At 44.7% G+C, this 115343-nt stretch carries 102 protein-coding genes (1 of these 102 running past the window's edge); 67 read left to right on the top strand and 35 right to left on the bottom strand.

The genetic code is table 11. The features are described 5' to 3' along the window. The 17 genes from trxA to EG849_RS09895 form a co-directional block, all read left to right on the top strand. Positions 1–220, top strand: the 3' portion of a protein-coding gene (gene trxA, locus EG849_RS09970; RefSeq protein ID WP_125012941.1) for a thioredoxin. 140 nt of this gene lie to the left of the window's left edge; 220 of the gene's 360 nt are visible here — the last part of the coding sequence; its start codon lies off the left edge, out of view; its stop codon occupies positions 218–220. A 120-nt stretch (positions 221–340) separates the two neighbouring features. Then, positions 341–871 (top strand): peptide-methionine (S)-S-oxide reductase MsrA, encoded by a 531-nt coding sequence (gene msrA, locus EG849_RS09965; protein WP_125012940.1) that lies wholly within the window; start codon positions 341–343, stop codon positions 869–871. Positions 872–1018: 147 nt separating this feature from the next. Further along, positions 1019–1222, top strand: coding sequence for a hypothetical protein (locus EG849_RS15610; protein ID WP_158611937.1), 204 nt, complete (start codon positions 1019–1021; stop codon positions 1220–1222). A gap of 4 nt (positions 1223–1226) precedes the next feature. After that, positions 1227–1868, top strand: a complete 642-nt coding sequence (gene msrA, locus EG849_RS09960; RefSeq protein ID WP_158611936.1) for a peptide-methionine (S)-S-oxide reductase MsrA — start codon at positions 1227–1229, stop codon at positions 1866–1868. Between the two features lie 36 nt (positions 1869–1904). After that, positions 1905–2354 carry a peptide-methionine (R)-S-oxide reductase MsrB gene (gene msrB, locus EG849_RS09955; protein ID WP_125012938.1) on the top strand — a complete coding sequence of 150 codons (450 nt, stop codon included), beginning with the start codon at positions 1905–1907 and terminating at the stop codon, positions 2352–2354. A gap of 272 nt (positions 2355–2626) precedes the next feature. After that, positions 2627–3088, top strand: a complete 462-nt coding sequence (locus EG849_RS09950) for a carboxymuconolactone decarboxylase family protein (protein ID WP_125012937.1) — start codon at positions 2627–2629, stop codon at positions 3086–3088. 10 nt (positions 3089–3098) lie between these two features. After that, positions 3099–4049 carry an aldo/keto reductase gene (locus tag EG849_RS09945; RefSeq protein WP_125012936.1) on the top strand — a complete coding sequence of 317 codons (951 nt, stop codon included), beginning with the start codon at positions 3099–3101 and terminating at the stop codon, positions 4047–4049. A 562-nt stretch (positions 4050–4611) separates the two neighbouring features. Next, on the top strand, positions 4612–5565 hold the full coding sequence (trxB, locus tag EG849_RS09940) for a thioredoxin-disulfide reductase (protein ID WP_125012935.1): 954 nt from the start codon (positions 4612–4614) through the stop codon (positions 5563–5565). Positions 5566–5750: 185 nt separating this feature from the next. Beyond that, positions 5751–6284, top strand: a complete 534-nt coding sequence (locus EG849_RS09935; protein WP_125012934.1) for a carboxymuconolactone decarboxylase family protein — start codon at positions 5751–5753, stop codon at positions 6282–6284. 163 nt (positions 6285–6447) lie between these two features. Then, on the top strand, positions 6448–6900 hold the full coding sequence (locus EG849_RS09930) for a thioredoxin family protein (protein ID WP_199732269.1): 453 nt from the start codon (positions 6448–6450) through the stop codon (positions 6898–6900). 89 nt (positions 6901–6989) lie between these two features. Further along, entirely contained in the window at positions 6990–7508 is a 519-nt protein-coding gene (gene msrB / locus EG849_RS09925; protein WP_125012933.1) for a peptide-methionine (R)-S-oxide reductase MsrB, read from the top strand. Further along, entirely contained in the window at positions 7505–7819 is a 315-nt protein-coding gene (locus tag EG849_RS09920; protein ID WP_125012932.1) for a hypothetical protein, read from the top strand. The genes msrB (EG849_RS09925) and EG849_RS09920 overlap by 4 nt, the downstream gene beginning before the upstream one ends. A gap of 29 nt (positions 7820–7848) precedes the next feature. Further along, on the top strand, positions 7849–8853 hold the full coding sequence (locus EG849_RS09915) for a type I glyceraldehyde-3-phosphate dehydrogenase (RefSeq protein ID WP_125012931.1): 1005 nt from the start codon (positions 7849–7851) through the stop codon (positions 8851–8853). 94 nt (positions 8854–8947) lie between these two features. Further along, on the top strand, positions 8948–9409 hold the full coding sequence (locus EG849_RS09910; RefSeq protein WP_125012930.1) for a peroxiredoxin family protein: 462 nt from the start codon (positions 8948–8950) through the stop codon (positions 9407–9409). 141 nt (positions 9410–9550) lie between these two features. Continuing rightward, the gene (locus EG849_RS09905) at positions 9551–9877 is read left to right on the top strand and encodes a thioredoxin family protein (protein ID WP_125012929.1); all 327 of its coding nucleotides are present in this window, start codon (positions 9551–9553) and stop codon (positions 9875–9877) included. Between the two features lie 76 nt (positions 9878–9953). After that, positions 9954–10445 carry a peptide-methionine (S)-S-oxide reductase MsrA gene (gene msrA / locus EG849_RS09900; protein ID WP_125012928.1) on the top strand — a complete coding sequence of 164 codons (492 nt, stop codon included), beginning with the start codon at positions 9954–9956 and terminating at the stop codon, positions 10443–10445. A 119-nt stretch (positions 10446–10564) separates the two neighbouring features. Beyond that, the gene (locus tag EG849_RS09895; RefSeq protein ID WP_125012927.1) at positions 10565–11395 is read left to right on the top strand and encodes a helix-turn-helix domain-containing protein; all 831 of its coding nucleotides are present in this window, start codon (positions 10565–10567) and stop codon (positions 11393–11395) included. On the opposite strand, the gene EG849_RS15605 is transcribed toward EG849_RS09895, so the two are convergent. Further along, a complete protein-coding gene (locus EG849_RS15605; protein WP_158611935.1) occupies positions 11379–11552 on the bottom strand; it encodes a hypothetical protein in 174 nt (57 codons plus the stop codon). The genes EG849_RS09895 and EG849_RS15605 overlap by 17 nt on opposite strands. 567 nt (positions 11553–12119) lie before the next feature. Between EG849_RS15605 and EG849_RS09890 the strand changes: the two genes are divergently transcribed. Continuing rightward, complete coding sequence (locus tag EG849_RS09890) at positions 12120–13028, top strand: AraC family transcriptional regulator (RefSeq protein WP_125012926.1); 909 nt, start codon at positions 12120–12122, stop codon at positions 13026–13028. A 142-nt stretch (positions 13029–13170) separates the two neighbouring features. Next, positions 13171–14043: a helix-turn-helix domain-containing protein gene (locus EG849_RS09885; RefSeq protein WP_125012925.1), complete on the top strand. Its 873-nt coding sequence runs from the start codon at positions 13171–13173 to the stop codon at positions 14041–14043. 73 nt (positions 14044–14116) lie between these two features. Here EG849_RS09885 and EG849_RS09880 read toward each other — a convergent pair whose 3' ends face one another. After that, a complete protein-coding gene (locus tag EG849_RS09880) occupies positions 14117–14479 on the bottom strand; it encodes a winged helix-turn-helix transcriptional regulator (RefSeq protein ID WP_125012924.1) in 363 nt (120 codons plus the stop codon). Positions 14480–14592: 113 nt separating this feature from the next. Here EG849_RS09880 and EG849_RS09875 point away from each other — a divergent pair, with 113 nt between their 5' ends. Beyond that, a complete protein-coding gene (locus EG849_RS09875) occupies positions 14593–15339 on the top strand; it encodes an SDR family NAD(P)-dependent oxidoreductase (protein ID WP_125012923.1) in 747 nt (248 codons plus the stop codon). Positions 15340–15668: 329 nt separating this feature from the next. Here the strand turns inward: EG849_RS09875 and EG849_RS09870 are convergent, their stop codons facing one another. The 9 genes from EG849_RS09870 to EG849_RS09830 form a co-directional block, all read right to left on the bottom strand. After that, positions 15669–16583 (bottom strand): hypothetical protein, encoded by a 915-nt coding sequence (locus EG849_RS09870; RefSeq protein ID WP_125012922.1) that lies wholly within the window; start codon positions 16581–16583, stop codon positions 15669–15671. Further along, positions 16580–19732, bottom strand: coding sequence for a hypothetical protein (locus EG849_RS09865; protein WP_125012921.1), 3153 nt, complete (start codon positions 19730–19732; stop codon positions 16580–16582). The genes EG849_RS09870 and EG849_RS09865 overlap by 4 nt, the downstream gene beginning before the upstream one ends. After that, positions 19729–20403, bottom strand: a complete 675-nt coding sequence (locus EG849_RS09860; RefSeq protein ID WP_125012920.1) for a condensin complex protein MksE — start codon at positions 20401–20403, stop codon at positions 19729–19731. The genes EG849_RS09865 and EG849_RS09860 overlap by 4 nt, the downstream gene beginning before the upstream one ends. Next, on the bottom strand, positions 20376–21791 hold the full coding sequence (locus EG849_RS09855; protein ID WP_233581775.1) for a hypothetical protein: 1416 nt from the start codon (positions 21789–21791) through the stop codon (positions 20376–20378). Before EG849_RS09855 ends, EG849_RS09860 begins: the two co-directional genes overlap by 28 nt. Before the next feature lie 88 nt (positions 21792–21879). Further along, positions 21880–22350: a JAB domain-containing protein gene (locus EG849_RS09850; RefSeq protein ID WP_125012918.1), complete on the bottom strand. Its 471-nt coding sequence runs from the start codon at positions 22348–22350 to the stop codon at positions 21880–21882. A gap of 312 nt (positions 22351–22662) precedes the next feature. Continuing rightward, a complete protein-coding gene (gene mobC / locus EG849_RS09845) occupies positions 22663–24645 on the bottom strand; it encodes a conjugal transfer protein MobC (protein ID WP_125012917.1) in 1983 nt (660 codons plus the stop codon). Positions 24646–24664: 19 nt separating this feature from the next. Beyond that, on the bottom strand, positions 24665–25981 hold the full coding sequence (locus tag EG849_RS09840) for a relaxase/mobilization nuclease domain-containing protein (protein WP_125012916.1): 1317 nt from the start codon (positions 25979–25981) through the stop codon (positions 24665–24667). After that, positions 25969–26358 carry a plasmid mobilization protein gene (locus EG849_RS09835; protein ID WP_125012915.1) on the bottom strand — a complete coding sequence of 130 codons (390 nt, stop codon included), beginning with the start codon at positions 26356–26358 and terminating at the stop codon, positions 25969–25971. The genes EG849_RS09840 and EG849_RS09835 overlap by 13 nt, the downstream gene beginning before the upstream one ends. A 218-nt stretch (positions 26359–26576) precedes the next feature. Further along, entirely contained in the window at positions 26577–27476 is a 900-nt protein-coding gene (locus EG849_RS09830; RefSeq protein ID WP_125012914.1) for a toprim domain-containing protein, read from the bottom strand. A gap of 143 nt (positions 27477–27619) precedes the next feature. Between EG849_RS09830 and EG849_RS09825 the strand changes: the two genes are divergently transcribed. Next, positions 27620–27907: a hypothetical protein gene (locus tag EG849_RS09825; protein ID WP_125012913.1), complete on the top strand. Its 288-nt coding sequence runs from the start codon at positions 27620–27622 to the stop codon at positions 27905–27907. Between the two features lie 121 nt (positions 27908–28028). On the opposite strand, the gene EG849_RS09820 is transcribed toward EG849_RS09825, so the two are convergent. Next, on the bottom strand, positions 28029–30473 hold the full coding sequence (locus tag EG849_RS09820) for an aminotransferase class I/II-fold pyridoxal phosphate-dependent enzyme (protein ID WP_125012912.1): 2445 nt from the start codon (positions 30471–30473) through the stop codon (positions 28029–28031). A 218-nt stretch (positions 30474–30691) separates the two neighbouring features. Between EG849_RS09820 and EG849_RS09815 the strand changes: the two genes are divergently transcribed. From EG849_RS09815 to EG849_RS09795, 5 genes are all read left to right on the top strand, one after another. Then, positions 30692–31069: a DUF7793 family protein gene (locus EG849_RS09815; RefSeq protein ID WP_125012911.1), complete on the top strand. Its 378-nt coding sequence runs from the start codon at positions 30692–30694 to the stop codon at positions 31067–31069. A 16-nt stretch (positions 31070–31085) separates the two neighbouring features. After that, positions 31086–32024 (top strand): helix-turn-helix transcriptional regulator, encoded by a 939-nt coding sequence (locus EG849_RS09810; RefSeq protein ID WP_125012910.1) that lies wholly within the window; start codon positions 31086–31088, stop codon positions 32022–32024. Between the two features lie 92 nt (positions 32025–32116). Next, complete coding sequence (locus EG849_RS09805; RefSeq protein WP_125012909.1) at positions 32117–33649, top strand: MauE/DoxX family redox-associated membrane protein; 1533 nt, start codon at positions 32117–32119, stop codon at positions 33647–33649. 84 nt (positions 33650–33733) lie between these two features. Then, positions 33734–34003 carry a DUF6520 family protein gene (locus tag EG849_RS09800; protein WP_125012908.1) on the top strand — a complete coding sequence of 90 codons (270 nt, stop codon included), beginning with the start codon at positions 33734–33736 and terminating at the stop codon, positions 34001–34003. Positions 34004–34101: 98 nt separating this feature from the next. Beyond that, the gene (locus tag EG849_RS09795) at positions 34102–34350 is read left to right on the top strand and encodes a hypothetical protein (protein WP_125012907.1); all 249 of its coding nucleotides are present in this window, start codon (positions 34102–34104) and stop codon (positions 34348–34350) included. 6 nt (positions 34351–34356) lie between these two features. Here the strand turns inward: EG849_RS09795 and EG849_RS09790 are convergent, their stop codons facing one another. From EG849_RS09790 to EG849_RS09780, 3 genes are read right to left on the bottom strand one after another with little or no spacing between them, the layout of a single operon-like run. After that, complete coding sequence (locus EG849_RS09790; RefSeq protein WP_125012906.1) at positions 34357–36990, bottom strand: S9 family peptidase; 2634 nt, start codon at positions 36988–36990, stop codon at positions 34357–34359. Between the two features lie 19 nt (positions 36991–37009). After that, entirely contained in the window at positions 37010–38386 is a 1377-nt protein-coding gene (locus EG849_RS09785; protein ID WP_125012905.1) for a RagB/SusD family nutrient uptake outer membrane protein, read from the bottom strand. 10 nt (positions 38387–38396) lie between these two features. Next, positions 38397–41426, bottom strand: a complete 3030-nt coding sequence (locus tag EG849_RS09780; RefSeq protein WP_125012904.1) for a SusC/RagA family TonB-linked outer membrane protein — start codon at positions 41424–41426, stop codon at positions 38397–38399. A gap of 510 nt (positions 41427–41936) precedes the next feature. On the opposite strand from EG849_RS09780, the gene EG849_RS09775 reads away from it, so the two are divergent. From EG849_RS09775 to EG849_RS09720, 12 genes are all read left to right on the top strand, one after another. After that, complete coding sequence (locus EG849_RS09775; RefSeq protein WP_125012903.1) at positions 41937–42170, top strand: helix-turn-helix domain-containing protein; 234 nt, start codon at positions 41937–41939, stop codon at positions 42168–42170. Positions 42171–42250: 80 nt separating this feature from the next. Next, positions 42251–42766, top strand: coding sequence for a hypothetical protein (locus tag EG849_RS09770; RefSeq protein WP_125012902.1), 516 nt, complete (start codon positions 42251–42253; stop codon positions 42764–42766). Between the two features lie 164 nt (positions 42767–42930). Continuing rightward, a complete protein-coding gene (locus tag EG849_RS09765) occupies positions 42931–43815 on the top strand; it encodes a type I restriction enzyme HsdR N-terminal domain-containing protein (RefSeq protein WP_125012901.1) in 885 nt (294 codons plus the stop codon). Positions 43816–43834: 19 nt separating this feature from the next. Continuing rightward, positions 43835–44281: a hypothetical protein gene (locus EG849_RS09760; protein WP_125012900.1), complete on the top strand. Its 447-nt coding sequence runs from the start codon at positions 43835–43837 to the stop codon at positions 44279–44281. Positions 44282–44484: 203 nt separating this feature from the next. Continuing rightward, a complete protein-coding gene (locus EG849_RS09755) occupies positions 44485–44892 on the top strand; it encodes a GNAT family N-acetyltransferase (RefSeq protein WP_125012899.1) in 408 nt (135 codons plus the stop codon). Between the two features lie 239 nt (positions 44893–45131). Beyond that, positions 45132–46055: a hypothetical protein gene (locus EG849_RS09750; protein WP_125012898.1), complete on the top strand. Its 924-nt coding sequence runs from the start codon at positions 45132–45134 to the stop codon at positions 46053–46055. 75 nt (positions 46056–46130) lie between these two features. After that, the gene (locus EG849_RS09745) at positions 46131–46730 is read left to right on the top strand and encodes a GIY-YIG nuclease family protein (RefSeq protein WP_125012897.1); all 600 of its coding nucleotides are present in this window, start codon (positions 46131–46133) and stop codon (positions 46728–46730) included. A 156-nt stretch (positions 46731–46886) separates the two neighbouring features. Continuing rightward, positions 46887–47735, top strand: coding sequence for an RES domain-containing protein (locus EG849_RS09740; protein ID WP_125012896.1), 849 nt, complete (start codon positions 46887–46889; stop codon positions 47733–47735). Between the two features lie 160 nt (positions 47736–47895). Further along, the gene (locus EG849_RS09735) at positions 47896–48558 is read left to right on the top strand and encodes a hypothetical protein (protein ID WP_125012895.1); all 663 of its coding nucleotides are present in this window, start codon (positions 47896–47898) and stop codon (positions 48556–48558) included. A 126-nt stretch (positions 48559–48684) separates the two neighbouring features. After that, positions 48685–49761: a topoisomerase II gene (locus EG849_RS09730; RefSeq protein ID WP_125012894.1), complete on the top strand. Its 1077-nt coding sequence runs from the start codon at positions 48685–48687 to the stop codon at positions 49759–49761. Positions 49762–50218: 457 nt separating this feature from the next. After that, complete coding sequence (locus EG849_RS09725) at positions 50219–54130, top strand: N-6 DNA methylase (protein WP_125012893.1); 3912 nt, start codon at positions 50219–50221, stop codon at positions 54128–54130. Between the two features lie 225 nt (positions 54131–54355). Continuing rightward, positions 54356–55375, top strand: a complete 1020-nt coding sequence (locus EG849_RS09720; protein ID WP_125012892.1) for a hypothetical protein — start codon at positions 54356–54358, stop codon at positions 55373–55375. On the opposite strand, the gene EG849_RS09715 is transcribed toward EG849_RS09720, so the two are convergent. The 8 genes from EG849_RS09715 to dinB form a co-directional block, all read right to left on the bottom strand. Beyond that, positions 55362–56063, bottom strand: coding sequence for a hypothetical protein (locus EG849_RS09715; protein WP_125012891.1), 702 nt, complete (start codon positions 56061–56063; stop codon positions 55362–55364). The two genes, EG849_RS09720 and EG849_RS09715, sit on opposite strands and share 14 nt — an antisense overlap. Further along, a complete protein-coding gene (locus tag EG849_RS09710; RefSeq protein ID WP_125012890.1) occupies positions 56020–62283 on the bottom strand; it encodes a P-loop NTPase family protein in 6264 nt (2087 codons plus the stop codon). Before EG849_RS09710 ends, EG849_RS09715 begins: the two co-directional genes overlap by 44 nt. Positions 62284–62440: 157 nt before the next feature. After that, a complete protein-coding gene (locus tag EG849_RS09705) occupies positions 62441–63448 on the bottom strand; it encodes a PD-(D/E)XK nuclease family protein (protein WP_125012889.1) in 1008 nt (335 codons plus the stop codon). A gap of 51 nt (positions 63449–63499) precedes the next feature. Further along, the gene (locus EG849_RS09700) at positions 63500–64525 is read right to left on the bottom strand and encodes a hypothetical protein (protein ID WP_125012888.1); all 1026 of its coding nucleotides are present in this window, start codon (positions 64523–64525) and stop codon (positions 63500–63502) included. A 10-nt stretch (positions 64526–64535) separates the two neighbouring features. Continuing rightward, complete coding sequence (locus tag EG849_RS09695) at positions 64536–65225, bottom strand: uracil-DNA glycosylase family protein (RefSeq protein WP_125012887.1); 690 nt, start codon at positions 65223–65225, stop codon at positions 64536–64538. A 182-nt stretch (positions 65226–65407) separates the two neighbouring features. Continuing rightward, complete coding sequence (locus EG849_RS09690) at positions 65408–65839, bottom strand: DUF1810 domain-containing protein (protein WP_125012886.1); 432 nt, start codon at positions 65837–65839, stop codon at positions 65408–65410. Next, positions 65832–69008 (bottom strand): DNA polymerase III subunit alpha, encoded by a 3177-nt coding sequence (locus EG849_RS09685; RefSeq protein WP_125012885.1) that lies wholly within the window; start codon positions 69006–69008, stop codon positions 65832–65834. Before EG849_RS09685 ends, EG849_RS09690 begins: the two co-directional genes overlap by 8 nt. Beyond that, positions 69008–70168, bottom strand: a complete 1161-nt coding sequence (dinB, locus tag EG849_RS09680; RefSeq protein WP_125012884.1) for a DNA polymerase IV — start codon at positions 70166–70168, stop codon at positions 69008–69010. Before dinB ends, EG849_RS09685 begins: the two co-directional genes overlap by 1 nt. A gap of 95 nt (positions 70169–70263) precedes the next feature. On the opposite strand from dinB, the gene EG849_RS09675 reads away from it, so the two are divergent. Then, the gene (locus EG849_RS09675; protein ID WP_125012883.1) at positions 70264–71040 is read left to right on the top strand and encodes an XRE family transcriptional regulator; all 777 of its coding nucleotides are present in this window, start codon (positions 70264–70266) and stop codon (positions 71038–71040) included. A gap of 152 nt (positions 71041–71192) precedes the next feature. On the opposite strand, the gene EG849_RS09670 is transcribed toward EG849_RS09675, so the two are convergent. Beyond that, positions 71193–72878, bottom strand: a complete 1686-nt coding sequence (locus EG849_RS09670) for a helix-turn-helix domain-containing protein (RefSeq protein ID WP_125012882.1) — start codon at positions 72876–72878, stop codon at positions 71193–71195. Positions 72879–73171: 293 nt separating this feature from the next. On the opposite strand from EG849_RS09670, the gene EG849_RS09665 reads away from it, so the two are divergent. The 21 genes from EG849_RS09665 to EG849_RS09560 all read left to right on the top strand — a co-directional run bounded on the left by EG849_RS09665 (position 73172) and on the right by EG849_RS09560 (position 97306). Then, the gene (locus tag EG849_RS09665) at positions 73172–73948 is read left to right on the top strand and encodes a hypothetical protein (RefSeq protein ID WP_125012881.1); all 777 of its coding nucleotides are present in this window, start codon (positions 73172–73174) and stop codon (positions 73946–73948) included. A gap of 263 nt (positions 73949–74211) precedes the next feature. Then, the gene (locus EG849_RS09660; protein WP_125012880.1) at positions 74212–75084 is read left to right on the top strand and encodes an AraC family transcriptional regulator; all 873 of its coding nucleotides are present in this window, start codon (positions 74212–74214) and stop codon (positions 75082–75084) included. Positions 75085–75142: 58 nt separating this feature from the next. Beyond that, on the top strand, positions 75143–76339 hold the full coding sequence (locus EG849_RS09655) for a hypothetical protein (protein ID WP_125012879.1): 1197 nt from the start codon (positions 75143–75145) through the stop codon (positions 76337–76339). Between the two features lie 122 nt (positions 76340–76461). After that, complete coding sequence (locus tag EG849_RS09650) at positions 76462–78339, top strand: AAA family ATPase (protein ID WP_125012878.1); 1878 nt, start codon at positions 76462–76464, stop codon at positions 78337–78339. Then, the gene (locus tag EG849_RS09645; RefSeq protein WP_125012877.1) at positions 78336–79388 is read left to right on the top strand and encodes a hypothetical protein; all 1053 of its coding nucleotides are present in this window, start codon (positions 78336–78338) and stop codon (positions 79386–79388) included. Before EG849_RS09650 ends, EG849_RS09645 begins: the two co-directional genes overlap by 4 nt. 193 nt (positions 79389–79581) lie before the next feature. Continuing rightward, positions 79582–80061: a hypothetical protein gene (locus tag EG849_RS09640; protein WP_125012876.1), complete on the top strand. Its 480-nt coding sequence runs from the start codon at positions 79582–79584 to the stop codon at positions 80059–80061. Between the two features lie 134 nt (positions 80062–80195). After that, a complete protein-coding gene (locus tag EG849_RS09635; RefSeq protein WP_233581774.1) occupies positions 80196–80534 on the top strand; it encodes a DUF4134 domain-containing protein in 339 nt (112 codons plus the stop codon). A gap of 12 nt (positions 80535–80546) precedes the next feature. Then, on the top strand, positions 80547–80999 hold the full coding sequence (locus EG849_RS09630; protein ID WP_125012875.1) for a DUF1896 family protein: 453 nt from the start codon (positions 80547–80549) through the stop codon (positions 80997–80999). A gap of 11 nt (positions 81000–81010) precedes the next feature. Next, complete coding sequence (locus tag EG849_RS09625) at positions 81011–86575, top strand: helicase-related protein (protein ID WP_125012874.1); 5565 nt, start codon at positions 81011–81013, stop codon at positions 86573–86575. Between the two features lie 11 nt (positions 86576–86586). Then, complete coding sequence (locus tag EG849_RS09620) at positions 86587–86916, top strand: DUF4133 domain-containing protein (protein ID WP_125012873.1); 330 nt, start codon at positions 86587–86589, stop codon at positions 86914–86916. Between the two features lie 18 nt (positions 86917–86934). After that, entirely contained in the window at positions 86935–89403 is a 2469-nt protein-coding gene (locus EG849_RS09615; RefSeq protein ID WP_125012872.1) for a TraG family conjugative transposon ATPase, read from the top strand. Positions 89404–89415: 12 nt separating this feature from the next. Next, positions 89416–90105, top strand: a complete 690-nt coding sequence (locus EG849_RS09610) for a conjugal transfer protein TraI (RefSeq protein ID WP_125012871.1) — start codon at positions 89416–89418, stop codon at positions 90103–90105. 11 nt (positions 90106–90116) lie between these two features. Continuing rightward, positions 90117–90746 carry a hypothetical protein gene (locus EG849_RS09605; protein ID WP_125012870.1) on the top strand — a complete coding sequence of 210 codons (630 nt, stop codon included), beginning with the start codon at positions 90117–90119 and terminating at the stop codon, positions 90744–90746. Next, positions 90743–91378 carry a TerB family tellurite resistance protein gene (locus tag EG849_RS09600; RefSeq protein ID WP_125012869.1) on the top strand — a complete coding sequence of 212 codons (636 nt, stop codon included), beginning with the start codon at positions 90743–90745 and terminating at the stop codon, positions 91376–91378. Before EG849_RS09605 ends, EG849_RS09600 begins: the two co-directional genes overlap by 4 nt. Positions 91379–91389: 11 nt before the next feature. Beyond that, on the top strand, positions 91390–92577 hold the full coding sequence (gene traJ, locus EG849_RS09595) for a conjugative transposon protein TraJ (RefSeq protein ID WP_125012868.1): 1188 nt from the start codon (positions 91390–91392) through the stop codon (positions 92575–92577). 30 nt (positions 92578–92607) lie between these two features. Further along, complete coding sequence (gene traK / locus EG849_RS09590) at positions 92608–93216, top strand: conjugative transposon protein TraK (RefSeq protein WP_233581773.1); 609 nt, start codon at positions 92608–92610, stop codon at positions 93214–93216. Then, entirely contained in the window at positions 93216–93695 is a 480-nt protein-coding gene (locus EG849_RS09585; protein ID WP_148096060.1) for a hypothetical protein, read from the top strand. The genes traK and EG849_RS09585 overlap by 1 nt, the downstream gene beginning before the upstream one ends. Before the next feature lie 10 nt (positions 93696–93705). Further along, positions 93706–94977 carry a conjugative transposon protein TraM gene (gene traM, locus EG849_RS09580; RefSeq protein WP_125012865.1) on the top strand — a complete coding sequence of 424 codons (1272 nt, stop codon included), beginning with the start codon at positions 93706–93708 and terminating at the stop codon, positions 94975–94977. A 24-nt stretch (positions 94978–95001) separates the two neighbouring features. Next, positions 95002–95844, top strand: a complete 843-nt coding sequence (gene traN, locus EG849_RS09575; RefSeq protein ID WP_125012864.1) for a conjugative transposon protein TraN — start codon at positions 95002–95004, stop codon at positions 95842–95844. A 28-nt stretch (positions 95845–95872) separates the two neighbouring features. Further along, complete coding sequence (locus tag EG849_RS09570) at positions 95873–96676, top strand: hypothetical protein (protein ID WP_125012863.1); 804 nt, start codon at positions 95873–95875, stop codon at positions 96674–96676. 309 nt (positions 96677–96985) lie between these two features. Continuing rightward, positions 96986–97306, top strand: a complete 321-nt coding sequence (locus tag EG849_RS09560; protein ID WP_125012861.1) for a helix-turn-helix domain-containing protein — start codon at positions 96986–96988, stop codon at positions 97304–97306. Between the two features lie 67 nt (positions 97307–97373). Here EG849_RS09560 and EG849_RS09555 read toward each other — a convergent pair whose 3' ends face one another. The 3 genes from EG849_RS09555 to mnmE form a co-directional block, all read right to left on the bottom strand. Next, positions 97374–98513, bottom strand: a complete 1140-nt coding sequence (locus tag EG849_RS09555) for a tyrosine-type recombinase/integrase (protein ID WP_125012860.1) — start codon at positions 98511–98513, stop codon at positions 97374–97376. Between the two features lie 11 nt (positions 98514–98524). Continuing rightward, positions 98525–99091, bottom strand: a complete 567-nt coding sequence (locus EG849_RS09550; RefSeq protein ID WP_125012859.1) for a helix-turn-helix domain-containing protein — start codon at positions 99089–99091, stop codon at positions 98525–98527. A gap of 262 nt (positions 99092–99353) precedes the next feature. Continuing rightward, positions 99354–100754: a tRNA uridine-5-carboxymethylaminomethyl(34) synthesis GTPase MnmE gene (mnmE, locus tag EG849_RS09545; RefSeq protein ID WP_125012858.1), complete on the bottom strand. Its 1401-nt coding sequence runs from the start codon at positions 100752–100754 to the stop codon at positions 99354–99356. Positions 100755–100906: 152 nt separating this feature from the next. On the opposite strand from mnmE, the gene EG849_RS09540 reads away from it, so the two are divergent. The 3 genes from EG849_RS09540 (at position 100907) to EG849_RS09530 (ending at position 104058) form a co-directional block, all read left to right on the top strand. After that, positions 100907–101764 carry a universal stress protein gene (locus EG849_RS09540; protein WP_125012857.1) on the top strand — a complete coding sequence of 286 codons (858 nt, stop codon included), beginning with the start codon at positions 100907–100909 and terminating at the stop codon, positions 101762–101764. 67 nt (positions 101765–101831) lie between these two features. Further along, positions 101832–102686 carry an alpha/beta fold hydrolase gene (locus EG849_RS09535; protein WP_125012856.1) on the top strand — a complete coding sequence of 285 codons (855 nt, stop codon included), beginning with the start codon at positions 101832–101834 and terminating at the stop codon, positions 102684–102686. Between the two features lie 4 nt (positions 102687–102690). Further along, positions 102691–104058 carry an NAD-dependent succinate-semialdehyde dehydrogenase gene (locus tag EG849_RS09530; RefSeq protein ID WP_125012855.1) on the top strand — a complete coding sequence of 456 codons (1368 nt, stop codon included), beginning with the start codon at positions 102691–102693 and terminating at the stop codon, positions 104056–104058. Between the two features lie 86 nt (positions 104059–104144). On the opposite strand, the gene EG849_RS09525 is transcribed toward EG849_RS09530, so the two are convergent. The 7 genes from EG849_RS09525 to EG849_RS09495 form a co-directional block, all read right to left on the bottom strand. Next, a complete protein-coding gene (locus EG849_RS09525; RefSeq protein WP_125012854.1) occupies positions 104145–104687 on the bottom strand; it encodes a hypothetical protein in 543 nt (180 codons plus the stop codon). 6 nt (positions 104688–104693) lie between these two features. Next, complete coding sequence (gene dnaN, locus EG849_RS09520) at positions 104694–105812, bottom strand: DNA polymerase III subunit beta (protein ID WP_125012853.1); 1119 nt, start codon at positions 105810–105812, stop codon at positions 104694–104696. 95 nt (positions 105813–105907) lie between these two features. Further along, positions 105908–107566, bottom strand: coding sequence for a gliding motility-associated ABC transporter substrate-binding protein GldG (gene gldG / locus EG849_RS09515; protein WP_125012852.1), 1659 nt, complete (start codon positions 107564–107566; stop codon positions 105908–105910). After that, complete coding sequence (gldF, locus tag EG849_RS09510) at positions 107566–108291, bottom strand: gliding motility-associated ABC transporter permease subunit GldF (RefSeq protein ID WP_125012851.1); 726 nt, start codon at positions 108289–108291, stop codon at positions 107566–107568. Before gldF ends, gldG begins: the two co-directional genes overlap by 1 nt. Further along, positions 108291–109121, bottom strand: coding sequence for a class I SAM-dependent methyltransferase (locus tag EG849_RS09505; RefSeq protein ID WP_125012850.1), 831 nt, complete (start codon positions 109119–109121; stop codon positions 108291–108293). Before EG849_RS09505 ends, gldF begins: the two co-directional genes overlap by 1 nt. Positions 109122–109160: 39 nt before the next feature. Further along, positions 109161–109457, bottom strand: a complete 297-nt coding sequence (locus tag EG849_RS09500) for a putative quinol monooxygenase (protein WP_125012849.1) — start codon at positions 109455–109457, stop codon at positions 109161–109163. Between the two features lie 60 nt (positions 109458–109517). Then, positions 109518–110345, bottom strand: a complete 828-nt coding sequence (locus tag EG849_RS09495) for an SAM hydrolase/SAM-dependent halogenase family protein (protein WP_125012848.1) — start codon at positions 110343–110345, stop codon at positions 109518–109520. Between the two features lie 107 nt (positions 110346–110452). On the opposite strand from EG849_RS09495, the gene EG849_RS09490 reads away from it, so the two are divergent. From EG849_RS09490 to EG849_RS09480, 3 genes are all read left to right on the top strand, one after another. Then, positions 110453–111403 carry a PhoH family protein gene (locus tag EG849_RS09490; RefSeq protein ID WP_125012847.1) on the top strand — a complete coding sequence of 317 codons (951 nt, stop codon included), beginning with the start codon at positions 110453–110455 and terminating at the stop codon, positions 111401–111403. Positions 111404–111757: 354 nt separating this feature from the next. Beyond that, entirely contained in the window at positions 111758–112708 is a 951-nt protein-coding gene (locus EG849_RS09485; protein WP_125012846.1) for a phosphoribosylaminoimidazolesuccinocarboxamide synthase, read from the top strand. A gap of 200 nt (positions 112709–112908) precedes the next feature. Beyond that, positions 112909–113292 (top strand): ankyrin repeat domain-containing protein, encoded by a 384-nt coding sequence (locus tag EG849_RS09480; protein ID WP_125012845.1) that lies wholly within the window; start codon positions 112909–112911, stop codon positions 113290–113292. A gap of 63 nt (positions 113293–113355) precedes the next feature. Here EG849_RS09480 and EG849_RS09475 read toward each other — a convergent pair whose 3' ends face one another. After that, positions 113356–114444 carry a M42 family metallopeptidase gene (locus EG849_RS09475; RefSeq protein ID WP_125012844.1) on the bottom strand — a complete coding sequence of 363 codons (1089 nt, stop codon included), beginning with the start codon at positions 114442–114444 and terminating at the stop codon, positions 113356–113358. 82 nt (positions 114445–114526) lie between these two features. On the opposite strand from EG849_RS09475, the gene EG849_RS09470 reads away from it, so the two are divergent. Further along, positions 114527–115186 (top strand): DUF4294 domain-containing protein, encoded by a 660-nt coding sequence (locus tag EG849_RS09470; RefSeq protein WP_125012843.1) that lies wholly within the window; start codon positions 114527–114529, stop codon positions 115184–115186. Positions 115187–115343 lie beyond the last annotated feature (157 nt).

The following is a 115343-nucleotide window of genomic DNA, read 5'->3' as shown; positions in this document are numbered from 1 at the left end:
CGAGCATATCGTGGTGGCAAAGGTCAATGTGGACCAAAATCCAGAGCTGGCGGCAAAGTTTGGCGTTAGGAGCATCCCGGCCGTTTACCTGATGAAAAATGGCGCCGTGGTAGATCAGTTCACAGGTGTCCAGGGCAGACCTGAAATCAACAAGAGAATTGATCATCTGATTTCCGCAGACATCGACAACACCAGCAAATTAAATATTATGCCTCATTAAGGGATGGGTTAACACTGTAGGAATTCAGCGCGGGATATCAGAGATGCCTGCGCTGAATTATTTACTGTCTTTACGTTAACATGCGTTATGAAGGTATTAAAAGTAACGGTGAGCTAAGATATGAAAAACAAGACTGTAACTTTAGGCGGTGGGTGTTTCTGGTGTACAGAAGCCATTTTCAGGGATACCGAGGGAGTGCTTGGCGTGAGGAGTGGTTTTAGCGGCGGATTCATCAAGAACCCTCCGTACAGGGAAGTCCGTACCGGGCGTACCGGGCATGCGGAAGTAATCCAGATAAGCTACGATCCTGAAAAGATCAGCCTGAGGGAACTTCTGATGATCCACCTGACGACACACGATCCAACCACATTAAACGAGCAAGGTGCCGACAAGGGCAGCCAATACCGGAGCATTATTTTCTACGGCGACGATGACGAGAAGGCAATTGCTGAGAAGGCAGTTGAGGAGCTGCAGCACAGCTACAATGATCCGATAATCACCGAATTGCAGCCCTTTACGGTATTCTACCAGGCGGAAGACGACCATCAGAATTATTATGCGGAAAATCAGGAGGCATATTATTGTCAGATGGTCATCGCACCAAAACTAGCAAAATACAGGGAAAACCTTAGCAGATATAAAGGAGATTGAATATGTGATAGGGCCATGACGGATTTCCATCCTGGCTTATATCTCGAAAGAAATGTAAGGTTCAGGGCGTTGATACGACAAAGAGAATGGGGCGGAATTGCACAATGCAGCATGCCCAGATGATATTCAAAGCAAAATAGGATTACAATGGATAAGATAACCGCGGAAATTTACCAACAGGAACCAGGGCGATACATCCTGGTATCGGGCCATGAGCAAGGTGCGCCTACGTGCTCGTTCGGCAACGTGCAGCAATGGGTCGGATATGACACTACTGATAAGAAATTCATCAGGTTTACAAAATCAGTTTTCAAGCAACTTGTTCAACAGAAAGAAAATGAAACAAAATAAATATATGAAATCAGCAAAAATTATACTGTCCGCATTTATGCTAGTAGTAGGCATCAGCAGCTGCATCAACAGTACTGGGAATAAATCCCTGAGTGAAAAATTGACCGTTGCCGATAATCAGGAAAAAAAGGACAGCACCAGTATCATCTATTTTGCCGGGGGATGCTTCTGGGGGACGGAACACTTCTTCAAGCAGGTCGAGGGCGTTACGGCAACCGAAGTAGGTTTTGCCAACGGTCATTCTGAAAATCCGAGCTATCAGGATGTGATCCGCAAAGAGACGGGATATGCTGAAACGGTAAAGGTGACATATGATCCCAAAAAAGTTGAGTTGGACCTCCTGCTGGATCTGTATTTTCTTACGATTGACCCTACGAGCCTTAACAAGCAGGGAAATGACAGGGGTGACCAGTACCGTACGGGCATCTATTATACATCAGAGCAGCAGCTGCCGTTTATAAATGAAAGGATAAAGTCAGAGTCCTTAAAACACAGCAATCCCGTAGTGGTAGAGGTTACTCCGATAAAAAAATATTTCAAGGCAGAAGACTACCATCAGGATTACCTTGAAAATAATCCCGGCGGATATTGCCATATCAATCCTGCGCTGTTCAAGGTCGCGAAGGATGCCAACAAGAAAAAATGATCAATACTATATAACATAACCTAAAAAACAGAAATTATGCTTAACTGGAACAATGTGCTTTCATTTGCCAATAATGGCAATCCTGCACCGGACAAAAGAGTTGAAAAAACTGAAAATGAATGGAAAGAACTCCTTACTGCTGAACAATTTTTTGTGACGCGTCAACATGGTACTGAGCGTTCCCACAGTCACGACCTTTGCAGAAGCTGGGACGCCGGAATCTATTCCTGCGTATGCTGCAACACGCTGCTGTTCGACTCTACGGAAAAATTTGAATCTGGAACCGGCTGGCCAAGCTTCACGCAGCCCATTAAGGAGAATAGTGTCAAGTACATCAAGGACAGTTCTTTCGGCATGGTCCGCATAGAAGCCCAGTGCAATGTGTGCGATGCGCACCTTGGACACGTATTTCCTGACGGCCCTGCGCCGAGCGGGTTGCGCTACTGCATGAATGGCGAGGCGCTGACCAAAGAGGGAAAAGAGTAAGGGAAATAATTACGTTTGCAGAATGACAGGCAGAAGTGTAATTGTTTTGGATCGAAACCGGTATCAAAAGATACAATGCATGAGAGTTCCGGGGCTTCGTGCCTGATTGCACGGCCACGAACACCATAACCCATGTAATAGAAAAACAAATGTTGTATCGGGAATAATTTTGAAAACCCAGGCTTTGGGTCCAACTGGTTCCAAAACTAAACTTGGTTTATTTGCCGCTTCTTGCTTTTTCTTACAGAGAATTTTGCTTAAATCTGAAAATTATGGATGACATTAAATTTAAAAATATCCGTTTTGATCCCGAACAGTCTCCCTTTGATAAGCTGGCGGGGAAAATGGCTTATGCTTTCGGATATAAGGCTGAATTGGGCACGGACAGAGGCCTTGCCCAACTTCTCCGCCTGCGTGTGGCCCAGAAAAATGAATGTGCATACTGCATAATCCTGCACGCGCAAAGGGCAAGGGAAATAGGCATCCATCATGCCAAGGTAGACAACATATCATCCTGGTGGAACAGCCTGCTGTTTACCGAAAAGGAAAAAGTTACGCTGGCCTACTGCGATGCACTTACAGTCGGCACGCACAAAAATTTCCAGCAGTACCATGATGCGATGCGCGAATATTTTGATGAATCGGAAATCGCCGAGATTGCCGCCATCGTTATAAATATGAATGTCTGGACACGTTGGAAATTGGCACAGGGCCAAATGCCACATCTCAAATAAACTGGAGCAAATGGAAGGTATAGGGCTTGGAACAGCGGCGATTGGCCGTCCGGTTTACATAAACATCCGACATGAAAAACCGGGAGAGGTCCTGTCCGTTCCTGAATTCAGGAAAAGGGGCCTCGCGATATTGGATGACGCATATAGAAATGGCGTCCGGTTTTTCGACACCTCGCCGGGCTATGGCCTGGCAGAATCGCTCCTTATGGAATGGCTCAGGGGAAAGGACGATCCCCGTATCAGGGTCGCTACAAAATGGGGCCTTAGCTACGCGGCTAATTTTGATAGGCATGCAAAGGTGCACGAGATAAAGGAGCATACCCTAGAACGGCTCGATGCGCAGTGGGCGTTTTCAGAAAAACTATTGCCCTATCTTACGACATACCAGATCCATTCAGCCACTTTAGAAACCGGAGTGCTTGATAACAGGGACATACTCCAGCGCCTTCACCATATCAAGAAAGAACACAATATCCGCATTGGACTCACAACCACGGGAGCGAACCAGGTTGAGGTACTGAAAAAGGCCGTAGATATTATGGTAGAGGACGAACCCTTGTTCGGCTCATTCCAGAGCACGTACAATATCATGGAGCAGTCCCTGCTACAGATGAAAGAAATTTTTGCCCAAACCAACACGCAGCTGATAATCAAGGAATCCTTAGCGAATGGGCGCCTGATGCCCGGCTTGCCATCCAAGGAACATAATGGCCTGTACAGATACATAACGACCCTGGCAGAACAATATAATGTTGGGGCTGATGCCATCGGCATCCGGTTCTGCCTGGATAGTTTTCCAGGGGCACTGGTCTTGAGCGGCGCCAGCAGTTCTGACCAGCTTCATTCCAATCTGGAAGCAAAAACTTTCAAGCTGCATGAAGATGAGCTGGAAATGCTGGGGAGTTATAAAATTGAACCGGCAACGTACTGGGACCGGAGAAAGCAACTGCCCTGGCAATAGCCCAGCACCACTTCTAGAATCGCCATACCAGGCCAGCCCAACAGAATCTTTAAAACGTTCCAAAATTTGGCCGATCTAATATAGGACTTCAGCATTCTTACCAGACCCTGCATGCCTACCAACTTCGGCACTTAAGCGGATCCCTCCCATAGTGGATAGTCAGATTATCATACCATTTGGAACAGCCTGCAAGGTCAGCCATACAAAGTTCAAATATCCTGTAAGGAATCATCTGCTGTGGCGACTAAAATTGCAGAGGATCGGAGGCGGTTTATTGGTGGAAAAATTTGGGCTTTTATACCAGCACATCAACCCCGCCGACTATGCTAAAATCTAATGTAATGAGAAACAGTTTTAAATTATTGATCTGGATCTATAAATTATGTGTCATAGCATTTATGACGGCATTGGTTATTGGCTTTTGCAGAGCGATGATTGAAGAGTTGACGGTAAATCAAGCGCGCACAGGGCAGGGGACTGCAGACGTAGGCAGATTGCCGATGAAAAAGCTGCATCGATCGCATAATATTATGAATAGTAACATCACTAAATACCAATAGATATGGAACAGGGAAGCGAACACGTCAAATGCATGATCATTGGCTCGGGGCCGGCAGGATACACGGCAGCAATCTATGCGGCCAGGGCAGATCTGGAGCCTGTCCTTTACACGGGCCTGACTACGGGAGGCCAGCTTACACAGACTACCGAGGTTGACAACTATCCTGGCTACCCAGACGGGATTATGGGCATTGACATGATGGAAAATTTTCGCAGGCAGGCTGAAAGGTTTGGTACCGACATCAGAAATGGCATAATTACCGCGGTAGACTTTTCAGCCCCGCCATACAAGGTCACGACGGACGGCCAGGTAACCATCCTTTGCGATTCGGTGATAATATCAACCGGGGCGACAGCGAAATGGCTGGGCCTTGAATCCGAGCAGATGTACAATGGCAAGGGCGTATCGGCATGTGCCACATGTGACGGCTTCTTTTTCAAGGGGCAGGATGTCGCCATCGTCGGCGCTGGCGACACTGCTGCTGAAGAAGCAACGCACCTTGCCAAGCTTTGCAGGAAAGTGTACATGCTTGTGCGAAAAGGTGAGCTGAAAGCCTCCAAGGCTATGGCGCATAAGATAGAGATCACTCCGAACATAGAGGTGCTGTACCATACGGAAACCACGGAGATCCTGGGAAACGGCAGGGCTGTTACCGGGGTCACGATATACAACAACAGTACCAATGCGTCAGGGTTACTGGATGTTACCGGCTTGTTTGTAGCCATTGGCCACAATCCCAATACGGGGGTATTTAAGGACTGGATAGAAATGGATAACAACGGTTATATCCTTACGGCTCCAAAATCTTCCAGGACCAATATACCAGGGATATTCTGCTGCGGCGATGCGCAGGATCCTACCTACAGGCAGGCGGTGACCGCTGCCGGCAGCGGATGCATGGCGGCACTGGACTGTGAGCGATTTCTATCAGGCATCGAACACGGGTCGAAATAATGCGGATCCATTTCTTCGCACTTCCGAAGACCGATTACGCCGTCCGTCTTTGACAACGCTCTCAAATATTCAATAACAATACCTATATGTAAGGTTTTCAAGCTAAAGCGGACCAAGTAAAAAAGGAGGGATCGATAGGAGCTTCCGAACCGGAAACAAATCACTAATATTAAAATGAAATAAAAATGGAAAATGTAACCAAGGTTCCTACAAGGGAACAGGTAAGTCCCGCAAATCAGGAAATTTTTGACACCCTCAAGAAGTCATTGGGCTTTGTCCCGAACCTTTATGCCACCATCGGCCACTCAGGAAATGGCCTAGCCAGGTATCTGGCCTATCAGAATGCCAAGACCTCGCTTTCCAATAAAGAGAAGGAGGCCGTCAATCTGGTTGTAAGCCAAGTAAACGGATGCGTTTACTGCCAAAGCGCGCACACAGTCCTGGGCAAGATGAACGGGTTCAACGATGAGCAGATATTGGATCTTCGCAAGGGCCGCAGTGAAAACGAAAAGCTCAATGCGCTGGTTCGGCTTGCAGCAGAGATTACCGAAAACAGGGGCCGTGTCGATGCCGGAAGCGCGGCAGCGTTTTTCCAGCAGGGCTATACCAATGAAAACCTTGTGGATCTGGTACTCCAGATCAGCGACAAGACCGCGATGAATTACCTGCACAATATGACAAAAATCCCAGTGGATTTCCCGCAAGCCCCAGAATTGTAAAGACGCGAAACCATTGAATACTTTTAATGTGGCGGCAATTTCAATTCCGGATACGCGTACGATAGAGGTTGCGGCATCCTGAGAATTATGGGAATTTCTGAACGGGAAATGATACTGGTGCTCCTTTCAGCCCTATTGCAGCGACAATCTAAAAAATAATATCATGAAAAATTTAAAGTTCAGCGCACTCGTCGTTACGGTCCTTTTTTTCGTATTGCTCGCGCCCGTGTGGAAAGCCTCTGCACAGATGAAGAAGACTGCAGCTACTGAAATAAGCTTCACCACGAAAGGGTACAGGCAGGCGCTGGTACTTGCAAAGACATCTCGCAAGAAAATATTTATTGACGCTTATGCCACGTGGTGCGGGCCATGCAGGCAATTGCAGAAGACTACCTTCAAGGATGCAAAGGCGGCAGCCTACTTCAACAAAAATTTCATCAACCTCGCAATTGATATTGAAAAGGGCGAGGGCACCGACCTGGCAAAAAGATGGAAGATTGAAGCCCTTCCCACACTGCTTATCCTTGACGAGAAGGGAAATATAATAGCCGACCATGTTGGTTATGTCGATGGCAACGGGCTGATTGAATTTGCAAAGCAGGCATCGGTCAGGTGATAAGTCTAGCAGGTACGGGAAAGCCTGCAGTGCGATTTTTCCCAAGCCGGTTAGAGCCAATATAGTATCAACTAAAAAAAAACAAAGGCATGAAAAAAATAATTTTGGGCTGCATAATGGCAGCGATTTCAATTGGGGGCTACGCCCAGAACCTTAAGTCGGACAAGGGACACAAGAAGAATCCATATTATTCGACTACCGATACAAAGAAGGTGAACATCTCAAACGCGGAGTGGAAGAAAATACTGCCAGCGGATCTGTATGCCGTAGCCCGGGAAAAGGATACCGAACGGCCCTTTACGGGGAAGTATCTGAAAAGCAGTACAAAAGGCACCTACTACTGCGCTGCCTGCGGCAACAAGCTGTTCAGATCAGATGCAAAGTTTGCCAGCAGTTGTGGCTGGCCAAGCTTCTATGAGCCGCTAAAGAAGAACAGTGTAAGGTATCAGGAAGACGGGTCCCTTGGAATGAGCCGTACCGAGGTACTCTGCGGGCGATGCGATGCCCACCTCGGGCATATATTTGACGACGGTCCCGCCCCGACCTACAAAAGATTCTGCATGAATTCCATCAGTCTTGACTTTGATCCTGACAAGACAGTACGTTGATAGGGGCTGCTCGCGTGCGAGGAACGGATGCCACCCCCTGGCATCAAGCATTCACAAATGAATTCGATATTGGCCTGACCCAGGCCATAGCCTTATGGCCAAAGGTGGCTGTTTTAGCCGCAGAAAAGGCTTGGAGATGGGAATGGCCAGTAATAGAAAAGAAGGTAATACTTCTTTTTTTTATTTTTTGTAAGGTTTGCATGCTTGCCGCTACCAAGTCATTAGAAGCACCGGCGATCGGGGGGATAAAGAAAAGCGCTACAATGGCGTTTCCGGAGCGTCAGATTATTTTTATTTACGGGGATAATTAAAACAGAACAACAATTAAACACATATCATTATGAAAAGAATAGCAATCAACGGATTCGGCCGCATAGGCAGGTCAGCACTGAAGGTAATTTTCGATACCACCGACCTGGAGGTTGTTGCCATAAACGATCTGATGGACATAGAGAATGCAGCGTACCTTCTAAAATATGACAGCAACTATGGAAAATATGCAAAGGATATCAGACACGAAGGCAATAGGATCTTTGTCGGTGAGAAGGCCATCATGTATTCAAGCATCCGTGATATTACAGGCCTGCCCTGGAAAGACCTCGATATTGACGTGGTTATTGAAAGCACGGGCCTGTTCACAAGCCAGGGTGATGCGGAAAAACATATTTCGGCAGGTGCCAGGTCGGTGGTGATTTCGGGTCCTACCAAGGACACCCCTACGGTGGTCCATGGCGTAAATACGGAAACGGGCAAAGTCTCCATTTTCTCCTGCGCGAGCTGCACAACGAACAGCATCAGTCCAATTATCGAAATACTGGGCAGGAGGCTTGGTATAAAGAAAGCGATACTTAATACCATCCATGGCTATACTGCTTCGCAGGCCCTGGTTGACGCTCCGTCAAAAAGGGAGCCTAGAATGGGCAGGGCAGCTGGATTCAACATTGCGCCCGCTGCTACCGGTGCGGCAATAGCCACAACAAGGGTACTGCCGCAATATGATGGAAAATTTGACGGCATTGCGCTAAGGGTGCCAGTTCCCGTAGGCTCAATATCCGACATTACTTTCATCGCCGAAAAGGCAACGACCGTTGAGGAGATCAATCAGATACTGACCGAGGAATGCGCTACCGCAAGGTATGAAAAAGTAGTTGCGGTAACATCGGATCCGTTGGTATCGACTGATATCATCGGGAGTCCTTTCGCCGCAACGATAGATTTGGAGATGACAAGGGTTGTCGACGGTGACCTGGTGAAGATAATGGCCTGGTATGACAACGAGTGGGGCTTTACCCATCAAATGATCAGGCAGATACAATCCATGTTTTCGGATAGCCATGCACATTGACGGCTGCAGGTGAATATTATTGAACGTAACAAAAATCTAGTCTGATATGATTCCCCGGCAGTTTAGACCGGGGTTTGATCTAAAATAATCTTATATGGAAATCTTAAACAATGAAATCCAGCCATGGCATCTGGAAAGCGTGGGAAGCGACAAAGTACCGAATCCTTCGGACTTCAGGGGAAAGCCGCTACTGATATTGTTTTTCTATCTGGGGTGCCCAGGTTGCACGGGAAGGGCCATACCGTTTGCAAACAGGATGGTATATGAGCATGGCGAAAGGATCAGCGTACTGGGCATCCATAGCAATTTTGAAGGACCGGAATACAGTGACGAAGAGATTGCGGGAAAACTGCAGTCATTGCACGCAAGATTTCCTTTTTTCAGAGATTCCGGACTTGCCACCACCTTCCATGATTACCAGGCCGCAGGGACACCGCACTGGATACTTCTAGACAAAGAGGGAAAGGTTATACGATCGATATTTGGCTCAGACCCTGACCGTGCACTGCTGCGGCTGGATTATGCAATCATTGAAGAAACAGGAATTGTTCCCTAGATGAAGACTGCCATCTGCGGCGGCCTGTCTTTCTTCAAGTTGGGAAAAAATGCCAATACGTCGGGTAAAACCGATAAGACGACAGCTGCAGTTAAATAGTAAATTTGTACCATAAAGGAACAATAATTTAAAACACTAACAATGAGGATTATTAATGACATGCAGGAATTCGATCAGGTAGTTGGGCAGGGAAATATTGTCATCGCAGATTTTTATGCAGACTGGTGCGGACCGTGCAAGGCGCTGCTGACAACATTGGACAGCCTCTCTGTAGAATTTGAAGGGAGGGCGGATGTAATAAAGGTCAATATTGACGACCAACACGAGCTCGCTTCCCGATTCGGCATAAGGACCGTTCCTACGGTAGTCTATTTCCAAAACCAGAAGGTGGTGGACAAGACGGTGGGGCTTCCAACAGTGGGAGAATTGCAGGCCAGGGTAATGGCAATGGAAGCCAATAAGAATTAGGATGTGCAATCCATAAGGGTTGATGAAAAAATTGCAGCTTCTTGAACAAGTAATAATTATAAATAAATATAGAAACATGGAAAATTTAAAAAAAGCATATGTGGCAGGTGGCTGCTTCTGGGGAATGGAAGATCTATTTCGTGTGCGCCCCGGCGTGAAAGATACTGAAGTTGGCTATCTGGGAGGCCTGAATGATAATCCTACTTACAGGAACCATCCCAACCATGCCGAAGGCCTGGAAATTACATACGATGCCAATGAGACATCGTACAGCGAAATATTGGATTACTTTTTCAGGATCCATGACCCGAGCACTGTGGACAGGCAGGGCAATGACAGGGGTTCCAGCTATCGTTCGGCACTGTTTATCCAGGACGATGAGCAAAGGAGCGATGCGATGGAAATGATCCGGATAGTTGACGAATCAAAAAGATGGCCAGGGAAGGTGGTGACCACGCTGGAGCCCTTCACGAAGTTCTGGCCCGCCGAAGACGACCACCAGGACTATCTGGTAACGTATCCCAACGGATATACCTGCCACTTTGAGAGATTCGGGACCTTCCTGTAGGCCCGCTTCAAGTAATCAAATTGTGCAAATCCCAAGTGTATATGTGGTAGTGTTGAGTGCCCTATTCCATCAGAAGGGTTTAGGGCCCGGCACAGATTTTAACCAAAGAAACAGAAACGATGATTTATCAAGGAAGGCAGAACGAATATTTTGAAATCCAGACCGTGGATGATAAAACATACAGGAGCTACAGGCCTATTGTGAGCGGTGCCTTACAGCTCTTGTGGTTTTTATCTGATGGCAACAGGATCACCATAGACGGGATATCGCACAACTTTGATGCAAATCAGATCATCAGCCTCTCGCAGCATCACCAGGTGCAATATGAGGCGATAAGTTCCATGAAGATGCTGCGTTTCAATGCGGAATTCTACTGCGTGCTGAATCATGACAGTGAGGTAGGTTGCAAGGGCATACTCTATTATACACCGGCCAAGATTCCAGTGGTACGGATTGAGGGGAATGACCTTGCGGTAATGAATGATGCGTGGGATGTCACCGACATGGAGCTTGAAATGAAGGACAGCCTGCAGCTTGAAATGCTCCAGATGCAACTGAAGCGGGTGCTGATACTCTGCACGAGGATCTACAAGAAGCAGGACAATATGGCCTGCATAGATGACAGCCAGCACGATCTGGTACGAGAGTTTAATTTCCTGGTAGAAAAACATTTCAGGGAATTCCACGGGGTAGCGCACTATGCGGCATTGCTGCACAAATCACCCAAGACAATTACAAATACCTTTAACAAGATAGGAGAGAAATCTCCGCTACAGGTTATCCACAATCGGATATTGTTAGAATCGAAAAGGCTGCTGCATTACACTAAGAGGGATATTTCTGAGATCGCCTATGAGCTAAATTTTGAAAATGTACAGGGATTCAGCCGTTTTTTCAAGAAACAGACAGGGATTTCACCCTCTGATTTCAGGATTAGCTTGGAGAAGTGAGTTCATATCTTGCGGACGACTGGCCGCAAGCGGCCTGATCATCTGGATGGTGCAAGGCAACGGTCGATAATATTAAGGAAAGAGAAACGCTTAAAGCTTTGCTTCGGATTTGGAAATACCAGGCCGTTGGTACACCTGCCGCCCACCAGGAAAGCACAACCAATTCAGGTCTGACACGTGGGTTCGCAGGTTAGGTAAAACCAAAACTAAAACACCGCAAATAGATGTCTTGGCGATAAAGCCCATGATCGGATTTCGTATCCATTGCAGCAGATCAACCATCAATGCCCCGGCCCGATACGTTTGGAAAATTTAAGGATTGTAATTTTTTACAAATTGCGATCACCCGGGACATATGCCTCCTCCTACGACATGCCATTATGATGTTACAGACAGTAATATCAAGCTACAGGGATGTATCACTGTAGGAATAGGCAATTTTCTAAGACTAATGTGCATTTGCCGAAGAGTCTGTTAGTCTACATTTAGTGACAAAACGTGCTGCGCCAGCTTGCTGTAAAACGAGCTGTGTATGAATATGTTGGAAATTTGAGAAGACGCCGGCAAGGTTTTCATGCTGCTTATCTTGTCGTTGATTTCCCTTTGCAAACCGCATCCGTTTTTAAATAGCAACCAAATCTTGTAATTCCATCAAATATTGGCAGCGTGTGCCATTGGCCGTGCGTTGGGGCCAATTGATTACAGGTGTAAAAAATAGTATGCCATGATCCCGCAAGAACATAACAATGAACTACTTGCACTGATAAGCAAGCATGCCGTTAGGGACGGCCTGACACAGACCAAAATACCTGGGGTATCACTGTTCAGGTCTTCGGTAATGGACGTGCCGGTTCCGTATTTCTACAACCAGTGCCTGTGCATCATCGTACAAGGAGAGAAAGAGGTGATGCTTGACAACGAGATTTATCGCTACATGCCCTCCCAATACCTTACAGTTTCAGTCGATCTCCCGCTGATGTACAGGATAACCAAGGCATCAAGGGCAAAGCCAGCGCTGCTGATGAAAATTGACATCGACCTCAAGCTTCTCTCTGAATTGCTGCTGCATACCAATCTGAATGTAGGGGAAACACCCACGACCAAGAGGGGAATATTTGTTGGGGAGTTCGACAAACCCATGCATGACAGCGTCCTAAGGCTTGCAAGGCTGATGAATTCGCCGGCGGATATCCCAGCGCTGGCGACCCAGACCATGCGTGAGGTGCTTTATCGGGCCCTGTGCAATGATTATGGAGACGTGATTGCGCAGATAGCGAGGAAGGGAAGCCGCATGGAGAGCATCGCTAACGCCATTCGCAAGTTGAAAAAGGATTTCCGTCAGACCATAACTGTGGAGGAGCTCGCCGAGGTGGCCCACATGAGCGTCTCTTCATTCCATTCCCATTTCAAGTCCGTCACTGCCATGAGCCCCCTGCAGTTCCAGAAATCGTTGCGCCTTATTGAGGCACGCTCCATAATGATATCGCAGGATATAGATGTTGCCAACGCCGCGTTTTGGGTCGGATATCAGAGTCCTTCACAATTCAGCCGAGAGTATGCGCGGAAGTTCGGGCGCCCGCCGGCCAGGGATGTCAGCATTATCAGGCAGCAGCAGTCTGAGACGGAGCAATAGCAATGCGCCCCGGGTATCCTGCAGGCATTAGGTACGCGGAGGCTTTTTACGCGCCAAAATCGACCGAGGATAGCTCCGGCCCAATGATAAAATTACGGGGATTCGATCAACCACGTTGGTTATCGGCTTAAACTCTAAAAATATGATCTACCTGGGAAAACATAACGAATATTTTGAATTTCACGCTATCACATCCCATAGCCAGAAAGGCCTGCGTCCTATGGTCCATGGTACGCTGCAGCTCCTATGGTTCCATTCGGATGGCAGCAGGCTGACAATAGACGGCATTGCGCATACCTTCGGTCCGAACCAGATTATTGCCCTGTCGCCATTCCATCGTGTACGGTATGATAGTGTCAGTTCATTTAAGCTGCTGCGTTTCAACGCTGAATTTTATCGCATGCTGAAGCGCGACGGCGCAACTTGCCGCACGGGCTTGCCTTTCCAGGCCAGGATAAGTATTCCGATGTTGCATGTTGAAGCTGCAGAAGTCAATGCGATGGATGACGCCTGGCAGATAGCCGACATGGAACCGAATCTTGGAGGCCGCCCGCAGGTTGAAAGGCTGCAGATTAAGCTGACAGGCATCTTGGCACTGTGCACCCGCCTCTGCAAAGAGCAGCGCATGGAAGGTAGGGATGACGGGCAGCATGTCCTGGTTCAAAAATTCAACTATCTCGTAGAGCAGCATTTCAGGCGCGAGCACGGAGTTTACTATTACGCCAGCGTACTGAACCGGGCCCCCAAGACGATTGCCAACCGATTCAAGGAGATAGGAGAGAAGCCACCGCTTCAATTGATACATCTCCGCATCATGGTAGAGGCCAAGAGGCTGCTGCGCAACAGCAAAAAAGATGTGTCGGAGATCGCATACGAGCTCGGGTTTAAAAATCTGCAGGGCTTTAGCCGTTTCTTTAAGAACCAGTGCGGGATGGCACCTTCCGACTACAGGTCATATCCGGTCGAAAGGCATAAGCAACGTACCGCTTCAATTGAGGCTGGTTCACGACAGTGAACCCAAACATATCGCGTGGGAGCTGCCAACAGGTTTTGGCAAGACAAAATCGGACTGGGGAAATGGAGGGTAGCTAGGATTCCAGCCTGTGGAATTTTCCCTCGCAGCTCGGCACCCTTCTTTCATGCTGGTCGTTCCACGACTTTATATGTTCCAGTATCGGAAGGAAGGCCAGCCCCTTGTCGCTGAGCCGGTATTCGACCCTTGGAGGGATTTCCTTGTAGGCGACGCGAAGGACAATGCCATCTTCCTCAAGTTCTTTGAGCTGCTGTGTAAGTACCTTGCGGGTAATATTGGGAATGATGGCATCGAGCTGGCCAAAGCGGATTGTCCTGGATTGCATCACATAGAGTATTATGGGCTTCCATTTACTGCCCACGGTGCCGATTGCGCGGGTGAGAGAACATTGCGAAATGCAGAATCTTTCGTCCTTCATAATTATAATTTTCTGGTTACCAATTGGAAACCACTATTCTTTAAAAGTGTATACAATGGATACTATCGATAGTATCTTTGTGATACAAATATAAATATTTAATTCTTAAAATCATGAAATTACAAGACAAGGTAGCGTTGGTTACGGGCGCATCAAAAGGAATCGGAGCAGGAATTGCCAAGGCGTTTGCCAAGGAAGGCGCAAGAGTGGTGATCAATTACGCAACGGACAAGGCCGGGGCAGAGAAGGTCGTCGCAGAGATTGTCGGAAATGGCGGAAGTGCCCTGGCAGTCCAATGCGATGTGACAAAGAGCGAGGATGTGAAAAGGCTCTTCAGCGAGGCGGCCAATGCATTTGGCGGGCTGGACATTCTGGTCAACAACGCAGGGGTCTTTGCATTCGAACCGTTGGAGGCGGTTTCCGAAGAAAGCTTCCACAGACAGTACAATACCCATGTACTTGGCAACCTGATGTGTTCGCAAGAAGCTGTGGGGATGTTCGGAGAACGCGGCGGCAGCATCATCAACATCAGCTCCACGGTAAGCATAAATCCGATGCCCGGCCTTATCGTATACTGCAGTGCAAAGGCGGCTGTAGATACCTTCACAAAGGTCCTGGCCAAGGAACTGGGACCAAAAAATATCCGTGTGAATACCATAGCTCCAGGCGTTACCGACACTGAGGGCAACCACACGGCGGGGATCATAGGCGGGGATCTTGAGAAGCAGATGGTTTCGATGACGCCACTTGGGCGTGTCGGACAGCCAGAAGATATCGCAAGGGTAGCCGTATTCCTTGCCTCTGATGACGCCAGATGGGTGACAGGAGAAAGGATTACCGCCAGCGGAGGCCTGCTATAATTGGAGGATTGTATACTATTAGTGTCTACAGTGTCTGTACTGACATCTGATCGGACATTGGTGTGACGGTGCTTGCCGGCACATAAAATGGCCGATTTCTGATTGGGTGGCATCGAAATCGTTCTGGTTTGGGTCTGGTATGCAGGGAGTATTTCTCCCTGCATCGATGACTGCTATTTTTTTGGTATCCAGGCTTCCATAGTCGCGCACTGCCTTTTCAAGCTTCTGCGAATCCGTACCCCGCATCTTTTCTTTTAACCTCTGTAGCACTTCGGTCGGATCCTCGGCAGGCTGATCCAAGATTGTTTACCAGGGCGATAAGCAGCAATTCAGCGTAGGCCGAGCATTTTTAAGAGATCGTTGGATTCCTCCATGATCCATTGGTCATTTTCGATCAGCTCTGATATCAGCTCCTTGGCTCGCTCCGAATATAGGCATGGGTCCAATCCGGAGAGGGGCTCGTTGTTCCATAGGCTCGCGTGCTTGGTGACGGAAATGCTTCTTGGGGTGCCGTCGGGTATAAGCAATTGGATCCCAGTTATCTTTTCACTAACCGCCTCGAAGATTTTCATTCCGTCATAGTCCCAGTCGCAGGAATAGTAGACCGGCCATTCGGGGGTTCCGGTATAATCTAGCTTCGCTATATTCTTTCCTCCGGCGTACCACAACTCGACGTTGTTGGCCCTTGGTGCTGTCGGCCTTTTGAGGAAGTCCAGGTTTTCGCACAGGACAATCCGTTGCGGGGCGTGGCATTTTAGGACGTATAGGTATTGCTGGTCCTTATCGTTTGCCAATGTATCGATCTTCAGAATCTGCTTGACCGCGTCGACGAGCGAGGACCTGCCTTCGAGGTATTTCTCATCCCTGAAGAACATCTGGGATACACCGCGGACTGTCTCCTCATTGGATATTATCTGCGCCCTTATCGGGTCCAGCTCTCCGTTTTCCATACGCTCATCGAGATCCATCAGGATTTTCAGGTCGCTTTCCTGGAAACGGCTCTGTGGCCTGAGCAGGCCACGTGATTCCAAGAATGTTAAGTACCTTCCGTAATTGGAAAGGAACCGATTTTCATAGAGGAGGTCGAAGCCGTCGCGTTTGACCAGGTCATTCCTGTATTCTCCAAGTTCTTTTGTATTTTTCAGAAGGTGCAGGATATCCTGGTCCTCAAGCAGCGAAGTCTTTTTCTTTGTCTTTCCGGTACGATAGATTTCGTCCAGGGATTTCAATACTGTCCAATTCATAGGCTGGTTGTTAAGGGATGCTGGTCCAAGGGAATCGATTCGGTATTGGTCTTGAAGTAACTGTTTGACACTGGGAAATTGATGTCCGTGTCTTCGATACCGGGAATAAGGTGGTGCAAGATCCAGCCGCCCTGTGCATCGGATCCATAAGGTTTTGGGGTCATTGTAATGATCTGGTAGCCGTGTTCATTTGCAAGGTCTGGGAACGTGCTGAAATTCGTGGCGTCGAGGTTCGCCGTCTCCTCCAATATGATAAACTTGATCCCTTTGCGGGTCTCGGTCTGGACCTTGGAAAGCCTGCCTATGCCAAGTAGGACCACTGCCGCGTAGGTTTCGCCGGTACTTCCGGGTGTCTCCTTGTCTCCGGCCTCGTTTTCAAGCTTGGCCTCAAGCGCAAAATAGGTCTTGGGATCGAGCAGCTCGCTGAAGTTGATCCTACGGCGGTAGCCGGTCGCGGATCTGAAAAAATCTTCCACGAAATTTTCCACGGTAATATCTGAGAAAGCCAGTTCGCCTGTCTTGTAGGCCGCCGTGCTGTGATTCTGCAACTGGTAGATCCAGTCAATCGAAAAATCCTTCTGCGGAACAAAATGAATCTGGAAGTAGTGCTTCTTGCTAATTTTAGTGCGCTTGAAAAAGGTGTTCAGGTCCCTCACGGTCGTTCTGTACAGCTCGTACTTATCCCTGGTCTGGACAAATATTTTCAGCATCGTTTCAAAAATGGTGTCTACTATGCCGAGGCGCACCCGATTAAGTTCCCGCACATTTTCTGCAATGTTGTCTGTATACCGGATTTTTGGTCCCAGAAGTCCCAGTTCCAAGACATGGAAGCTGAATTTCCCTTCGCGGACCTGCTCCCTGATTTCCATGTTGCTTCCGGCGGTGTCCTCAAACCGTGAGAGGACCATCTTATATTCGCTTACATAGTCCTGCTTCGCCTTCTGGTTTGCGTCCGAAAACTGTTGCGTGCGGTCCTCGCGGGAAATGACAATCTCTTCGGTGGCCGCCAGCTGCTCCTTGCTGTAAAGCTTTTCAAAATCGGAAAGGGTCTGGATATAATTTGCCTGGGCCATCTCAAGACCCTTCTGGTCGGTTTCATTGCCAGCGCTCTTCACTGGAATCAGGTCATCCTTCAAGGACTTTAACCGGGACTGTTCCTTTGCGATCTGGGCTGTGCAACGGGTGATTGCCTCTGCCTTCTGTTCGCTGCAGTTTTCAAAATATTCCGCATCCCGGTTTTTGGAGATCTTGTACGGAAATTCGATGGCAGCTTGAGCTTCAAGAAGTATATCCTTTTTTTCTTCTATACGTTCAAATCTCCTGTGCAGGTTGACGATAAGCTGGGCTGTCTTTTCAAAATGCTGGTAGGCGGAAAAGTCCTTCAGCTGCGGATCGAAATCATAATCGACCTTTATTATTTCAGGATCGAAGGAAAAACCCTTCTCAAATTTTTCCAATTCTGCCAGCTGGCTGCTGTAGCCGGCGATAGCTGTTTCAATTTCCGCCTGCCTTTTGGCAAATGCTTCCGCCAGTTTGCCGGTGTCGTTGAAAAGCCTGGACTGCTGAAGCTTCGGGAAGTATTGCCGCAAGTGGCCAAGCTCCAGCCAATAGCCTCCTGCCTGCGGGTCGGCCTCAATATTATGCTCGGAGAGCAGTTCCAGATTTTGGGTATACGTACTTTGTTCCAAAGGGTTGTCGGGCTTTCCCCAAGCTGTGGACAGCAATCCGAACAGTACGGCCTCCTGCATCTCTGAAAGGGGCTTTTCCTGTTCCAGGATTTTTGAGAAGAGGGTGTCTTTCTTGTTGTGCATGATAAGGGAGAGGATGTCGTTGCTTCTCTTGATCTGGCCTTCAATACTGCTGCGCTGCTCCTGTATGATGTTTTTCTGCTCTGCGACCTTCTGGCTCATCGCTGACAAGGAAAGGTATTTTCCAAATATGGACTTGAATTCGTAGATCCTTTTCAGGAGTTCGTCGGTGTGGAAATCATCGATGTCAACATCGGACGCCTCGATTTGCCCTATCTCTGGTGCCTCGCACGCGGACAGCCTACCGTGCTCGTCTGTCAGTGCATCTATTTGCTGCTGGTGCTCCTGGAATTTCCTCAGCGCTGCAGTCATCAGCTTTAAAGATGCGCTGTCTGTTTTCATCTGCAACAGCACTCCCGAAAGGCGTGGAGCACGGTCTTCGAGGCACAGGCATTCTTTGTGGAAATCAGAAAGTATATCCAGGCCCTGCTTGTATTTGGTTTGGAAAGTCGAGATGCTGGCCGATTCAAATCGCAGCTTGTAGCCCAGGTAGGCGAGGTGGGAGGCACCGGCCTGCTCCTGCATTTCCTTCAATTCTACGAGACTTTGCTGTTTGGACTCAAGCTGTCCGATTTCCACTTCTAGGCTTTTGTAATCGAAAAGCTGTTTTTCCAGTTCAGTCTTGTGGGCTGCAAAGGTTTCCTGATAGCTTTTTTCAGATTCCTCAAACAGGAAGTCCTTGAGGTTCTGAGAATTTTTGATGTTCAGGGATTTCGCCCTTGAGAAGGATTGGATAATCTTCGCAAATGATTTTAGATTGCTCCTGATGCTTAGATTGATCGACAGTATTTCCTTCTTGTACAGGAACGCGTAATAGTTGCTCTTGTCTTCGGCATGCACGAAATATTGCATGTACAGGGAGTGCCTGTCCCGCAGGTGCCGCGTGAGCTGCTCAAGGCCCAGGAATTCCCCCTCGTGGATAAAGGAGGCATGCGTGGGAAGCTTGGAGGAAGCGAAGGACAATTCCTTTATATCCTTGTTAAGGTCCGTATCGCGCAGGATGACAAAGGGCTTGAGCCTTCTGCTTTTTTTGTTGGGGATGCATACTCCGATGGTGACAAAGGCACCCTCTTCGACCTCAATATTCATAAAGGCATAGGCCTCACTTGTTCCTTTTGGGAGCGTGTAGGCACTACGGCCGTCCTTGTCCATACTGTCTGTCCCGAATTCGATAAGGCTGTCATCCGATATAAATATCAGTTGTATAAGGTCGGCAAGTATGGATTTTCCGACGCCGTTGTTTCCTGTAAAATCAGTCCTTTCGGGGTGGAAGAGATAATCCTGGTTGTAATGCTTGACTATCCCTACAGTCGAGAGGGAATATATTTTTGGATAGTTCATTTTGATTGTTTTAGATAGGCGGCCACAAAGTCGTCGAAGTGCACCAGTTCCTTTTCGTATAATTTGGCAAACCTGTGTATGCTTTCCCTGATGGTGAATGCTAACTCTTCGGGGCTATGCGAAGGGCTGCGTGTAATCCAGCCCAGGTTTTCGAACTCCCTCAGGCATCCGGTTATGCGTTTGCGCACCAGCAGCCATTCCGCCTCGGAGTAGAACTCACGCACCTGCTCGAAAAAGACAGATTTGAGCTGGGCACTGTTTTCGGAATCGCTAATCTGCTGCTCGATATCGGTCCACTGTATCATCTTCTGATATTCAAAATATTTGTCGTAATACATCTTCAGCAAAAGTATGCCCATGACGATATTCAGGGGGGTGAGTTCGCGGTGCCTTTGCTGCCTGGAGAGCTTGCCTTTACCTTGCTCGGTAAAATCCAGGTAGTAATAGGTCTCATTTGCGTTGAAGTCACGCACGAGTTCCAGTCCATATAGCGAGCTGTAATAATTCCGCAACGGTATTTCCTTTTCCTGAAGAAGTGCGTATAGGTATACGGCGTCCTTCTGGATGTGGGCGCCCCTGAGCAGTTCAATGTTAAGGTCAGCGAAGTGATGCTGAACAAATTCCTCCGACAGGAATGCAAAATCTACTTTTGAATGATGTTCGTCTGCCATGATTGTATGTTGGTTGCACCCGAGCTTGCCAGAAGTCCTGGGTCGATTATCAGTTTGAATTCCTTTGAGTTGTGTGCGAATATTACCATTTCGTAGCTCACGTTGATTGCGACTTCAACATCACCGTCCTGTTCCAGCATCGCATGGAACTCCTTGGTGAAGTCCATCTCCTTTGCCTGCTGCAGCTTTTGCTTGTAGTGGGACACAAGCGCCGCAATGCGCTGCTGTCGCGTAATTTCCTTCTCTATCTTTTTCCTTTCCGCGTGCTGGTACTCCCTGTCCAGGGGAAGCTGCTGTACCATCTTCCTGATAGGGAAAAACACTTCCAGGTAGTGCACGATGGTATACTTGAACTTTTCCGAAGGTATCGACTTGACAGGAAATCCTGCGGGCATTACTGGACCATCCTTGGAGTAGCCGGCTTCGGACAGTACAAAGTCCAAAAACCGCTTGATGTTGAGCTTGTAATTGCTCTGGTAACGGAAGTTGTGCTGCAGGTCGTTCAGTTTGTTGCTTGCAAATATGATCTTTTCCCTGAGCTGGCCAATCTTTGAGTCGATCACCAGGAAGAAATTCCGCACCTCCCTTTGGATGGATTCGGACTTACGGTAGTCCTCCATGGCCTGCAGGTAATCCGTGCCGGTTACCTGGCTTCCGGGCTGGAAGGAATCAGCGCGCTCGTAGAAATAGTTTACCACGGCATTGATTTCCCTTTCCAGATTGTTGCCCAGACGCAGGGTGTCGCGGATCTCTTCGGTCTTCTCATTCAATCCCTTGAAGATTTCTGTAAATTCCGAAATGGTTTCCAGGATATCTTCGCTTTCGTTATAGAGAAGCAGGTTCAGGTCCTTTATGGACTGGTTGACATCGTCCTTGAGCGCCTCAAGGTGATCAATTATGCTTTGCTTGGTGGTGTTGTTAAATCCCTGCTGGAACCAGCTCTCGAACTGGCTGATGGTCTGAATCTCGCCGGCGTTGAAGCTGGTGTAGCGCTCAAAACTTTCACGTAGCGGAAACTTTCTGTACGGATTGTTCAGTTTCTGGTCGACCATCGCGATGAATTTCAGGGCGTATTCGGTCAGCTTGTAACGCTGTTTCTGGTCGGGGGGGCGTTCAATAAAATAATTGAGCAGGTTTTTCAGGACGGCCTCAGAGTGCGGCACGGTCCAGGACCCCAGGTCGGCGGTTTGCCTTACTGCCTGCTTGAAATCACCGTAGGTGAATTGTTCGTCTATCTCACCCTCGATGATTTTATGGTTCAGTAGGAACACCACCATGCCATCTTCCCTTGACGGTAGCAGGGGCTCGTAATATTGAAGTACATTTTGGAGGTCTAGACTCATTTGCTTGCGGGTGCAGATAGCCACACATGTGGAATCTGTGATCAAATATATGCAATTTTAACAAATTAATATACACTGTCCGAAGCATTTGCAGCTTCGAGGGCACCTATCCGGCACTTCCCAAAAAAGGGGCCTAAAGGGCCCCCTGGTCAGCGAACGAGTAATAACCCTCCGGACTTATAATCAGGTGGTCCAGAACCGCTATGTCGAGCAATTTTCCTGCCTGGCTTACCTTCCTGGTAATATCGCGATCGGCCTCGCTTGCGGTAAGGTTCCCCGACGGATGGTTGTGGGCCATGATGATGCCTGTGGCATTGGCCTTGAGCGCGGCCGCAAATATCAGCCGCAGGTCAACCACCGTACCACTGATGCCTCCCGTGGATACTTCGTAGATTCCAAGGACCTTGTTGCCCTTGTTCATCAGCAGGATCTTGAACTGCTCGACAAATTCGATATTGTCGGGATTCCATGCGTGCAGCAGGATCTGGTAGGCCGAGGCCGAGGAACTGATCTTTGGACGTTCTGACGTTCTGACCGAAGTCCTATAGGAAAGCTGTATTTCTGATACTGCAAGCCAGTTTTCTGTTTTCGATAACTTTTCCATAATTTCTATTTTTTAAGGTTTAATTATGGAACTGCCACGGCATTGGGCAAGCAAGCGCAAAAAGCAACGCAATAAAGCACCGCGAGCCGGTGAATTTATGGGGGAATTTTTTGCAGCGAACCGCTGCGCGATGCCGAAATTTGTGATGGAATTAGACAAAAAAAAGAGTCTCCGACGCCAATACTCAGATCTGCATGCAGCATCGGTGCATAACGGAAGGAAGTAGAAGCCGGCGGTGGAAAAGCAGATGACAACAGGAGAAAGGCGGGTAACGGTGCCAGAGGCGTCTAGGTTGCCATTATTAGAGCTGGACTATTTCCTGATAACGAGATAGGATAATGCAGGGTCGGCAAGCAGGCGTTCCATTTCCGATTGGATTATCTCCTGTATGTCTGCCTTTACCTGCAGGTAGTTGTGCTGGACCATGCTGTTGTCTATCCTGCGGATAACCTCGATCTCGCGGTAGCCGTCCTGTTCGCTCTTCAGGGATTGGTGGTCGTTTAGGATGTCGCAATGGAATGTCTTGAGTGCTATCTTCATATCCGGATCATCGGCGACCATCCCGACAAATTCGCCGGAACTCAGCGCAGAGATCTTCGAGGGCGGGACGGCGGATTCAAGTTGCTTCGAGCGGCTGATGGAGGTATCGGCGCTGTTTATTGAGAGCGATTCCCGGTCCTGCATGATCTTCCCGAACCTTTCCGAAAGCTGCTTTGCGGTATCGCCGGTCACTTGTCCGCTGACAATGTTTCCGGTAATATTCATAATGACATCGGCCTGCTCGCGGCCGTAGTCCTTGCGCAGCTGGCTGAAGTCCTGTATGCCCAGGCAGGTGGCGACCTTGTTGCTTCTGGCGGTAGCGATCAGGCTGTCCATGTTGTTGAGATAGATTGTCGGAAACTCGTCGAATATCAGGCTGCTTTTGAGCTTGCCCTTCTGGTTAACCTGCTTGACGAGCCTGCTTACAAAGAGCGAGAGCACTGCTCCATAGATCTGTATCTTCTGTGGATTGTTGCCCATGCAGACAATCTTAGGATCTTCAGGATTGTTGATGTCGAGAGTGAAATCGTTACCAGAAAGCACGTAGTAGAGCTGTGGTGAGGAAAGCCTCGCCATTGCGATCTTGGCCGATGCGATCTGTCCTTCGAGCTGCTCCATGACATCGTTTAGATAGGCATTGACAAACGGGTTGATGAGTACCTCGATCTCCTTCTCGGTACGCAGCAATGTGAAGAGGTCGTCGTAGTCGGCCTGCATCAGCTCGATGACATGCGGCAGGGTACAGAAAAGCCCGTCCTTGTACCTGCGGAGATACCATATGATCGCGGTCAGGAAATTGATCGGCGACTCCACAAAGAAATCCCCCTGGCGCTTGATCCACTCCCTGCTCAGGCCAAGCAGGATTGTCCTGGCGGATTCGGCCGCATCTGTGATATCGCTCATGGCGGAAGGCTCAAGCGGATTGCAACGGTGCGTCCGCGCGAGGTCGTCAAAATTGATGATGAAGAACCTAGGCGGCTTCTGGTAGCAATGCTGGTTTTGCAGCCATGTATTGTATGCAATTTTGGAAAGGTCGTCGAACTTGAAATCGTATACGAACATGGTAAATCCCTTGCGTATATGCTGGGTGATCACGTGGCGGATTACGAAGTATGATTTTCCCGACCCAGGTGTTCCGAGAACCATCAAGGCCCTGAACGGATTGATGATATTGATCCAGCTCTTGCGGGTCTTGTCCTTAAGCCTGTACTGTGCCGGGAGGTTGATTGAATATTCATTTTCCAGCAACCGTTCTTCCTGTGGGAAAGTCTCATTCTCCCGGTTGAATACATCATTGCTATTGAGACGATTCCTGATGATACGGGAGAGCAGGGTGCCCCCGGTCAGCACCAGCAGGAAACCGGCGGAGCAGAGTAATATGTAGAGCAGTGCAGCCGGCCGGAATCCCATGTCGATTTTGAGCACAAGGCTGCTTATGAAATATACCAGCAACCCTGTAAACAGATAGGCGGACGCTACCTGGTAGTTTAGCTTTTCGTTCTTCTTGCCTTTGGCTCCGATAAGCGAGATGGCAAGGAAAACCAGGGCAAAAAGTTTTGATTTGTGGAAGCCGCTCAGGAGCCCGGTCTTCTGGATATTTCCAAGTATCTTGTCTGTAATCATTGTGGTCAGCTGCCACTGGCTGAAGGCAGCATAGCAAAAGAAATAAAAGTGGATCACCAGTATGGTTATGGCTATCAGCCTTGTCATATCCAGTATCTTTCTGAGTGCCTGTTCGTTTTCCCCGGTCTGCATATTTTCATATTTTTAAACGTTAATTGCCGTCCATGCCGCCTCTCTTTTTTTTCTTTTTTTTCCTGCCCTTCAGTTCCCTTGGAAGGTATTCGCTGTCATATTCAGGATCAATCAAGGCATCCAATATTTTCAAATCTGCGGGCGGTATCCTCGGACCGATTGTTGCGGCAACAGGTACAGACTCTTTTTGATTTTTTAATTTTTCTCCCTCAGGCGTAGTGCTTTTGGATCCGTGCGCAGTGGCACGTGACAGGGTCCGGTTTCCTGTCATTTCTGCTTCTTCGCCACACCTTTGCACAATGGCCTTGGCGCTATATTTCTTGCCAAGAGCGCTGCCGTTGAAGACACATTTGGAGGTGTGGTCTACGTAGGTGATACCATACAGCAATCCCGATGCATTTCTGCGCTCTACAACGGTAATGCCGAGCGCCTTCAACGAGGCGACCATCTTTGGAAAATTAGTCGTGCCTGGGGTAAGTAACTGGACGTCCAGGGCATTTTTGATCCTTTTGGAATGCACAGTCCTTGAGACCCTGCCTTCTTCGAACCTGCGGGCAAGATATTTCATGGTTGGCTTCATGAAAAAGCTGCTTGCCTTTACCGCAACACCTACCGGTTTCTTGTCCTCGCCGTTGACCTGGTATACGATCCCATTGTGTCGGAAGATCCTTGAATCTTCGCTGCCCTGGGTTGCCGAAACGTTGTAAAGGTTCAGCACGGCATTGAGCTCCGCCAGGCTCCCGTACTGGTAGTGCGGAAGTACCTGACGTAGTACAGCCGACAGGGCCCTTTTGGTATCCCTTGTGCCATACTTCACCACTGCAGAATCGATCGGGCTGAGTTCATATCTTTCACGATCATGGTGGTCACCGGCTACCACGAGCCCAAAGGATTTTTCAATCTCCTTGCGTGCCGTTTCGGATTGGTTACGGCCGATGTTCTGCATGTCGATCCGCTTTCCGTCGGGTCCGATCTTGACCGAGACGATGTGGATGTGTGGATGGCCGGAATCGTGATGCTGATAGACCAGATAGGGCTGTTTTGCAAACCCGATTCCCTCCATGTAGGTATCGGCGATGGCCATGAGTTTCTCCTTTGAGATATGTGTCTCGGAAGTATCAAAATTAAGCGAAATGTGGACGCTGTTGCGCGTTACATTCTGGTTCAATTCGGCTTGCTTTGTAAGCCTTCTGAGCTTCATTTCGGGACCCATCTTTTCGATATCCGCAGGGTAATTTCCCTGCCCGATGCACTCGGCCTGGCCGCTTCGGACCTTCTTCTCATTGTAGTTGAAAATACCACGCAGAGAGTGCCCCGTATTAATTATTGCAACCATTTTTCGGCAATGTTTTGGATGCGTTTTTTAATATCATCGATCTTGTTGGAAAGGATCCTTTTCTCCAATTCGTATGCGGTCAGCCACTGTCGGAACTCATGAATCTGGTTGAGCGTATGGAGTCTCTTCACTGTCTGGTTCAGGTTGTTGCCGATGGCGTTCAGTTCCTTCCTGAGTATGATCATTTCATCCATGAAATCATCCAGTGATCGATTCCTGTAATTGTTTATCAGGGGCTTCTTCATAAGGTGTCTCCTGAGAAAATCGCTCATCTTCAGGCAGGCCGATCTGCGGAATCTTTTCTGCAACTTTTCAAATTCTTCAGGCTTAAGCCTTACATGCAGCCATTTTGTGCGGTTGTTTTGCTGGTCTTCCATGGTTGTGTCATTTTAGCAGGATGGGTAGGTTTTAATTTTGAATATGGCTCTGCCCACGAGTCCCGAGTGAAAGGCAGCAAGATTCGGTTGTGATACAACCGGACATCTTGCCGATTGCAGGAACGTGGCAATCCTTGAGCTGACGTGATTTAGAAAGGCACTCATATTTCTAATCGACCTGCCTTTTCCGTAAGGGTTCAGAGCTGGCCGCAGCCACATCAGATCCGCCTGCCTATATTTTTTTTCCGTTGGTCTCCGTCCCTTGCCCAGTATTCGTTCAGATCCTTGTAGCCCTTGTAGGCTGCACTTGCGTCGGTGTATTTGGAACATAGGGATAGCGCCCGCAGCGTGTGCGCTTTTCCAGACTGGTCAAGGTCGAGATAGAGCCTTATGCTGGCGTGTTTTTCCATGAACGGACGGGCCTTTTCGAAAAAGGAAACGGAGTTCAGTACTAGGTAGTCGCAGTTGCTTTCGGGTTTGCCCCTGAACATCGCCCGGAAGGAAAGAAAATCCATGAATCCCTCAAAGACCGACACCGAATCCGAGCCGTTCTCAACCGTTGAAATTGCCTTGGGGGAGCTTCCCGATTTGAAGTACGGATTGCGGATTTCATATCCTCCCATATCGTTCCTGAAGCCGATGCCATAATAGGTTTTTTGATTGAGTTCATAACGTACCTCGACGCAAAATTCAGCGGCGATATCCTGGGGTATCCTGCGCTGTTCCAGATAGCGTAGAAGCGATGGCGAACGGATCGGATGCGCACTGGAAACCTTGATCCCGGCGTCGTCATTTTCAGTACGTGAGGGTTGCCTGAAAACGCCCTTTGGTTCGACCCCATTTCCTGACAGCAGGTGCAGCATTTCGCGCAATGTACAGCCGTGGTAAAGCATTCCAAAATCGATCAGCGTCCCGCCCTTTCCAAGCCCGTGATCGTACCAAAGGTTGAGCCTTTGGTCGACCTTGAAGGAGGGATCGTTTTCGGTACGCAGCGGGGAGAGGTACCAGTGATTTGCACCCCTGATCCTGACCGGTTCAAAACCGATCGACTGAAGGTATCCGACCATGTCGACGGACCTGGCATCCTGGATCGTGAAGGGGCTTTGCGGATCTTCCATAACCTGATTCTTTAAGCTATTGATTTTTATTGATTGCTAAGGTACAGTTGTGCCGCACGCTGTACAATCATGGCCAGATTATGACCATGAAAATGTGGAAAAGCCTTTCTAATTTTGTGGTCAATAATTTAAACAATAAGCGTATGACAACGAATGATGTGGCCATGGTTTTTGATACCATATTGAGTATCCCTGGCATGAACGAGGTAGTGAAGATCGACATGAAGATCTCGCGGAAAAATGTGCTCCTGCTGAACCATGTTATCAGCCGGGGGCTGTCCACCAAGGACGATGCCAAGGACATGAGTTTCCTGGCAAACGTACCGCAGGAGAGCCTGGAAGAATTGAAGCTCCTGGCCGAGGAATGCCTTCAGAAGGCGGGCCTTATCGAGCTCAGTGAAAAGCTCGTATCGCTTGGAGCCCAGAAGTAATTTGCGTGGCGGCAAATGGAGCTGTCGCATGGTCCGGGAGCTGTGGCTCCCAGATGTGCGGCTGCAGCGAACCGAGAAATAATTTGGCCCGCGATGACGGCTTTTATATGCTGGGAGACGGCTAATTGTTTTTGCCGTCGCCGCCGTTTTGAAGCACTCCAAGGAGCTCCATCTGAAAATTATCCCTGGCCTGGATGAAGGCCACCTTTGGGAGCACTGAGGCACCCATTTTCCTTTTCTCGAAACTGGCCGTAATCCCGAGGTGGATCCGATTGCATCCGGATCTCTTTCCTTGCAGTATGGCCTGCAGGAGAAGCTGGCGGTAAAGGTTATATTTGCGGGCTACCGAATAGTCCATCCCTACCAATGCGGGAACATAGGTACCTGTGCTGTTCCGGTAGCAGAACAGGATGCCTGCGGCCCTGTTCCGATCATGTCCTGCTGCGTCATCCCTTAGATAAAGCAGGATAAATTCCCACTGGGGGTGCAGCGACATCTGGCGGAAGATTTCAGCCGGGTATTCAAACAAATTGAGCCCAAGATTGTTTTTGCTGACATTGGCATACAGCTCATGGGCATGCGCGATCTCGGCTTTGTTCAGCTTGTGTTTGACCCGGACCTCGAAGCTGTCGCAGAATGGAAGCACCTCTTTCCTGAAGTGCGCGCGCGATCTCTTTGACAGGGAGCCTGCAAAACCTTCAATATCGTTCCACCCGGTGCAGTCTACGATGCTTGTTTCAGGCATGTCTATTTTTACGAAACCATGGTCGTGGAACTGGCTAAAGTATTTCTGGGACGGATCGAAATCCCGCAGCACTACCATATCCGACCCGACGGTGGAACTGAGCGCCTCGACCTGGTCCAGAAGCTCTGCGAGTGCCTCGGTGGCCAGGGGATGATCCTGGTCAAGATACCAATGGTCGCCTTCGGTGAAAAGGCTGCCCATTGAGAGGACTTTTGAAGTAAGGTAGAGGGGGTCCGTCTTCCTTCTTTCCTCCAGTTGAAGCGAAACGGATTCCGGGGCGAGCATGTCGTCCTTCCAAAGCGACAGGGTCAGGGAAACAAGCAGCACAGCGGCACCCTTTGCATCGGTTATCAAAAAATAATAGAAGCTCCAGCCGTTTGCGGGATCCTGGGGATTATGGAATGCCTGCTGCAGGAATTTCATGCCCTGCCAGTCCATATTGGCACTCTTGCCAAGGCAGCCATCCCAGGTCATTTGATCGATGCCGTCAATGGATCGCAGGCAGTCCACTTTAAGTGCTTTGCGTGGTATGGCAGGGGAGTCCCTCAGCAATTGGACGGAAGGGAGTCCAAAGGAATGGCGGACCTTTTCCAAGCTGTTTTCTGTTTCTTCCAGGGCCTTTGGAAAGTGGTGCTCCAGGGCATTAAACAGGGCGCGGATATCTTCAGGAAGATTGTTGGCGGAGACGGTCATTCTCACGCCGGTATTTTTTACAGGAACCGCCGGATAAAGCGCCGGATTGACAAAGAAACCTTCCCTGAGGAGCCTCTGCACTAGGTTATAGGCGGTGGCCGGCTTGGCGGTTCCAAGAAAGAATACCGGAGAATCGTTCCTGGCAATCATAGGCAGTGACGAGCGGGAAAGCAGTGCGTTGAAAAGCCTGATCTTTTCTGCCAGGTCGTGCTGCAGAACGGCGATCTCTTCCGATAGGTGTATCGTGGCAGAGGCGATGGCGGCGCCGACCGACGAAGGCTCAAGCTGCGCTGAAAAAGTCAGGGGCCCGCCGAAGTTGCGTATCCTTTCGCGCAGCGCCCGATCAGGGGTCATTAGCACGGCGCCGCTTGCCCCGAAGGATTTGCTGAGGGTGCCAACCACGACGACATTTTCAGGCAGCGGGCCGATGGTGTCGACCACATATCCGGTCCCGTTTTTCCCCCTCCAGCTCATCCCGTGGACATCGTCAAAATAGAGATGGAGCTGCGGATACCTGGCGCACAGTGCCAGCAGGTCGCTGATCGGCGCATAATCCCCGAACATGGAGTAGACGCCATCAGCCATGTACCATATCTTGCTGCATCGGCCGGAGTGTTCGCGGATGCGTTCCTCAAGCATCTGCATGTTGTTGTGCCTGATGATCTCGACAGGAATTTTGCGGATCTTCAGCAGCAGGCATGCGTTCTGTACGCTCCAGTGTACCTGGTGGTCCATGATCACCGCATCCTCGTCACGCACCATAGTGGGTATGGCCGAGAGGTGTCCAAGGGTGCTGTTCTTGGTCACGATCGGGGGAATCCCGTACATGGATTCGACCTTGTGCTCAAGCTCCGAGTATAGCGGGTGGGAGATATAGGTCTTTGAAAGCGGGAACTGTGTCCCGTATTTCATGACGGCTGTTACGGCTGCCTGCTTCAGCCTCAGATCGTGTTCAAGTCCCAGGTAGCTTGTCGTGGCGAAATGGGAAAGCTTCCGGCCGTCGACCTGGATGGTCCTTCCGCTGAATTCATGGTCCTGTGCATAGAGGTGGATCGTTCCGTTATCCTTTGCCACGCTGAGCATCTCGGCGACGGTATCGATGAAATTGTTGTGTTTGATTTTTGCCATAGCATGTGTTTTTTTTAGGATTCGGAAGCGTAAATTTCCACATTTTCAGATCCCTTTAAACTGCCCGCCCTGTATTTATCCTGTTTTGATAACACAAACTCCATTTTTCGGAAGTGTAATTTATTTTGACGCTTTATCATTGTATTTTGCATTGTTTTGGCAAATGCAGAATTGCAAAATCGCAGTAATTTGCGGGGTTATACCTTATCTAGTGCCCTATGGAAAATGACGGCTTTGAGAACGAACTGGCAACCTGCTATATCAGCGACGGCATCCTCATCTACCGGTACAGGGAGGGAGCGGTCATCAACCTTCGCAATGCCATACGTATTGTTGCCGAGCGCCTGGAGCTCCAGGATGGACGTTCCCTTGCGGTTTTTTGCGATATCAGCGGCATTGCCGATTCTGACAAGGCGGGCCGTGACTATCTTGCACAGTACGGGTCAGTCCTTACAAAGGCAGTTGCCCTGTACACCGAAAGCCATCTTCTGCAGATAATGACATGCTTCTACCTAAGGGTAAGCAAGCCGCAGGTGCCGACAATGATCTTTACGGACGAGAGGCAGGCCAGGCTGTTCCTTTCACGTTACATATAACAAAAAAATAGCAGCCATGGACAAGCTTGCAGACGAGGACCGTGTGGATGGTATCTTCCGGATGATTATGGAAATGGCCGGGGGCAATTTTGCAGGCCGTATTTCCAGAACCCGGAATGTCGACGAACTTGAGGCCCTTGGCGTACTGACCAACTGGCTGGCTGAGGAACTCCACGGCTCGTATTTCCATATGGGCTTTGTCAACCCGCGGACCGATTACCGGTACGGCACCAGGAGCATCCTGGTACTTGATACGGGTCTTGTCATCACGGATGCAAGCCCAGATTTTATCCGTTTCTCCGGCTATGGCATCCCGGAGCTTCGCGGTCTTGCCTTGGTTGACCTGCTTGCGCGCGAATCAAGGCTGGAATGGGATGTGACACTGGGGGGATCCGTAGAAGATATTTATGCAGGACCGCCAAAACCGGTCATGCTGATCGGACATGGAGGAACCCCGCTCAGTGCCTATCTCACCCTTTCGCCTCTCGCGGGAAACAGCGCCATAATTGCGAGCCTTTACAGCTCTACGGGCGGGGCACTGAAGGATGCTCCCGCGATTCATTTGCAGGCGGTGGACTTTGTTACAAAATATACCTACGATCCGCGTCTGATGCAGAAGGTGCACGACCACATACTGGCAAACATGGATTCGAAGCTGCCGACCCTGCGGGGAATGGCAAGGCTATTCGGCACCAATGAGTTCAAGCTCAAGAACGGCTTCAAGCAGCTGTACGGGTGCACCATACAGCAGTTCTACAACGGGGAGCGCCTGAACCGGGCACAACTTCTGATTGCCCACACCATTGTCCCACTGAAAAATATCGCCCACATGGGGGGCTTCTCGACCTATCCGAATTTCTCACGGGCCTTCAAGATCAGGTTTGGATATTCGCCAAGCGATGTCAAGAGGCCGGACCGACAGGGGCAGGATGGAAGCCTGGATTCCAACCGGTAAACTTATCCACTTTTAATAACGCAAGGTACTGATCTGATATCGATCCAAGGCATCTTATTGTCCAACTTTACAGCATCCAAATCAGCAAAACCATGGCGGCAAAACATACCCTCAGAGAATACCTTATCACATCAGTCTGCATCCTCCATGCATTGGTCTTCGTGTATGCCGCAGCAAGCAAGCTTCTGGACTTCGAAATGTTCCAGGTCCAGCTTCGGCAGTCCCCGCTGCTGAGCTCCTTTGCAGGGTGGGTGTCCTGGGCTGTGCCCGTGTCTGAATTTGCGATTGCCGGATCGCTGCTTTTTCCACGTACAAGGTTCTGGGCACTGTTTGCCAGCTTCGGGCTGATGGTAATGTTCTCGGCCTACATCTATATCATGCTGCACTACAGTTCATTTGTTCCGTGCTCATGCGGCGGCATACTTGAGGACCTTAGCTGGAACGAGCACCTTGTCTTCAATCTCGCACTTGTCGTGCTGGCGGCTGCAGCTGTATTTTTGGAGCTGCCCCATGCAAACGGGCAATCCGCCATGTCGGCGTCCAGGCGCCTCTCGGGTCTGGCCATAATCTCTACATTGGGCATCGCCTCAGTAGCGGGGCTGTTCCTGCTCTCTGAGGAAATGATACACCACAACAACAACTTTACAAGAAGATTTGCCCAGCATCCCATTGTCGCAGCCCATGACATCGACCTGGGCTATAATTCCTATTACTTTGCGGGAAGCGGTAATGGAAGCATCTATCTCGCCAATTCGACGGCCCCATCGCTGATGACCGTGATAGATACGGCACTTTCTGACAGGATCGAGCATACAATGAAACTGGACAATGACAGGTTTCCCTTCAGGGCCCTGCAGGTCAAGGTGGCACCTCCGCATTTTTACGTGCTGGACGGCACCGTGCCGCTTATCTACCAGGGTGACCTGTCGGATTGGACTGCCCATCTCAGGGGATCCAAGGGGGCGTATTTTGATCTGGCGGTCCTGACCGACAGCGATCATCTTGTTTTCAGGATAATCGATCCGAAGACCTCGACGAACGTATTGGGCAGTTTCGCCATAAGCAATACCAGCGCGGCCACCTACAAGAGCGGCCTTCTGGAGAAACAGGTGGATGGCATCTTTGATACCGACGGGATGCTGCTCTACAGTCCGGGGATCGGCAAGGTGGTTTACCTGTATTACTACAGGAACCAGTTTATCGTTGCAGATCAGGACCTGAACCTGGCCTATCGCGGCAACACGATCGATACCACTTCCAGGGCAGACATCAAGGTTGCGGTGCTGAAGAAACATGCGCAGTCAAAAATGGATGCGCCTCCGCTGCTGGTCAATAAGTCCTGCGCGGTATCGAACAATCTGCTTTTTGTGAATTCCGACCTTCCCGGAAGGCACGAATCCAGGCAGATGTGGGACAAGGCCGCAGTGGTGGACGTGTATGATCTCAATGACAACTCCTATCTGTTCAGCTGCTATGTGGAGAATGTCAAGGGCAAAAAGATGAAATCGTTCATCGTCACCGACCAGCACCTTTTCGCCATAATCGGTGACCATCTGGTATCCTACAATCTGGCGGCAAGTATTAGAAATAAGTTCAAGCCCACAACACCTGAAAAAACGAATTAGAAGACATACCGGCCGGTATCCAGGGGTAAGATCGAAAACCTGTAGAAAAGAGTAGATCGGATAAATAATTAAATATTCAATATCATGAAAAACAGAATTTCAAAATTGATGATCCTGCCATTGCTGGTATTTACCGTTGCAATCGCAAGTGCTTTCACGACAAGTGACAGAAAGCAAGGTAATGCAAAGGTGGCGATGGTCCAGGGATGGATCCAGCATGCGGGCCAGCCCTGCACGGCTTCTATCCAGTGCCGCACCGAAGTGAACCCGTTCTGCACGGCTCCCGTATCAGGAGTGCGCCTTTATGCAAAGGATCTGACCGGGGACTGCCCAACACCGCTTTACAAACAATAGCGGATGGAGCATAAGACCTTTGGCAAAGCAATGCAGCCCTGCTAGGGGCTGCATTGTCTTTTTAAATATTCAACTGACCTCTTAAATACTCACAAGTTATGAAACATATATTCCTTTGCATCGGGATCTTTGGGGCCGCCATGCTGGCGGCATCGCATCCCGGCAACAGTCAATCCGATCAGCCGCCACTGGTTCAGGGCTGGATCAGCCTGCCCAACGGTCTGTGTATCGCCTCGATCAGCTGCGCCTCGACCGGCAGTGTCTTCTGTACCGCGCCGACTGGCGGGCACCGCCTTTATGGCAAGGACCAGGCAGGAACCTGCACCATTCCCCTGTACCGTCCTTAGCCTATCCTAATCGGATATTCCCTTTAGTATCCAGTCAGCTCCCGGAGCGCCCTTGAGGTGGTAGTCAAACCAATCCTCGATCCGGTGCGCCAGATCTGCCTGGTTTTTTTCCTCTACCAGTGCGTGGGTCTCCCGTGGATAGATCAGCATGATGGTTCTCTTGTCCAGTCGCCGGAGAGCCATATAGAAGGCAATCGTCTGGTGGTAGTGCACATGCCGGTCTTCCTCACCCGTCCATAGGAGGACGGGCGCGGAAACCCTGGCCGCCCCGGTAATCGGCGAATTTCTCCGGTAGGCTTCGGGATCCTCGAACAAGGATTTTCCAATCCTTAGCTGATTGGTCTCGGCCTTCCATATCTGCGGCATGCTGAAGGACCAATCGACCGTGAGGTATTCGCTGGTCAGGTCGCTCAGGCCGGCGCCCGATGTGGCTGCTGCAAACATATCGGTCTGGGTCACGATGAAGTTGGCCTCATAGCCACCGAAGGAATGCCCGTCGAGCCCGATCCTTTTCGGATCGACAATTCCCTTGTCAATGACTGCCTGTGTAGCGGCGATAACGCAACTTGCAGCGGATAGTCCGGGATTTCCGATCTCGAAGACAATATCAGGAAGCAATACGAGGTATCCCCTTGTGGTAAAGTTGCTGACGTTGAACCCTGCCATTTCATGATCTGAAGGATTGATGTAGCGGTTGACCAGCTCCGACTGCTGCTGGTAGATATGGACAACCATGGGATACTTGATTTTGGGGTCGTAACCAGCAGGATAGAACAGGGCTCCCCTGAGGGCTTTGCCTCCCGCCACGGCATAGTGGATTATTTCCGACTTCCCCCAATGATAATCTGCCTGCTGCGGGTTGCTTGCCATCAGGAGACTGGAGGAGCCTCCATCAGTCGCCATGAGGACAGGAGGCCGGTCGTAATCCTGTTCGCGAAATATGCATCGGGCGCTGGCAGGGCCGTATGTTACCTGGTCGATGCGTCCCGAGCTGCTGGCCATTTTTACTAGCGGCGTATTTTTTTTCCAAAACCATATCGAATTGCTGTAGTCATCCAGGTGGGTTGCCAGCAATGGGATCCCGGCTACGGGGTCCAGCACCTTGCCGGTCATCAGGTCACGTTCAGGATCCGCAGCCACGCTGCCAATCGTTCCGCCTATCCTGTAACGGGTATTGGCAGGCCTTCCATCGGTAATCCTCTTGGCACCAGTGCACGGAACAATTTCCCAGATATCGTAATCGTCGTACAGGAGCAGCGAGGCATCATTGGCCGTCCATCCTACCACGCCGCAGCTGGTGACCTCTGGAAAATCATTCCGGGAGTCGGTAAAGTCGATTCCGAATCTGGCGCTCAGGTCGGAGTGCATGCCTGTAGCGATAGTGTAGAGCCACCAGTGGCCTCCCTTGAAATAAAGGATATATTTTCCCGAAGGCGACGCGCTCATCTGGCTGGGATCCCTGCTGTGATTTTCAAACAGCGGCCTTCTGGCGCCTGACTTCAGGTCGGTAATGTAGAAATCGGAGGGATCAGCGAACCCGCCATTTGACTTGCTCTGGTAGGGATTGTGCGTAATGGCGTGCCGCTGCTGGCCATCCAGAAACATAACAGGCAGTTCCTTCGAGGTTAGCTGAAGTATCCTGCGCTTCTCGGGATACCAGGCCACGGTTTTTTCCACCTTGTGCCAGTTGCCGATCTTTTTAAGCTCGGGATAAAGCTGGTTGTCGTTGCCGTTCCATACCTGCACGTCGCTGCCCTCCAGATCGGCGGCTTCCTCCTGGCCGTCCCTTACCGGAAAGAAGACCCTCTTGCCGTCGTTGGAAACCGCCAGCGGATTGATGCCGGAGGTGGCGATCGCCATGCCCTTGGGAAAATCGGAATAGTTTTCAGGCGAGCAGGTGGCCAGGGTACCCGCTCTTAAATCATAGTAGCAGACTGCATTGCTTTCGGGACCGTGGATCCCGGAAGGGGCCAGCCGCAGAAAAGCAAGACCGTTCCCTGCAGGGCTCCACTTGAAGCCCGCATATTCCGCAAGACCGGTCGCTACGGTAATTGACCGCTTTTTCTTCAGACTGTAAATCCCAAGTTGGTTCTGGCTGCCCTGAACCGCAAACACGAATGAAGAGCCGTCGGGACTGACACTGAAGGTGGCGCCGCCAGGGATGGTAGCTACGGGCCTGCCGTCGCGTCCGCGGATTTCCAGCCTGTTGTTGCCTAGGGAATCCCTGCAGGCAACTACGATTCCGGTGGCGGTAGGAGCGTATGAGACAGCCTCCTTCACTGCCAGCTGCCAGCCCGTGGCAAGGTCTATCACCATCAGCCCTTCCGTTTCCTGCATGCAGTAAAAGTAGGAGTCGCCTGAAAAACTGGAAGCGTATCCGTTCGGGAAATCATAGGTGCGGCCGCCGATCGTGCTCGTGACCCAGAGTGTGTCCTGCCCCGACCCGTATTGGACCGTGTAGCTGGCCCACAGTGCGGTGGCCGATGTCCTGTCGATGTCAAGGGTTCCCCATAGTGCGTAATCCCCCTTGGACAGCATCTTCTTATGCGACTCCTGTCCCAAAGCAGGGAAGGTGGACGCCATCAAAAGGACAAGGATGCACCTGCGGATACCGCTATGCCTGATTCTGTTTTTTTTCATCACTGCCAATATTCATGAATTAATATCCGGGGTTCTGTGGCTGCAGGTAGGGATTCGCATTGAGCTCCGTCAGGGGCAGCGGGAATAATTTGTCGGTCGGGTTCCATCCTGCCTTTGCCAGGCCAAGTACCGTATCGATAGCTCCTGTGCGCTTCAGGTCGAAAAAGCGGTGTCCGAATTCGGTAAAGAATTCCAGCCTCCTTTGGAGCTGCACCGCTGCAATGATTTCCTCTGCGGAGTCGGCGGCAGTGGGCGGCAGTCCAGCTCGAAGCCTGATGGCATCCAGATCCTCCTTGGCACCGATCAGGTCACCCTGCCAAGCCCGTGCCTCGGCACGTATCAGGTATTGCTCTTCCATCCGCAGGACGACAGTATATTCCACCGAACTGCCGGTATTCTCGCGCTGCTTGTATTTGTTGGCATAGTGCCATGTGCCCGTCCCATCGGTCACCGTACCGATCCAATGCGATCCTCGGAGGTCGTCCGGTCCAAAGAGCGCAACGAGCCCAAGGTTCAGTCCCACAAAGGGAGGTGGCCCGGCGGTGAAGATGTAGTTCTGGGCGTCGTCCGTATTCCTGCCCTCGGCTGTTGTCCCAAACTGCCACAGTGTTGACCGGCTTTCCTTTAGAAACACTGCGTCCAGGTCTCCTTCCAGCACGTATTCGGTATTGTTGAGTACTGCAGAGGCGTGGTTGGAAGCCTCGTCCCAGGCGCCCGTGTACAGGGCAAGCCTTGCCAGCAGCGCACGTGCGCACGACCTGTTCGGACGGATCCTTGTACCCACGCTGTAATCCTGTGGCAACAGCAGGGCTGCATGTTCGAGATCCTGACGGATATTTGCGTAGGCCTGCGCGGTGGAAATCCTCTGTACCGTGCTGTTCAGCTGGTAGTCGGTTGTCGTGACATAGGGAATATCCCCATAAAGGTTGACGAGGTAGAAATGAACCAGCGCCCGTGAAAACAGCGCCTCGCCCAACAGCACGTCCTTTACTGCCACTGGCAGTTCGTTGGAAGCAGCTAGGCCCTCCATGACCGCGTTGGCGCCATAGATCTGGCTGTAGGCGGCATTCCAGTAGGAAGCAACCGTATTGTTGGAGGCGATAAGGGAATTGTTATGGAAGAAGAACGAATCGTTCACGCTGTCCCCGTAAAAGTCCAGCTCGTCGGCGTAGAGTCCCATGCCGCAGGACATGCCTGCGGGGCCGCCGGAGAGCATGCCGTTGTCCCTCATCTTCGAATATATCTCGGTCATGGCTGCATTGGCCGTGGCAACGTCCGCAAACACGGCAGGAGAGGAGAGCTGTGAATTGGGAAGTTCGACGTCCACAAAATTGTCACAGGAGTTGGCAGTGCCGAATATCAGTACTGCCGATAGTATCTTAAATGTCTTTTTCATGCTTGTAGGATTAAAGAGTTAGTTGTATTCCTGCAGTAATCACCCGCAGCGGTGGAAGGAACCCCGATGACACAAATTCAGGATCGGCTCCCCTGTATTTTGTAAAAAGCAGCAGGTTCTGTCCCTGCACCGAAAGCTTGCAGCCGAGGACACCGGTCCATTTTTTTGGAAGCTCGTAGGTGATGGCGACGTTCTTCAGGCGGATGTAGGAGGCGTCGGTAATGGCCCTGTCGCTCTCTAAATAATTATAGAACGCCACCACGGCATCCCCGTTGAGGCCCGTGGAGAACTGCTGGAATGGCGCATTGTCCCCAGGCTGCTGCCAGCTGTGCGAGACTTCCGACGCATTGTTTGACGGCGCGCCTGGAAATCCAAGCACTGTTGCCGAGCTGTAATTCTGCTGCTTTACAAACTGGAAAAGGAAATCAATCGCCAGGCCCTTGTAGGAAAAGGAATTCTGGAGCCCTCCAAAATATTCCGGGCTCAGGTCGCGGGTGACCTGCCTGTCGTCAGGCGCCGATATCACGCCGTCACCGTTAAAGTCCGTAAACCCGTAGAGGCCTGTCTGCGGATCGACACCCGTGCTCTGGAAAAGCTTGCGGATATTTACGGATTGCCCGATTACGTATTGGTTGGCATAAGGGGAGGATTCCAGTCCGGGAAAGGAAACGAGCCTGTTCTTGAGAAAAGAGATATTGAAGCTGGTTGTCCAGTTGAAGTCCCTCCCTTTTATATTGGTGGTGCGCAGTGTCATCTCAAGCCCGCTGTTTTCAACCGTAGCGTCCAAATTGGCTTGCAGTGAATTGAAACCCGTTGTCCCAGGCAGGGGCAGGCCGACGAGCTGGTTGGAGGACCTGTTGGTGTAATAGGCGGTGGTCAGGAATATCCTGTCGTCCAGGAATCCGGTCTCCAGGGCCATCTCTGCCTTGGTGTTGGATTCCCATCCGAAATTTGGATTGAAGAGCCTGGTAGGCTCCAGTCCGCCCATTCCCTGGTAGCTGTGTCCCGACAGGCTGTAGGTATCCAGGTACTGGTAGTCCCCGATCTGGTCATTGCCGGTGGTCCCGTAGCTGGCGCGCAGCTTCCCGAAGCTCAGGAAGGTAGCATTGTCCTTCAGGCCATCTTCCTTGGAGAAAACCCAGGCGGCACCAATGGCACCGAATGTCGCAAACTGCCTTCCGGGCCCGAAGCGGCTCGAACCGTCACGGCGGGCGGTAGCGTTGAGGATATACTTGTCCTCCCAGTTAAGGTTTACGCGTCCAAAGAATGCCTGGTATCTGTAGACGCTCTGCTCGTTGCCGTACACGATGTGGATGTTTGCGGCGGCCAGGTTGTGGATCAGGCTGTTGCTCGCAAAGCCGAATCCGCGCTCGACCAGCCGTGCGCCTGTCTGGTTCTGGAAGGTCGTACCCAGCAGCAGCTCTGTCTTTACCCTCCCGAATGCCCTTTGGTAATTCAGCTGGGGCTCGACGATCCAGGACTGCCTCTGCACGTTGTTGAAAAACAGCGACGAGCTTGCCGATGTCACCCCGAATGCCGGATCGTACATGGTGGAGGGCATCGTCCTGGTCTCGGTGAAATTGAGGTCCGTGAACCCGAAGCTCGACTTGAATTCAAGTCCTTCCAGGAGCCGGTACGACAGCAGCATGTTGGATACCAGGTTGCCCGACTTGGTGCCGTACCCTGCGGCAAGCGCCCCGAGCGGGTTGGTGAAGGTGCCGTTTTCCCAGTTCAGGTTGCCTGCCGCGTCGTACAGCGACGGGGCGTTCGGCGCAAGAGTTATGGCCACCGGGGTCAGGTCGCTCCATGGCTGCCTGTTGTTCTGAGACGTGTAGCTGCCCGACAGGCTGGCCTTGAACCGGCGGTCGTCCGATGCGTGGCTGATATTAAAATGCACATCCCCCTTCCTGTACAGGAAATCCCCTGGAAACACGGTGGTCTCGGAATGGTAGTTGCCGCTGATCAGGAACTGCGTATGCTCGCTGCCTCCTGAGACCGAGGACTGGAAGGACCTGATCTGCGAAGTGCCCCCGTAGAGCTCCTTCTGCCAATCCGTATAGCGGCTGGGATCCCAGGTTCCGTTGACATCGTAGGCGTCGGCAGGGTATTCGGTTATGCCGTCGTTTTCAAATGCCTGGCGGCGCATCGAAAGGTACTGCTGGGTGTCCATGAGGTCCATGTAGCGCGTCACGTGGCCCCAGCCGCTTGCGGCGCTCGCACTGAAGCGGGTCTTCCCGGCCTTTCCCTTCTTTGTGGTCACCAGCACCACGCCGTTTGCGCCGCGTGAGCCATAGATTGCGGTGGCATCGGCATCCTTGAGTATCTCAATGCTCTCGATGTCCGCAGGGTTGATGTTTGTGAGCGGGCTGGTAAGGTTTGGCAGTACGGTCGAGGTCTGTGCAGATCCGATGGGGTCGCTGGAATAGGGTACGCCGTCGATCACATACAGCGGGGCGTTCCCATCCCGTCGCAGGCTGTTTATCCCGCGTATCTGTATTGCGAATCCCCCTCCGGCCACGCCTGATTCCTGGGTTACGCTGACTCCGGCCATGCGTCCCTGGATGGAAGCAAGGAAATTGGTTACGGGCTGCTTCTCGATATCCTTGGAGGATACCTTGGCTATGCTGCCGGTCCGCTGGCTCTCCTTGACGGTATAGTATCCGGCGTTGACCGTTACTTCATTCAACGCGGTTACAGCTTCCTCCAACTCGAAACTGATGCTGGAAAGGCCAGATACGGGATGCTCGATCGTCTTGAAGCCAATAAAGGAAACGACGAGTACCTCCCCAATCCTAACGGTAAGGCTGTACCTTCCATCCGCATCTGAAATCGCCGAGCTGCCCGAGCCCTTGGCAATGATGCTCACACCCTGCATCGGCATCTTTTGAAACGTTACAAAGCCGCTGACCGTTATGTCCCTGTCCTGATCTGAACGATCATCAATAGCTGCCGCATGGGATAGCGGAATACAGAGGAACAATGAAAAATATATGAGGTATGAAAGCAAATGCCGATACCCCAATAATGAAAAGATTTTCATAATTTTGGAATAGTTAATAGTTATTTGAAATTTCTGTTGGCTACGGTCCTCTATACAGTTGTCCAGACAGGTAGAGGGCCATTTTTTTTGTTATATATCATCCTTTCGGATAAATATGTTGGACCATTCAGTCCAAGGGATTCAAGTTTTTGCGGTCAGGTATGTTTCATAGGCACGCTGTTTGGTTAAACAATTCGCGAGACTCTATAAAGCAGCTATGAATCGAGAGTTTGCAGAAATAAAAAGGCGCGGAACTCAGCTTAAACGACTTGAGGTACTGGTATACCCGCACACGAATAAGAGAGCCCACGCCAGTAGAGCGTGAGCATCATACTTATCATCCCGTGTGCAAAAATTACCAGTTTTCAAGTCGGGATTCAAAGCGAATGCTTCAGATATTTTATGTGAAGTATCGCAAAGATATATTTATTGCGTCAAATATATAACATTAAATGTAAAAGACACAAATTTGTGTCCTTTATTTTTTGCATGATTATTGACCTTTAGCATGTGAAAACAGATGAAGAAAATAAATTTTTAAGATCAGTAGGTGTAAGGATAAGAAGTGAAAGAGAAAAGCTTGGTATTTCTCAAGAAGCGTTAGGTCTTGAGGTCGGACTTTCGAAAAATCAAGTTGGAAGAATTGAAAGAGCTCAACATGCGACATCTGTACTTATTCTGCATAGAATGGCGATTTTTTTTGAGATAGATATTAAAACTTTTTTCGTCTTTGAATATGCCTAAGTAACTTTTTCTTACTTACAAGTAGTTACGTATATTTGCGAGTTACCAGCAATTTTAAACACTGTATAATCTTCACAAATATGGAACACATTCAACTATTTAAAAACAAACTGAATCGACAAGTTGGGCAGAATGAAAATATCACATTTGATTTCTTTATTGCATTTTCAAGAATGGAATTCGCTCTGAAACACACTGGATATGCGACAGGTGACAGAAGAAGAAACGCAATGGCTGATTGGGATAGATTTGGAGAAGATAACAACGAAGTTTTCCAAGAAAAATTGAAAAATCCCGAAAACAAACTTTTAATTGAAGCTGCAAACTATTTATTTGTATCGCCTCCAAAAAAACTGAAATTCAGAAATAATGAACTAAGTTGGGAAAATCGACCACCAATTGGAAATAAATCCTTAAAAGAAATGTTGTTGATTATTAGAGCAATTAGAAATAACTTATTTCATGGAAGTAAAAGACTTGCTATAGTTGAAGAATCCAGAAATAGAGATTTATTAAACTTTGGACTTATCATTCTTAATGAATGTTTGAATATTGACCAAAATGTTAGACAAAAATTCTTAGATGATTTAGGCTAACTATAAAACACTGCTGGTAACAGTGAATTTGCGTGATTGTTGTTTTGTGATAGAACTTCATTTCTTTTTCATAATTTCGTTTATCCAGTCGAAAGTATGCAGGTCAATTTTTCGCAACTCCTACGAAGCTACAGGACGTTAGCGGAAATCACAAATCGTTTAAAATGCAATTTACACCCTTATTTAATATTTTAGAGAATTTCGATTTTGACTTATTGAACCATCCTGATTTTAAAGAAGATTCTGTAAGAGAAGAAATCATCTTACCAATAATTAAAAACTTAGGATATTCAGCAAGCCAGCCCAATCAAATAATTCGTAGCAGAAATCTAACCCATCCATATGTCTCAATAGGCTCACAAAGAAAAAAGATCTATATAATTCCAGATTATATATTTGAAATAAATGGAAAGCCTGGTTGGATTTTGGATGCCAAATCTCCTTCTGAATCAACGATAAATTCAATTCATGTTGAGCAAGCATATTCCTATGCTATACATAGTGAAGTTAGAGTAAATTATTTTGCCTTATGTAATGGAATCTATTTTACTCTTTATAGCATAAGTAAAAGTGAACCGCTTTTACATTTTCCAGTTAGAGCTATTCCTGGTTACTGGTCACAGATTAGAGAGTTTCTAAGTCCGGAGAATATTTTTAAAAATGCTGAAAATATTATTAAAAAGGATTTTGGGTTACATCTAAAACGTTTAGGCTTTGATCAATTTGAAGAAATGATATTTCCTCAAGTTCCAATTTTCCATATTGGACAATTGGATCCAAATGAATTTACTATGTCTGCGGGAGTTACTGTTGAAAGTGAAACTTATATTGCGACCTTTGATTTTGAGGAAAAGCAATTTGAACAATTAATAGACAAAATTCCAACAGAAGCAATTGATAAATTATCTATCCGCACTGATGGCTCAAGACAAGTCGTTAAGTTTGCAGATCGAATTTATTTTGTCAATATAAATGCTAAAGTTGGTGACAAAATGGAAGAAAATCAGCAAGAGATTTTTTTACCACTTAGAGTAAACAAATTTATATAGGAAATTAACAGCAATAATTATGAATACTACTCCAAAAATCACTTCAATAATAATTATTTTTCTGTTGTTGTGCATATCATGTAAATCCCAAACAATTATTACTAAAGTATCATACATTTCAGCTGGGATGGGCGGTTATGAAATTGTTCAAGTAACGAAGGATTCGGTTATTGGAAAGATAGTAAATAGGCGAAAAAAAATATTTATTAATGAGAAAACACAAAAGAAGTTTTGGAATTCATTAATCCAGTCAATGACAGTAACCGAATTTCAGGAAGTGAAACCGCTAAAGAGAGTTCAGGATCATGACGAGGAAAACACTACAATAAAGATTGAAACTACACAAGGAAACTATTCGTTACTAAATGGAGATTTTGATCCAATAAAAAATAAAAAAGTTTTACAATTCGTTGAAATTTTGCAAGCAGAATTGAATAGAATCTATTTAGAAGAAAAGGACAAATAAACCTGCTGGCAACAGCGGTTTTGTTTGACTGCTGTTTCAGTTGTAAAAGTTCGTTCCTTTTTTTAATAACTTCGTTTTGTCCAGCGGAGAGTATGCAATACTAATTTCCGCGATGAGCTTCAAGCCGCAGGATGTTAGCGGTAACAAACATCTATATACAAATTAAAAAATGTAATCCATTTTGAGAAATAAACGTGAAAAAAATGATTGATTTATCAAAATTGAAGATTAAAAAAACAAATGAACTTAGTTGGGAGATTACTGTAGAAAAAGAAATAAAACTACCTAAATATCTTGATGGCAGTAAGGTTATCTCTGAAAAGGTTGAATTTGTTTATTATAAAGATAAAAAAGGTAATTACTGGCTTGCCAATTGTAATGTTCCTGAAGAATATCAAAAACAAGGTATTGGCAGGATGATGATAAAAAGTGCTATTGAAGAATATGGACAAGTTTACTTTTCTAATGCTGATAGATTAGATTTTAATATAAGATATCCAAATCATGGATACGATTCTAGGTATCTAACCGAACAAGGTGAAGCGATGGTTAAATCTCTAATAAGAATGAAAGATATTCCAAGTGAGTGGTTTAGGTTTCCAGAAATTTAAAACAATACAATTAAATTTGTGCTTAACAAAATAGCAAACCTTATAACTTGGAATGTTTTGAAAAATAAGTTCGAGTATAACAAAAAATGACCAGCCGCTAATAGCGGATTTGCGCGATTGATGTTTGTGGCAGATTTCGTTGCTTTTTTCATAACTTAGTTTCCTACAGCGGTGCTTAAGCAGTTTAAATTTCTGCAACAGATGCAAAGCCACAGGACATTATACAATAATCTAACAAAATGAGTAAAATTGAAAGTCATTCAGTTTTTGGACATTATTCTCAAACTGAAAATAGAGTTACTGCCGCTCTATTACAAATCCTTAAAATGGGAGGAACAGAATTTATAGGAAAAGTAATTTCGGAATTAGATGATATTGAATTTCCTTCTAGCGAAATTAATATTGTAACTCAGGAAAAAGAAAATAAAAATGTCTACGACGGTTTATTAGAATGTAACTTTTCTTTTAGAGTTCTTGTAGAAAGCAAGATTAAGCAAGAAACGATTAATGTAAGACAATTGGAAGGTTTAATTGATAATGCAAAAAACCCGAATGATTACATCTTATTTATTTCACCAGAAAACAAAAAACCCGAAATTTTGAATAGTTACTCGAATAAAATCTATTGGGCAAATTGGAAAGGAATTCTAGGAATATTAAAAGACCTTAATCCTAAAAGTGAACCGCTAAATTTTTTAATTTTAGAATTTGAAAAATATTTAGATTTCCTAAATCTGTTAGAAGTGGTAACTGATGATGAAAGAGTTCAAATAGCTGCAGGTTCATGGGGAGAGCCAGTAGCTCTGAAATATAATTTTTATGCTTGCCAAAATAACAGGACTATAAAGAAGAGTAGATTTCTTGCTTTTTACAATAATCGAGGAATTCACACGATATTTGAAATACTCGGAGATCCAAAAAATAATGTGAATTTATTAAAATCTACCGATCCTGATGTAATTAATTATTTGCATGAAAATGAACCTAATTATCCATCTAATGAAGAAAGGCAATTTTATAAATTAAAATTATATAACGGTAATTTGGACATAGGACATTTTGGGAAAAATAAAAAAGGGAAAAAAACAGCTTACACAATGGGAGTCTTTAGATATACTACAATTGACAGGATATTGAAGGCTAGAACAACCGAGGAAATTTAATTACTGGTTACAACGGAGACTTGAAGGACTTTGCCAGCATACGGAATTGCCAATTCAGAAAACTTACGCAACACGATGAACTTTGAAAAACACTTAATCGAGGCAATACAGAAAGAAAGGGTATTACAAAATGATTTTGCCAATCTTGTAGATAAGTTTGAAGATAAAATTTCCAATTTTGATTTTGAAAGAAATTCAATATTAATTGATGATTATTTTAGTTTTGGGAACGGTCAAAGAAATATTTTAAAAAAACTTATTGCAGAAAATAAAGTCACTGAAGCAAACTGCAGAAAATACGAAACAAAAGATAAGAATATTAAGTATGATTTTAAAGGGATATACTTCTTCTTGCTTGACAGTAAACCTTTTTATGTCGGAATATCAAAAGGAGTAATTGGGCGAATCTGTCAGCATCTGAAAGGAAAAAATCACAATACATCTTCACTAGCCTACAAGTTGGGTTTATTACGATATGAATACCTCAATGGGGAAAAATATTCGGGAAGCCGAAAAGAATTAAATTTCGTATCTGAAGTCGAACCGGTGAAAGATTTTCTAAAAAAGCAAAGAATAGCTTGGATAAATATTGAAAACGACGAAGAATTATATTTGTTTGAAATTTTCTGCTCTATGAAATTTAAGACAATTTTAAACAGCTTCGAAACTCACTAATTAACGCAACCACCAGAAACTATCTCGGTCTAAGGGCCAGTGATTTATAAGATTTAATTATAATTTTCTAACTTCGTACAATCTTACCGAGCGAACTCAGATGCAATTTCTGCTATGGTCGCAAAGCCTGAGGAGGTTAATTGTAATGATAAATAAATGAGCGTAGAAGAAATCAACCAAATTATTGATTCCATTGAAAACATATCGGAGAATGATGAAAACGCCTATGAAAAAATTATTTTTCAGCTATTAAAAATCAAGAGATTTCCGGTTCTAATTTATGAACTTCCCCACGGTCATTTCTTATTTCGAAGTCGAACCCACGATAACGAAGATTTTTTTACATCTATAAACGATATTTCAATAACCCCTAATAACCTTATCCATTCTTTTGGGAGGTGTAATCGACCACATCAATCTAAATTTTATGTGTCTGAAAATAGGCCAACTTCATTTATGGAACTTGCAGAATATTGGGCAGTGAATAAAAATGTGGGCGACAAAATTAATGTAACAATTGGTCGTTGGCAAATTCTCAAACCGCTTAATTGTATTATAATAACTACCCCTGATCTGGAAGAGAGAATTTCTGCTTATGATATTGATAATGGAGAAATTTTAGATTCGTTTATTGAAAAATCTGATGAAGATATTAGAGAGGCTACAAAACAAGTTTACAGATACTTTTTCGAAAAATTTAGGAAATCATCAAAAAATGATTTGAAAAATTATCTTGTAACTGCCGCTATTACAAATGTCTGTTTAACAGTTGCCAATGATAATGCAGATTGTATTCAATATCCAAGCGTTCCTTTTGGTGGAGAAGGAGATAATTTTGCAATAAATAGAGATTTCATTACTGACGAGAACATTAAGTTAATTGGAGCAATAATGAATGAATTAACTATTGTGTCTGAAAATGAGAATGGCACATTTAACTTTGAACAAACGAAAAATATCTCCACAGATAATATCGACTACAACAACCGAACAATAATATGGTAGCAATAGCTAAAGCTTACAGCAACTTGCGCTATTGTTCTAAAAGTTACAGAATTAAATTATATTTTCTAACTTCGTGCAGTTTTGCCAAAGAGACTAAGTGCCAATTTACGCAACATGCGAAAGCCGCAAAATCTTAGTAGCAACGATAACTCATTTATCAATGACAACAAAAATAATTTCTGAAATATCTCAAAAGCAAGTAAACCAAATCATAAAGCTGGTTGAAGATGATGCAAATTTGATAAGCATAAATGTCTTTAATAAACAAAGTCCCATTTATGATTATCTTAAAGTAAGAGAATGTGAAAAATGTAAAATATATCTTTCTAGAGTTGGAACTTTTGGTCTTAATGCAACTAATTTAATAATTACAGAAGATTCAAATGAGGATTTGACCGGATTTATTCTGTACCATAATGTAATAAATAAGCCAAGAGATATTGCAATTATTTCTACAATTGTTTCTAAATCTCAGCGCAAAAAAGGCATCCTGAGAAATATGATAAATATTTTAAAAAGTAAACATGATAGTATTTCATTAAGCTGCTTTACAGACACTGTTGAAATTTACACTAGATTAGATTTTAAGCCTGCATTACAATGGGAGACTCAAATTGGCATGTACTATGGATACATGGATGATGGTCAGATTGTTACAATTGACGATAATGATCTAAATCAGTTTCCTTCCGTTAAGAAAGCCTTCCAAGATTTTCAAAGTAACAATATTAATACCTGGGAGAATATAATAGATAAATTGAACAGTGACAATGGTGCTGAAGAGCTTAGGGCTCTCAATTTTATGAAACATTTTACTAATTGACAGGACGCCAATTATAGATTTAATTTATAATATTCCGACCTCGTAATCTTGCTGGAGGGACTCAGTTCCAACTTTGCGCAACTATTGCAGTCCAAAAAAAATTAATAACAATCTTAATAATAAATTGTGAAATCAGAAAAAGCAAAGGAGTCGGTATATTTTGAAAAAATTGAAAGTGAAATTACAGATGAACTTAACAAGATACTTCCCGCAGTATTAAAAGATTATTCTGAAATTAAAGGTTATGCTGCCTCACTTTCTTCACTTCACGGAACAATTAGTTTAAATAAAGCCGAAAATCTTGACATGGTACGTGGAAAGTGGATGACATACGAAGATTATATTGCGGACTGGTTATCAGGATTAAAAGATTCAATTGAAAGTGGCAGACCAAATATGATGCAGAAAATGTTCAAGATTGAATCCATTCGCGGATATGTCCTTCTCTTTTTAGAGCGAGATTTTTACAGGCATTATAACATTAGAATTAAAGATAAGCCTCAAGAAAATTTATGGTCGATTTGGTTTGGATCCGAAATTTTATTCTGGGGTTTATTGATTGCACCTAGATTTTACGATGATAGCTGGCAAAATAAGCCAGGACGAATCAGAAAAGTTGATTTTGGCTATTGGACTATTGGTCATGTTTTACAAACAGGTTTAGTAGATCCAGAAAATAATGCAATATTTGAATTCCGTGATCTTGACGATCTTTTAATGTTTTACGAATCTATTCTTAAAAGAGTCTCAAATTCAATTTATGAAAAGCAAGTTTTCGCGTTTTATGCTGAATACATAAGGAAATCAGCAGAACCTTTAACGGAACCTTTCCTTATTCCTGAATTTCGCTATGAAGGAATTAAACAGAAGCACAAATATAGATTAGATTTCACAATCTTAAATTGTCACACCGGCGAACGGATTGGTTTTGAACTAAGCCCTCAATCAACACATATGGCGATTTCTGGCATAAGAACAAAAACACAAGTCGAGATGAATAAGGACTTAGCTGTAAAATGGGGGCGTGAAATGGAAAAAAGGAATGAATATTTTCAACAATACGGTATAACAACAATAACTTTTACCGATGAAAATCTTTTAGAAATGAGAAACTGTTTTAAAGCAATGGAATATTTTCTTTCAAAGAGAAAGCCTGAACGTAAAAGTGTTGATGAATTAATTAAAGAGATCATATTATTATAAAAAAATCAATGTTAAAAGGTATTGCGCATTACTTACAAAGTTGAATTATAATTGCATGACTCCAAAAGTAACGCCGGGCAAAATAAGTTTTAATTTCCGATGACATATTATAGTCAGAGGACGCTTTACATAAAATCAAAAATATTTTTAGCATGATAAATGAATTTTTTGATTAAAAAAAGGGAGCCAAACTCTTTAAGGCATTTAAGATAGCTAGATATCAGGAAAAAATATAATTTCGTCAATAATTGTTTATACAATAAGGAGATTCAACTCTTATGATGTGACTAACAAGTACTTTCTAAAAAATTTTGTTAACATGAGTAGAGGACCTACAGGTAAATAAAGAACTGCGACTCCACATTTCTCAATAATTTTGCCACCCTGTCTTTTTAACTTTTAGTATTTCCGAAACTGAAACCGTATATTTATAGCCGAAACAAAACAAGCTAATTCGGTGATCGATAAACATAATTTTAAAGAAGTTTTAAAACAACTTGATTTTTCAGTAAAAGGGAACATATGGCATAAGGATTTTCCTAACATAGATGCGTATCTAAAAGTCGACTTTAAAAGTGAAAAATTAATTTACCCCACAGATAAAGGTTTTGTGGTGAGCGGTACATTTACTTCAAGTTTTACACAAAAAGAAAATTTTATTGTATTCGAGTGCATCCACAGGCTTTTTGCTCAAGGTTACAAACCAGAGCACATTGAACTTGAGCCGAGATGGATTGTGGGGCATGGTGCAAGTGGTGGTAGGGCAGATGTAATGGTAAGGGACAATACTGGTAAATCATTATTGCTTATTGAGTGTAAAACTCCAGGTAGGGAATTTGATGAGGAGTGGAAAAAAACCCTAAACAATGGAGGACAAATTTTCTCCTACGCTAAACAGGCTGGAAGCACACAATTTGTTGTACTATATACCGCAGATTTAGTAGATGAATATCTTTTGCACAATTATTATTTAATAACTCTTAAAGACAACGAAAAGCTTCTGGAAGAGCTTTCAGATGGAAAGGCGGAACCGTTATCATATGCACAAGCTAAGCTTTTGGATAAAGAAGATATTCATCTCGCCTGGAAAGAGACCTATGCATTAGACTATTCTACTAAAGGCCTATTCGAAATCGATATATCTCCATACGAAATAGGTAAGACAAAATATTCCCTTGCGGATCTTAATGCTATTAATAGCAGAGATATACAAGGTAAATATCATCAATTTGCTACGATTCTTCGCCAACATAATGTTTCAGGTAGGGAAAACGCTTTTGATAAACTAGTTAACCTTTTTTTATGCAAAATTGTTGACGAGACTAATAATCCAGATGAACTGAAATTCTACTGGAAAGGAATTGCGTACGACACACCATTTGATTTAGTTGACAGATTACAAAAATTATATCAGGAAGGGATGCAACGTTTTTTAGGTGAAGATGTTGTTTACGTTAGTACCAACCAGATTGAAGACGCATTTAGATTTTTCAAGAAGGATCCCGACGCAACAAGGGAAACTATAAAGAAATTTTTCAAAGAACTGAAATTTTATAATAATAATGATTTTGGTTTTATTGATGTGCATAATGAAAAACTATTTCATCAAAATATCCAAGTGTTAATTTCTATAATTAAGATGCTACAAGACGTCAAGCTAAAATCCGAGGAAGGACACCAATTCCTGGGAGATATGTTTGAGGGGTTTCTCGATCAAGGCGTAAAGCAATCTGAAGGCCAATTTTTCACTCCAATTCCGATAGTGAAATTTATATTGAAATCTTTGCCATTAGAACAAATAATGACAGACAGTGACCAAATTCCCAAAGTCATTGACTACGCCTGTGGTGCGGGACATTTCTTAAATGAGTACGCTCAGGAAATCAAAAGCATAGTTGGAACTATTCCAGATGCAGAAATATCAAATTATTATTCGAGTTCTTTGGGAATAGAGAAAGAGTATCGTCTTTCTAAAGTTGCAAAAGTTTCTGCTTTTATGTACGGCCAGGATGATATTAAGATTGTTTATGGTGATGCACTTGCTACTTTGCCAAATGTCAAAGATGGGGAATATTCAGTACTTATTGCTAATCCACCATACAGCGTAAAGGGTTTCTTAGAAACTCTGCCTGAACCGGATCGTAAAAAATTTCAGTTAATTCAGACTATATCTGATAAGAGCTATTCAAATAACAACAGTATTGAAACATTTTTTATTGAACGTGCGAAGCAGCTGCTGAAACCTGATGGAGTGGCAGCGATAATTGTCCCTGCCTCTATATTAACAAAAGGTAAATCGAAGAGCACTTCAAGATCAACAAACATTTATACTGCAACGAGAGAAATTATTATCAGCTATTTTGACATTGTTGCAATTTCAGCATTTGGAAAAGGAACTTTCGGAAAAACAGGGACAAATACTGTAACTCTATTTCTAAGAAGAAAAAAGGAAAACCCTGCCCCTTCATTGCATTTTAAAAATAGGGTTGACTTATGGTTTAAGGGTGAAACTATTGAAGATAATATTTTTGAAGACGGACATTATATTAAGAATTATTGCATTTATTTAGAATTAGACTTTGAGGATTATTTAGAATTCTTGCGTGGGAAAATAAATAAACAACTTCGTGATACAGATTTATTTAAGGAATATTCAAAAGAATTTAATAATTGGGCAGATCTAAAAAATAGGATACGACAAAGCACGTTCAGAGCTTTATCAAAAAGTCAGCAACAGGATGAATTAGATATACGCTTTTTTCATTATGTATGTGAATGTGAGAAGGACAAGTTATACTTTTATATTTTAGCGAGCTTGAATCCTCAGGATGTCTTAATCATTAAGAGCCCGACTAAAACAACAGAAATAAAGGAATTTTTAGGATATGAATGGAGTAGTGCAAAAGGTAATGAAGGGATCAAATACATTGGAGATGTAACAGTAACAGATTTAAGTAATATTGAGGATGTCGACGATGCGGAGGAGGGAAACATTATAATTGAGGAAGATGACAAAAGGGTTTTAAACAATATTTTTAATTTAAATAATATTGACACACCTTTATATGATCCTCAAGATACCGACAATTCTGAAAAGATTAATTTTTTGATCTCGCAAAACTATGAAGGTACTAATTTTAAAATTTCTGACGATTTAAAAGATTATGTCACTACTTCGTCATTAATAGAAATGATTGATTTTAAAAAGGTTGACTTTAATAAATCGATAACCTTGACACCTAAGACGACATATAACTTTGAATCCAAATGGCCACTTACCAAGTTAGGTATGATTTCAGATCTGAACCCTTCAAAAACCCAATTACGAGACCTTGATAAAGATACCCTGATTAGCTTCATTGATATGGCCTCAATAAGTGACAATGGCTTTATAATCAAAACAGAGCAAAAGCGATATGCGGATGTAAAGGGTGGAGGATATACGTATTTCCAGGAGGGCGATATTTTAATTGCAAAGATTACTCCGTGTATGGAAAATGGAAAATGTGCTGTAGCTATTAATCTACCCTCGAAAATTGGATTTGGCAGCTCGGAATTTCACGTGATTAGGTGTAATGATTTAAATCAACGTGATTACATTTTTGCACTGCTTAATAATTCATATATACGGAAGGTTGCCGAACAAAATATGACGGGATCCAGCGGACATAGGAGGGTTCCAGAAGATTTTTATAGTGATCTCAAAATTCCAATTCCGGACCCACCAACGCAAAAGCAAATTATTAAAGAGTTCAGTCATCTACAAGAACAGTATATTTTGTCAGTTAATACAATTGAACAGGAGAGAGTGAAGCTAAACATGATTTTTGAAGATGCTCATTCGAAATCGGATAAGGTATTTAAGCTAAATGACGAAGAATATTTCAAAATTTCTATTGGTAAACGTATCCTAAAGAGAGAACTTAATAAAAACAATGAAGGCATCGATGTATACAGCGCTAATGTCTTTGAACCTTTTGGTAAGATCAATAAGAATTTACTTGAAGGCTTCAACACACCTTCAGTAATATGGGGAATCGATGGCGACTGGATGGTTAACTGTATTCCGGCTAATAGTCCATTTTATCCTACGGATCATTGTGGGGTGCTACGTGTAAAGAAGGATGATGTCCACCCTAAGTATCTTGCATGGGCACTTGGGGTTGAAGGTGAACGTGTTCAATTCTCCAGGACTAATCGTGCATCAATGGATAGCATTAGAGCACTTTCAATTAGGGTTCCGTCCAAAGCCATACAGAAAAAACTTATTATAGAAGTTGATGAAATTGAGCAAAGAATTTTAGAAGCACGATTATCGATCCAGAGAATCGAAAGTAGCAAAACTAAAATTTTAAATAAATATCTTTAGACACTCTAAATTTGGACAATAACGGTGTAGGGTGTTAGACAGGTAAAGATTCGTTTTGCCCCGGAATGATGCTACTTAAATATTAACGATAAATTTTCCAAGATTTTGTTGGTACATAATTTTGATTCGAAAACACTTGAAAAAATATATACTCTGCAGCAAGGTTTTTATATTAGTAATACTACCGACGGTAAGGTTATACTGTCCATAAAACCGGACACGGCCTTGCTAACGTCTTTGATCAAAGGTTGTCCAATTTTATTCACATTATACCGTAGCGCATCCAATATCAAGCTAATTATAGAAGATAATAAATCTTGTCCGTTTTTTTTTATTGGTAAAGGTTTCAGTGAAAAAAGTAACAGTTATGATAACTTTGAAAACATCGTAATTGAACTAGTAAAATCTGAAATCATTAGAGTTGTATATTTTAATGAAGCAAACTACCAGATATTCTGTATAGATTTGGTAAAGAAATCTTGCTATGATAATTTTAAAGAATGGCTGATAAGCAGTGAAGAACAGTTTATCATCAGAATTCAAAACAGAGATTGTTCGGACGAACCAAAAACTAATTACATCGATACCCTGCAGAACATAATTTGGAATGATAATCTGATTGATGAGAAGCCCTATTATAATTTTAATGAATATCTTAAGGATGGCAAGCATGGATATAACCAAGAATTTGCAATCAGGACAACGCTATCAAATTTTTTTACACCGAATGAAGAATTATTCTATTCAGAAAAAAAGACGAACAAGGAGGAACTGGCAGACTTTTTAATAGTTTACAAAAAGGCGATCATAATTATTGAATCAAAATTTACAATCAGTACAAAGCAAAACAAATTCAATGACGCAATCGTCAAGGCAATCTCACAATTAAATGAAGCGGAAAATATAATTTACGATAAGCCCGAAAAAATTCAAAATATTTTGATAAAGGACAGTTTGAAAGAATTGCAAGTTTGCCTAAAGATATGTCTTTTTAATAATGATGGACGAGATCTAGCTAAAGCTTTCAAAAATGTAGGAGCTAGTTATAATAAGGATCTACTTCCAATTTTTATTTCTGTTTCATCGTTTAATCAATATTTGGGATATTCAAAAATTCAGAACGAGCTACATTACAAGCAGAATATCATCCAAAATTTGATTTCAATTAGATATAAATTTAAAGATAAAGAACTCATTGTGATTGATGGGTTCAATTCCGAAATTGGAGCCGTTACTCTTTTGTAATAAGATCTCTTTCCAAAGATTCCAAAAGTTTAGTATTGATTTTAGAAAAATGCTTTAAAGATTCAATTCTATTTTTAATTTTCTCAATTTTTAAATTCTCCATAAAAGCAATGTTTGATTCATCGTCCTCAAGTTCCAAAATAGGTGTCCGTTCCAAGAGAATCCTTATTATTTTGCGGTCTGCATTATCGGTCAGCATTGATGAATTTTTCAACCATTCCTCGCTCAGATCAGTTTCTGAAACTTCTGTGGCTTTACCAAGAGAATACTCAATGCCTAAGCGTGCGATTTTGTCAAGCTCTATAGCAATGTCCAGCCACTCGCGTGAAGCCGCCCCTTTTTTTAATTTCTTCAGGTCATCATCCTTAAACCTGTCTACATAAAAAGATTTTTCCTTATCAGGATCTAGTTTCTGAAGCACTTCAAATAATAATTCGAAATTTTCAAGAGGTCTTGATCCACGTTGCATTGTCCATCGGTGTTTCCATAAAGCTAGAATAGTGTCAAAGCATTCCTTATCCAACTTAGCCTTTTGTTTACCAACTGCACTTTCAGCATTGGCCATCTTTTCAGCAATATAATGTGCCATCCACATTGACAGCATATCATCACCTGCTTTTAGCTTCAGTTGCTTTACAAATAACTTACCTAAGCTGAGTGCTTTTTTCTGTACTTCTAATTTTTCCATTTGATGATAGTATAAAGATTTTATATGCTGGTTCGCGATACTTATCCTCTTTTGAAGATCCGTGTCTGGTCTGTACATGATTTCTGCCAATTTGGACTTTGATTATAAGTTCACATTGAAGCGTTGCACAAAGGTATTTTAAAAAGGCCAGTGAACATTCAAGTACATTGCCTGACTGGTCGGCTTCCTCCCTGTTAGATTCCTGATAACTCTTCCATATCTTATTTATTATTGAAGGCTGGGATGATACCGGAGATAGCCATTGTTGCTCTACAGCACTATCAATTACTTTTAGTTTTTCTGCGATATTTTTGCCAATGGAATTTGGAGGGTAGGCTATTTCACCCGCCAATGGATCAAATTGATCAAGCTCTTTAGAGGTTTCTGGGCTTTTAATCCAGCCTGAGAGTATGAAAGGGGGTGAAATAATTTCAGAATCATTGTCCTTATACGAAGGTAGAATCATGTCATAAGAATTCTTAATAGTCGTAGACACATTTAAGAGTGAAGGCGAACCCTCTGATGATACCAGTGCTGACGAAATATGATAGGTTTCTTGCAGATAATGGTTTTTTTCTTGCCAGTCACCACTAACCTTAAGCCACAGGTTATCATCCTGCTTACTTTTAAGGCATTCTAAAAACTCATCTTCATTTATCTCCAACGGTACTGTAGCGAGTAGCGAATAATCAATTGTTATCCATGATGGTCTTTTAAGCGGTACTGGACTTCTTGCGTCAGATAACCATTTTCCGTCGGATCTTGTCAAAAGGTGCCTTGAAACCCATTCAAGCCACTCATCTTCGCAATAGTCTCTTTTAAATAGTACCGGCATGTTATCCAGTAAATCAGAAGCGACCATAAGCATTGAGTGGTAAGACAGGTAAAAGTCATAGCGGTCTATTTTGGGATAGCTTCCATGATCGTGATGGGTGTTGTTTTCACCATATGAATTATTCCAAAGTTCTACTCTTGGGTCGTTATTATAACCCCAGGCAACATTTCCCCATCTTTTATCAATAATCATTGCGGCCAGTTCCATTACTTGCTGTTCATGGACACCGAAAACCTCGCCTAAAGGTTTAAACCAGTAATGGTCAAAGTCCCAGCCAAAATGAAAGTCAATATCTTTCTTTACTTTACCTTTCGAGTGTAAATAACTATCAGTGGTGTAGTTATATTTTACATTCCTTAGCGGATATTTCGTTCTGCCGATGTTTTGTAAAGCATGTATGGCTTCATTGTCATAAGTTGCAATTGAGTTTTTGCAAATGTTTGTAGCAATATCTTTAGCGAATTTCTGGATAAGGATGTGTTTCCCTTCTAGCGCAAGTGCAGAGAACAGATCCGCATATTTTTCTAGAAGTTTGGTATCATCCATTGATATCCTCGAAAGGGCTATCAAAAAATATAACTTGGCATGTAAATCATAAAACGGGTATTTTTCAGCACCATATGCCCCGGCGTTATCATGACCATAGCATATAACCAACTCATCTAATATTTCAGTACAATTGAATTTCGCAAGGTTTAGTATATAGTGTGCAGCACCCCAACGGATCGAGGCCTGCGGCGATCCTAGAGACGACCATATGTAGTTGGCAATACTTTGATCTATACTTGCTATTGGACTAAGGGATTCGCTCCACGGGCCGTCCCCAAAATCTTCAGGGAGATGCATTTCAAAGCGTGATAAGGAATAATCCAGCAAGTTTCCTATTTCCTCTACATTGATGCGATTTGCCGCGGTAGCTACAAATCCGAAAAACATGTCTGCATTTGCAAATTCATTTCCGCTTGACAATCCTTCAAAAATTCCATCTTTTAAATGATATTCTAAGACAGCATCTAAGCCCATTGCAGTCTTAAAAGAATTATAATGATAGGACGTTGTTAACTCGTGAGCAAACATTTTTCCAAATTGTTTGATAATGAGGGGATACTTTTTCTTAGTACTGACTTTATTTCGCCAATCATCTGGCAATAACCTGAAAATTTCTTCGATATCATCTTGACTTAAAAAGCTCGAAGACAATAACAAGTCTACAAAGCCGGATATGTTTTCCCCTTCAACTTGAGATACGACCTTAGACCAAAAAACACTTAGGGGCACCCAGAATTTGCGATCTGAAATCTTTTCATGGAATAGTTTAATTGACTGCGATAGCCCATATGAGGTTTTTACATCAAAGTCTAAAAAAATATTTTGCCAATTGAATTTTACAAGATCACGCGTAGATTTAAATTTTGTTGGTTTTTCAGGATTGAAAATTTTTGTACCTCCAAGGGATTTCATGATAATCGATAGCTTTTCATTGGCGATGTGATGGTCTTTGGCATAATTGAAAATTTGTTTCCAGCGATCTAGATTTAAACCCTCAACTTCAAAGCGTGGAAGCAATTCATCAAAAATTAGCGTCTTGTCGGCATTGGAAATAGGCATCTTTAAACAGTTTCCAAGCAAACTAATGGTTTGGCTTTGGTCAAGAAATCTCGATAGTGATATTCCATTAGTTACGGATATCTTATTTGAGCTGATGAGCTCTACTATCATTCCTGAATGCAGCCATCCAAATCTTCCGACGCCCCTTTCTCTCCAACGGCTCAAAGTGGCGATTCCGGTAGGAGCAGACATCCTTATACATATATTGATTGCTTTACTTCGATCCCAATATTTTTCTCTAACGTTCACACCCACAAGTTCTGCTACCCTTATGAAGCGATAAGCCAATTCTTCACAAGCTTTATCAGACATCGCTGCCTGTTCTGCCAGAGAAGCCACGGCATCCCATCTTTGGATGATCTCATCTCCAAACTTTGATACGGCTTCAACGGCTTCTTCGAAATAGACACTCGCATCTTCAATTGAACTGACCAATATGGCGCGGGAGAGCATTATGAACCTATTTGCAATTTCATCCGGAGCGTCATCCGTTTTAGATTTTATCAGTTCATATGTGAAGATTTCTAATTCGTTGCGCAGCGTTTCAAGATGTGTTGAACGATGCGCAGATCTTGTTGCGGATATGAATCTACTCGTTTTTAGGCGCTTGTTATTTTTAAGAAACGTATCGAAGAATTGTTTTACGTGCGATTCATTGGAACTACTTGAAAGAACAAGAATTGACAAGCAGCATGATGCAATCTCCTCGGGCAATGAATCATAGCTTTTATAACGGCTTTTCAAGCCTTCATTTGACTTTTCATGCGCAATCTTGGCTGATTCAAGCAGATTATGGCAAGTACCGGAAATAACATTTATTCGCAACGTATACCAAGGTTCCAAGCCCATAATTATTTGCTCGAATTCTTTAATATTTTCAGCGTTTTCGTAATTTTTATCTTTCGATTTTAATTTGGATGGTAAAATATTTTCAATCGTCAGCTCTGTCGATTTAGAAATGAATGAGCGTAATGCCAGAGCTCTTAAAAATGTGTCACGCTCATTAGTGGAATGCGAGCTGTAAACCATTTGTGATGCTTCTTCAGCAACATAGAATTGTAAGGCCTTGAGTATTTTTTCATTAGGGAGCGTTCGATAAATACAAGCTTCTAGGAATGATAGAATGGAAGGGGTGATATTATCTTCGAATATTTGTTTGGGCAGCTTAATTCTGGTCCTCTGGTTGCTAAGCATTTCAAGGGCCTTTTCAAGAATATCATTGACAGGAAACTTTCCAATCTTTGCCAGTTCACTTGTAATGGCAACAAAGAAATAGATATTTTTTGTGCACTTGGACAGCATTTCGTCAATCAATTCGTATCGGCTGGTATCAATCAAACGAGAGGTTAAATTGGCCATTATCCTGAAAACAGCCAAGGGTGGCTTCAGCCGTGATAAGAATTTAAGGCATCCGTCTACACTATTAACGTTCAGGTGTGCATATGCTAGTTCAAGAATGTCACCATCCTCAAGTTTATTTTCGTTATTGTAATCCTTTTTGATTTTCTTTGCTTCAGTGAAGTAAATATCCAGCCAGTTGTCTGCAGCGCGTAAAAAGCCTCTCGACTCACCTCTATAATCCTCTATAGAAGATAAAAGGGATGCGCTGAAAATATTTTCCGAGCCGTTCCATTTTCCTTTGAGTAATCGTTTAAAGGCAATTTCTTTTACTTTTTCTTCGCTCTGTAATAAAACAAGAAGATCAATATTTTCCTGTAACAGTTTCAATTGGCGTTCGTCTCCTGCAACTTCTTCGCCCGCCCGCATTGCCAATTTTACGGCGTCATTATATTGCTTGAGTTTTAGGGATGCTTTGAAAGCAAATTGTAATCGATATACACGAACGTTTCTTGAATCGATCGGATTTTCATTTGGCAAATATTTATCTGACAATGCAATATCAATAAGTTTTGAATATTGCTCTGCCTGTAAATATAATTGTGGCAACATCAGGGCTGCATATGCTGAATTTTCTGCTAATGGTTCAAGGGCAGTGATATATTTTTTAAAATCAGCTGTCCTGGGACAGAATTTTTTCCTGAACCAGGTTTCGGTTGGCTCATCCCTGAATTGCACGGAATCATCAGATATCCATAACGGCCGCCCGATATCGGCGACAAAACTTTTTACCGAATCAATGTCAACGTTGGAAGCCTTTGCTAATATTTCAATCGGGATGTGTGGTGTCAGACTGGCCAGCCCTAGACAGATTGAATCAATGTGACTATGGAACTGTGTAGGCAAAATATCCTTCGTCTTTGATACGGCACGTTCCAATTGTAATTCTATTTGACTTTCAACGGTGCTTCCTGAGGGTCCAAGACTTGTAAGTAATGCGGATTCCGAAATGAATTTGGCATCTAATGCATTAGCTTGAACACGAGGATTGCCGTTAGTTAACCTATGAAATTCCATTGCATCCTGTTCGGTTGCATCTGGGTAATGGTTCTTTAAATTTTCTTCTGTTTCATCTTTAGAAAAAGGCTCAAGTTCAAACTTATCATTTGTACTTAATGGTTCTAATAAATCAATCCTTTCAGTTCTGCACAGAAAAACTATTTTACAACCAGGTGATAATTTTTCCCTTATCAATTCATGTGCAAAACAAATATCGCTGAATTCTCTTGCAGCCATCTCCGCATTATCTGCCGCGTCGATGATTATTACCAGATTTGCTGAATTTTCCGATTGTCGCAGTGAGTTTGCAGCGGAACCGATACGTTGAAGAAAATCCCTCATTATATCATTGTTCAGGGTTGTATCCATCACTAGCAGTGGGTCACATAATCCCTTTGTAGCAAGCTCATTGGCTATTTGTACTAACGCGGTCCGGTGCAAATGTCGTGTAGTGCTTCGGTTTCGATAGCTTCCCGCCCCAAAGCAATCATATGCTATTGCGAGCGACCCTCCGGAAAGTGATTTTACGAGCTGCCTCGTGAAGACAGATTTTCCCACGCCGCCAGCCGCATGTATTATAACCGGATTTACGGATGCTAAAATCTTGTTTTTTAAATCATTATGTTGCTCGCGTATGATCGTCTTGTCTATTTCTTCCCAGACAGTCTCGGCAGGATACAATTTCTTTTCAGAGGTAATTCCAAAACAGCGCAAGATATCTTCTTTTAAAACTGTTCCGTTAGAGTCAGGAAGCACCTTTTCCTGAATCAGCGAAGTAAGGCTTGCGAGATGTGAATTGTCTGTGGCACCCGTTATTAATTGATTTATTTCAACTTTTAATTCGTCTTTCTGTACATTGTAATCTCCTTCGCCGTCTTGAAAAACAAACTTGCAGCAAAATTTCTGAAGTTGGGGGCCAGATAGTTTGGTATATCTTATCAGCGTATTTAGAAAAGCTTTGTTGACAGATCTATTTTCCGCTACAGCAACTATACCGTCTTTTAAGGAATCGTCTATTTTTCTATTTGTTATTATCGTGAATTGGAAGTCAAAATTTTCCTTTTTTCTAGAGTGTTGAGTGTATCTTAAGGCAAAACCCTCCAGCGTTTTTTTAAAATCGCTTAACTTAAAGGGTTTTTCTTTTTGAACGGTCGAATGTTTAAGTTGATAGTAATTGATTTTTTCATTACCAACAATATTATCACTGTATTCCGCAACATCGATAACATATTCTCCTGCCTTATCCAAATCTGCAGAACCTTCAATAATTACTTTTTTTAAAGCAGAATTAGGCAGAACCAGCCCTAAGCATCTCCTTGCAGCCCAACGGTAGTGGAACACATCACCAGCCCTAGAATATCCAACCAGATCATTAGCCATTTTTATTTTTTTTAATGCGGTAAATATCGGAACTATTTACTTCATTAAAAAATTAGTGGCAGAGACAAAATTTGACGTTTTCGGAAGGACTATTATAATCAAATTAGAAGTGAAAATTTTGCAGTAACGTGGCAATAATATGCAGCCTTTATCTAATTCAGCTTTTTAAAAGATATGGAACGATTATCCTTTCTTCTATGATTTCTAGAAACCGTATAACAATTTCATAAATATAATCCAGATTAAAATCCTGGCCTTGTTGTAATGGATTGTGAATATTGAGCTTGAATATAAATGCCGTATTCTCCTTACGGCTTGTCATCTTCTTAAACTCGACATTATTGATGACTGATCTTGAAAATGCAATTATTTCATTTAGAAATACCTTATCCTTTGTAAGCCCATAAAATTTGAGCTCGCCGTTTTGAACCTGCAAAAGCAATCTTTGATCATTCAGGATCCAGTGTTCGGGTACTATATCCATCAGTGGAATACTTGCATTTCCATTTCCAAAGCCTATTCCTACAGTCATACCCTTTTCCGCAAAATATCGGTCAAGTCTTATTTTCAAATGTGAATAGAGCAACCTGAGCCAGAATTTATTCTCGTTCTCAGACTGGTTCAAGAATATGCAGGATGAAGATTTTAAATAGGTCTCATATTTCTGCAGGTAATCCTTTAAAAAACTGTAATAATGTGTTATAAAAAGTTTCTTGTCGCCATTGTCCATTCCATCAAGATATTCCGCTAAATAGATAGACAGATCGCTGTAATCTTTCACAATCCAATCCCCATGACCAGCAAAGAGGTTCTTGTCAAAGCACAATAGGAATTTGACTTGATGCTTACCAGGATGCTGGCAGTCCAGTACCTGATCATAATGCGCCAGCTGCGCGGTATCAGGAAAAGATTTGAATTTATTTTCAATTATAATGATACGTTGTCCGTCAACGATTTCTATGTCGAGCCTGCAACGTCTATTCTTGCCACGTATATCCAACAGGTATGATTTTTCCAGAGAGATGACTTTCTGGGGACCGAAGGCTTCAATGCCGAGAAATTTTTCGGCAAACCTACTGTCCTCACCAAGCAAAAATCGCATGAAGGAAGAGTGAATCAGTTCCTTGTTATCTTTTTCCAGAACTGTAAAAAAATTAAAATCCATTTATCTAATGTGTATCGGTTTTAAGCCACAGCAATTTTGAATCTTGCCCGGCTAGTAATGAAAAGTTATTTCCACAAGATCTGATTCAGCACGAACACCGATATCTATCCAGTTTTCTAGGCTTCGCGCTTTATCTATCAACCGCGAGAAGTCCAGATCAGATCCTTCTTGTTTCAACAGGGAGATACCATCTTTTTTAAATTCTATGCATATTTCGGTAAGTATCTTAATATCCGGCAGTTTCAGGTCCTTGTAGATTTTGAGTGGTTCGATGGTATCGATAACAGCCAGGATATAGAAAAGCGGGAAATCAAGGAATCTAACTTTTTGAATCCCAATAAGCATCTCCAGATTGTTATCCCTGTATATCTGCTCGGTAGCTCGCGTGGGCATCCATATGTTATGCAACGATATGGCGTTTGCGGCTTTCAGGTATTGGTTCACCAGCTTACGTCCCCAAAACCTGTTGCCCTTGTTTTCCTTTTTCTTCTCAGCCCTGATCTTGACCAACCTATCATACAGCAAGATGCTGCCCAGTATGCCGTGGTCAACAACGCCGGATACCCTTTTCCGATATAAAAAATAATTTCGTCGTGAATCCAGCAGGGCCCGGTACCTGCAATCAACTATCTTATCAAGCAGCAGCTCCGCGATATCGAAATGGCGGCATAGTTCTTCCACGCTTTGGATTTCGACCAATTTGTCCCGTCCTTCCATTTCGTAAGCATTATCGTGATAAAGCGCAATCAGAAACCAAATAAAGGGGAAGCTCTTATATCCGGGGGCATTGTTCTCAAGTTTGTATTTCCTGTGAAGGGATGTATTGTTATAGACCATAATTCCAAGAAAGAAAACAGAATTGATATGGTTTGGCAACCGAAGATTATCAAAACTGAGAGCTACAGATTCCATCGCCTCCGCCTTACCGCCGCGCGTGAAATACTCCCGTATAAAATAATTATGCTCCGCTGGCTCACCTGTAAAAGGGAACGGAATCCTGACCTGTTCGTCAATATCGAAATAATAGTCCCATTGATCAACGGGAATTGAGCCATATGATTTGAAAAGATTATCCATCTCTCTTTTTTTAATGATTCGACATAAGTTTTGAGTATTGCATTTTCCGAATGTCGACAGCTGATAGGTCTGTTCTACCGTCTCCATTCAATCCTTTCTGCATGCCCCGTAGCCCATTTGGACCCGGTGAGTAAAGATTGAAGATATATATCTTATACTGATTTCCATCAAGCAGAAAACAAAAACTAACCTCCAGGCACGGAAATCCATTATGTTCAGTTGTTTTAGAGTGCAGATCACGGACCACCGGTCTGAGCTGTTTCAGTATGAGTGAAGTCACCATTTTACTGGTAGTATAGAAGGACCTGCACGGACAATTTTGTATTAAATGAATGAAATCAAGTTGCTCCACTATGGCAAGATCCTTGTCTTTAGAGCTGCGGTTGACTTTCCGGTAGCATTTTTCTATCATATCGATTATGCCAATTTTGTTTTCCATCAGAAAATCCTGAACCACTTCCTCATCGATTTCAAAACTTTTTCCCATAGCCTCCTGCAACAAGTCCCAGAAGCTGTTATCTCGGCTTCCGTAATAGAAATTCATCTGGACAGATTTGCTATTTACCACCTCGTACGCAGGAAAGGTTCCCACAATAATTCTGGAAGTATTATGTCCGATTGAAAGTGCCCCCACATTGCTGTTGAATGGATGCCTCTCTATATGCAATTTTGGAGGGGGTGTCTGTTTTCTTCGTTCCATGCTTTTTATTGTATTTGAAAATTATTGCTTCCAAATTATTGGGTCGAGTCAAGCCCTATGCGAGTTTAATTACCGCAAGCCGATTGCACTATATTGGCAATGGTTCCAGAAATATACCTGTCGCAATTTTACTTAATGTACTAAGAATGATCTGTCATATTCCTACCCATACACCTGCCGTTCTAGAATTGTTGGTTAAGCAACTCTAGTGTTTTACGGTCAAGGGCCCCATCAAAATATTTTTCCAGTACCAGCCTAAAGACGGGATCAGCATTTTCGACATTCGAAAATAGCGTCATGCACGATCGGAGCTTGAGATTGTCCGTAGGCCCGAATATCTGCAAAGAAGTCCTGCCATTGACGTTAAGCAATGCGAGGCTGATCTCCACCAGGTGCTTGCCCAGTATCGGATGATGAAGATAGGCGGTAGCTTCCTGCATGTCCCTGATCCCAAAATATCTTGCATTCTCGCTTCTTCCAAGTCCTTTTAATTGTGGAAATATGAACCACATCCAATGTGTGGACTTGGAACCTTTCCTTATTTCGGAAAGTGCCTTTAGGTACACCTGGTTCTGTGCTGCGAGGAATCTAATCAAGTCTTTATTGTCAGCCATTATTCTTTAAAATTCGGCCTTTGCCGTCAGTGGCGAAATTACCATTTATAAATAGTTTCTCCATAAAACTCCGAATATTTTTTGGGATAGGATGGACGCCATCCTGTAATTCCCCGTCTGCCATCCTGTACCGCGGCAGGTTGATTTCGTGTTCCTGCGGGTAGGGTGCCCGCTGGGTCATGCTGACGTCCTCATTTATCAGATCGTATACCTTGAATTGCTGGCTGCGGTGCTGCTCGTACCTTGGATCCGGTATAAAAGCGAGTTTTCCCATCCGGGTTACGGTTATGGTAGGGAAGTGGTAGTCAACCTCGACGATACCTTCAAAAAGATAGCAGCCCCCGCCCCTGAAAGGCGATTCCTGAAGGCAGTCCGGAAAATGAGCAGTGTCAAAATAATTGCCTTCCACGTCGACCCAGGTTCCGAAATACATCGTCCCCTTTTTTGTCGGGACGTGCTTCCGGGAAATAAGATAGGCCACCATACGGATTTTCTGCTTGTGGAACTTGTGCAGTTCTTTGGCCATGACCTCACCGCGATACTTTGTTTTCAGCAGGTCGAAAGGAGTGAAGGACGTGGCGAAGGAAAGCAGTTCGATCTCATCGTAGGCATCTTCCAATGGCGAACGCTCCAATACGGGAATTTCAAACTCCACCTGCGGCTCTTCAAAGAGCAGCATGGCGCCGGGGTTCCTTCTGTAGTTGTTGAGTATCTGCCGCGCCTTAAGTATCAATTCATTCTTACCGATTCCCGTGAACCGGAAGGCTCCGATAAAGATCAGGATCTGTACCGATTCGATCCCTATCGGCACCCTGCTGATGAAGTCCTCCAGGGATACGAATTGTCCATTGCTTTCCCTTTCACCTTCTATGCTGATGGCTGTCTCGTTCCTGAGGCTCTTCAGGTGCTTGAATCCAAGGTAGATGTCGTCGCCATAGAGTGTGGTTTCAAAGATACTGTTGTTCACGCAGGGGTTGTGGATAGCCGCTCCCGACATCCTGGCCTCATGCACGTAGACTTCGGTCCGATAGAATCCCCCGTCGTTATTGATCACGGCAGTCATAAAATCAATTGGGAAATACACCTTCAGGTAGAGGCTCCAGTAGCTTTCCACAGCATAGGAAGCGGAATGCGCTTTGCAGAAGGAGTAGCCCGCAAAGGATTCGATCTGTCTGTAGATCTCCTCGCTTAGTGCATCGGGATGTCCTTTCTCTCTACAGCATCTCAGAAAATCTCCCCTTATCCTGTCCAGTTGCGCCTTCGAACGCCCCTTGCCGCTCATTGCGCGTCGCAGTATATCGCCGTCCGATGCGGGCAGGCCTCCGTAGTGCAGCGCAATCTTGATCACGTCTTCCTGGTAGACCATTATCCCATAGGTCTCTCCGAGCTGTTCCTCAAAAACCGGGTGGAAGTATTCGAACCTGTCGGGATAGTTGTGGCGGAAGATGTATTCCTTCATCATGCCCGACTGTGCGACCCCGGGGCGAATGATGGAGGAAGCCGCCACCAGGGTCTTGTAATTGTCGCATTTGAGTCGGCGCAGCAGTCCCCGCATGGCAGGGCTCTCAATATAGAAGCAGCCAATGGTCTGGCCACGTCCCAGATATTGGTTGCACTCTGATTCGTTCTTTGTAAGCTTCGTATCGGTAATGTCAATATCGACATTACGGTTGCGCCTTATCAGCTGCACCGCATCCATTATGCTGCCGATCCCACGCTGGCTGAGTATGTCAAACTTCTCCAATCCGATTTCTTCAACAGTATGCATGTCGAATTGTACTATTGGAAATTGTTTCGGGGGCATCTCCAGGGCGGAATAGCAGGTGATGGGCTTCTCAGAAATGAGCACCCCGCAGGAATGCATGCTCCGCTGGTTTGGAAATTTTTCCAGCATGCGTCCAAACCTGTGGATATCCTTTACAACCGGATTGCCGTCATGGATATCCATCGGGTTATTTGCCAGGAAATCAATTTCTGCTTTGGGCAATCCGAAGACCTTGCCGACCTCGCGCATTATCGAGCGGTACTTGAATTCCACATTGGTTCCGGTGAACGCAACGTGATCCCTTCCGTATTTTGTAAAGATGTAGGTCAGTATCTCATCGCGTTCCTTCCAGGACCAGTCTATGTCAAAATCCGGCGGACTTTTGCGGTTGACGTTTAGAAACCTCTCAAAGTACAGATCCAGTTCCAGCGGACATATGTCGGTTATGCCCAGGCAGTAGGCGATAATGCTATTGGCGCCGCTGCCGCGGCCGATGTGTATGAATCCCCGCCGCGTGCTGTACTGGACGATGTCCCAGGTTATCAGGAAGTAGCCACTAAATTCCAACTGGTCGATTACCGCAAGTTCTTTCTCAACCCGCGCCCGGGCTTCGGTGCTGTCCGCACCGTATCTCCAATCAAGGCCCTTCATCGCCAGAGAGGTCAAAAGCCGGATATCGGATTCCCTTGATCCCATGTAGTACTTCTTGTTTTTGGGTTCCGAAAAATCAAATACATAGTTGCATTCGCTGACCAGCCTGCGTGTATTTGCGACAATCTGGGGATATTCGCAATATCTCCCTTCCAGTTCCGTCTGCGAAAACAGCACTTCATCAGCGCCGCAGCAATCCTCATCCCTGAGCATGGAAAGGAGCTTGTTGCCGTCGATTGCCCGCAGTATCCTGTGCAGGTCGATATCTTCAGGAGACGTTAGCGTCACCGGATGAAGCATCACCATCTTCGAAATCAGTTTCCGAAGTTCCGGTCTGAAAAGCTGGTAAAGCTGATCGGGACGGATGCCCACATACTCGTCATCACCGAGGCAATCAGGAATATTTGTCACAGGATAGACGACAAAGGTATTTTCAAAGCCCGATGGCGTTGCCGGTATCTCTGATTTCTTAAAATTGTGCCCGGTAAGGAATCGGTTCATTTCCGCAACCCCATCCGCATTTTTTGCAAGCCCTATGAACTGGCAGCTGCCGCCGTTTCTGAATTCGATTCCAACAAGCGGCTTTATGCCCGACGCATTGCAACTTCTGTAGAATTCATAGATGCCGGTGACCGTGTTAATGTCCGTCAGGGCCAATGCCGTCACCCCGCACTGTGCGGCTGATCGGACCAGCTCTTCTACGGAAATAGTCCCGTAGCGCAGGCTGTGGTAGGAGTGGCAGTTAAGGAACATTATCTCCTGCGCATTTTGAGATCGAAGCCCACACCGCGGGTAACCGCATGAATCCCGTGCTTGTTTTTCATCCTGTCCATGGCCAAGTAGAGCTTGAGTATCTGTTCGGTATCCTCGAACATGTTGATCTGGTAGGTACCTCGTACAAGTTTTGTAAAGGTAATGCCGATCAATCGCACCCGTATGCGCCTGGTGTACAACTTGAAGAACAAATCCCGGGCTACCGCATCCAGTTTGTGGTTCGCCGAAGTGTATGCCAACGAGGATTGCCTTGTCTGGGTATCCATGTCTGAATATTTTATCTTTACCGAAACCGTCCCGGCCAGCCAGGTTTGCTCCCGGAGCTGATGCGCCAGTTCCTCGACCATCTTCGACAGGAGCACAAGCATCATGGAAACATCTATGGTATCGGATTCAAATGTCTGTTCCCTGGAAATCGATTTTTGTTCCTTGTAGGGCTCCACAGGAGCGTTGTCGATGCCGTTCGCCTTGCTCCAGATTGTCCTGCCGTTCTTCCCGAACTGTTCTTCCAGGATCCTTACCGGCATCCTGGCCAGGGTCTCTATGGTCCTGATGCCGATGCGGGTGAGCAACGCGGCGGTCTCCGAACCAACCTGTGGAATCCTTCTGATAGGAAGGGGATTCAGGAAGGGCTGCACCATATCCTCGGTAATCTGCAACTTTCCTACAGGCTTTGATTCCGCGGATGCGATCTTTGCCACTGTCTTGTTTGTGGAGAGCGCAAAGCTGCCGGGCAGCCCTGTCTCTCTTCTGATCAACTGCACCAATTCTTCCATCCATCTGTAGGTGCCGTGAAACTTGTCCATCCCCGTAACATCAAGATAGAATTCGTCTATGCTTGCCTTTTCTACCACTGGTGCTTTTTCCTCAATAATCTGGGTAATCGTCCTGGACATCCTGGCGTAATATTCCATATCACCCTTTATCAGGATGGCGTCCGGACACATCGCCTTGGCCATTTTTAATGCCATCCCAGAACGGACATTGAAGCGTCTGGCCTCATAGGTACATGAGGCAACCACGCCACGCTCGCCGTTGCCAATAATCACGGGCAATCCCTGCAATTTTGAATTTGCAAGCACTTCACAAGAAGCAAAAAAAGTGTCCATATCGATATGTCCAACTGCACGTGCGCCCATAATTTAAAATTTTGAAGTAAAAAGATATTTGCAAAATTAGGAACGATATTACCAAAGAATATTATATTTGTTGTGAATTATATTACCATTAACATATGTCTATATTTTCCGATAATCTCAGATACCTTCGTGTAAAGCACAATCTGACACAGCAAAAGGTAGCGGATGCGTTGAAGATATCGCGTGAACGTTACGCGAAGTATGAAGCAACCACAGACCCGCCGCTGGACTGCCTTCAAAAAATTTCACGCTTTTATTTTGTCAGCATAGACCTGTTACTGTCATTTGATATCCGGCGTGTGCCGTATGAGGATCTGCTGCAGCTGGAAGAGAACAGGATACTGCTTCCGATCACCGTTGACAGCAATGGCGAGAACAGGATTGAGATTATTCCGGAAAAGGCGCGTGCGGGCTATCTTGCAGGATATAGTGATCCGGAATTCATAGAAGCACTGCAGCATATCTCCCTTCCTTTTTTAAGAAATGGGAAATACCGTGCATTTCCTGTAAGCGGGGATTCAATGCCTCCGCACAAGGAAGGTTCATTCGTCGTCGGTGAATATATCGAGCGCCTGAGGGATGTAGTGGACGGCAAGACCTACATCATTGTGACGAAAACCAACGGGATTGCCTACAAGCGCCTTGTCAGAAAAGGCAAGAATTTGTTTGTAGCCAAATCTGACAACACAGTCTATGAGCCTTATGAGGTAAAGGCTTCCGAGGTGCTTGAAATCTGGCGTTATGCGTGCAGCATTGCGACAAAAGAATTCGAACAGGACGATCTGGGCGTAATGAGTGTCAAGGACCTCCTACAGGGAATCAGGGAAGATTTCTCTGCGCTAAGGACGGAATTTGGCCAGCGGAAAAGATAATCGTAAGAGATTACAAACATTTGCTAGGGCAACGCAATACCTGAATTATTGCGCATAATGAGAACGAATTAATCAGATTTCGGAAAAACAATCTGATACGTCGGGCGGTCTTCGAAAGAGATAGGCACTGAGGTTTCTGTCCCACTACCGGATCATGAGCATTCATCTGCATCGCCTTTCCTTATCTGCTGGAGGAAATAGCTCGGTGAGATCTTTGTCTTCTTGGTGAACGCTTTTACGAAACGCTGCGTACTGCTGAAACCAGCCTCTTCCGCAAGCGCCTCATTGGTATAGTTCCTGTAATTCCTTTCGTTGCGTATCAGGCCGATAATGTAAAGCACGCGAAGTTCGTTGACATAGTCGACAAATTTTATCCCCCTGTATTGGAAGATAACCTTTGAGAGGTATTTTGTATTGGAGCCAAACGAGGCCGCGAGCTTCACAAGTGTAAGATCCCTGTCAAGAAACCCCTTTTCCTTCTCGAAGCGGGAGAGGTGTTTCAGCATCAAGGCCGACGCCTTTTCATTTACGTCGAATGGCGCCCTTGCGGAAAGTTTCCTTTCCTCCAGTTTCATATGCTCTTCCTTGTCGCGCATCAGCTCCTCAAACCTTTTCCTATACTGGACCTTTCTTTTCAGATACCAGTAGGTTATTGCGACAAGGCAAAGGAAAAGCATGGAAATTACCGCCAGCGCAATATTGTCATTGTGCCGCCTGGCCTTGAGGGCTTCCAGAATCTCCTTCTTCTCATCCAGCAGCTCCTTGGTATCATAATCCTTGTGGATCCTGCCCGAGAGATACTTGAAAGAGGTGGAAAGCACGCTGTCGGCCTTGATGAGCCTATCGATGTAATAAAGCTGATTGGAAAGTTTTCCGGTGGATTTGTAATGCCTGATCAGCAATTCGTAATTCTCGCGCAGGTCCGGCCGTATGTAGTTCCTTTCCTTGAAAACCATATCCACCTGCTGAAAGTATCCGACCGCCTTATCCCTGCGGTCCAGAGCCCAGTGGCATTTGCCTATGTAGAATTTGCCTACCGTCTGGTTTGCAAAATCCCCATTGCGCGCGATTTCCGGAAGCGCACCATTGATCTTTTTGATTGCCAGTGCGTAGTTATGCATGAAGTATTGGTTGATGCCTTCCGAATGCTCAAAATAGGCAACCATATCAAAATTTTTCAGCCTTTGTCCTTCGGCAATCCCCAGGGCATTTGTCTGGGAGCAAAGTCCCAGGTCGCCGACCCTGTTGTAGCAGAGCCCCAGGCAGTGCAGTGAATTCAGATAGCCCCTGGAATCGCTGCCCTTGAAAAATTTTGCGCACTCGTTGAAAAGTGAAATGGCTTCGTCATAGAATCCCAAATAGTACTTGATCTGGGCGATGTTGTATTTCACCTTGTATACCAGGTACGGTTCCTTGGACTTTGATATATAATTGTTTGCAATCAGGTAGTTGTCCAATGCCAGGTCGTTTTTCTTCTGGCCGTAGTATACGATTCCCTTGGAAAGGTATGCCGAACCTATCAGGGCATTGTCATGGGACATCTTGGCTGCATGGACCATACTGTCTGCGTAGGTCAGCTTGAGCCTTTCATCGGAATGATGGACATAATTCTTATAGCCGTCGATCCTATCTTCCCAATTTCGTCCAGACTTTGCCCTTTGAAGGAAGGATTTCAGGTACAGGGCCTGTAGCGGACTTCCGCTTTCCGCATCCTCGATCCTTTGAAAGAGGTAATCGAGGCTCCTTCCCGTGAGGGAATCGGTAAATTCTTTTTTCTGAGCCGAGACGACATTGACAACCGCCAGCAGCAGCAGCAGTGTCGGAATATTCTTAATCATTTGCAGGTTGGTTTATGTCGCATCGCCCTGGATTCCAGACAGGAAACATGTTGCCGGCACGACGGATTTGGCCATTTGGGAATTGCCGGCGCAAATGTAAAACAATCGTGCAGACCAGCGGGAAAAACGGGAAAAAGTGGTACATATTTTCACGAAATCCACAGTGTAAATGCCGTAAATGCCAATCAATACGGTTGCAGGACACATCTGCCCCGAATAGATTTGTATCGAATTCAAAAGCAAAATATCGGATTGCACTCCGATGGAAATTCTGCTTACCCGGGTAAAATGAATTGAAAGAAAAAGTATTCAATAACATTTTAAAAGACCATACCATGAAAAATATTTCACTTTGGATAATCATCCTATCGGCTTTTGCTGTCTCATGTGATACAGAAGATAATATCTTGACACAACATGAGGGCAGCCCAGGAAGCTCCCAAATGCTGTCGGCATCATTTAAGGGCCAGGCGGAATTGCCGCATAATACCGCAAATCCGTACGATGCCTATGGGAATGCCCACAACGATATCCTTGCGCTTTATGAAAGGGGAGCCTACCAAGGCCAGGATATCGATTCAATCAGCACCCATGTAGAATCCATAATTTCGGCAAACGACGGTTTTGGGGGATTGGAACTTGACCAGGGCCTACAAGTATCTGCCCCATCAATAACTTTGATCCTTGACGCTCCGATGGAAAGGGCCGGAACTGTCATCGAGAACTCGCAAATGAGTACAAGTGCAAAAGCCAGCATGGCGGGCTTCCTGAACTACATCTTCCTTCATGAAAAGGATGGGTATGAGGAAATTTACAGCCACATAGTGAGCTACGAGGCAGGAGTGTCTGGCACTGCTGATCTCAGTGCTGCAGACAAGGAAAAAATGCTTGTTACGGCCTCAATCGTCCGCCACTCCCTCTACCGCTCAAAAAAGCGGAAGGACAAGGACTGGGAAACCTCGGTGGGCAATATCGCCGGGTCCGCAGAGGGAAGTATGGAGAATCCGGTCTCTGCAGTCAAGAAAGCAGCCATTGCCGGTTTGGCCCTCAAGGCCTCTTCAGCCAAATGATATGTTCAAGTTATTGAAAAACGAGCCGCGGGTCAAGTCCCTCGTCTGCAGCCTGCTCATTATAATCAATGGCGTATGCCTGTGCTTCACTGCACAGTTGCTCTCCTACGACCAGATTACGGGTTATGCTGCCAACGGAGAGGTATCCTTCCACAGCATACGATTTCTGGGATGGCTGCTTTTCTGTGCAACGCTGTCAAATCTATCGTTTACAACGATAGTGCTTATGGTCGTATCGTTAGAAAAAGGCAAAGCCTGACGTCATGGGAAAAGCAGGTACTGCATGCCCACCGGGCATACGATATTCCGAAGGTCCGGATCTTGTTGTATACGAGTCGATTCCCGCAACGTTGGAAGAGGCGCAGCAATTGTTTGTGGCTTGGCGATTCACAATACTTATCGTCGGCAGCGGGTCGCTGCAGGTAAGGATCAATCAAAAAGACTTCGTGCTGCCTAAGGGCAGCCTGGTTGTCGCCCCGATCAGCAAAGTGGGCAAGGTGACGTCACTTGAAATCGGTACCGTGCTCTCAGGAATAAGCTATACGAGTGGATTCGCTTCCGAGAACAGCCTCAGAAGCCCCCATGCAGGATACTTTGATTTCTTTATCGCTGATGAGCCGACACTGATGACGCTCCCTGTTGGAGAAATGAGATTGGTGATCCTGCACTTGAAGCTATTGAAAAAGCATATGCATGTGCCGTCTGTACTGCAATCGCCTTTCAAGAAAGAACTGCTGCAATTCAGCTTCAATCTGTTCATTTACGAGGTCGCAAATTTATTCCATTGCCACGGCCTTTATGTCAATGCGCGACGCGGCCGCAAGGAAAGGCTGACCATGGAATTCCTTCACCTGGTTGAAACGAAATCTAAAACACATCACGATGTAGCCTTCTATGCTGACTCGCTATTCATTACGATGGGACACCTTAACAAGACAGTGAAGTCTGTCACTGGCAAGACGGCAAAGCGATGTATCGAGGATGCGGTTATCGGCCATGCGAGAACGCTTTTGCAAAAGGATATGACCGTGCTTGCGATATCAGAAGAATTAAATTTCAGCAACCCGGCCTTCTTCAGCAATTTTTTCAAAAAGCACAGCGGGCATACCCCGTCGGAATTTCGTTCGGCCCTATAGCAATTTTGCAGATCGAACTTACGCGGCATTATCATTTTGAATATTAAAATGAAAGATCATGACTAGGACCTATCTTTTGGAATGGCTTGACCAGACATTGATGCACGACCTCAATCCGAAGAAAAATAACGTAGGTAATCTGACCCCAGAGCAATCCGAGGCTATCCGCAAGGAATTTGAAGGGCGTTTAGTGAACATACGGATCCAGTTAAATGCGCAGGTATTCGAGTTGAGGTCAAGGAGAAAGATAACGACCTTGGTGCAGAACTACCATTTTGCATTGACCGCCCTGCTCGATATGGCCGTCCAGAACCTGGGCAACCCTGAATTTGAGCGTGGGGATCTGAACGGTACCATGCAAGAGGTCATAACCGGGCTGGATGAGATGCTGACTTTTCTTGACAAGCACTTTCCAAGCTACCTGAGCAGTAAGAATCGGGTACCGGCCACGTATCTTGCAATTGCAAGGAAAAAACTGCAGGCAAGGCTTGACAGGATAAGGGAAAGCGCCGCATCCGATAGCGGCCAGCTGCCTGCCGCGGAGATCGTGTTCAAGAACCTATCGTCATTCCTGAATTCCAAGCGAGGCAGCAGGGCTACCTTCAGGGAACTATACTACAGGAAAGGCTTGATAAAGGAACTGGAAATATTTTTCAAAGGCGCACAGCATGATGCTTCAGGACTTGACGACCTGCTGATCTATATGAATTTCAACAGCAGGTCGTATCTCAAATTCTATACCGGTTGCATTGCAGAAAAGGTTAACAGCATTGATGGCGCTGGCGAGAAGATCGAGAATCTATCGTACCACTTCAAGGAGTTCCTCCAAAAGCAGATAAGGAAGGGAGTGATCCTAAATCCGAGACGGAAGAAACTTTCCACACTGCTTGGCAAATGGTTCCGCTCCGAGGTTCGCTATCTTGAGAACAGCCTGCGCCTGCGGGTACTTCCGATGGGAACAGGCCCAGGTGAGGATGAGGCGGCTTCAATCAATGCCAAGCCGCTAAAGGTGCTCTGCAGGCTATCAGCTGATCAGATTGCAATTATCATCAGGGCTGCCGACGAGAGCCGGCTGCTGATCGCCAAGTCGATGACTGAGGTCTTCAAAAGCATAGTGCCACATCTGTCGACCCAGCACAAGGACGACCTGTCGTACGACTCCATCCGCAGCAAATCGTACGCCGCGGAGGACCGTGACAAGGAAATTGCCATTGAGGCACTTGAAAAAATTATAAGGAAAGTAAGGAGTTACTAGGACACGGTTGCGCTTGACCCTAATAAAGGAAGCTATATCTGCAGTGATTTGCAGTATTTTAGGGATGCTGCTATTTCAAAATAATGTAATATTTTTGTCCTGTAAACCAAAGCAGAACACTGATGCAGATACACTACATATGGGTCAAGAACTCCGGCCACCTGAGAAACGCAGGGATAAACCTTTCATCCCGCTTCGTAATCGAAATGCGGGAGTCTTCGGATCCAAACGCCGCTACGCGCGACCTCGTAATCATCCATAACAAGGACTATATTCCTGATTTCTTTAAAAAGCACAATGTTGAAAATGTGACCGCCATTATCGGGAAGAACGGCGCGGGAAAATCCAGCATCCTCAAGTATATCAAATCGAATATGCCCAGGGGACTTGAGGCAAATGTCCAGGACGACCTGTTCGCATATTCGATTTTCAAAGATGGCAAAGAGCAGTTCCGCATCATTGAGCCCCAAAGCTATCCCTGCAATCTAAAAGACGAGACGGGCCTTTTTGAAAAGGAGACCTATGGCGAGCTGGTTGGTATGGACGGCTTCCGATTTACCGGTGATCTCTCCCGTGCGGACTATATCTATTACAATTACTTCCTTGAGTACGGAGCGGATTCCACCAACTGGCAGGGCCTTCGGGACATTTCCACAACCGGCCTTATGGCTGCCGAAAGAAGGCGGATACTGGAAGATAATAGGGACATTGAGTCAAGAGCACAGGTGCTGCTGCAATCTAGCGACCTGGAAAACCTGGAACTCAGCGAGGTTGCGAAAGCGATACAGTTCTTCAATTCCGGGGAGTCTGCAAATCTTCCGTTCAATAAGCCAGAGGAATTATTTATCGGAATCAATAGCACATCCGCGCTTTTTTTTACTTCCACCAGCGACAAAGACTCCCTGGTCGGCACAATCCTGGAGGCTCTGGAAAATAAGATCTCGAAACGAAAGCCAAAAGATGCGATCCTGTCGACGATGGACGACCTCTGCTACGCCATGCTGGTAAATTACCTGCTGGACGAGCGGAAATACAGCAGCAGCAATCCCTACAACCATCCCTTGAACGATCCTGATAATTATGATAGCGTCACTGAATACGTGCTGGAATACTTCGCCACCATGCAGGAAGCCAAGGTAGAGCACGACGGTCGAGTTGCGGATATTACAAGGCTTCAGGAACTTTCAAGGACGGTCCCAGAATTCATTCGGTTTATTGAAGATCTCCTGGAGCGGAACATCCTGTTACCGGTAGGCCAACACAGCAAATACTTGAAGCTTCCTCTTAATGCAGATACGGAATTCGAATTTGAACGGCTCAGGAAAGGCTACATGGAAGTGAAGGGCATAAGCACCTTTTTTGATTTCAGATGGCGTTCGCTAAGTGCTGGGGAGCAGTCCTACCTGTCAATGATGGCCAGGTTCTACCACATAAAGAACCATGATTATACAACGCTGAACAAGCACCTGGTGATCCTTATAGATGAGGGCGATGCAGGATTCCACCCTGAGTGGCAGCGGCGCTTTTTCAACATAACGCTGAATTATCTGAGCGCGCTTTTCGAAGGGCATTCGCTTCAATTGATCTTTACGGCAAACACGCCATTCCTGTCTTCCGACCTGCCAAAATCACATATCCTGTTCATAGAGAAGATGGAAAATAATCAGATCATCTTTCACGGCATGGACAACAACAGGGAGGAAACATTTGGTGCGAACATCCACACCCTGTTTTCGGACTCGTTCTACATGGACGGCATCCTGATTGGCGACTTCGCCAAGAACAGGCTTAATTCCATTATCAAGTACCTCGGGAATGAAGAGATCACGTTACCGGATGAAAATTACAAGAGGACGATCGATCTGGTAGGGGAGCCCGTGCTCAGGAAAAAGCTGCAGGATATGTGGTTTGAAAAATTCGGACTGGATGAGGAGCTGCATATGCTGGAAAAAAGGATCCAGGAGATCAGGGATATTAAGGCAAAAGGAAAACAGTTATGATAAGATCACCCCACAGTGCAATCAGCCTGGACAAGATGGCTCTTGCGTTCGAAAAGGATATATCCGCGGAATTCACAATCAAGGCCCTTTTGGCGGCATGGCCGCCTGACGAGCTCAAGCCCGTGATGACCTACCTGCACGACAACCTTCACGGGATCCTGACCGACCGTCCCGCTGAGCTCGAAGATCACATCGGCAGGCTGCAGCCGTTGATTGACCAGGCCAAGGCAGATTATCTTGCCGCAGGACACGCTATGCTGAACCCTAAGACAGGGGCTGTAATTACCAATCCCGCAAGCATACAGACCTATCTGAAAAATTGGGTCAATAAATCGATAAGGGCGATATTCAACTACGACAACGACAACCAATCCTTTATCTCAAAGGACAGCGGCAGGCTGGCCTACAGACATGCAAGGCACCTTAAGGTGGATTCATGTCCCTACTGCAATGCGAATTTTACCTTTACGATCAAAAACAAGAGGATGAAATGCCGTCCGCAATTCGACCACTTCCTGAACAAGGGAAGGCATCCCTACCTTGCGCTTTCCTTCTTTAATCTGATACCGAGCTGCGCGCTCTGCAATTCCGGCGCCCTGAAGGGCTCCAAGCCCTTTTCTATAACCACGCATGTCCATCCCTTCCTGAATGACATGGAAGGTTTGTACAACTTCAGGGCCGACGTGGATGCTGTTGATTTCCTGGTCAATGGAGATGACTTTACCCTGGTGCTGAAGCCATGCAAAGGCATTTCGAGCGCGCAATATAAGAAAGCGCAACAGAACATCAAGGCATTCGGGCTGGACGACCGGTACAGCTATCACAAGGACATAGCATCGGACGTCATCAAGAAAGCCTATTTTTATAACAAGTCCACCGTGGAAGCGCTTTTCACCTCTTTCCAGATCGGCAACGAGAATATCTTCAAATCAGAAAGCGAGATCAAGGAACTGATCCTTGGCAACTACATGCATCCCGATAATTTCCACAAGCGCATCCTGTCCAAGCTCACAAAGGATATCGCTGAAGAGTTTGGCCTGACCATCTGATCAAATTTCTATTTCTCAACTGTTCGATACTGTCCTGCTGCCACCCGCATCAACAAGGGTACAGAAGGGTACAAAAAAACTTGTACTTGTAGGCCGCGCATTCTCATTGTTCCTTTGCCATGTCTTACTGACAAAGCGGTTTCTTTTCAACCGCAATTGAATTGATAGAATGTCGAACGAAAAATGAGAAATTATGCTTACAAACATTTCATGGGGAGAGTACATGCTCGTAGTTTCCCTTCTGCTGGCAGGCTGGTACCTGTACGTGGCCTTACGGTTTTATTTGGGCGAGATCAGGGATCTCGTCCGAGGAAAACAAAAACTTCTATTTGGCATCGGCTCTGTGCAGCCGAGCGATACTTCTCCCACACAATTTGAATTCCAGCCCACACCCAGCAATGATGTTCGGGAGTCTGCCTTCTCCGAAGCAGACCCCACTTTCCAGGACGTGGACAATCTTGTGGAAAGGCTGAAATCGGTCATCTCTGAAGCTACACAAAGAAATCTTTTAAGGCAGGAATTCAAGGACTACATAGCACTTGTGCTAAAGGAATACCCCAATGTTAAAGAGTCCCCTTTCCGTGCCTCGGTCAGCGAGCTTCTGGTCTCCGAGTGCGAAAGATTTGAAACCCTCCGTTTGGACCAGAACGAGGCGGAAGCTCTCTGGGACTGACAAAAGACAAATCTGCAAAGGAACAGCCCCTGTCCATCCCGATGAGGTATGGCTTGATGTGACAGAGGAGGGGCATGTGACGGCGGCCGGACCTTTGCTTTTTTATACTTCTTAAAAACCTAAATATCTCCTTTATGAAAAATTTTCATTCAAATCACAGAAGAATTACCACAACAAGGCCAATCACGCTTTGGGCCGTTACCGCGCTGCTTGTATGTTGCCACGCGGCTTTTGCACAGGACGGACTGGCAGGAATCAACGAGGCCAACCAGCAGGTAAGAAGCTATTTTGACGCCGGAACCCAGCTGATGTATGCCATCGGCGCCCTGCTTGGGCTGATCGGCGCCGTAAAAGTATACCAGAAGTGGAACGCCGGCGATCCCGATACCGGCAAGGTAGCCGCGGCCTGGTTTGGCAGCTGCGTCTTCCTGGTAGTGGTGGCAACGGTAATCCAATCATTCTTCGGAATATAAATCCTACTTGCCATGCGCGACACACTCAAGAAGAAGCTTTGGGCCTATCTGGCCCAAAGCAACCCGGAGCTGGTGATCAGCCTTCAGGAAAGCCAGTCGGTGGATTCCTATCTGGAAGACCAACTCGACGGCATCCAGGCGCTGCAGGATGAAATGCTGGAGCAACGGCAACCCGCGTACATCATGGAGGAGGCCTGCTTGAATACGCTCACACAGAGCATGGGTCCCTCACGGTTCCTGCTGCTGAAATCGATACTTGAAGAAGAATTTCCGGAGACCCATTTACAACTTGAACAGGCAGGCATACTCGCCTATGAGACACTCAACCTTATGGGGGAATGCCGTGAAATTTTCGAACATTTCGGACTGACCGAAGACAACCAAGACGATCGGATGCTACGGAACGCCATCACGGGTCAGATTTCCGACTATCTAAATGAGGCTACAGAAAACATGGACGAGTAAAAGATGCAGACATGGCTTACAACATATCCCAGAAACTAAAAGGCAATCTCGCAGCAATCAGCGCCGCCATCGGCTGGCAGAATGGGGAAGCCCTGACCAAAGAGAATATTTCGGCACTAAGGGAATATTCCGGCTTCGGAGGCATCAAGGCGATCCTGTATCCCGTGGGCACGACCCAGGATTGGCTCAGTTCGGGATCGACAAGGGACGAGCTCAAACTGCATGCGGACATGCAGGCCCTTCACGTTCTGCTGCGCAACCAGTATGATGGGAAGGAATATCGGGAAATCCTCGCTTCGCTTCGAAATTCCGTACTTACTTCCTTCTATACCCCATCATTCGTACCGTCAGTCCTGTATGCCGCTTTAAAAGACAACGGCGTGGAGCCGCTGCGGATCTATGAGCCCTCGGCCGGTTCAGGCGTTTTCGTATCAGAAGCGGCAAAGCTGTTCCCAAATCTTATGGAAATCACGTCCGTGGAGAAAGACAGGCTCACAGGGCTTATACTATCGGCAATAAACAGTACCCTTCCGATCAAAAACCATACGCACGTCACCGGGCTTGAGGATACCCCTGCAAGCGAGAATGGACAATATGACCTAGTGGTCAGTAACATACCCTTCGGAAATTTTCCGGTATTTGATCCGGGATTTACAGACAAGGCGCTTTCTGGCAAGATACACAACTACTTTTTTGCCAAGGGGATTGACAAGCTCTCCGATGGAGGGGTGATGGCCTACATCACTACTGATGCGTTCCTGAACAGCCCATCAAACCTGAGGGCCCGCGAATACCTTTTTTCCAAATCTGATTTGATAAGCGTTGCGGTCATGCCTGACAACCTGATGAAGGATACGGGCAATACAGAAGCCCCTAACCACTTGGTGGTCGTGCAAAGAAACTTTGCCAAGGCGGATCTTTCGGAAATCGAGAAGGAGATGCTGCAGACCGTTAGATTGGAAAATGACTACGGGATGTTTGATATCAACAGCTACCTGCATGCGCACCCCGAAGTCATCATGGGAAATGAGGTCACTCCGGGCAGGAACCAGTATGGACAGGCGCACCAGAGGGTATGGCAGCAAGGAAGCATCGAAACCCTGTCCGGCAAGCTCGCGGAAACACTCGGACGCGATATCGGAAAGCATATAGACATTGCACGCTTCAAGTTGGGCCTGCAGCAGGCCATGTCCCCGACAAAGGATACGGCAAGGCCACGTTTCACCTACCTGCCGGTGCCGGAAAATGCATCTTCAGGAATTTCGGTGCAGCTGGGCCTGTTTGATACCGTTCCAGCCGAAAACATCAACCGCGCCATGGATTACATAACGCCCCTTGATGAAACGGTTGTCGACCGAAAAACCGCGCGCATCCTGAGTATGATCAGGACATCGGACAATCCGGGACACGAAAATGTGGTCCTTCTGGCTGCGCGCCAGGTGAAATCCAGCAAATACCTGTACAAGCTGTATTCCAACGTAAGGGAGATCGACAGCTTCTCTGCAAATTGGATGAATGGTGCGCTTCTGCCACATAAGATCCTTGCCCTTGCAAGCGAGCTGCAGCGGTTCGAACACTCGTATCTGTACGAAGGTGACAAGACACTTGAGCCCGCCTTCAACCTGGAACGCAGAATGTTTGGCGAGGGTGCTGCATTCGAGTCTTTCTACAAGGAAGGAACACTGGTAAGCCTTCGCGGGGAAATCGGCATCATCAGCGAGATCAACCATGACCATAAGCAGGCTTTTTTCCAGCCACTGCTAGTACAGGCAAGCGTGCCGTTTTACGAATCGTACATCTCCATACGGGACGCCTATCTGGATTATTCCAGCATTGACCAAGCCGTCACAGATGGTGCAGACGTCAAGCGTCAGGAGCTGGCAAGCCTCTATGATCGCTTCGTCTCACAGTACGGCATTCTCAACAGTACTGAAAACAGAAGGCTGATCGCCGCCGATACAGCCTTTGGATTCACGATCCTGTCCTCGCTGGAGCGCAGGGATGCCAGCCTGTATGTCCGCGCAGACCTGCTGACCCAATCGCTGATGCCGAAGAACGAACGGTATCTTACCGACAATCCCTCGGAAGCACTGGCAAGAAGCCTTAATGACAACGGAAAGGTCGACCTTGATTTTATAGCCGCCTCATCGCAGATGGAACCAGGCGAGGTAGTTGAGAGGCTTCACGGACAGATATTCCTCGACCCCGGAACGGCAGAATGGCAGCCTTCTGACCTGTACCTGAGTGGCAACGTGGTGGAAAAAATGGATCGGGCCTTGGCTGCTGTCGCTGAATTTCCTGAAAGCGTGCATTATCAAAAAAGCCTTGAGGCTATCAAAAGCGTCCAGCCCGAGAAAATCCCGTTTGAGCTGTTGGATTTCAACCTCGGCGAAAGATGGATTCCCCTCAGGTACTACGAGGATTTTGCCCGCCAGCTTTTTGAGCAGGACACCAGGATAAGCTATTTCCAGTCCCTGGATACCTTCAAGGTAAGCACGGGACACAACACAAAGATTGACAGGGAATTTGCAGTAACCCCCAAGAGCGGCAGGACAACATACGGCTATACGATATTGGAGCATGCCCTTGAAAACACCTCTCCATATTTCACCTATGAAGTTCCCGGACCAGAAGGCAAGCCGATCCGCATGCCGGACGCGGAGGCAATACAGCTGGCACATGAGAAGATAGAGACAATAAGGGGCGGCTTCATCGAATGGATGAGGGACTTGCCGGCAGTAGACAAGAAACATCTTGAAAAGCTCTACAACGACACCTTCAACTGCTACGTACTGAGGCATTATGACGGCAGCCATCTCAGATTTCCAGGACTTGACAAGGCCGCACTCGGGATCAGTGACCTGTACAGCTCACAGAAAGACTCAGCCTGGCGGATCATACAGAACCGGGGAGCGCTGATTGACCACGAAGTCGGTTTAGGAAAAACCCTGACAATGGTGGTGGCTTCGTACGAGATGAAAAGGCTGGGCATCGTGCACAAGCCGATGATCCTTGCTTTGAAGGCAAACGTCAACCAGATCTCGGAAACCTACCGGAAGGCTTATCCAGGTGCAAGGTTGCTTGCCCCTTCGGAAGGCGATTTCACACCGGCCAGGAGGCTGCGGCTCTTCCATGAGATCAAGAACAACAATTGGGACTGTATCATACTTACACACGACCAGTTTGGCAAGATACCGCAGTCGCCGGAGATCCAGAAGGAGATTTTTCAGAATGAGCTGTCCAATATCGAGCGGGATCTTGGGACACTTAAGGATCTTGGCGGTGACATCTCAAAGAAGGTGCTCAAAGGACTTGAGATCAGGAAGAGCAACCTGGACGGCAAGCTTAAAGGCATACTTAGGGATATTGAAGAGAAGAAGGACAGCGGTGTGGACTTTAGGGAAATGGGAATCGACCACCTCTTTGTTGATGAGGCGCATAAATTCAAGAACCTGACGTTCACCACGAGGCACGACCGCGTTGCGGGTATAGGAAACATCCAGGGAAGCCAAAAGGCACTGAACATGCTTTTTGCAGTAAGGACACTGCAGCAGCGCTTTGATTCGGACCTGTGTGCCACCTTCCTGTCGGGCACGCCAATCTCAAACAGCCTGACCGAAATGTACCTTCTGTTCAAATACCTGCGGCCTAAGGAAATGGAACGGCAGCGTATCGAGAATTTCAACGGCTGGGCCTCCGTATTTGCGAGGAAAACCACGGATTTTGAATTTTCGGTGACCAACGAGATCATTGCAAAGGAGCGCTTCCGCCATTTCATCAAAGTTCCCGAGCTGGCGCTTTTCTATAATGAGATTGCCGATTACAAGACCGCCAGGCATATCAGCCTGGACAAGCCAGAGCTCGACGAGTCGCTGGTCAATATAGCTCCCACGCCGGAACAGGGCGAATTTATCAGGCAGCTTATGCGGTTTGCCAAGACCGGGGACGGCACGCTCATTGGGCGGGCTCCACTGAGCAGGGAAGAGGACAGGGGAAGGATGCTCATCGCGACCAACTATGCGAAGAAGATGGCGTCTGATCTCAGGCTGATAGATGAATCCAGATACAGCGACCACCCGGACAACAAGCTCAATACTTGTGCCAGGAAGGTTGCAGAACTGTACCGAGAGACGGCCGAGCACAAGGGAACACAGATCGTTTTCTCGGACATCGGCACACCGAAGCCCGGCGCCTTTAACATGTACGATGCATTGCGGGACAAGCTTGCCGGCGACTTTGCCATACCGCTATCAGATATAACTTATATCCATGACTGGACGGACAGGCAGAAACCGGAGCTGTTCCGAAAAATGAACAGTGGTGAAATACGCATCCTGATAGGAAGCACAGAGAAGGCGGGCACGGGGCTAAATGTCCAGCAGCGTGTGGTTGCGATGCACCATCTCGATATTCCATGGAAGCCGTCTGAACTCGAACAGCGCAATGGCCGCGGGGCGAGGCAGGGCAATGCCATCGCCAAAGAGTTCTATGGCAACAAGGTCAGGAATTACATCTATGCCGTCGAGCAGTCACTGGACAATTACAAGTTCAACCTGCTGAAAAACAAGCAGACCTTCATCGGGCAGATGAAGAACTGCGAACTCAACGTCAGATCTATAGACGAGGGATCGGTGGATGAGCAGAGCGGCATGAACTTTTCGGAGTATATCGCCGTGCTTTCAGGTGATACCTCGCTGCTTGAAAAATCAAAACTGCAGAAGAAAGTGGCGGTGATGGAAAGCTTGAAATCCGCTCATTACAAGGAAGTCTCGCGTATGAGAAACCAGGTCGAATACCTTCGGGAGGAAAGGGACATGACGGAAAAGACACTGAAAAAACTCACCATCGACCATGACGCGTATAGCACGAGGTTGCAATACGAGCCTGATGGGTCGAAGGCGAATCCGGTAAAGTTGGCAGGACTGCATACGGCGGATCCAGAGGCTGTCGGCAAGCATCTGATCAGTCTCTACAAGGATTGGAAGCCCGGTACGGCTGAATCAGATGGGAAACAGATCGGTGAGCTTTATGGCTTCGGGCTGTATATCCGCCGCGAACGTGAGACCTTTGAGGCACAGGGACAATTCCAATACCGGTTTTCCAACAGCTTCTTTGCCCAGCGCGGAGACGGTGTTAAGTTCACCGCCAGCGGCGGAACCCCGAATGTAGACAACCCCAAGCTGGCAGCCCGGCATTTCCTCAATGCCATCGACAAGGTGGGGCATCTCAAGGAAAAGTATCAGGTCACCCTTGCCGATATTGAAAAGCGCCTGCCGGAGCTTGAAGATCTGGTAGCGAAGGTCTTTGTCAAGGAACCCGAGCTCATGCAAATGAAAACGGAACTCGCAAGACTCGAAAAAGAAATTTCCGAAAAGATTGCAGAGGCGAGCAACCGTCTTACTACAGATGGAAATGAAAAAGAAGCCGAATCAGTACAACATGAAGTGAAAGGTGATGTAAATGACGTTAACGTTATGAATATCATAGCACATAATAAGGTTCTGATTTCCGAATCCGACCGATGCGATCAACAGTCTTACGCACAAGTCAGGCGTGGAAACAGGATGAAATTTTAAAATTACAGCACATGTCGAACAACATATATCCAATAAACAAGGGAATCAACAAGAGTATCGAGTTCAAGGGACTCAAGGCGCAATACATATGGTATCTGGGCGGAGGGATCGTACTTCTAATGGCTGTATTTGCAGGCCTTTATATCCTTGGACTTCCATCCCTGCTTTGCATGGCCATACTGGGAATCACGGGGACGGCATTTGTGATGAAGGTATACAGCCTGAGCCACAAATATGGAGAGTATGGAATGATGAAGGCCCTTGCAAGGAGGCAGCTTCCCAGAGCTGTCAAGATGTACAGCAGGAAGGTGTTTTGTGCCCAGGAAAAAATCAAGGAATAACAAACAGTAAATTCAAAAATGGAAAAGTCAATAGAAAACATACTGCCGATAATGGATATAGAACACGATTGCATCCTTTCCAAACAGGGCGACGTGACCGTTGCATTCAGGGTAGAGCTCCCTGAAATATTTACGCTCTCTGATCAGGAATACGAGGCTTTCCACCATGCATGGGTGAAAGCGATCCGATTGCTTCCCAAGTTTACTGTCTTTCACAAGCAGGACTGGTTTGCGGAAAGTGGATACGCACCGGATTTTGCCAGTGAAGACAGCAGTTTTTTATCACGAAGCAGCGATCTCTTTTTCAACGAGCGGCCATTCCTGGACCACTCGTGCTACATTTTCCTTACCAAAAAGCCCACCGGACGCAAGGCGTCAACCTCTCTGTTTTCAAACCTGATACGCACCTCGCCTGTTCCAGAAGATGTGATAAAAATGTCCGTCCTCCAGGAATTCGTAGACAGTACCGGCCAGTTCAGGAAGATAATAGAAGACAGCGGTTTCGCCAGGCTTGAGCGGATGACAAACGACCTGCTCCGCAGCCGTCCAAGGGAAATGGGCGTCATCGAACGCTATTGCACGCTTACGGAGAATCCAGGATCCTTCCTAATGGGCGACATTGTATTTGACGACGGTCTGAAGGTAGGGGACAAGCATTGCCAGATATTTACACTTGGTGATGCGGCTGACCTGCCGGCCCTTTGTGGCAGCCGTATCAACTTCGACAGGTATTCAACGGACAAGACAAAGTTCAGCGTGGGATTTGCATCGACCCTTGGCCAGCTCCTGCCTTGTGGGCACATCTACAACCAGTATGTGTTTATCGACGACGGCCAGAAGACCCTCCAGAAGCTGGAAAGCAAGAGGCTACGGCTGCAATCGCTGTCTGCCTACAGCAGGGAGAACCTGCTTGCCCGCGATGCAACCAATGATTTCCTGAATGAGGCTATCAGCCAGCAGAGACAGCCCGTCAAGGCGCATTTTAATGTTATGGTATGGACCGAAGATAAGGAAAAGAAGAAAGATCTCAAAAACATGGTCTCGTCCGCCCTTGCACAGATGGATGCGGTTGCCAAGCAGGAGACCGTGGGTGCCGCGCAGATCTACTGGGCCGGTATTCCGGGCAACTCGGCAGACTTTCCCATGAACGACACATTTGACACTTTTGCCGAACAGGCAGCATGCTTCCTGAATCTCGAAACGGGCTATCGTTCTTCTATAAGTCCCGTAGGCATAAGGCTGGGAGACCGACTTACGGGAAAGCCGGTTCATGTGGATATAAGCGATGAGCCTATGGAAAAGGGGATCTGCACCAACAGGAACAAATTTATACTCGGTCCGTCGGGCAGTGGCAAGTCCTTTTTTACCAACCACATGGTGAGAAGCTACTATGAACAGGGAACGCACATCGTATTGGTAGATGTGGGCCACAGCTATAAGGGACTGTGTGACATGCTCGGGGGATACTATTTCACATATGACGAGAAGAATCCGATACGCTTCAACCCCTTCTACATCGGCCAGGGCGATCAGCTTGACACTGAGAAGAAAGAAAGCATCAAGACCCTCCTTCTGGCTCTCTGGAAAAAGGATAATGAGACGTACAACCGAAGCGAGTATGTGGCACTTTCCAATGCCCTGCAGCTGTATTATGAAAAGCTGGGAAATTGCGAAGGAATTTTTGCATGCTTCGATAGCTTTTATGAGTTCCTCCAAGAAGACTTCGTCAAGGTACTGGAAAGGGACAGGGTCAAGGAGAAGGACTTCGACGTCAACAATTTCCTATATGTCCTGCGACCATACTACCGCGGAGGCGAATTTGACTACCTGCTCAATGCAACCGAAAACCTGGATATGCTTTCCGAGCGCTTCATCGTCTTTGAACTCGACAACATCAAGGACCATCCGATACTGTTTCCTGTGGTGACGATCATAATTATGGAGGTATTCATAAGCAAGATGCGAAAGCTCAAGGGGGTTCGAAAGATGATCCTTATTGAAGAGGCATGGAAGGCTATTGCAAAGGAAGGTATGGCAGAGTATATTAAGTATCTGTTCAAGACGGTAAGAAAGTTTTTCGGGGAGGCAGTCGTGGTTACGCAGGAGGTTGAGGACATTATTTCCTCACCGGTGGTAAAGCAGGCGATAATCAACAATAGTGACTGCAAGATCCTTCTGGACCAGAGCAAGTACCAGAACAAATTTGAACAGATACAGGAGCTGCTCGGACTTACCGAAAAGGAGAAGGCACTCGTACTTTCGGTCAACAAGGCCAACGATGAAACCAAACGGTACAAGGAGGTATTCATCTCACTGGGAGGAGTCCTCTCGAAGGTCTACCGTACCGAAGTATCCATGGAGGAATACTTGGCCTACACGACGGAAGAAAAGGAGAAGGTGAAGGTACATGCCTACACCGAAAAGTATGGCGGGGATATAAGGAAGGGCATTGCTGCCTTGGCGAATGACATGAGAAACGTAATTTAAACGATATGATGTATGAAAACGAGAAAACGAATTCTGATCTGCGTGGCATGCCTCCTTCTGGTAGCCACTCCGGCCAGGCCGGCAGAAGCGACCGCCGCGTTACCGATCATTGGGTTGGTAAAGGCGGCGATTAAGAAGGTGATCAAAGCGATGGACCTCAGGATCCAGAAGCTTCAGAATAAAACGATATGGCTGCAGAATGCACAGAAGAAGCTCGAAAACACCCTCTCAAAGTTAAAGCTTGACGAGATAGCGGATTGGACCAGAAAGCAGAAGGAACTGTACAAGGACTACTATGAGGAATTGATGGAAGTAAAATCAGTAATAAGCGATTACAAGCGTATCCGCGATATCACCCAAAAACAGGTCCGCCTTGTAGACGAGTACGAAAAGGCATGGAGCCTGTTTCAGCAGGATACGCATTTCAATGCGAATGAGCTGGACTACATGGAAAAAGTATATGGGGGGATACTTGGGGAAAGCATCAAGAATATCGAGCAGATCCTCCTTGTGCTGGATTCATACAGCACGCAGATGACGGATGCCAAAAGGCTGGAACTTATCAATTCGGCGGCAGACGGCATCGACTCAAATTACGACGACCTCAGGCTGTTCAACAGGCAAAACATCTTATTGAGCCTGCAGAGGAGCAAGACGGAAAAGGACGTTGAGGCGGTAAAGGAATTTTATGGAATACCTTAAAAAACAGGATCATGGGAACTAAAAAAATAATGCTGTTGCTCGCCCTATCCTTTGCCTGGAACTCCAGCGCACAGGCTAAGCAGACACGCGTCCAGCTCGAACAGATTGGCGCACTGAAAATCTATATAGGGTATGCAAAGAAAGGCTATTCTATCGTCAGGCAGGGTCTAAGTACCATCGGGGATCTCAAGCAAGGGGATCTGAACATCCATACAGGATATTTCAGCTCCCTGAAGAAGGTCAATCCGAAGGTTCGCAACTACGGCAAGGTGCTCGAAATCCTGCAATTGCAGGAAAAGATCATGCAGGCGTGTGCCAACCTCCCTACAGAGCTTCGGCAAGACACTATGCTGTCAGATGCTGAGATGGACTATGCAGGGAGGGTTTTTGAGAGGCTGAACAAAAGCTGCGAGTTGGACCTGGAGGTGCTGGAAGCCACGATAACCGATGGAGTACTTGAAATGAAGGATGACGAGCGCTTGCGAAGAATTGATGAACTGTATTGGCACGCATTGGACAATTACACCTTCTGCCGGGATTTCAGGAGCCAGTTGCGGCGGCTGTCACTGTCCAGGCGCAAAGATATAAATGATGTAGAATCAGGTCGCTCGCTGCACGGCCTAAAAATGGAATCAAGATGAAAAAGCTATTAGTTATTTGCATTGCCCCATTGGTGATGCTCGTTCCGAATGCGGCCAACGCTCAGGCCCAGGAAATGAAGCAGCTTGCTCTGAACATTGAGAAGCTCGCACAGTTCAGGCAGATACTGAAGGATATGAAGAAGGGATACGAGATCCTGAGTGGCGGCTACAACACGATCAAAGACCTGTCACAGGGAAATTTCAACCTGCACAAATCCTTTCTTGACGCTTTGCTGCAGGTAAGCCCCGTGGTAAGGGATTACAGGCGGGTTGCCGACATAGTCGATTATCAGGTGGTCCTTGTTAAGGAATACCGGAGCGCCTATGAAAGGTTTCGCAACAATGGCAATTTCAATGCGCAGGAGATTGCCTTCATCGACAGGGTCTATGATAATCTTATGGACCAGAGCCTGCGAAACCTCGAAGAACTTACAGATGTCGTCACTGCCAACAAACTGAGGATGTCAGACGACGAGAGGCTCACCGCGATCGACAGGATATTTGCCGACATGCAGGACAAGCTACTTTTCCTGCGAAGCTTCAATAATAGCGCAACAGTGCTATCGTTGCAGCGCGAAAAGGAGGCCAACGATGTACGGTCTATGCGCAGGATACATAACACGGACAATTAAAACTGTAAACTATGAAAAATCTTAAAAATTCCGCTCGCTGTGCGGCCGCAGTGCTGCTACTACCATTGCAGGGAAACGCACAGGGCCTGGCCGATGATTTGGGCAGCCTGCACTTAGTACTGGAGCAGCTTTACGATGAGATGATGCCCTTATGCAGCAATCTGATCGGCGTAGGCCAGGGGATCGCTGGATTCGCTACGCTATGGTATATTGCTTCGAGAGTCTGGCGGCATCTCTTAAGTGCCGAGCCGATAGACTTCTACCCGCTATTCAGGCCCTTTGTCATCGGTTTCTGTATTATGGCATTTCCGTCGGTGCTTGCGATGATCAATGGTATCATGAAGCCCACGGTTACGGCCACGGCAGATATGGTGGAGGGATCCAACGACGCGATTGAGGAACTGCTGCAAAAAAAGCAGGAAGCGATCAAGACGACCGATGCCTGGCAGATGTATGTCGGAGAGGATGGCAACGGGGATCGTGACAGGTGGTACAAATACACGCATGACAATGCCGATCCTGCGGGGGAAGGCATAATGGAAGGCATCGGAAACGACATCAAGTTCGCCATGGCCAAGCAGTCTTTCAATTTTAGGAATTCCGTGAAGGAGTGGATGAGCGAGGTACTCCGCGTTCTTTTCGAGGCAGCGGCCCTGTGCATCGACACGCTCCGAACATTCCAACTGGTGGTTCTTTCCATATTGGGCCCGCTGGTGTTCGGTATAGCGGTTTTCGATGGCTTCCAACATACACTCACCGCATGGCTTGCCCGCTACATCAACATCTACCTATGGCTACCCGTGGCCAATATCTTCGGCAGCATCATTGGCAAGATCCAGGAAAAAATGCTGCAGATCGACATTGCCCAGATCAGCGACACCGGGGGCACGTTCTTCAGCCGGACTGATATGGCTTATCTGGTGTTTATGATAATCGGCATAGTGGGATACTTTACCGTACCATCCGTGGCAAATTACATTGTACATGCCGGAGGCGGAGGCGCCCTCAGTCAAAAGGTGACAAGCATTTTCAGCAACTCCACAAGCTCGGCAGTCAGCATGGCCGGATCAGGGACTGTAATGGCTGCTGAAGCAGCAGGGAAAGCTGCCGGCCGGATGGCAGAAACCATGTCTGGGGGAGGCGGACAAGCGGGAAATAGGAACGGGCATATGGGCGAGAGGCTCAGGGGAAATCAATAACCTAAAAACTTGCAGATCATGTTTAGCAAAATGAAAAACATAGACGTTGCCTTCAGGCACGTCCGGACCTTTACAATGCTTGTCATCATGGCATGCGCACTGGTGACCTGTTTCGCACTATACAGGAGTTTCAGTCTGGTCTCTAAGATGCAGGACAAGGTTTACATCCTTGCCAATGGCAAGGCACTCGAAGCCTATGCCTCGGACCGCAAAGACAATGTGGCCGTGGAGGCCAGGGATCATGTGAAGACGTTCCACAAGCTCTTCTTCACGCTTGACCCCGACGAGAAGGCAATCAGGGAAAATGTCAACAAGGCATTCTATCTGGCGGATGAAAGCGCCAAGCGCATCTACGACGACCTAAAGGAGAACGGCTACTATGCAGGAATCATATCAGGAAATGTCAGCCAGACCCTGGTCGTGGACAGCATCAGGATAGACACGGACGAATATCCGTACCAATTCGAATGTTTCGCGACGCAGAAGATTACCAGGACAACCAGTGTTGCCTACAGGAGCCTGGTCACAAAAGGTAACCTTCGAAATATTTCACGAAGCGACAACAATCCCCACGGCTTTCTCGTGGAACGGTGGAAAACTTTGGAGAACAAGAACCTACGTACTGAAAACAGGAAATGATGGAAAAGGTGAATTTACATAAGAATCAAGCAGACCGGCAGGGTAATAACTCCGGCCTTATCCGTCATCAACTAGGCAGGCTTTACTCCTTTACGCAGTCCAAATGGTCGGAGTGGATGTCTGCAACTGCGCGACGTCTGTCACGGGCCCAATTGCTTGCCATCTGGATCCTCCTTACAATTTCTACGGGGTCCTATTGCATGTACCTGATTGTAGACAGCGCATTTTCAGTAGGAAGTGAACGGACATTGAAGGGTTCCGATTTTCCCATCATGAGGGTCAATCTGAATCCTGGGCGGCAGCAACAGATCGCTCTGCCCGATAGAAATGGATATGAAGAGACGGCCAAACTGCGTAGGTATTTCGACAGCCTGGGCCGAAGTCCAACCGGCAGCCTGCAATATGACAGCATCAGGAACGCTCGTCCTGGGCTGCTGGACACGCTAAAACAGCTAGAAAATTATTACAAATCAAATTAAAAAATAAACCATGGAAAATTCAATCTCAATAGGAACAAATAGGAAGCGCAGGCTTTACGTGGCACTGCCATGGCTGGTGCTGCCATTTTTAACGGTCATATTCTGGGCATTTGGCGGCGGCCGAAGCACTGTAGACAAGAATGCTACAAATCACCCTGGTTTCAATCTCAACCTTCCCGATGCACTGCCTGCTGATGTGGATGGGCTCGACAAGATGAGCTATTACGAAAAGGCGGCACTGGATTCCACAAAGCGCGAAGACCTTATCAGGAAGGATCCGAACTATATTAGTGATCCTGCCGGTGCAGGTAGGTCAACAGACACGCTGCCAGACAGCAAGAGTTCCGCAAGCGGAGTAATGGTGACGGAACCCGTTAGGAATTCAAATGAAGAAAAGGTGTACAGTAAACTCAAGGCGTTGCAAAGCGCAATTCGCAACGAGCCGACCAGACTTAAACGCAGGTCCGACCAGGCTCCAATTCGCGGCACTAGTCTCGGGATGGAGGAATCCGGTGAGATGGAACGACTGGAACAAATGATGCTGGCGATGAATGCGCCAGGTCCCCAGGATCCAGAATTGCAGCAACTCAATGGGATGCTGGAGAATATCCTGGATATCCAGCATCCGGAAAGGGCCCAGGAAAAATTAAGAAAGGCGTCGCAGGCAGAGCGGGGCCAAGTCTTTGCAATTTCTACGAGCTATGCCCAAGATCCCATATCGGGCTTTCAGGGCGACACCCTATCGGAAATTATTCCGCAGCATCCCAGAGGCAACGCATTCTACTCGCTCCAGGACGAAAAAGTGACGGCCGTTCCGCAAAATTCAGTTGAGGCTACTGTATACGAGACACAGACAATCGTAAATGGATCGACGGTCAAGATGAGCCTTGCCAATGACATTTTCATCAATGGCGTGAGGATTCCCAAAAACAACTTCATTTACGGGACGGCAGCTCTGAAAGGGGAACGGCTGACGGTCAAGGTCAGCAGCCTGCGGTATGAAAGTTCTATATTTCCGGTAGATCTGTCGGTTTTTGATCTTGACGGAGTTGATGGGATCTACATTCCGGGAGCCATCAACAGGGACGTCGCTAAGGCATCTGCCGACAGGTCCGTGCAGACGCTGGGAGTCGCAACGCTTGACGACTCATGGGGCAGCCAGGCGGCGGGAGCGGGTATTGAGGCCGCAAAGAGCCTCTTCAGCCGCAAGGTAAAACTAGTGAAGGTCGTCGTGAAAGCGGGCTACAGGCTGTTGTTGCGCGACCAGAAGCAAAAACAATAATACTCACTTAAAATCAATGTTATCATGAAAACTTCAATTTTACGGCTGACGGCGTTACTGTTCGTATTCGCAGCCACTGGCGCCCAAGGGCAAAACTTCAGGCAGAACTTCACTGCCTTCCCGGATACACTGAGTATCGCCTTCTCCAAAACAACCAACCTTGTCTTTCCATATGGGATAAGAAGCGTAGATCGCGGCAGCCTTGATCTTCTGGCACAGAAAGCAAAGGGAATGGAAAACATACTGCAGATCAAGGCGGCCCATTTTGGATTTGAGGAGACCAACCTTTCGGTCATCACGTCCGACGGCAGGCTTTATTCCTTTATCGTTACCTATGATGAACATCCGGCGGCGCTGAATTTTTCCTTAGCGAGGCCGCTGAGGCTTGGGCAGGATATATTCCACTCGCCGGGAAGCCTTGACGAGGCAGAGTATAAGGCATTCAGCAAACAGGCACTTCATTCCAGGAAGAAAGGCAACCATTCGCACGAAAAAAGATATGAAATAGAAATGTCGCTCGATGGCCTTTTCATCCGTGGAGACCTGATGTATTTCAGGATTACAGTCCATAACCACAGCGCCATATCTTACGATATTGACCAGATGCGCTTCTTTGTTAGGGATGCCAAAAAAGCGAAACGCACCGCTTCGCAGGAGATTGAAATCCTTCCTGTCCACATAGAAAACGATATTGGGACCATCAACAGTGACGCTTCAAATACCTTCGTCTTTGTGCTGCCCAAATTCACAATTCCCGAACAAAAATATCTGCTTGTGCAGATGGTGGAAGACAATGGGGGCAGGCAGCTGGAAATGCATGTCAAAAACAAGCGGCTGGCCAAAGTTGTAAAACTTCCAGCACAATAAACTACTAATAATTTAAATTTTAGAAATCATGAATGAGAAAAATCTTGAATACTTGAGTGACCAGGTAAAGTACACCGGATTTGGTGAGGGACTGGCAGGGGATCTAAGGGAAAAATTGCAGGAACAGAGTTCAGGCTTCACCCTTACGTACAATGCGCAATATGGACAGGATACCGCCGTGGCAACGTTAAACTTTCGTAAAAGCGACCAGAGCGACATGTATTTTTTCAATTCCTACAAGGTAAGCCTCCAGAAAGCCGATGGAAAGGATGCACTGGAACAGACCTTTTACATCAACAAGGGAAACAATATCACAATGAAGGAGGCCTACAACCTTATGGAGGGGCGCGCGGTAAACAAAGATCTTACAACCAAGGAAGGCGAGGTCTATAATGCATGGGTCCAGATGGATTTCAAGGAGGCCGACGCCGCAGGCAATTTCAAGCTGAACCATTTTCACCAGAACTACGGTTATGACCTTGAAGCGGCAGTTTCCAAGCATCCGATCAAGGAATTGGATACGCCGAGATACAAGGAAGATCTTATGGATTCTCTCAAGAAGGGAAATCTGCAATCCGCCACATTTATAAAAGACGGCACAGAAGTCAAGCACTACATCGAGGCCAATCCGCAATTCAAGACAGTCAACGTATATGATGGCAACCAGCAGCGTCTCGACTCAAGACAGTCGAAAGCAGAGAAGCAGGCAGAGGGCGAAGGAAAGTCGGAAAAGAAGGAAAACCGCAAGAAACAGGATTTAAATGATGAAAGCGGTCCTGACGTTGCCGGAGATGATAAAAAAAAACGAAAAAAACAGAATAAATCACTCTAACCAAGTTGAAGACCACAAAACCCTTATCTGATTTCTTTACTGCAGTGAGGCATGACTACCGGATCAGCGTTACGCATATCGGTATTTACGCTGCCTTGCTACAGTTTCGCGCGGATAAGGGTTTTATAAATCCCATTGAAGCGTACAGGTATGAAATTATGGAAATCGCCAAAATTTCTGCGCCATTCACCTATCACAGATGTATGCAGGACCTTAATAATTATGGCTATCTCAAATACCTGCCTACCAAGAAGAGGAACCAGAGGAGTAAAATATTCTTCCTTAATGTATAACCTTAACGATAATGCTATGAAAAATTTCACTTTTGAGGAATTGCCCGAAGCAGTTGGCCAGCTCTACGAGAAGCTGGAGAACATAGAAAGGCTTTTGCAGGACAAAATTGCCGGCGCTGAAAAAAAGGATGATCAGATGTCCGTTAGTGGGGCGGCCAAATTCTTGAAACTTTCAATATCAACCATCTACACCAAAGTCTGCAAAAAAGAAATTCCAGTCAACAAACAAGGAAAACGGCTCTATTTCTACAGATCGGAACTCATCAGCTGGATCAGGTCCGGACGTAGGAAGACCATTGACGAAATCAAGAGGGACGTGGACAAGAAGGGAAAGTAAAGGGCTGGTGTCTACTAAATTAGGGGAATTATATTTTGACATATATTTCTGAAACCAATCAGTCCAATCACAATTTTATCCTGCTTGCCGCTTCATGCTTTCGCTGATCGACAATCTTCGCATATACCTGAGTGGTCTTGACATTTTTGTGACCCAGCAGTTTTGAGACTGTGAAAATGTCTGTCCCGGCAAACAATTGCAAAGTTGCATAGGTATGCCTGAAGCAGTGGAAGGTGATATGTTTAACGATCCCTGCATCTTTTACCCATAGCGGTACTGACCTGTCGAAATCCCATTTCTTGAGATTTTGGAAAACCTTTTCGTTTCCTGCCTTTCTTTCACCAAGCAATAGGAAAGCCTGCTCTGATATGGGAAGCGTTTCCTGTCCATCAGTTTTCTTCTGCTTGAACCGGATGAAGTATCCGTGCTCCTCCATATGTTCTATTTCGGACCATTCCAGTTTACGTATGTCTGAGAAACGCTGACCGGTAAGAATGGCCCAGAGTCCCACTTTCTTCACTATCGGTTTACTGCAATCTGTAGCGGCCAATTTTCTGGCCTCCTCGATTGTTAGGAAATTCTTTTTAGACTCCTTTTCGGCAATTCCACCCACTCCGGCATTTACGTCTGTCCTCAGTTTTCCTTCCCTGTAGGCTTGCTTCAATGTCGCTTTTACTTTATTGAAATAGGAAAGGGCGCTGTTGTTGGAAAGTGACTTTTCAGGATTACGCTTGCTTTTGGCGGTAAGAATATATGTCCGGAAACCTTCAATCTGCGCGACAGTTATTTTTGAAAATTCAATGTCGCCAGTTTTCAGATAGTCTGTAAAATAGCCGATTGCCAAGTTCCAAATGTCTTGATTGCTACCGATTTTTTTGGATGCCTGCTCCTTAAAAAAGCTCAGGAAGGATTCTCCGCCAACCTCTTTGATAGCCAGTCTCTCCTTTTCAAATTCACTGTAGATATTATCTTTATTGAGTTCAGTTTGGCGCCTGATCTTGATAAGCTCAGCGGATCTGATGTTCTCGTCATTTTCCAATTTGTCAATGGGTGTCCTTGGCTTTACGGTCATGTAGAGCTTAAGAAACTCCCTTCTTGTCGGTTTTCCAGTCTCTGGACTGATAATGGGAGGATAAAAATCCAAGTAAAGACTTTCCCTTCCTTTGCCGATGCTTTTTTTTCTCAACGTTACATTTATCCTTTTCATAATCTTTCATTTTAAAACAATGCCTCAATATCTTTTTTAGCCACGTACGTAAATTTTCCCTCGGAGAACTTATCAATGCCCATCTTCTTCAGCAGGTTATACAATGCCCCATTTGAAATATTAAATTTCTGCTGTATTTCCCCGATGGAATAGCAGTCCTCGACTTTTAAAGCAACTTTTTTCTTTTCAACTGGCCGTATCACAATCTCGTAAGCGGGTTCAGGCTTTTCGAATAGTGCGTCGATGTCGGAACGTCGTATCAGAGTCTTGCGTTCGGAAAGTTTGTGGAAATTGATCTTATCCCTTTCCAGGATTCGGTAGATCGTTTTTGAGGATGCACCCAATAGGAGGGCTACTTCTTTCACGCTGAGAAATTCCTTCCCAATAAGATTCCCGAGAGGCTTGGTTTTCAATTTTGTAATTTCCGCATTGCTGGTTTCTATCTTCTGGTCTTTGAGACGCTTTTTGCTTGCCCTGCTTGCACAGGTGTGGGAGCAGTATTTGGTTACCGTTGTCTTCGCGATAAAAACGGAAGTGCAAAATTGGCAAATTCTTTCCACCTTGATATTTGAGCTCATCTGTCGGTTTTATTTTAATGATAATGTTGGACATTGGAACCTTTAAGCCGAAATAAGATGAACTAAGGGTAATTAAGGGACATAATTTATCCAATCAATTTTTCCATTTTCAATATTTGATTTCGAGGTACAAATGAGGTACAAATTTAAGCATAATAAAAACAATAATCACAATAGTAATTACATAAAAAAAATGCTAATCTTTTATAGATTAGCATTTTAACAATTTTTATAAACGTTTAGTTTGTCTTATTTTGATCAATTATTTTCCGATACAGAAATTAGCAAATATATTGCCAAGCAATTCGTCGTTCGTTACTTGTCCGGTGATTTCTCCAAAATAATACAGCGCTTGACGAATATCAATGGCCATCAAATCGCTTGAAATGTTGGTAGCAATTCCGAATTTTACTTTTTGAATTTCTTCAAAAGCTTTAAGTAAGGAATAGTAATGTCTTGAATTCGTTACAATTGTTTCGTTATTTCTCAGAGCTCCGGTGTTTACAAAAGACATAAGTTGATTTTTTAAATCTTCAACACCAATTTTTTCTTTTGCAGAAATTGTCTCAAGTGTAACGTTTAAAGTTTCAAGTTGCTTACGAATTATTGCTACTTCTTCGGTTGAAAGCAAATCGACTTTATTAATAACCACAATAAGCGGTTTTAGCGGAAATTTATTTTTTACTTTTTCAATTTCTGAAATATATTCTGAGCTTTGAACTTTAAACTTTAAACTATCAAACAAATAAAGAATTACTTGGGCTTGCTCGATTTTTTCAAAAGTTTTTTTGATTCCGATGCTTTCTACAATGTCTTTTGTTTCGCGAATTCCGGCCGTATCAATGAACCGGAAACCGATTCCGTTGATGACCAATTCGTCTTCAATAGTATCACGAGTCGTTCCTGCAATTTCGGAAACAATCGCCCTTTCTTCGTTCAATAAGGCGTTTAAAAGCGTAGATTTTCCTACGTTTGGCTCACCAACAATGGCTACAGGAATTCCGTTTTTAATTACGTTTCCAACAGCAAAAGAGTCGATCAGGCGTTTTAAAACAAATTCAATTCGATTTAGCAGATCATTAAATTGCGTTCGGTCGGCAAATTCAACATCTTCTTCTGCAAAGTCCAATTCTAATTCAATTAGCGAAGCAAAATTTAAAAGTTCTTCTCTTAATTTAGAAATTTCGTTTGAAAAGCCACCGCGCATCTGTTGCATTGCAATTTGGTGCGAAGCTTCATTTTCCGAAGAGATCAAATCGGCAACCGCTTCGGCTTGCGATAAATCCAGTTTTCCGTTGATAAAAGCTCGTAACGTAAATTCTCCCGGCTCGGCCATTTTGCAACCCTTACGAAGCAATAATTGGATGATTTGTTGTTGGATGTAAGTAGAGCCGTGGCAAGAGATTTCCACCACATTTTCACCTGTATACGAATTGGGGCCTTTAAAAAGAGATACTAAAACTTGGTCGTAAATCTTTGGGCCATCCACAATATGGCCCAAATGTATGGTGTGTGATTTCTGTTTCAAGATATCTTTTCCAGAAACCGATTCGAAAATCGATTGCGAAATTGTCAGCGCTTCTTTTCCCGAAACCCTGATAATGGCAATCGCTCCGGCTCCCGAAGGTGTTGCTAAAGCGACGATGGTATCTTGTGAAATCATAAATTTATTTTTTGGCAAAGATAAGCGGAAACATGCTATCTGCCAAAGCGTTCTTTTTTATGAAATGTTTTGTTAAAAATTTAAAATTTTGAAGGGATTCTGTTCCCGAACCTTTTGTTTTTGTAACTTTATAAGTACAAAAGACAAAACAAATGAAACGAATTCTCTTTCCTACCGATTTTTCAGAAACTGCAAAAAATGCCTTTCAATATGCTTTGAAAATGGCCGATTCATTGCAGGCAGAAATTTTATTGTTGCATACTTTTGATATGCCGATTATTGACGGAGCTGAAATTCCAATTAATTTTAAGGAGATTTATGATACTTTAGAGGACACACAAATGGCTCATTTTAAAGATCATATTCCAGATTTGAAACACATTGCAGATCATTCTGGAATGGGACATATTCGCTTGACACACCTTTTAAAATCGGGTGATCTGACCTATGCGATGAAAGAGGCGATTGCAAAACAAGACATCAGTTTGGTCGTAATGGGAACCAGCATAACTTCAAATAATTGGTTTGACTCCCTTTTTGGGTCACACGCTGGGGAGGCGATAAACGCGCTTACGGTTCCGGTAATGAGCATTCCCGCTGAAATGGAATATCGCAAGATCAAGGAAATTGCTTTCACAAATTTGTATCGAGAAAAAGATTTCAGGGCTTTGCAAAAGTTGGCGGTAATCGCTTCAAAATATAATGCATCTATCAAAAGTCTTTTCGTAAAAAAATCTAATTCTGAGGTAACGGAGGAACAGATTAAAACTTGGGAAGCGCGTTGCGCCGATTTACCAGTGCAGTTTTTTGTTATTCCTCACGATGACGTTCGCCAAACTATTGTTGATTTTATAAACAACCAGCACATTGATTTATTGACGATGCTTACAGAAAAAAGAGGTTTTTTCGAAGACATTTTCAGTTCAAGCTTAACGCAAAAAATGGCTTATAAAATTGATATTCCGATGTTGGCTTTACATGAAGAAGATGTGATTTCAGATGTTAAATAATAACTAATTGATTTCCAGTTGATTTTTACTATGGCTAACTTTAAGATCATAATTAAAAAAATCAGCTATGCCATTTATTAACGTCAACCAAGAAGCTTCACAAGAAGTAAAGATTTATTATCAAGATATCGGACAAGGAAAACCTGTTGTGTTCATTTCGGGTTGGCCTTCGAACAGCCAAATGTGGGAATCGCAATTGGATGTACTTCCAAAAAACAATATCAGATGCATTGCGTATGACCGTAGAGGCTTTGGAAAATCAGACAAACCTTGGGAAAGTTATGATTATGATGCTTTAACTTCTGATTTAGATGAGCTTCTTAAACAGTTAGATTTGAGAGAGTTAACGCTCGTTGGGTTTTCAATGGGTGGAGGAGAAGTGGCTCGATATCTCTCAAAATATAATTCAGAAGGTAGGGTTACAAAAGCAATTTTGGTAAGCACTGTTCTTCCTTTTTTATTAAAGACGGATAACAATCCGGAGGGTCTTCCACAAGAAATGTTTGCCCAGATAGAAAAAGAAATTTACGCAGACAGGCCTAAATTTCTGGCTAATTTTGCAAAAGATTTTTACAGCGTTTCGCTTTTGAATAAAACGGTAAGCGATGATTTTTTGAATGCAAACCAAATCATTACGCTCCAGTCCAACGGAAATGCAACTGTAAAAGCGATGCGTTCTTGGTCAACAACCGATTTCAGGGAAGATATAAAAAAGATAAACGTCCCCACGTTGATTATTCACGGAACCGATGACAAAACGGTGCCGATCGAAGTTTCAAGCGATCGAACAGCAGATATGCTTCCGCAGGCAAAATACATTAAATATGACGGCGCACCGCACGGATTATTTTACACCGAAAAAGAGAAATTAAACAACGATATTTTTTGGTTCGTCAATGAATATCAAAGCATAAATAGTTAATACAATGGCAATAGAAACAATCAATCCATACAACAACAAATCGGTTAAAAAATTTGATGAACTTTCTGAAAAAGAATTGGAAGGCAAGATCGCAACGGCTGATAAAGCCTATTCAAGCTGGAAAAGTAGCTCTTTTGCTGAACGCAAAAAGCTATTGAATAAAGTGGCTTCGTTGATGAAAAAGAAGAAAAAAGAATTGGCAGAAATGATTACGATCGAAATGGGAAAATTAATTGCCCAAAGCGAAGCCGAAATCGATATGTGTATTTCGGTGTATGAATATTACGCAGAAAATGGCGAAGAATTTTTAAAAGACAAAGACGTTGAAGTAAAAGACGGAAAAGCATTTATCAGAAACGCTCCAATAGGAATCATTCTTGGCGTAATGCCTTGGAACTATCCTTTTAACCAAGTAGCACGAATGGCCGCGCCAAATATTATGGCTGGAAATGTGATCGCGATCAAACACGCTTCAAACGTGCCGCAATGCGCCAAAGCCATTGAAGATTTATTCTTAGAAGCAGGCGCTCCTGAAGGCGTTTATACAAACTTGTTTCTGTCAAGCAAAAAGATTGCAAAGATGGCTGAAGATTCCAGAATTGCGGGAATGTCTTTGACCGGAAGCGAAGGAGCTGGCTCAAGTTTGGCGGAAGCGGCTGGAAAAAATTTGAAAAAATCAGTTTTGGAATTAGGCGGAAGCGATGCATTTATCGTCTTAGAAGATGCCGATCTTGAAAATGCGGTAAAAAGTGCCGTAACCGGACGATTTGGAAACATGGGACAGGCGTGTACTTCCTCCAAAAGAATTATTGTAGTTGAAGAAATTGCAGATGCCTTCCTAGAGAAATTCAAATCAAGATTAGAAGGTTTAAAAGTCGGAAATCCATTAGAAAAAGATACCGAGGTCGGGCCTTTGAGCAGTGAGGAAGCGGTGAAAACAATTGAGAAACAAGTTAAGGAAACGGTAAAAGCGGGAGCAAAAGTCGTAATCGGCGGAAAAAGAATGGACAGGGAAGGCGCTTTTTTTGAACCTACAATCCTGACCGATATTAAAAAAGGAATGACGGCGTATCACGAGGAGATTTTTGGGCCTGTAGCTTCTTTTTATAGAGTGAAGGACGAAAGCGAAGCCATTGCTTTGGCAAATGATTCGTCTTTTGGTTTGGGAGGTTCGGTTTTTAGTAAAGATATCGATCGTGCCATCAATGTGGCAAGCCAAATTGAAACAGGAATGGTTTTCATCAATGAACATACGGCTTCTCGGCCAGATCTGCCTTTTGGGGGAACCAAACGGTCTGGTTACGGCCGTGAACTTTCCGCTTTAGGAATTGAAGAATTTGTCAACAAGAAATTAATACGAATCGCGGAGTAAAACCTAAATTGCATGGCAACCAATAAAAAAACCGTAGCTCATTGAGACTACGGTTTTTTTATTGGTATAAAGGTTTGGATAAAAGCTTATGGATTTACATTTGAATCTGAAAAAATTCCACTGTATTTTCCTGAAAAAATTTGCCCGTCTGTTCTTGTAAACGAAAAAGTCATATCAACGTTATTTTCAGTAACTGAATTAATTGTCACATTTTTTTCTGTTGCAGTCAATCCAGATTGTGAACTGTTTAAAAGATACGTTCCATTTGTGTAAACGTAAGTCGAGTCTAATGCGTTAAATTCAAATTTTCCGCCCACTTCAATATAATAATCTGAAATAGTTGCAATTGTTCCCGCTGTTAAATTAATGTCAGAATATTTAAAATATAATTTTGAAACATTTGATACAGCACTTGAATCAGCCAAATTTACATTTGAAAGCGTAACTGAAATTCCTGCCGGAAGACTATCTAAAATATCTTCATCAGTAACAAAAGCATTGTTCAGCACATAAAATGTTTCATTATGGCTAAAACCATTTTGTCCCAAATCTCTTCCTGATTCCTCTTCTGAACACGAAATAAAAAGCGAAAAGGCTAAAAGGGAAGCTACTTTCAAAATGTTTCTCATAGAAATTTAGTTGTTAAGCATTACGGGCATCACCAACATTGTTACCGTTTCACCATCTTCCAATCCGTCAACAGGAGTAAGGATTCCGGCTCTATTTGGCAATGACATTTCTAACATAATTTCGTCAGATTGCAAGTTGGTCAGCATTTCTGTCAAGAAACGTGAATTGAAACCAATTTGCAAATCGTCGCCTTGATAATCACACGTCAGGCGCTCTTCCGCTTTGTTTGAGTAATCAATATCTTCGGCAGAAATATTTAATTCTGCTCCTGCAATTTTCAAGCGAATTTGGTGTGTCGTTTTATTAGAGAAAATCGCAACACGACGCACCGAACTCAAAAATTGAGAACGCTGGATCAGCAATTTGTTTGGATTTTCTTTTGGGATAACCGCTTCATAATTTGGATATTTCCCGTCAATTAATCTACAAGTCAAAACATAATTGTCAAAAGAGAACGTCGCATTTGAATCGTTATATTCGATTTTTACATCTGCTTCTGAAGTTCCAAGAATACTTTTTAAGATATTCAAAGGTTTCTTTGGCATAATAAAATCAGCAACTTGAGACGCTTTTACGTCAGTTCTTGCATATTTTACTAATTTGTGAGCATCCGTTGCAACGAAAGTCAAACCTTCTGGAGAAAATTGAAAAAATACTCCCGACATTACCGGACGCAAATCATCATTTCCTGCAGCAAAGATTGTTTTGCTAACCGCAGTCGCTAAAACTCCAGCCGGAACAATTGTTGAAGAAGGATCGTCAAGATTTACAGATTTCGGAAATTCTTCTCCAGGAGCATACGCTAAAGCATATTTTCCAGAATTGGAGCTGATTTCAATCGTGCTGTTTTCTTCAACCGTAAAAGTCAAAGGTTGCTCTGGAAATGTTTTTAAGATTTCTAAAAGCAATTTTGCAGGAACAGCAACGCTTCCAGTACTTGTAGAATCAATTTCTAAAGTAGCAGACATTGTCGTTTCTAAATCTGAAGCAGAAACAGTCAATTGATTGTTGTCTAATTCAAAAAGAAAATTATCTAAAATAGGCAAAGTGTTACTGCTGTTGATAACGCTACCTAAAACTTGCAATTGTTTTAATAAGTACGAACTCGATACTATAAACTTCATTTTCGTTTTTTTTAAGGGATGTAAAAATGGATGTAAATTTTACACTGCACAAATATATCTTAAACTAATTCTAAATCAAAACCAAATTATTAACATTATTTGCTGTACTTGCGTTTTCTCAAATATGTGAATAAAAATCCGAATATTCCCAGCAAGGCTATTGGTAATCCAACAGTTACGAACTTCGTGAAGGTGTAATTTTTGGCTACTTTATTTTCATCCAGCAACGCTAATTTCACATCTTTGCTTCGAATGTTGATAAGTCCGGTGTCATCTAAGAGATAATTGACTGAATTCATCAAGAAATCTTTGTTGCCATAAACTTGCTGTGTCCATTGGTCCAATCCGTTTTCCAAAGGCTTTTTATTGACATAAGTATAGTTGATAATATCTCCATCTCCAATCACGATCATCTTATTTTCTTTTCCATCGTCAAGCCCTTTTGAGGCTGAAAATGGCTTTACGCGATTCTTGAAAGCAGACGTGAATTTTCCTTCCAAAAGAACACCTACGGTTTGGTTTCCTTTGTTATATTCTGCTTCATTAAGTTCTTCCATAAATTGGTTAAGTCCTAATTCAAGAGGAGCTCCAACGATTTTGGATTGGGCAGAACTTTGCAATAAAACTGTTTTTTTAATATTGTTTTTCAACGTATCAATTTGGTTGGCAAATTCTAATTTAACCAAATTTACATTTTTATTTATCGGATGATTTTCTTGCGATTTTATCATCGGAGAATACAGCCAGTCAATCGGGAATTCTCCGGTTTCAGAACGTGCTGTAATTGGCGTAGAAAGTAAATCTTGCACCAAATTATAATTGATCCGGATACCATATTTAAAAAACATATCGTCCAAATTCAACTCTCTCGGAAATGCCAAGGCCGACTGAGATTTATTTTGCAAACTGTCTAAATCAGCCACCACTTTGTCCATCAGCCAAAGCGTTTTTCCGCCATTCATTATATATTGGTCTAAAATATATTTCTCAGAATCTGAAAAAGCTTCCGTTGGTTTGGCGATGATTGTGGCGTCAAAACGCTCTAAATTTTCAATGGTCTTGTTTTGGTCGTTCGAAAGGGAATCCAAATTAAATTCTCCAATCAAATAATTCTCTCTCAAATTTAGAATAAAATCAGAAAGATATTTGTCGTTCATTTGGCCATTTCCTTTTAAAACGGCGATTTTTTTCATCTCTTTATTGGTCAATTTTGTAATCGCATCCGCGAAAGCGAACTCTAATAATTGAACCGATTTGCTGATGTTTTCTTCTGCATTATTTCCGAAATTATTTACCAATAACGGAACTCTTGACCATTTTTCGCCATATTCGGCCATTGCCCAAGGATACACCGGAGTCATTGATTTTTTTCCTTTTTCGGTGTTTTGGATGTTGGTCGGGATAAACCCAAATTCCATTAATTTAGAAGCCAATTCGCCCGTTTCATCTTTGGTAGGATTGTCAAAAATAAAGATGATGTTTGAATTATACGCTCTGAATTCTTCTAACATTTGCCTTGTTTCGGTTTGCAAACGCTTGAATTGCGCCGGAAATTCTCCGTCTAAATAAATGGTCACATACAGCGGTTGGTCCACTTTTTTGATCAATTGCAACGTGCTTTCTGATAAAGTATAGCGTTTGTCTTTGGTCAAGTCAAATCGCTTGAAGAAAAAATTGGAAGCAATATTGATGGCGATAATGGCGATGACAACCAAGCCAAGTTTCTGGATATTTGATTTTTGGATAGCTTTCATTACGATTTCAAAGATTTAAGTTTAAAAGCTGTAAATGATAAAAATAATACCGTAACGCTTAAAAAATAGATGATATCTCTGGTGTCCAGCACCCCGCGACTCATGCTTTTAAAATGATAATCCATCCCGATAGACGAAATGCTTTGTTCAAAATCGCCAGCAAACCTTGAAATTCCGTCGAAACCAAAATAAAATAAGAAGCAAAGAAAAACCGAAATTATAAAAGCAACAATTTGATTTTCAGATAGGGTGGAAGTGAAAATTCCGATAGAAGTATAAGCTCCGATTAAAAATAATAATCCGAAATAAGAACCTAAAGTGCTTCCGAAATCTAAATTGCCTTCCGGATTTCCCAAACTTGAAATGACGAATACATAGAGTATGGTAGGAATGATGGCGATGATGATTAAAAGGAAAGCGCCAAAGAATTTTCCGTTTACGATTTGCCAAATGCTCAATGGTTTTGTGAAAAGCAATTCGATGGTTCCTTGTTTTTTTTCATCCGAAAAGCTTCGCATTGTTACAGCCGGAATCAAGAAAATTAAAATCCAAGGAGCCAACGTAAAAAACGGACTCAAATCTGCAAATCCGGAATTTGGGATATTAAAATCGCCCTCGAAAACCCAAAGGAAAAGCCCGTTCATCAACAGGAAAATGGCAATAACCAAATAACCGATCGGCGAACCGAAAAAGGATTTGATTTCTCGTAATAATATTGATTTCATTAAATCTTTTTTATAATTAAAATATCTTGGTGTTCATTTAAAATTCCGGGTTTGGCGCCTGACCAATTTCCTCTGATAAATTCGGTTACTTCAAAACCATTTTTGGCAAACAAATCTAAAATATATTCTTTTTGAAATCCAACATTTGCTTCTTTAACCGATTTATCCATCAAAGAATACCTGCCAAATTTATGCGGAAAGTTCTTTTGTCCGTTTTTCAACATTGAATTTTCGCTTTCTTGATCCAAAATAAAAAACGTAGCCAAACATTTTTTGTCTTTTTGCAAAACGCGACGAATTTCTTTTACATAATTTTCTAAATCTTCGGGCATCATGTGCGTGAAAACCGAGGTCAGAAATGCGAAGTCAAATGTATCATTTTCATAAGGAAATTTCAAATCTGAAGCCACATCTTCTGTATCTAAATTATACAAATCGTTTTTCAAGGGAATCAGCTTGAAATTGAAATTGGGAAATTGCTTTGAAATATTTTCATTGCACCAATCTACGCCGGTTTTTACAATATCAAAACCTTCGTATTTTCCTTTTTCAGAAAGAAATTCGGTAAAAGGAACCGCCATTCGGCCAATTCCAGAGCCAATATCTAAAATTGAATTATCAGGATGAAGTTCTCCGTAGTTTTTAAAATAAGAAAAAAACTGTTTTCCAATTTCAATATAATTTCCAGAACCGGTAAAAATCATCCCTTTTGGTGGCATTAACGGATGTCTTTTATTGAGTAAATCTTGCGGTAAATAAACAATGCGCCGAATCGTGTAGCGCAAATTTACAGGAAGAGCATAAAAAGCTTTTCTTAAAAGTGGATTCATTTTTTTAGTTTAAAAGTAACAAAAATCTAAAATCTTAAACTAGGCCAAGCTCGCCAATTTATCAACGCTCCAAGCTTCGGGTCTGTCATTAAATAATTTCTTCGTAAAACTCCAAATCCCATCAAAAAGCTCCGAGTTTCTATAATTTTCTAAATCTTGCTCGGTTTCCCAATAACTATAAGTAAAGAAGATGCTTTTGTTGTTCTTGTCTTGATACAATTCTAGGAAACGGTTTCCCGGCGCATTTCGTATTTTTTCTTTCATCAATTCAAAATTTTCCAAAAATGCTGGAATGTTTTCTTCATGAAAGGATAATTTTACTATTCTAATAAACATTTGATTTATGATTTAGATTTATGGCTTTAGTTCTTTAATCTTGATTCTTTTCTCTTTTTTCTATAAAAAACGAATCGTCACCAAATCGCGATAGGTCATTCCCAATAAACTCGAAGCGCTTCCTGACAAACGCGGATCGCTTCTGTAAATTGCAATTTCTAAAAAACCAGCTTCGTTAAAGATGGCCAATTTATTTCCTTCATAATATTTCATCGGATTTTGGTCAAAATGTACAATTGAAGCATAATTTGGCAGAATTGTCTTCAGTTTGTAATTTTTGAAACCGATTTCATATTTTCTGCCTTTCCCAATTTCTGAAAAAAGCTGTCTTGAAATATTTGTAACCACATTGCCACAATGGTCTAAATAGATGACGTGGCCTTTTATAGAATTTAAATCTAGATCAACCACTGCCTGCAATTCAGTCACTTCGCGCAATTCGGTAATTTCTCGACCAATCACGCTCAACGAACCGCCTTTGGAAATATGGCACGCAACGGTCACAAAAACATCCATTGCTGTGGCGTTAATGGCCAATCGGTCGTGGATATTTATGGATACAATCTTCTGCGGAATAATCTTTTGCGTCAGCATGCTCAAAATTCCGTTATCGGCACAAATAAAATATTGGTCTTGCCATTCCATCGCTATATGTTGGGTTTCTTGATGCAATTCAGCATCGACTCCAATAATATGAACCGTTCCTTTCGGAAAGCTACCATACGAAGCCCCAACAACATAACTTGTTTGCGAGACATTAAATAAGTCAATTTCGTGAGAAATATCCACAATTTTCGCCTCTGAAAACTCAGAATAGATCTTGCCTTTTAAAGCGCCAACAAAATGGTCTTTGCATCCAAAATCAGTAGTGAGAGTAATTATTGACATAAAATTGTTTATAACATTACCGCCGAAGCGCCTATTTTTTTATTAAATTTGAGATATGCAAAGCTAAGAAAATAGCCAGATAAATTTTTAATTTAATACTACAGCTTTTGAACGAAAGAACCATTGAACTCGTAGATATCGCGCCAAAAGATTTTTGGGGCGCTCAAGACTCTCATCTTGAAACAATTAGAAAGTATTATCCCAAGTTAAAAATCGTCGCGAGAGGAACCACGATCAAAGCTTTTGGAGAAAAAGAAGTTTTAGACGAGTTCGAAAACCGTTTTAACCGACTGATGCTTCACTTTTCGCGGTACAACAACATTGACGACAACGTCATTGAACGTGTAATCGAAGGTGGAAGCCAGCAAGTGGAACGAATGGGCGACCACGATAAAATTTTGGTGCACGGCGTTGGCGGAAAAATCATCAAGGCCATGACGCCAAACCAGCAATTGCTTGTGGACACGATGAACAAAAACGATATGGTTTTTGCCGTTGGTCCCGCCGGAACAGGTAAAACTTACACCGGAGTTGCAATGGCCGTGAAAGCGCTGAAAGAAAAGCAAGTCAAAAGAATCATCTTGACGCGACCTGCTGTGGAAGCTGGTGAAAACCTCGGATTTCTGCCTGGTGATATGAAAGAAAAACTCGATCCTTACATGCAACCGTTGTATGATGCGTTGCGCGATATGTTACCGAATGAAAAGTTGGAGGACTATCTCTTGAAAGGAATCATCCAGATTGCACCTTTGGCATTTATGCGCGGGCGAACGTTGGACAACGCTTTTGTGATTCTCGATGAAGCCCAAAACACGACGCATTCTCAAATGAAAATGTTTTTGACGCGTATGGGAAAACAGGCGAAATTTATGATTACCGGAGATCCGGGCCAAGTCGATTTGCCACGCAGAACTATTTCTGGCCTAAAAGAAGCCCTTTTGGTACTGAAAGACATCGACGGAATCGGAATCATTTATCTGGATGACAAAGATATCGTACGACACCGCTTGGTTAAAAAAGTAATCGACGCTTACAAACAGATAGAAAATAACGATTAGAAAAGTTTCCGTGTATTTGGGTTTCAAAGTCATTGTGAGGAATGAAACGCGATCATAAAACAAATAAATAGTATTAGAAGCGATTGGCTCGGGCATTTTCAGTAATTGCATTTCCCGCTGGAGCCACTCGCTTTTCTTCTGCTTTTTAGGCATAAGAAAGTGCTCAAACAATGGCATCATCGGGGCTATTTGAGAAACTTTCCGCTTTTTTGGAAACACTTGAACCAGTGTGTGCCGACAGTAGTTGAAAATCTTTGTGAATCTCTGTAAAATTTAGCGAATCTCTGTCAAATAATACTTTGATACTTCCGTGAAACAAATTACTTTTGCAAAACACAACAACTAACCAATACAATGAGCAACACCATCACAACGACCGATTTCAATTTCCCTGGACAAAAATCAGTTTACCGCGGAAAAGTCCGTGAAGTTTATAATATCAATGATGAATTATTAGTAATGGTGGCTACTGACAGGCTTTCAGCTTTTGACGTAGTTCTGCCAGAAGGAATTCCATACAAAGGGCAAATCTTGAACCAAATCGCAACACGATTTATGGAAATGACTTCGCATTTAGTTCCGAATTGGTTGATTGCAACACCAGATCCAAATGTTGCCGTTGGTCATTTATGCGAACCATTTAAAGTAGAAATGGTAATTCGCGGTTATCTTTCAGGTCACGCTGCGCGTGAATATGTTTTAGGAAAAAGAGAAATCTGTGGCGTAACAATGCCAGAAGGTTTAAAAGAAAACGATCAATTTCCAGAACCAATCATCACGCCAACCACAAAAGCAGACAATGGCGAACACGATGCTGATATTTCAAGAGAAGAAATCTTGGAGAAAGGAATCGTTTCTTTAGAAGATTATGAAGTTTTAGAAAATTACACTAGAGTCCTATATAATAAAGGACAAGAAATAGCTTCTGACAGAGGTTTGATTTTGGTAGATACCAAATATGAATTCGGAAAAACAAAAGACGGAAAAATCGTTTTGATTGATGAAATTCACACGCCAGATTCTTCTAGATATTTTTATAAAGAAGGATATCAAGAAAGACAAGATAGAGGTGAATCACAAAAACAATTGTCAAAAGAATTCGTGAGACAATGGTTGATCGCTGGAGGTTTTCAAGGCAAAGAAGGACAGCAAATTCCTGAAATGGATGAGGCTTACGTGAACTCGGTTTCTGAAAGATATATTGAATTGTATGAAAATATACTTGGAGAAGAATTTTTCAAAGCAGATATTTCAAACATCAACGAGAGAATCGAAAAGCACGTTTTAGAATTTTTAAAGCAATAAGCTAATCGTTTGATAATACTTAATTAACCACGCACTGCGTGGTTTTTTTTTACTTTGTGCTGAAAGTAATCCGTTGATTTAAAGCAGGTTATTTGTTAAAATTGTGTTATAACAAAAAAAGGATGTAACAATAAAAACAGTCTTTCGTCTTACTTAAACAATCATCATTATTAATCATCATCAATTAAAAAACAATCATCATGAAAAAATCAATCGTTTATTTAGGAGTTGCTTTATTAGCAATCGGAAATGTTGCAATCGCTTCCAATTTAGAAAATCAACCAACTGCAAAAGTGTATGTTGCCAATGAAAGTTTGAGTCCGCTTTGTAATGCAGTGGTTCAGGGAGACTTTGAAACCGTAAAAAAAATGGTAGAATTTGGATCGGATATCAATGAAACTTCAAATGGTTTGACGCCATTAATGATTGCTTCAAGATATAACAGAGTTGAAATTGTAAAATTTCTTCTAAAAAGTGGCGCAAAAGCAAATTTAAAAGACCAAAAAGGTTTTACAGCTTTAAGACACGCTGAGCTTTCAAACGCAAAAGAAACCGTTGAAATTTTAAAAGCCTATAAAAAATAAGACAATCATCAATCAAAAAAATCCCGCTTTCTTTCGATTGCGGGATTTTGTTTTTTATAAATTTTAGTTCTTGAAGTAAGAAAAAGTTTCTTCGTTTTCAATTTTCAATAGTGATTCATAAATCAATTTAATCACATTTTCCACATCTTCACGGTGAACCATCTCAACAGTCGTGTGCATATAACGCAACGGCAATGAGATTAATGCCGACGCTACACCGCCATTGCTGTAAGCAAAAGCATCTGTGTCGGTTCCGGTAACTCTTGAAGATGCCAATCTCTGAAACGGAATTTTCTTTTCTTCAGCCGTGTCAAGAATCAATTCGCGCAAATTATTTTGAACTGCCGGAGCGTAAGTCACCACCGGACCTTTTCCGATTTGTGTGTCGCCTTCAATTTTTTTGTCAATCATCGGCGTTGTCGAATCGTGGCAAACATCAGTAACAATAGCCACATTTGGACGAATAGTTTTAGTAATCATTTCGGCACCGCGCAACCCAACTTCTTCTTGAACAGAATTTGTGATGTACAAGCCAAATGGCAATTTCTTTTTATTTTCATGTAATAATCGCGCCACTTCAGCAATCATAAAACCGCCCATTCTGTTGTCAATCGCTCTGCAAACAAATTTGTTTTCGTTCAATACCATAAATTCATCAGGATACGTAATTACGCAACCCACGTGAACGCCAAGTTTTTCAACTTCTTCCTTAGTTTCGCAACCACAATCAATGAAGATATTATCGATTCTTGCCGGTTCTTCTTTAGCGCGATTTCTGGTATGAATTGCTGGCCATCCAAAAACGCCTTGAACAATTCCTTTTTTGGTATGAATATTGACACGCTTTGAAGGCGCGATCATGTGGTCAGATCCACCATTTCTAATAACATAAATTAAACCGTTATCAGTAATATAATTCACATACCAAGAAATTTCATCAGCGTGGCCTTCAATCACGACTCTATATTTTGCATCCGGATTGATGACACCAACCGCAGTTCCATAAGTATCCGTAATAAAGGTATCAACATATGGCTTTAAATAATCCATCCAAATTTTTTGACCGCTCGATTCATATCCGGTCGGAGAAGCATTGTTTAAGTAGTTTTCCAGAAAAGTCATCGAAGACTTATTCAATATTGATTTTGCCATAAAAGTAATTTTTTGCTAAAATATAAATTTGAAATCACAGTTATCTATTTATTGTATAATTTTACAAAACAATTACGAACAAATGAAATCGATAAAATATATACTTTTCCTATTCTTGATCACCAACGCGATAAATGCGCAAGTCGATAAGAACGATGAATACTTAAATGAACAAGACACCATTAAATTAGTACAGCTTCCCGAAGTATTAATTTATAGAGGAGATGTCGATGAAGAAAGCCAAAAGAATTTTATCATACTGCAGCGTCGCGTGCAAAGAGTCTATCCATTTGCCAAAGCCACATCAGAAAGATTGGTCGCTCTTGAAAAAGGATTGGCCAAGTTGAAGACTGACAGGGAAAAAAAGAAATATTTCAAGATAGTAGAAAAGTATCTGGAAGATGAATTTGAAGGACAGCTAAAAAAACTATCTAGAAAAGACGGACAAATTTTGGTAAAGTTAATCCACCGCCAAACCGGAAGCACGACATTTGATTTGATCAAAGAACAAAAAAGCGGTTGGAAAGCATTCTGGGCAAACAAAACCGCAAGAGTTTTCAGCATCGACTTAAAAAGAACCTACAATCCTTACGGTGTTGGTGAAGATTTTCTGATCGAAACAATCCTTGTGAAAGCCTTCGAAGAAAACCGCCTTCCCAAACAAGCCTCAAAACTCAATATCAATTACCAGGAACTGGCCAAATCTTGGAACGAAAGAATCGCAGCAAAAGCCAAAACATAATACACCTTATATATAGGTAGGATCCAAATATTCAAAAACACACAAGACAGCCATTCCGCTGTCTTTTTTATACCTATATATAAGGAAAGAAAACATACCTTAATATATAGAAGCATTTTTCCGAGGAGCGAAAGGCTATTTATTTATCAGGATTTGT

The sequence above is a fragment of the Flavobacterium macacae genome (assembly GCF_003865365.1).
Taxonomy (GTDB): domain Bacteria; phylum Bacteroidota; class Bacteroidia; order Flavobacteriales; family Flavobacteriaceae; genus Flavobacterium; species Flavobacterium macacae.
The sequence above is the reverse complement of the archived record's forward strand: the minus strand, read 5'-3'. Positions and strand labels throughout refer to the sequence as shown.

Bases quoted from the DNA above. Each gene is read 5' to 3' on its own strand.
- msrA (WP_125012940.1), top strand. From the start codon at position 341: ATGAAAAACAAGACTGTAACTTTAGGCGGTGGGTGTTTCTGGTGTACA.
- EG849_RS15610 (WP_158611937.1), top strand. From the start codon at position 1,019: ATGGATAAGATAACCGCGGAAATTTACCAACAGGAACCAGGGCGATAC.
- msrA (WP_158611936.1), top strand. From the start codon at position 1,227: ATGAAATCAGCAAAAATTATACTGTCCGCATTTATGCTAGTAGTAGGC.
- msrB (WP_125012938.1), top strand. From the start codon at position 1,905: ATGCTTAACTGGAACAATGTGCTTTCATTTGCCAATAATGGCAATCCT.
- EG849_RS09950 (WP_125012937.1), top strand. From the start codon at position 2,627: ATGGATGACATTAAATTTAAAAATATCCGTTTTGATCCCGAACAGTCT.
- EG849_RS09945 (WP_125012936.1), top strand. From the start codon at position 3,099: ATGGAAGGTATAGGGCTTGGAACAGCGGCGATTGGCCGTCCGGTTTAC.
- trxB (WP_125012935.1), top strand. From the start codon at position 4,612: ATGGAACAGGGAAGCGAACACGTCAAATGCATGATCATTGGCTCGGGG.
- EG849_RS09935 (WP_125012934.1), top strand. From the start codon at position 5,751: ATGGAAAATGTAACCAAGGTTCCTACAAGGGAACAGGTAAGTCCCGCA.
- EG849_RS09930 (WP_199732269.1), top strand. From the start codon at position 6,448: ATGAAAAATTTAAAGTTCAGCGCACTCGTCGTTACGGTCCTTTTTTTC.
- msrB (WP_125012933.1), top strand. From the start codon at position 6,990: ATGAAAAAAATAATTTTGGGCTGCATAATGGCAGCGATTTCAATTGGG.
- EG849_RS09915 (WP_125012931.1), top strand. From the start codon at position 7,849: ATGAAAAGAATAGCAATCAACGGATTCGGCCGCATAGGCAGGTCAGCA.
- EG849_RS09910 (WP_125012930.1), top strand. From the start codon at position 8,948: ATGGAAATCTTAAACAATGAAATCCAGCCATGGCATCTGGAAAGCGTG.
- EG849_RS09905 (WP_125012929.1), top strand. From the start codon at position 9,551: ATGAGGATTATTAATGACATGCAGGAATTCGATCAGGTAGTTGGGCAG.
- msrA (WP_125012928.1), top strand. From the start codon at position 9,954: ATGGAAAATTTAAAAAAAGCATATGTGGCAGGTGGCTGCTTCTGGGGA.
- EG849_RS09895 (WP_125012927.1), top strand. From the start codon at position 10,565: ATGATTTATCAAGGAAGGCAGAACGAATATTTTGAAATCCAGACCGTG.
- EG849_RS09890 (WP_125012926.1), top strand. From the start codon at position 12,120: ATGATCCCGCAAGAACATAACAATGAACTACTTGCACTGATAAGCAAG.
- EG849_RS09885 (WP_125012925.1), top strand. From the start codon at position 13,171: ATGATCTACCTGGGAAAACATAACGAATATTTTGAATTTCACGCTATC.
- EG849_RS09880 (WP_125012924.1), bottom strand. From the start codon at position 14,479: ATGAAGGACGAAAGATTCTGCATTTCGCAATGTTCTCTCACCCGCGCA.
- EG849_RS09875 (WP_125012923.1), top strand. From the start codon at position 14,593: ATGAAATTACAAGACAAGGTAGCGTTGGTTACGGGCGCATCAAAAGGA.
- EG849_RS09870 (WP_125012922.1), bottom strand. From the start codon at position 16,583: ATGAATTGGACAGTATTGAAATCCCTGGACGAAATCTATCGTACCGGA.
- EG849_RS09865 (WP_125012921.1), bottom strand. From the start codon at position 19,732: ATGAACTATCCAAAAATATATTCCCTCTCGACTGTAGGGATAGTCAAG.
- EG849_RS09860 (WP_125012920.1), bottom strand. From the start codon at position 20,403: ATGGCAGACGAACATCATTCAAAAGTAGATTTTGCATTCCTGTCGGAG.
- EG849_RS09850 (WP_125012918.1), bottom strand. From the start codon at position 22,350: ATGGAAAAGTTATCGAAAACAGAAAACTGGCTTGCAGTATCAGAAATA.
- mobC (WP_125012917.1), bottom strand. From the start codon at position 24,645: ATGCAGACCGGGGAAAACGAACAGGCACTCAGAAAGATACTGGATATG.
- EG849_RS09840 (WP_125012916.1), bottom strand. From the start codon at position 25,981: ATGGTTGCAATAATTAATACGGGGCACTCTCTGCGTGGTATTTTCAAC.
- EG849_RS09835 (WP_125012915.1), bottom strand. From the start codon at position 26,358: ATGGAAGACCAGCAAAACAACCGCACAAAATGGCTGCATGTAAGGCTT.
- EG849_RS09830 (WP_125012914.1), bottom strand. From the start codon at position 27,476: ATGGAAGATCCGCAAAGCCCCTTCACGATCCAGGATGCCAGGTCCGTC.
- EG849_RS09825 (WP_125012913.1), top strand. From the start codon at position 27,620: ATGACAACGAATGATGTGGCCATGGTTTTTGATACCATATTGAGTATC.
- EG849_RS09820 (WP_125012912.1), bottom strand. From the start codon at position 30,473: ATGGCAAAAATCAAACACAACAATTTCATCGATACCGTCGCCGAGATG.
- EG849_RS09815 (WP_125012911.1), top strand. From the start codon at position 30,692: ATGGAAAATGACGGCTTTGAGAACGAACTGGCAACCTGCTATATCAGC.
- EG849_RS09810 (WP_125012910.1), top strand. From the start codon at position 31,086: ATGGACAAGCTTGCAGACGAGGACCGTGTGGATGGTATCTTCCGGATG.
- EG849_RS09805 (WP_125012909.1), top strand. From the start codon at position 32,117: ATGGCGGCAAAACATACCCTCAGAGAATACCTTATCACATCAGTCTGC.
- EG849_RS09800 (WP_125012908.1), top strand. From the start codon at position 33,734: ATGAAAAACAGAATTTCAAAATTGATGATCCTGCCATTGCTGGTATTT.
- EG849_RS09795 (WP_125012907.1), top strand. From the start codon at position 34,102: ATGAAACATATATTCCTTTGCATCGGGATCTTTGGGGCCGCCATGCTG.
- EG849_RS09790 (WP_125012906.1), bottom strand. From the start codon at position 36,990: ATGAAAAAAAACAGAATCAGGCATAGCGGTATCCGCAGGTGCATCCTT.
- EG849_RS09785 (WP_125012905.1), bottom strand. From the start codon at position 38,386: ATGAAAAAGACATTTAAGATACTATCGGCAGTACTGATATTCGGCACT.
- EG849_RS09780 (WP_125012904.1), bottom strand. From the start codon at position 41,426: ATGAAAATCTTTTCATTATTGGGGTATCGGCATTTGCTTTCATACCTC.
- EG849_RS09770 (WP_125012902.1), top strand. From the start codon at position 42,251: ATGGAACACATTCAACTATTTAAAAACAAACTGAATCGACAAGTTGGG.
- EG849_RS09765 (WP_125012901.1), top strand. From the start codon at position 42,931: ATGCAATTTACACCCTTATTTAATATTTTAGAGAATTTCGATTTTGAC.
- EG849_RS09760 (WP_125012900.1), top strand. From the start codon at position 43,835: ATGAATACTACTCCAAAAATCACTTCAATAATAATTATTTTTCTGTTG.
- EG849_RS09755 (WP_125012899.1), top strand. From the start codon at position 44,485: ATGATTGATTTATCAAAATTGAAGATTAAAAAAACAAATGAACTTAGT.
- EG849_RS09750 (WP_125012898.1), top strand. From the start codon at position 45,132: ATGAGTAAAATTGAAAGTCATTCAGTTTTTGGACATTATTCTCAAACT.
- EG849_RS09745 (WP_125012897.1), top strand. From the start codon at position 46,131: ATGAACTTTGAAAAACACTTAATCGAGGCAATACAGAAAGAAAGGGTA.
- EG849_RS09740 (WP_125012896.1), top strand. From the start codon at position 46,887: ATGAGCGTAGAAGAAATCAACCAAATTATTGATTCCATTGAAAACATA.
- EG849_RS09735 (WP_125012895.1), top strand. From the start codon at position 47,896: ATGACAACAAAAATAATTTCTGAAATATCTCAAAAGCAAGTAAACCAA.
- EG849_RS09715 (WP_125012891.1), bottom strand. From the start codon at position 56,063: ATGGAAAAATTAGAAGTACAGAAAAAAGCACTCAGCTTAGGTAAGTTA.
- EG849_RS09710 (WP_125012890.1), bottom strand. From the start codon at position 62,283: ATGGCTAATGATCTGGTTGGATATTCTAGGGCTGGTGATGTGTTCCAC.
- EG849_RS09705 (WP_125012889.1), bottom strand. From the start codon at position 63,448: ATGGATTTTAATTTTTTTACAGTTCTGGAAAAAGATAACAAGGAACTG.
- EG849_RS09700 (WP_125012888.1), bottom strand. From the start codon at position 64,525: ATGGATAATCTTTTCAAATCATATGGCTCAATTCCCGTTGATCAATGG.
- EG849_RS09695 (WP_125012887.1), bottom strand. From the start codon at position 65,225: ATGGAACGAAGAAAACAGACACCCCCTCCAAAATTGCATATAGAGAGG.
- EG849_RS09690 (WP_125012886.1), bottom strand. From the start codon at position 65,839: ATGGCTGACAATAAAGACTTGATTAGATTCCTCGCAGCACAGAACCAG.
- EG849_RS09685 (WP_125012885.1), bottom strand. From the start codon at position 69,008: ATGTTCCTTAACTGCCACTCCTACCACAGCCTGCGCTACGGGACTATT.
- dinB (WP_125012884.1), bottom strand. From the start codon at position 70,168: ATGGGCGCACGTGCAGTTGGACATATCGATATGGACACTTTTTTTGCT.
- EG849_RS09675 (WP_125012883.1), top strand. From the start codon at position 70,264: ATGTCTATATTTTCCGATAATCTCAGATACCTTCGTGTAAAGCACAAT.
- EG849_RS09670 (WP_125012882.1), bottom strand. From the start codon at position 72,878: ATGATTAAGAATATTCCGACACTGCTGCTGCTGCTGGCGGTTGTCAAT.
- EG849_RS09660 (WP_125012880.1), top strand. From the start codon at position 74,212: ATGGGAAAAGCAGGTACTGCATGCCCACCGGGCATACGATATTCCGAA.
- EG849_RS09655 (WP_125012879.1), top strand. From the start codon at position 75,143: ATGACTAGGACCTATCTTTTGGAATGGCTTGACCAGACATTGATGCAC.
- EG849_RS09650 (WP_125012878.1), top strand. From the start codon at position 76,462: ATGCAGATACACTACATATGGGTCAAGAACTCCGGCCACCTGAGAAAC.
- EG849_RS09645 (WP_125012877.1), top strand. From the start codon at position 78,336: ATGATAAGATCACCCCACAGTGCAATCAGCCTGGACAAGATGGCTCTT.
- EG849_RS09640 (WP_125012876.1), top strand. From the start codon at position 79,582: ATGCTTACAAACATTTCATGGGGAGAGTACATGCTCGTAGTTTCCCTT.
- EG849_RS09635 (WP_233581774.1), top strand. From the start codon at position 80,196: ATGAAAAATTTTCATTCAAATCACAGAAGAATTACCACAACAAGGCCA.
- EG849_RS09630 (WP_125012875.1), top strand. From the start codon at position 80,547: ATGCGCGACACACTCAAGAAGAAGCTTTGGGCCTATCTGGCCCAAAGC.
- EG849_RS09625 (WP_125012874.1), top strand. From the start codon at position 81,011: ATGGCTTACAACATATCCCAGAAACTAAAAGGCAATCTCGCAGCAATC.
- EG849_RS09620 (WP_125012873.1), top strand. From the start codon at position 86,587: ATGTCGAACAACATATATCCAATAAACAAGGGAATCAACAAGAGTATC.
- EG849_RS09615 (WP_125012872.1), top strand. From the start codon at position 86,935: ATGGAAAAGTCAATAGAAAACATACTGCCGATAATGGATATAGAACAC.
- EG849_RS09610 (WP_125012871.1), top strand. From the start codon at position 89,416: ATGAAAACGAGAAAACGAATTCTGATCTGCGTGGCATGCCTCCTTCTG.
- EG849_RS09605 (WP_125012870.1), top strand. From the start codon at position 90,117: ATGGGAACTAAAAAAATAATGCTGTTGCTCGCCCTATCCTTTGCCTGG.
- EG849_RS09600 (WP_125012869.1), top strand. From the start codon at position 90,743: ATGAAAAAGCTATTAGTTATTTGCATTGCCCCATTGGTGATGCTCGTT.
- traJ (WP_125012868.1), top strand. From the start codon at position 91,390: ATGAAAAATCTTAAAAATTCCGCTCGCTGTGCGGCCGCAGTGCTGCTA.
- traK (WP_233581773.1), top strand. From the start codon at position 92,608: ATGAAAAACATAGACGTTGCCTTCAGGCACGTCCGGACCTTTACAATG.
- EG849_RS09585 (WP_148096060.1), top strand. From the start codon at position 93,216: ATGGAAAAGGTGAATTTACATAAGAATCAAGCAGACCGGCAGGGTAAT.
- traM (WP_125012865.1), top strand. From the start codon at position 93,706: ATGGAAAATTCAATCTCAATAGGAACAAATAGGAAGCGCAGGCTTTAC.
- traN (WP_125012864.1), top strand. From the start codon at position 95,002: ATGAAAACTTCAATTTTACGGCTGACGGCGTTACTGTTCGTATTCGCA.
- EG849_RS09570 (WP_125012863.1), top strand. From the start codon at position 95,873: ATGAATGAGAAAAATCTTGAATACTTGAGTGACCAGGTAAAGTACACC.
- EG849_RS09560 (WP_125012861.1), top strand. From the start codon at position 96,986: ATGAAAAATTTCACTTTTGAGGAATTGCCCGAAGCAGTTGGCCAGCTC.
- EG849_RS09555 (WP_125012860.1), bottom strand. From the start codon at position 98,513: ATGAAAAGGATAAATGTAACGTTGAGAAAAAAAAGCATCGGCAAAGGA.
- EG849_RS09550 (WP_125012859.1), bottom strand. From the start codon at position 99,091: ATGAGCTCAAATATCAAGGTGGAAAGAATTTGCCAATTTTGCACTTCC.
- mnmE (WP_125012858.1), bottom strand. From the start codon at position 100,754: ATGATTTCACAAGATACCATCGTCGCTTTAGCAACACCTTCGGGAGCC.
- EG849_RS09540 (WP_125012857.1), top strand. From the start codon at position 100,907: ATGAAACGAATTCTCTTTCCTACCGATTTTTCAGAAACTGCAAAAAAT.
- EG849_RS09535 (WP_125012856.1), top strand. From the start codon at position 101,832: ATGCCATTTATTAACGTCAACCAAGAAGCTTCACAAGAAGTAAAGATT.
- EG849_RS09530 (WP_125012855.1), top strand. From the start codon at position 102,691: ATGGCAATAGAAACAATCAATCCATACAACAACAAATCGGTTAAAAAA.
- EG849_RS09525 (WP_125012854.1), bottom strand. From the start codon at position 104,687: ATGAGAAACATTTTGAAAGTAGCTTCCCTTTTAGCCTTTTCGCTTTTT.
- dnaN (WP_125012853.1), bottom strand. From the start codon at position 105,812: ATGAAGTTTATAGTATCGAGTTCGTACTTATTAAAACAATTGCAAGTT.
- gldG (WP_125012852.1), bottom strand. From the start codon at position 107,566: ATGAAAGCTATCCAAAAATCAAATATCCAGAAACTTGGCTTGGTTGTC.
- gldF (WP_125012851.1), bottom strand. From the start codon at position 108,291: ATGAAATCAATATTATTACGAGAAATCAAATCCTTTTTCGGTTCGCCG.
- EG849_RS09505 (WP_125012850.1), bottom strand. From the start codon at position 109,121: ATGAATCCACTTTTAAGAAAAGCTTTTTATGCTCTTCCTGTAAATTTG.
- EG849_RS09500 (WP_125012849.1), bottom strand. From the start codon at position 109,457: ATGTTTATTAGAATAGTAAAATTATCCTTTCATGAAGAAAACATTCCA.
- EG849_RS09495 (WP_125012848.1), bottom strand. From the start codon at position 110,345: ATGTCAATAATTACTCTCACTACTGATTTTGGATGCAAAGACCATTTT.
- EG849_RS09485 (WP_125012846.1), top strand. From the start codon at position 111,758: ATGAGCAACACCATCACAACGACCGATTTCAATTTCCCTGGACAAAAA.
- EG849_RS09480 (WP_125012845.1), top strand. From the start codon at position 112,909: ATGAAAAAATCAATCGTTTATTTAGGAGTTGCTTTATTAGCAATCGGA.
- EG849_RS09475 (WP_125012844.1), bottom strand. From the start codon at position 114,444: ATGGCAAAATCAATATTGAATAAGTCTTCGATGACTTTTCTGGAAAAC.
- EG849_RS09470 (WP_125012843.1), top strand. From the start codon at position 114,527: ATGAAATCGATAAAATATATACTTTTCCTATTCTTGATCACCAACGCG.